The organism is Tropicibacter sp. Alg240-R139 (assembly GCF_900537075.1).
Lineage (GTDB): Bacteria > Pseudomonadota > Alphaproteobacteria > Rhodobacterales > Rhodobacteraceae > Falsiruegeria.
Genome location: NZ_UNRA01000003.1, coordinates 400836 through 513353 on the forward strand (window position 1 = coordinate 400836; position 112518 = coordinate 513353).

The 112518-nt window shown below is 58.2% G+C and carries 115 protein-coding genes (2 of these 115 running past the window's edge); 61 read left to right on the forward strand and 54 right to left on the reverse strand.

What is annotated here, in order from left to right; genetic code table 11:
• The 4 genes from G6R15_RS14865 to G6R15_RS14880 all read left to right on the forward strand — a co-directional run.
• Positions 1–84: the 3' end of a polyamine ABC transporter substrate-binding protein gene (locus G6R15_RS14865; protein ID WP_164660745.1), read on the forward strand. The gene continues 1002 nt to the left of window position 1, outside the view; only the last 84 of its 1086 coding nucleotides appear in the window; its start codon lies off the left edge, out of view; the stop codon is at positions 82–84.
• Positions 85–173: 89 nt separating this feature from the next.
• Complete coding sequence (locus G6R15_RS14870) at positions 174–1301, forward strand: ABC transporter ATP-binding protein (protein ID WP_164660746.1); 1128 nt, start codon at positions 174–176, stop codon at positions 1299–1301.
• Positions 1301–2191: an ABC transporter permease subunit gene (locus G6R15_RS14875; RefSeq protein WP_164660747.1), complete on the forward strand. Its 891-nt coding sequence runs from the start codon at positions 1301–1303 to the stop codon at positions 2189–2191. Before G6R15_RS14870 ends, G6R15_RS14875 begins: the two co-directional genes overlap by 1 nt.
• A complete protein-coding gene (locus G6R15_RS14880) occupies positions 2188–3006 on the forward strand; it encodes an ABC transporter permease (protein WP_164660748.1) in 819 nt (272 codons plus the stop codon). Before G6R15_RS14875 ends, G6R15_RS14880 begins: the two co-directional genes overlap by 4 nt.
• 3 nt (positions 3007–3009) lie before the next feature.
• On the opposite strand, the gene G6R15_RS14885 is transcribed toward G6R15_RS14880, so the two are convergent.
• From G6R15_RS14885 to G6R15_RS14895, 3 genes are read right to left on the reverse strand one after another with little or no spacing between them, the layout of a single operon-like run.
• Positions 3010–3909, reverse strand: coding sequence for a phosphotransferase (locus tag G6R15_RS14885; RefSeq protein ID WP_240336777.1), 900 nt, complete (start codon positions 3907–3909; stop codon positions 3010–3012).
• A 46-nt stretch (positions 3910–3955) separates the two neighbouring features.
• Positions 3956–4624 (reverse strand): flagellar hook capping FlgD N-terminal domain-containing protein, encoded by a 669-nt coding sequence (locus tag G6R15_RS14890; RefSeq protein ID WP_164660749.1) that lies wholly within the window; start codon positions 4622–4624, stop codon positions 3956–3958.
• 2 nt (positions 4625–4626) lie between these two features.
• Positions 4627–6111 carry a flagellar hook-length control protein FliK gene (locus G6R15_RS14895; protein ID WP_164660750.1) on the reverse strand — a complete coding sequence of 495 codons (1485 nt, stop codon included), beginning with the start codon at positions 6109–6111 and terminating at the stop codon, positions 4627–4629.
• 283 nt (positions 6112–6394) lie between these two features.
• Between G6R15_RS14895 and G6R15_RS14900 the strand changes: the two genes are divergently transcribed.
• The 9 genes from G6R15_RS14900 (at position 6395) to G6R15_RS14940 (ending at position 13729) form a co-directional block, all read left to right on the forward strand.
• Complete coding sequence (locus tag G6R15_RS14900) at positions 6395–6685, forward strand: rod-binding protein (RefSeq protein WP_373456015.1); 291 nt, start codon at positions 6395–6397, stop codon at positions 6683–6685.
• Positions 6675–7034: a flagellar export chaperone FlgN gene (locus tag G6R15_RS14905; RefSeq protein WP_164660751.1), complete on the forward strand. Its 360-nt coding sequence runs from the start codon at positions 6675–6677 to the stop codon at positions 7032–7034. Before G6R15_RS14900 ends, G6R15_RS14905 begins: the two co-directional genes overlap by 11 nt.
• 207 nt (positions 7035–7241) lie before the next feature.
• Positions 7242–8066: a flagellin gene (locus tag G6R15_RS14910; RefSeq protein ID WP_164660752.1), complete on the forward strand. Its 825-nt coding sequence runs from the start codon at positions 7242–7244 to the stop codon at positions 8064–8066.
• 71 nt (positions 8067–8137) lie between these two features.
• Complete coding sequence (gene flaF, locus G6R15_RS14915) at positions 8138–8506, forward strand: flagellar biosynthesis regulator FlaF (RefSeq protein WP_164660753.1); 369 nt, start codon at positions 8138–8140, stop codon at positions 8504–8506.
• A 4-nt stretch (positions 8507–8510) separates the two neighbouring features.
• Complete coding sequence (gene flbT / locus G6R15_RS14920) at positions 8511–8915, forward strand: flagellar biosynthesis repressor FlbT (RefSeq protein WP_164660754.1); 405 nt, start codon at positions 8511–8513, stop codon at positions 8913–8915.
• 95 nt (positions 8916–9010) lie between these two features.
• Positions 9011–9703: a DUF1217 domain-containing protein gene (locus tag G6R15_RS14925; RefSeq protein WP_306432350.1), complete on the forward strand. Its 693-nt coding sequence runs from the start codon at positions 9011–9013 to the stop codon at positions 9701–9703.
• A gap of 250 nt (positions 9704–9953) precedes the next feature.
• On the forward strand, positions 9954–10916 hold the full coding sequence (locus G6R15_RS14930; protein WP_164660756.1) for an AraC family transcriptional regulator: 963 nt from the start codon (positions 9954–9956) through the stop codon (positions 10914–10916).
• A gap of 165 nt (positions 10917–11081) precedes the next feature.
• Entirely contained in the window at positions 11082–11546 is a 465-nt protein-coding gene (locus G6R15_RS14935; protein ID WP_164660757.1) for a (2Fe-2S)-binding protein, read from the forward strand.
• Between the two features lie 2 nt (positions 11547–11548).
• A complete protein-coding gene (locus G6R15_RS14940; protein WP_164660758.1) occupies positions 11549–13729 on the forward strand; it encodes a xanthine dehydrogenase family protein molybdopterin-binding subunit in 2181 nt (726 codons plus the stop codon).
• 43 nt (positions 13730–13772) lie between these two features.
• Here G6R15_RS14940 and G6R15_RS14945 read toward each other — a convergent pair whose 3' ends face one another.
• The 3 genes from G6R15_RS14945 to G6R15_RS14955 form a co-directional block, all read right to left on the reverse strand.
• On the reverse strand, positions 13773–15317 hold the full coding sequence (locus G6R15_RS14945) for a DUF427 domain-containing protein (RefSeq protein ID WP_164660759.1): 1545 nt from the start codon (positions 15315–15317) through the stop codon (positions 13773–13775).
• A 545-nt stretch (positions 15318–15862) separates the two neighbouring features.
• On the reverse strand, positions 15863–16564 hold the full coding sequence (locus tag G6R15_RS14950) for a hypothetical protein (protein WP_164660760.1): 702 nt from the start codon (positions 16562–16564) through the stop codon (positions 15863–15865).
• On the reverse strand, positions 16536–16823 hold the full coding sequence (locus G6R15_RS14955; protein ID WP_164660761.1) for a hypothetical protein: 288 nt from the start codon (positions 16821–16823) through the stop codon (positions 16536–16538). The genes G6R15_RS14950 and G6R15_RS14955 overlap by 29 nt, the downstream gene beginning before the upstream one ends.
• 175 nt (positions 16824–16998) lie before the next feature.
• Here G6R15_RS14955 and G6R15_RS14960 point away from each other — a divergent pair, with 175 nt between their 5' ends.
• The 4 genes from G6R15_RS14960 (at position 16999) to G6R15_RS14975 (ending at position 20935) form a co-directional block, all read left to right on the forward strand.
• Positions 16999–17451, forward strand: a complete 453-nt coding sequence (locus G6R15_RS14960) for a hypothetical protein (protein ID WP_164660762.1) — start codon at positions 16999–17001, stop codon at positions 17449–17451.
• Positions 17452–17565: 114 nt separating this feature from the next.
• Positions 17566–18183, forward strand: coding sequence for a ribonuclease HII (locus G6R15_RS14965; RefSeq protein WP_164660763.1), 618 nt, complete (start codon positions 17566–17568; stop codon positions 18181–18183).
• Between the two features lie 107 nt (positions 18184–18290).
• Positions 18291–19394 carry a site-specific DNA-methyltransferase gene (locus G6R15_RS14970; protein ID WP_164660764.1) on the forward strand — a complete coding sequence of 368 codons (1104 nt, stop codon included), beginning with the start codon at positions 18291–18293 and terminating at the stop codon, positions 19392–19394.
• 158 nt (positions 19395–19552) lie between these two features.
• A complete protein-coding gene (locus G6R15_RS14975) occupies positions 19553–20935 on the forward strand; it encodes an adenylate/guanylate cyclase domain-containing protein (protein ID WP_164660765.1) in 1383 nt (460 codons plus the stop codon).
• 93 nt (positions 20936–21028) lie between these two features.
• On the opposite strand, the gene G6R15_RS14980 is transcribed toward G6R15_RS14975, so the two are convergent.
• Together G6R15_RS14980 and mutY are read right to left on the reverse strand one after the other, a co-directional pair.
• The gene (locus G6R15_RS14980; protein ID WP_164660766.1) at positions 21029–22162 is read right to left on the reverse strand and encodes an alkane 1-monooxygenase; all 1134 of its coding nucleotides are present in this window, start codon (positions 22160–22162) and stop codon (positions 21029–21031) included.
• A 61-nt stretch (positions 22163–22223) separates the two neighbouring features.
• Positions 22224–23255 carry an A/G-specific adenine glycosylase gene (gene mutY, locus G6R15_RS14985; RefSeq protein ID WP_164660767.1) on the reverse strand — a complete coding sequence of 344 codons (1032 nt, stop codon included), beginning with the start codon at positions 23253–23255 and terminating at the stop codon, positions 22224–22226.
• Between the two features lie 105 nt (positions 23256–23360).
• On the opposite strand from mutY, the gene G6R15_RS14990 reads away from it, so the two are divergent.
• The 3 genes from G6R15_RS14990 to G6R15_RS15000 are packed head-to-tail and all read left to right on the forward strand — an operon-like array spanning position 23361 to position 25664.
• Complete coding sequence (locus tag G6R15_RS14990) at positions 23361–23867, forward strand: DUF721 domain-containing protein (RefSeq protein ID WP_164660768.1); 507 nt, start codon at positions 23361–23363, stop codon at positions 23865–23867.
• 13 nt (positions 23868–23880) lie between these two features.
• Positions 23881–24546, forward strand: a complete 666-nt coding sequence (locus G6R15_RS14995; RefSeq protein WP_164660769.1) for a DsbA family protein — start codon at positions 23881–23883, stop codon at positions 24544–24546.
• Positions 24546–25664, forward strand: a complete 1119-nt coding sequence (locus tag G6R15_RS15000; RefSeq protein ID WP_164660770.1) for a CaiB/BaiF CoA-transferase family protein — start codon at positions 24546–24548, stop codon at positions 25662–25664. Before G6R15_RS14995 ends, G6R15_RS15000 begins: the two co-directional genes overlap by 1 nt.
• Before the next feature lie 223 nt (positions 25665–25887).
• Here G6R15_RS15000 and lpxK read toward each other — a convergent pair whose 3' ends face one another.
• The 5 genes from lpxK to G6R15_RS15025 form a co-directional block, all read right to left on the reverse strand.
• Entirely contained in the window at positions 25888–26886 is a 999-nt protein-coding gene (gene lpxK / locus G6R15_RS15005) for a tetraacyldisaccharide 4'-kinase (RefSeq protein ID WP_164660771.1), read from the reverse strand.
• Positions 26887–26900: 14 nt separating this feature from the next.
• Positions 26901–28103 carry a 3-deoxy-D-manno-octulosonic acid transferase gene (locus G6R15_RS15010; RefSeq protein WP_164660772.1) on the reverse strand — a complete coding sequence of 401 codons (1203 nt, stop codon included), beginning with the start codon at positions 28101–28103 and terminating at the stop codon, positions 26901–26903.
• 154 nt (positions 28104–28257) lie between these two features.
• Entirely contained in the window at positions 28258–29061 is an 804-nt protein-coding gene (locus G6R15_RS15015) for a 3'(2'),5'-bisphosphate nucleotidase CysQ (RefSeq protein ID WP_164660773.1), read from the reverse strand.
• Positions 29048–30394 (reverse strand): TldD/PmbA family protein, encoded by a 1347-nt coding sequence (locus G6R15_RS15020; RefSeq protein WP_164660774.1) that lies wholly within the window; start codon positions 30392–30394, stop codon positions 29048–29050. The genes G6R15_RS15015 and G6R15_RS15020 overlap by 14 nt, the downstream gene beginning before the upstream one ends.
• A gap of 140 nt (positions 30395–30534) precedes the next feature.
• Positions 30535–32064 carry a DUF2125 domain-containing protein gene (locus G6R15_RS15025; protein ID WP_164660775.1) on the reverse strand — a complete coding sequence of 510 codons (1530 nt, stop codon included), beginning with the start codon at positions 32062–32064 and terminating at the stop codon, positions 30535–30537.
• Between the two features lie 149 nt (positions 32065–32213).
• Here G6R15_RS15025 and G6R15_RS15030 point away from each other — a divergent pair, with 149 nt between their 5' ends.
• The 3 genes from G6R15_RS15030 to G6R15_RS15040 are packed head-to-tail and all read left to right on the forward strand — an operon-like array spanning position 32214 to position 34272.
• A complete protein-coding gene (locus tag G6R15_RS15030) occupies positions 32214–32963 on the forward strand; it encodes an SDR family oxidoreductase (protein WP_164660776.1) in 750 nt (249 codons plus the stop codon).
• Complete coding sequence (locus G6R15_RS15035; RefSeq protein ID WP_164660777.1) at positions 32960–33568, forward strand: enoyl-CoA hydratase/isomerase family protein; 609 nt, start codon at positions 32960–32962, stop codon at positions 33566–33568. The genes G6R15_RS15030 and G6R15_RS15035 overlap by 4 nt, the downstream gene beginning before the upstream one ends.
• Positions 33565–34272 (forward strand): VOC family protein, encoded by a 708-nt coding sequence (locus G6R15_RS15040; protein WP_164660778.1) that lies wholly within the window; start codon positions 33565–33567, stop codon positions 34270–34272. The genes G6R15_RS15035 and G6R15_RS15040 overlap by 4 nt, the downstream gene beginning before the upstream one ends.
• 6 nt (positions 34273–34278) lie before the next feature.
• On the opposite strand, the gene G6R15_RS15045 is transcribed toward G6R15_RS15040, so the two are convergent.
• Positions 34279–34605, reverse strand: coding sequence for an HNH endonuclease (locus G6R15_RS15045; protein ID WP_164660779.1), 327 nt, complete (start codon positions 34603–34605; stop codon positions 34279–34281).
• Between the two features lie 47 nt (positions 34606–34652).
• On the opposite strand from G6R15_RS15045, the gene G6R15_RS15050 reads away from it, so the two are divergent.
• Together G6R15_RS15050 and G6R15_RS15055 are read left to right on the forward strand one after the other, a co-directional pair.
• On the forward strand, positions 34653–35975 hold the full coding sequence (locus tag G6R15_RS15050; RefSeq protein WP_164660780.1) for a mechanosensitive ion channel family protein: 1323 nt from the start codon (positions 34653–34655) through the stop codon (positions 35973–35975).
• A complete protein-coding gene (locus G6R15_RS15055; RefSeq protein WP_164660781.1) occupies positions 35972–37168 on the forward strand; it encodes a TIGR03862 family flavoprotein in 1197 nt (398 codons plus the stop codon). Before G6R15_RS15050 ends, G6R15_RS15055 begins: the two co-directional genes overlap by 4 nt.
• A 180-nt stretch (positions 37169–37348) precedes the next feature.
• Here G6R15_RS15055 and G6R15_RS15060 read toward each other — a convergent pair whose 3' ends face one another.
• From G6R15_RS15060 to G6R15_RS15080, 5 genes are all read right to left on the reverse strand, one after another.
• Positions 37349–37945, reverse strand: coding sequence for a glutathione S-transferase family protein (locus G6R15_RS15060; protein WP_164660782.1), 597 nt, complete (start codon positions 37943–37945; stop codon positions 37349–37351).
• Positions 37946–38029: 84 nt separating this feature from the next.
• Positions 38030–39058, reverse strand: a complete 1029-nt coding sequence (holA, locus tag G6R15_RS15065; protein WP_164660783.1) for a DNA polymerase III subunit delta — start codon at positions 39056–39058, stop codon at positions 38030–38032.
• On the reverse strand, positions 39055–39546 hold the full coding sequence (gene lptE, locus G6R15_RS15070) for an LPS assembly lipoprotein LptE (RefSeq protein ID WP_164660784.1): 492 nt from the start codon (positions 39544–39546) through the stop codon (positions 39055–39057). The genes holA and lptE overlap by 4 nt, the downstream gene beginning before the upstream one ends.
• Complete coding sequence (leuS, locus tag G6R15_RS15075) at positions 39533–42067, reverse strand: leucine--tRNA ligase (protein WP_164660785.1); 2535 nt, start codon at positions 42065–42067, stop codon at positions 39533–39535. Before leuS ends, lptE begins: the two co-directional genes overlap by 14 nt.
• Before the next feature lie 75 nt (positions 42068–42142).
• Positions 42143–42628 carry a DUF3576 domain-containing protein gene (locus G6R15_RS15080; protein WP_164660919.1) on the reverse strand — a complete coding sequence of 162 codons (486 nt, stop codon included), beginning with the start codon at positions 42626–42628 and terminating at the stop codon, positions 42143–42145.
• A 328-nt stretch (positions 42629–42956) separates the two neighbouring features.
• On the opposite strand from G6R15_RS15080, the gene G6R15_RS15085 reads away from it, so the two are divergent.
• Both G6R15_RS15085 and G6R15_RS15090 read left to right on the forward strand, forming a co-directional pair.
• Complete coding sequence (locus G6R15_RS15085; protein ID WP_164660786.1) at positions 42957–43985, forward strand: porin; 1029 nt, start codon at positions 42957–42959, stop codon at positions 43983–43985.
• 107 nt (positions 43986–44092) lie between these two features.
• The gene (locus G6R15_RS15090) at positions 44093–44755 is read left to right on the forward strand and encodes a YggS family pyridoxal phosphate-dependent enzyme (RefSeq protein ID WP_164660787.1); all 663 of its coding nucleotides are present in this window, start codon (positions 44093–44095) and stop codon (positions 44753–44755) included.
• On the opposite strand, the gene G6R15_RS15095 is transcribed toward G6R15_RS15090, so the two are convergent.
• Positions 44736–45236, reverse strand: a complete 501-nt coding sequence (locus G6R15_RS15095; protein ID WP_205520529.1) for a L,D-transpeptidase — start codon at positions 45234–45236, stop codon at positions 44736–44738. The genes G6R15_RS15090 and G6R15_RS15095 overlap by 20 nt on opposite strands.
• Positions 45233–46330: a GTP cyclohydrolase II gene (gene ribA, locus G6R15_RS15100; RefSeq protein ID WP_164660788.1), complete on the reverse strand. Its 1098-nt coding sequence runs from the start codon at positions 46328–46330 to the stop codon at positions 45233–45235. The genes G6R15_RS15095 and ribA overlap by 4 nt, the downstream gene beginning before the upstream one ends.
• A 163-nt stretch (positions 46331–46493) precedes the next feature.
• Here ribA and G6R15_RS15105 point away from each other — a divergent pair, with 163 nt between their 5' ends.
• The 6 genes from G6R15_RS15105 to G6R15_RS15130 all read left to right on the forward strand — a co-directional run bounded on the left by G6R15_RS15105 (position 46494) and on the right by G6R15_RS15130 (position 50454).
• Positions 46494–47180: a response regulator transcription factor gene (locus tag G6R15_RS15105; protein WP_164660789.1), complete on the forward strand. Its 687-nt coding sequence runs from the start codon at positions 46494–46496 to the stop codon at positions 47178–47180.
• A gap of 207 nt (positions 47181–47387) precedes the next feature.
• Positions 47388–47708 carry a hypothetical protein gene (locus tag G6R15_RS15110; RefSeq protein WP_164660790.1) on the forward strand — a complete coding sequence of 107 codons (321 nt, stop codon included), beginning with the start codon at positions 47388–47390 and terminating at the stop codon, positions 47706–47708.
• Positions 47709–47791: 83 nt separating this feature from the next.
• Positions 47792–48580: an exodeoxyribonuclease III gene (locus G6R15_RS15115; protein ID WP_164660791.1), complete on the forward strand. Its 789-nt coding sequence runs from the start codon at positions 47792–47794 to the stop codon at positions 48578–48580.
• A gap of 103 nt (positions 48581–48683) precedes the next feature.
• The gene (gene trxA, locus G6R15_RS15120) at positions 48684–49601 is read left to right on the forward strand and encodes a thioredoxin (protein WP_164660792.1); all 918 of its coding nucleotides are present in this window, start codon (positions 48684–48686) and stop codon (positions 49599–49601) included.
• Positions 49602–49627: 26 nt separating this feature from the next.
• Positions 49628–50272: an LON peptidase substrate-binding domain-containing protein gene (locus G6R15_RS15125; RefSeq protein WP_164660793.1), complete on the forward strand. Its 645-nt coding sequence runs from the start codon at positions 49628–49630 to the stop codon at positions 50270–50272.
• Positions 50269–50454, forward strand: a complete 186-nt coding sequence (locus G6R15_RS15130) for a Trm112 family protein (RefSeq protein WP_164660794.1) — start codon at positions 50269–50271, stop codon at positions 50452–50454. Before G6R15_RS15125 ends, G6R15_RS15130 begins: the two co-directional genes overlap by 4 nt.
• 259 nt (positions 50455–50713) lie before the next feature.
• Here G6R15_RS15130 and G6R15_RS15135 read toward each other — a convergent pair whose 3' ends face one another.
• The gene (locus tag G6R15_RS15135) at positions 50714–51940 is read right to left on the reverse strand and encodes an FAD-dependent monooxygenase (protein WP_164660795.1); all 1227 of its coding nucleotides are present in this window, start codon (positions 51938–51940) and stop codon (positions 50714–50716) included.
• Between the two features lie 85 nt (positions 51941–52025).
• On the opposite strand from G6R15_RS15135, the gene G6R15_RS15140 reads away from it, so the two are divergent.
• From G6R15_RS15140 to G6R15_RS15155, 4 genes are all read left to right on the forward strand, one after another.
• Positions 52026–53354, forward strand: coding sequence for an amidase (locus G6R15_RS15140; protein WP_164660796.1), 1329 nt, complete (start codon positions 52026–52028; stop codon positions 53352–53354).
• Between the two features lie 108 nt (positions 53355–53462).
• Positions 53463–54644: an aminotransferase class I/II-fold pyridoxal phosphate-dependent enzyme gene (locus tag G6R15_RS15145; protein WP_164660797.1), complete on the forward strand. Its 1182-nt coding sequence runs from the start codon at positions 53463–53465 to the stop codon at positions 54642–54644.
• A gap of 15 nt (positions 54645–54659) precedes the next feature.
• Positions 54660–57602, forward strand: coding sequence for a DNA translocase FtsK (locus G6R15_RS15150; RefSeq protein WP_164660798.1), 2943 nt, complete (start codon positions 54660–54662; stop codon positions 57600–57602).
• 42 nt (positions 57603–57644) lie between these two features.
• Complete coding sequence (locus G6R15_RS15155) at positions 57645–58241, forward strand: outer membrane lipoprotein carrier protein LolA (RefSeq protein ID WP_164660799.1); 597 nt, start codon at positions 57645–57647, stop codon at positions 58239–58241.
• A gap of 40 nt (positions 58242–58281) precedes the next feature.
• On the opposite strand, the gene G6R15_RS15160 is transcribed toward G6R15_RS15155, so the two are convergent.
• Both G6R15_RS15160 and G6R15_RS15165 read right to left on the reverse strand, forming a co-directional pair.
• Entirely contained in the window at positions 58282–58872 is a 591-nt protein-coding gene (locus tag G6R15_RS15160) for a lytic transglycosylase (RefSeq protein ID WP_164660800.1), read from the reverse strand.
• 77 nt (positions 58873–58949) lie between these two features.
• Entirely contained in the window at positions 58950–59831 is an 882-nt protein-coding gene (locus G6R15_RS15165) for an AEC family transporter (RefSeq protein WP_164660801.1), read from the reverse strand.
• 85 nt (positions 59832–59916) lie between these two features.
• Between G6R15_RS15165 and hspQ the strand changes: the two genes are divergently transcribed.
• Complete coding sequence (gene hspQ, locus G6R15_RS15170) at positions 59917–60243, forward strand: heat shock protein HspQ (protein ID WP_164660802.1); 327 nt, start codon at positions 59917–59919, stop codon at positions 60241–60243.
• A 35-nt stretch (positions 60244–60278) separates the two neighbouring features.
• Here hspQ and G6R15_RS15175 read toward each other — a convergent pair whose 3' ends face one another.
• The 3 genes from G6R15_RS15175 to G6R15_RS15185 all read right to left on the reverse strand — a co-directional run bounded on the left by G6R15_RS15175 (position 60279) and on the right by G6R15_RS15185 (position 62883).
• Positions 60279–61856 carry a gamma-glutamyltransferase family protein gene (locus tag G6R15_RS15175; RefSeq protein ID WP_164660803.1) on the reverse strand — a complete coding sequence of 526 codons (1578 nt, stop codon included), beginning with the start codon at positions 61854–61856 and terminating at the stop codon, positions 60279–60281.
• A 220-nt stretch (positions 61857–62076) separates the two neighbouring features.
• Positions 62077–62517 carry an ATP-binding protein gene (locus G6R15_RS15180; RefSeq protein ID WP_164660804.1) on the reverse strand — a complete coding sequence of 147 codons (441 nt, stop codon included), beginning with the start codon at positions 62515–62517 and terminating at the stop codon, positions 62077–62079.
• A 24-nt stretch (positions 62518–62541) separates the two neighbouring features.
• On the reverse strand, positions 62542–62883 hold the full coding sequence (locus tag G6R15_RS15185) for an STAS domain-containing protein (RefSeq protein WP_164660805.1): 342 nt from the start codon (positions 62881–62883) through the stop codon (positions 62542–62544).
• A gap of 93 nt (positions 62884–62976) precedes the next feature.
• Between G6R15_RS15185 and G6R15_RS15190 the strand changes: the two genes are divergently transcribed.
• On the forward strand, positions 62977–64149 hold the full coding sequence (locus G6R15_RS15190; protein WP_164660806.1) for an acetyl-CoA C-acyltransferase: 1173 nt from the start codon (positions 62977–62979) through the stop codon (positions 64147–64149).
• 94 nt (positions 64150–64243) lie between these two features.
• A complete protein-coding gene (locus tag G6R15_RS15195; RefSeq protein WP_164660807.1) occupies positions 64244–64696 on the forward strand; it encodes a GAF domain-containing protein in 453 nt (150 codons plus the stop codon).
• Here the strand turns inward: G6R15_RS15195 and G6R15_RS15200 are convergent.
• Positions 64676–64963 (reverse strand): DUF1294 domain-containing protein, encoded by a 288-nt coding sequence (locus tag G6R15_RS15200; RefSeq protein WP_164660808.1) that lies wholly within the window; start codon positions 64961–64963, stop codon positions 64676–64678. The two genes, G6R15_RS15195 and G6R15_RS15200, sit on opposite strands and share 21 nt — an antisense overlap.
• Before the next feature lie 128 nt (positions 64964–65091).
• Here G6R15_RS15200 and G6R15_RS15205 point away from each other — a divergent pair, with 128 nt between their 5' ends.
• From G6R15_RS15205 to G6R15_RS15255, 11 genes are all read left to right on the forward strand, one after another.
• Positions 65092–65661 (forward strand): helix-turn-helix domain-containing protein, encoded by a 570-nt coding sequence (locus G6R15_RS15205; protein ID WP_164660809.1) that lies wholly within the window; start codon positions 65092–65094, stop codon positions 65659–65661.
• Positions 65661–66290, forward strand: a complete 630-nt coding sequence (locus G6R15_RS15210) for a LysE family translocator (RefSeq protein WP_164660810.1) — start codon at positions 65661–65663, stop codon at positions 66288–66290. Before G6R15_RS15205 ends, G6R15_RS15210 begins: the two co-directional genes overlap by 1 nt.
• A complete protein-coding gene (locus tag G6R15_RS15215; RefSeq protein ID WP_164660811.1) occupies positions 66287–66658 on the forward strand; it encodes a GFA family protein in 372 nt (123 codons plus the stop codon). Before G6R15_RS15210 ends, G6R15_RS15215 begins: the two co-directional genes overlap by 4 nt.
• Before the next feature lie 12 nt (positions 66659–66670).
• On the forward strand, positions 66671–69118 hold the full coding sequence (locus tag G6R15_RS15220; RefSeq protein WP_164660812.1) for an FAD-dependent oxidoreductase: 2448 nt from the start codon (positions 66671–66673) through the stop codon (positions 69116–69118).
• A gap of 120 nt (positions 69119–69238) precedes the next feature.
• A complete protein-coding gene (locus G6R15_RS15225; protein ID WP_164660921.1) occupies positions 69239–70285 on the forward strand; it encodes an alcohol dehydrogenase family protein in 1047 nt (348 codons plus the stop codon).
• A 12-nt stretch (positions 70286–70297) separates the two neighbouring features.
• Positions 70298–71188 (forward strand): homocysteine S-methyltransferase family protein, encoded by an 891-nt coding sequence (locus G6R15_RS15230; protein WP_164660813.1) that lies wholly within the window; start codon positions 70298–70300, stop codon positions 71186–71188.
• A 112-nt stretch (positions 71189–71300) separates the two neighbouring features.
• Complete coding sequence (locus G6R15_RS15235) at positions 71301–72284, forward strand: GlxA family transcriptional regulator (RefSeq protein ID WP_164660814.1); 984 nt, start codon at positions 71301–71303, stop codon at positions 72282–72284.
• A 100-nt stretch (positions 72285–72384) separates the two neighbouring features.
• Entirely contained in the window at positions 72385–74835 is a 2451-nt protein-coding gene (locus G6R15_RS15240) for an FAD-dependent oxidoreductase (protein ID WP_164660815.1), read from the forward strand.
• Positions 74836–74985: 150 nt separating this feature from the next.
• The gene (deoC, locus tag G6R15_RS15245; protein WP_164660816.1) at positions 74986–75993 is read left to right on the forward strand and encodes a deoxyribose-phosphate aldolase; all 1008 of its coding nucleotides are present in this window, start codon (positions 74986–74988) and stop codon (positions 75991–75993) included.
• A gap of 331 nt (positions 75994–76324) precedes the next feature.
• Complete coding sequence (locus tag G6R15_RS15250; RefSeq protein ID WP_164660922.1) at positions 76325–78658, forward strand: aldehyde dehydrogenase family protein; 2334 nt, start codon at positions 76325–76327, stop codon at positions 78656–78658.
• A 28-nt stretch (positions 78659–78686) separates the two neighbouring features.
• Positions 78687–79502 carry an SDR family oxidoreductase gene (locus G6R15_RS15255; protein WP_164660817.1) on the forward strand — a complete coding sequence of 272 codons (816 nt, stop codon included), beginning with the start codon at positions 78687–78689 and terminating at the stop codon, positions 79500–79502.
• Positions 79503–79678: 176 nt separating this feature from the next.
• Here G6R15_RS15255 and G6R15_RS15260 read toward each other — a convergent pair whose 3' ends face one another.
• The 7 genes from G6R15_RS15260 to G6R15_RS15290 all read right to left on the reverse strand — a co-directional run bounded on the left by G6R15_RS15260 (position 79679) and on the right by G6R15_RS15290 (position 88211).
• On the reverse strand, positions 79679–80989 hold the full coding sequence (locus tag G6R15_RS15260; protein ID WP_164660818.1) for a pitrilysin family protein: 1311 nt from the start codon (positions 80987–80989) through the stop codon (positions 79679–79681).
• Positions 80986–82329 (reverse strand): pitrilysin family protein, encoded by a 1344-nt coding sequence (locus G6R15_RS15265; RefSeq protein WP_164660819.1) that lies wholly within the window; start codon positions 82327–82329, stop codon positions 80986–80988. The genes G6R15_RS15260 and G6R15_RS15265 overlap by 4 nt, the downstream gene beginning before the upstream one ends.
• Before the next feature lie 114 nt (positions 82330–82443).
• On the reverse strand, positions 82444–82959 hold the full coding sequence (locus tag G6R15_RS15270) for a DUF3035 domain-containing protein (protein ID WP_164660820.1): 516 nt from the start codon (positions 82957–82959) through the stop codon (positions 82444–82446).
• A gap of 50 nt (positions 82960–83009) precedes the next feature.
• On the reverse strand, positions 83010–83513 hold the full coding sequence (gene lspA / locus G6R15_RS15275; protein ID WP_164660821.1) for a signal peptidase II: 504 nt from the start codon (positions 83511–83513) through the stop codon (positions 83010–83012).
• On the reverse strand, positions 83513–85102 hold the full coding sequence (gene purH, locus G6R15_RS15280; RefSeq protein ID WP_164660822.1) for a bifunctional phosphoribosylaminoimidazolecarboxamide formyltransferase/IMP cyclohydrolase: 1590 nt from the start codon (positions 85100–85102) through the stop codon (positions 83513–83515). The genes lspA and purH overlap by 1 nt, the downstream gene beginning before the upstream one ends.
• Before the next feature lie 21 nt (positions 85103–85123).
• Positions 85124–86863: a heparinase II/III family protein gene (locus G6R15_RS15285; protein WP_164660823.1), complete on the reverse strand. Its 1740-nt coding sequence runs from the start codon at positions 86861–86863 to the stop codon at positions 85124–85126.
• 82 nt (positions 86864–86945) lie between these two features.
• Complete coding sequence (locus tag G6R15_RS15290) at positions 86946–88211, reverse strand: RsmB/NOP family class I SAM-dependent RNA methyltransferase (protein ID WP_164660824.1); 1266 nt, start codon at positions 88209–88211, stop codon at positions 86946–86948.
• An 89-nt stretch (positions 88212–88300) separates the two neighbouring features.
• Between G6R15_RS15290 and G6R15_RS15295 the strand changes: the two genes are divergently transcribed.
• Both G6R15_RS15295 and rarD read left to right on the forward strand, forming a co-directional pair.
• Positions 88301–88495: a DUF1674 domain-containing protein gene (locus tag G6R15_RS15295; protein WP_164660825.1), complete on the forward strand. Its 195-nt coding sequence runs from the start codon at positions 88301–88303 to the stop codon at positions 88493–88495.
• A 101-nt stretch (positions 88496–88596) separates the two neighbouring features.
• Positions 88597–89502 (forward strand): EamA family transporter RarD, encoded by a 906-nt coding sequence (gene rarD / locus G6R15_RS15300; RefSeq protein WP_164660826.1) that lies wholly within the window; start codon positions 88597–88599, stop codon positions 89500–89502.
• Here the strand turns inward: rarD and G6R15_RS15305 are convergent.
• Both G6R15_RS15305 and G6R15_RS15310 read right to left on the reverse strand, forming a co-directional pair.
• Positions 89499–90179 (reverse strand): SGNH/GDSL hydrolase family protein, encoded by a 681-nt coding sequence (locus G6R15_RS15305; RefSeq protein ID WP_240336778.1) that lies wholly within the window; start codon positions 90177–90179, stop codon positions 89499–89501. The genes rarD and G6R15_RS15305 overlap by 4 nt on opposite strands.
• 23 nt (positions 90180–90202) lie before the next feature.
• Positions 90203–90613 (reverse strand): nuclear transport factor 2 family protein, encoded by a 411-nt coding sequence (locus G6R15_RS15310; protein WP_164660827.1) that lies wholly within the window; start codon positions 90611–90613, stop codon positions 90203–90205.
• 96 nt (positions 90614–90709) lie between these two features.
• Here G6R15_RS15310 and G6R15_RS15315 point away from each other — a divergent pair, with 96 nt between their 5' ends.
• Positions 90710–91357 (forward strand): RluA family pseudouridine synthase, encoded by a 648-nt coding sequence (locus G6R15_RS15315; protein WP_164660828.1) that lies wholly within the window; start codon positions 90710–90712, stop codon positions 91355–91357.
• 313 nt (positions 91358–91670) lie between these two features.
• On the opposite strand, the gene G6R15_RS15320 is transcribed toward G6R15_RS15315, so the two are convergent.
• A complete protein-coding gene (locus G6R15_RS15320; protein ID WP_164660829.1) occupies positions 91671–92516 on the reverse strand; it encodes an alpha-1,2-fucosyltransferase in 846 nt (281 codons plus the stop codon).
• Positions 92517–92770: 254 nt separating this feature from the next.
• Between G6R15_RS15320 and G6R15_RS15325 the strand changes: the two genes are divergently transcribed.
• A complete protein-coding gene (locus G6R15_RS15325) occupies positions 92771–93205 on the forward strand; it encodes a glyoxalase superfamily protein (protein ID WP_164660830.1) in 435 nt (144 codons plus the stop codon).
• A gap of 63 nt (positions 93206–93268) precedes the next feature.
• Here the strand turns inward: G6R15_RS15325 and G6R15_RS15330 are convergent, their stop codons facing one another.
• The gene (locus tag G6R15_RS15330) at positions 93269–94708 is read right to left on the reverse strand and encodes an aldehyde dehydrogenase family protein (protein ID WP_164660831.1); all 1440 of its coding nucleotides are present in this window, start codon (positions 94706–94708) and stop codon (positions 93269–93271) included.
• Between the two features lie 274 nt (positions 94709–94982).
• Between G6R15_RS15330 and G6R15_RS15335 the strand changes: the two genes are divergently transcribed.
• Positions 94983–95633: a peroxiredoxin gene (locus G6R15_RS15335; protein WP_164660832.1), complete on the forward strand. Its 651-nt coding sequence runs from the start codon at positions 94983–94985 to the stop codon at positions 95631–95633.
• On the opposite strand, the gene G6R15_RS15340 is transcribed toward G6R15_RS15335, so the two are convergent.
• The 12 genes from G6R15_RS15340 to rbfA form a co-directional block, all read right to left on the reverse strand.
• Positions 95634–96350: a glycosyltransferase family 25 protein gene (locus G6R15_RS15340; RefSeq protein ID WP_164660833.1), complete on the reverse strand. Its 717-nt coding sequence runs from the start codon at positions 96348–96350 to the stop codon at positions 95634–95636.
• A 73-nt stretch (positions 96351–96423) separates the two neighbouring features.
• Positions 96424–97113 (reverse strand): outer membrane protein, encoded by a 690-nt coding sequence (locus G6R15_RS15345; RefSeq protein WP_164660834.1) that lies wholly within the window; start codon positions 97111–97113, stop codon positions 96424–96426.
• Positions 97114–97290: 177 nt separating this feature from the next.
• Positions 97291–97776, reverse strand: coding sequence for a LuxR C-terminal-related transcriptional regulator (locus tag G6R15_RS15350; RefSeq protein ID WP_164660835.1), 486 nt, complete (start codon positions 97774–97776; stop codon positions 97291–97293).
• A gap of 47 nt (positions 97777–97823) precedes the next feature.
• Positions 97824–98096 (reverse strand): PepSY domain-containing protein, encoded by a 273-nt coding sequence (locus G6R15_RS15355; RefSeq protein WP_164660836.1) that lies wholly within the window; start codon positions 98094–98096, stop codon positions 97824–97826.
• A gap of 101 nt (positions 98097–98197) precedes the next feature.
• On the reverse strand, positions 98198–99073 hold the full coding sequence (locus tag G6R15_RS15360; protein ID WP_164660837.1) for an alpha/beta hydrolase: 876 nt from the start codon (positions 99071–99073) through the stop codon (positions 98198–98200).
• Between the two features lie 123 nt (positions 99074–99196).
• Positions 99197–101338 carry a polyribonucleotide nucleotidyltransferase gene (gene pnp, locus G6R15_RS15365; RefSeq protein WP_164660838.1) on the reverse strand — a complete coding sequence of 714 codons (2142 nt, stop codon included), beginning with the start codon at positions 101336–101338 and terminating at the stop codon, positions 99197–99199.
• Between the two features lie 274 nt (positions 101339–101612).
• Positions 101613–101882 (reverse strand): 30S ribosomal protein S15, encoded by a 270-nt coding sequence (gene rpsO / locus G6R15_RS15370; RefSeq protein WP_085796999.1) that lies wholly within the window; start codon positions 101880–101882, stop codon positions 101613–101615.
• A 210-nt stretch (positions 101883–102092) separates the two neighbouring features.
• On the reverse strand, positions 102093–103148 hold the full coding sequence (locus G6R15_RS15375) for a calcium-binding protein (RefSeq protein ID WP_164660839.1): 1056 nt from the start codon (positions 103146–103148) through the stop codon (positions 102093–102095).
• 64 nt (positions 103149–103212) lie between these two features.
• Positions 103213–103725: a DUF1643 domain-containing protein gene (locus G6R15_RS15380; RefSeq protein WP_164660840.1), complete on the reverse strand. Its 513-nt coding sequence runs from the start codon at positions 103723–103725 to the stop codon at positions 103213–103215.
• Positions 103726–103766: 41 nt separating this feature from the next.
• On the reverse strand, positions 103767–104681 hold the full coding sequence (truB, locus tag G6R15_RS15385) for a tRNA pseudouridine(55) synthase TruB (RefSeq protein WP_164660841.1): 915 nt from the start codon (positions 104679–104681) through the stop codon (positions 103767–103769).
• A gap of 94 nt (positions 104682–104775) precedes the next feature.
• Complete coding sequence (locus G6R15_RS15390; protein WP_240336779.1) at positions 104776–105513, reverse strand: phosphodiester glycosidase family protein; 738 nt, start codon at positions 105511–105513, stop codon at positions 104776–104778.
• On the reverse strand, positions 105510–105905 hold the full coding sequence (rbfA, locus tag G6R15_RS15395; protein WP_164660842.1) for a 30S ribosome-binding factor RbfA: 396 nt from the start codon (positions 105903–105905) through the stop codon (positions 105510–105512). Before rbfA ends, G6R15_RS15390 begins: the two co-directional genes overlap by 4 nt.
• Before the next feature lie 87 nt (positions 105906–105992).
• Here rbfA and dapB point away from each other — a divergent pair, with 87 nt between their 5' ends.
• From dapB to G6R15_RS15410, 3 genes are all read left to right on the forward strand, one after another.
• Positions 105993–106802: a 4-hydroxy-tetrahydrodipicolinate reductase gene (gene dapB, locus G6R15_RS15400; protein WP_164660843.1), complete on the forward strand. Its 810-nt coding sequence runs from the start codon at positions 105993–105995 to the stop codon at positions 106800–106802.
• Positions 106803–106893: 91 nt separating this feature from the next.
• On the forward strand, positions 106894–108024 hold the full coding sequence (locus G6R15_RS15405; protein WP_164660844.1) for a M48 family metalloprotease: 1131 nt from the start codon (positions 106894–106896) through the stop codon (positions 108022–108024).
• A 41-nt stretch (positions 108025–108065) separates the two neighbouring features.
• A complete protein-coding gene (locus G6R15_RS15410) occupies positions 108066–108881 on the forward strand; it encodes a class I SAM-dependent methyltransferase (protein WP_164660845.1) in 816 nt (271 codons plus the stop codon).
• Positions 108882–108904: 23 nt separating this feature from the next.
• Here the strand turns inward: G6R15_RS15410 and G6R15_RS15415 are convergent, their stop codons facing one another.
• The 3 genes from G6R15_RS15415 to G6R15_RS15425 are packed head-to-tail and all read right to left on the reverse strand — an operon-like array spanning position 108905 to position 111293.
• Entirely contained in the window at positions 108905–109573 is a 669-nt protein-coding gene (locus G6R15_RS15415; protein WP_164660846.1) for an ureidoglycolate lyase, read from the reverse strand.
• On the reverse strand, positions 109570–110160 hold the full coding sequence (locus G6R15_RS15420) for an HD domain-containing protein (protein ID WP_164660847.1): 591 nt from the start codon (positions 110158–110160) through the stop codon (positions 109570–109572). Before G6R15_RS15420 ends, G6R15_RS15415 begins: the two co-directional genes overlap by 4 nt.
• Positions 110157–111293: a gamma-butyrobetaine dioxygenase gene (locus G6R15_RS15425; RefSeq protein ID WP_164660848.1), complete on the reverse strand. Its 1137-nt coding sequence runs from the start codon at positions 111291–111293 to the stop codon at positions 110157–110159. The genes G6R15_RS15420 and G6R15_RS15425 overlap by 4 nt, the downstream gene beginning before the upstream one ends.
• Before the next feature lie 99 nt (positions 111294–111392).
• Here G6R15_RS15425 and G6R15_RS15430 point away from each other — a divergent pair, with 99 nt between their 5' ends.
• Both G6R15_RS15430 and G6R15_RS15435 read left to right on the forward strand, forming a co-directional pair.
• Complete coding sequence (locus tag G6R15_RS15430) at positions 111393–112262, forward strand: LysR family transcriptional regulator (protein WP_164660849.1); 870 nt, start codon at positions 111393–111395, stop codon at positions 112260–112262.
• A 112-nt stretch (positions 112263–112374) separates the two neighbouring features.
• On the forward strand, positions 112375–112518 hold the 5' portion of the coding sequence (locus G6R15_RS15435; RefSeq protein WP_164660850.1) for a metal ABC transporter solute-binding protein, Zn/Mn family. Its footprint extends 810 nt past the window's final position; the window shows 144 of its 954 coding nt (coding positions 1–144); its start codon is at positions 112375–112377; its stop codon lies beyond the right edge, outside the window.

A 112518-nucleotide genomic window follows, 5' to 3' on the forward strand; every position in this document is an offset into this window, starting at 1 on the left:
AACCTCTACATCACGACGCCTTACCCGGCCAAAACCCAGCGGGTTGTGACCCGTCTGTGGACCAAGGTCAAATCGGGCACCTGATTTGAGACAAACAAACGGCCGGTCGATATTGCCCGGCCGTTTTTGGTTAAACTGCTAGACCGGAATAATCGGGACCTATGGGGGATATCGTGAGTTCAACCGTTTTTGAGCCGTGGGAAGATGCCCGGGCTGAACCGCTGATCCGTTTTCGAAATGTCACAAAAAGGTTTGGATCGTTTACGGCGATCGATAACCTGACATTAGACATCTACGAGAAAGAGTTTTTTGCTCTTCTCGGCCCATCAGGTTGCGGCAAAACCACCATGATGCGTATGTTGGCAGGATTTGAACATCCGACCGAAGGCAGCATCGAGCTTGCAGGTCGGGACATCGCAAACGTTCCTCCAAACAAACGCGCAGTGAACATGATGTTCCAGTCTTACGCGCTGTTTCCGCACCTGAATATTTGGGACAATATCGCCTTTGGCCTGCGTCGCGACAAATTGCCGAAACTCGACCTTGAGGCGCGGGTCGAAGAGATGCTCAAATTGACCCGGTTGGAAAAATTTGCCACGCGCAAACCGCATCAGATCTCGGGCGGGCAACGTCAGCGTGTGGCCCTGGCGCGGTCGTTGGCAAAAGCACCCAAGCTGTTGTTGCTAGACGAGCCCCTTGGCGCGTTGGACAAAAAACTGCGTCAGGATACGCAGTTTGAATTGATGGATATCCAAGAGAAAACCGGCACCACCTTCGTGATCGTGACACACGATCAGGAAGAAGCGATGACTGTGGCCAGCCGCGTAGCTGTCATGGACGAAGGCCGCTTAATACAGGTGGCCACGCCGGATCGGATTTATGAGAACCCGGAATCGGTTTATGTCGCTGATTTCATTGGGGATGTGAATATCATCCAAGGTCGTACATCGGCTGTGGGTGATGACACCTATAGCATTGAATGGGCCGAGGGGCAGAGACAGTTGAATGCAACATCAGCTACCTCGTTTGACAATGGACAAACCTGCCATCTGGCGATTCGCCCTGAAAAGGTGACCATCACCTCGGACCGTCCAGAGGATGCCGACAATGCGGTGCAGGGGCGCGTTCATGACATCGCTTATCTGGGCAATCTTTCAACTTACTATGTCGAACTGCCCAACGGCACGATCATTAAGGCGCAGACGGCCAATACGCGTCGCATTTCACGCCGCAGTTTCACATGGGAAGACCCGGTCTGGCTGTCCTGGACGGCCACTGCCGGCGTCTTGTTGGCAAATTGATGCGGCGCGCTGTCCTGATCGCCATTCCTTACGCCTGGCTGCTGGCGTTGTTTTTGGTGCCCTTTGGAATCGTCCTGAAAATCTCGCTCAGCGATACGGCCATCGCGATCCCGCCCTATGTCCCGACACTTGATCTGGCCGAAGGGTGGACCGGTTTCCGTACTTTTCTGTCAGAGCTGGATTTTGAAAACTTCGTCTGGCTGACCGAGGATGATCTGTATTGGAAAGCGTACCTGAGCAGTTTCAAGATTGCCCTGATCGCAACTTTCTTCACCCTGTTGGTCGGCTATCCCATGGCCTACGGTATGGCGCGCGCGCCTCAAGAATGGCGCCCGACACTGATGATGTTGGTTATCTTGCCGTTCTGGACCTCGTTCCTGATCCGGGTTTACGCGTGGATGGGCATCTTGAGCAACGAGGGGTTCTTGAACCAGATCCTGCTGTGGCTGGGTGTGATCTCCGAGCCGCTCACGCTTCTCAACACGAACAAGGCCGTCTACATCGGCATCGTTTACACCTATCTGCCCTTCATGATCCTGCCGATCTATGCGGCGCTTGACCGTCTGGATGGTTCGCTGATCGAAGCCGCCGAAGACCTTGGTTGCTCGCGGTTGCAAGCGTTCTGGTTGGTGACCATTCCCCTGTCCCGACCAGGGATCATCGCGGGGTCGTTCCTGGTCTTCATCCCTGTGTTGGGTGAGTTCGTTATCCCCTCGCTTTTGGGCGGGTCGGGCACGCTGATGATCGGCAAGGTTCTGTGGGAAGAGTTCTTTTCCAATCGCGACTGGCCGGTCGCAAGTGCGGTGGCCGTAGTGCTGCTTTTGATCCTGGTGATCCCGATCGTGCTGTTCCAGCGCAACCAGCAGAAACAGGCGGAGGCAGAGCAATGACCCGATTGAGTTGGTTCAACGTCGTTTCGCTGACGCTTGGGTTTGCGTTCCTGTACATCCCCATGTTGATCCTCATCATCTTCAGCTTCAATGAAAGCAAGCTGGTGACGGTTTGGGCCGGGTTTTCGACCAAATGGTACGGCGAGCTGATGCAGAACGAGGCCTTTTTGAACGCGGCTTGGGTCACGGTCAAAGTGGCGGTGATGTCATCGACCCTGGCAACCGTTCTGGGAACGATGGCAGCCTACGTGATGGTTCGGGGTGGACGTTTCATGGGCCGGACTCTGTTCTCCGGCATGATCTATGCACCGCTGGTGATGCCCGAAGTGATCACTGGTCTATCTCTCTTGCTGCTGTTCATCGGGATCGGGTTGGACCGCGGCGTGCTGACAATCGTACTGGCCCATACGACATTTTCGATGTGCTATGTTTCTGTAGTGGTCTCCTCGCGTTTGGTAACCTTTGATCGCTCTCTAGAAGAAGCGGCGCTTGATTTGGGGTGTTCACCATCTGAGGCGTTTCGTCTTGTGACCTTGCCGATTATCGCGCCCGCTGTGATTTCCGGCTGGCTCTTGGCGTTTACTCTGTCACTGGATGATCTGGTGATCGCATCGTTTGCTTCGGGTCCGTCGGCGACCACGCTGCCGATCAAGATATTCTCGGCCGTGCGCCTGGGAGTTTCACCCGAAATCAATGCTCTTTCGACGCTTATGATTGCAGTGGTGACCGTTGGGGTGATCACAGCGTCTCTGGTCAGCAAGCGCGCAATGGTGCGTCAAAAGCAAGAGGAGCAGGCGGCGGCAAGGGTCACCTGATCCTTAACATGCGTCGAGCGCCGCCAATTCCAGGTTAAGAGCCTGAGCATAATCAGCGGCGCCGCGTTCCTGTCGCCATAGGCAATAGGTCGACATGCGCCAGTGATACCAGGGGCGCAATTGCACATAGCGCTCGACTGTGGATTTGTCTGGGTACGCCGCCAAGAACCGCTGGGTTTCTGTGTCCGACAAAGGCGCGCCACGATACAGCATTTGCATTGCCGGTGACAGGAACATTGCCAGATCCTCACTGGGATCACCGACGGCGGGGCATTGCCAATCGATCAGTATTGCCTGCCCTCGGTGCATCAAGACGTTTCCTGGAACCGGGTCCCCGTGGATCAGCCTGCAGTTGGGCAGGCGCGGAACGCGACCAGAAGGCTTGCGGTCGCGCACTGCGGCGCAGGTGCTGGTATGGCATTCAGACAGAATTGTTGAACCATGCGCTTCCAGGTCAGAGCTGCCGTTGCACCCAAGCGGCATCTCTGGTGGCAGGGGAAGCTCGTGCAAGCGGTGCAACACCTGTGCAACCGCTTCCGGATTTGAGGACCAACAGGTTCCGGGCGCGTGATCATACAACACCCAGTCACCTTCTTCGAATGGACCGTTTGCCAACAGTTTAGGCGCTATCCCGGTTAGCTCCAGTTCGCGCAGACACAAGCTCTCCAGCAGGGGGTCATTCCGAAACAGCGGGTTAGGTAAATCGTTCCTATAGAGCTTCAAAACCGCATGACGGTGCTGCCCCAGAACTTTCCACACTCGGTTGGTGCGTCCCCCCAACAACACCTCGAACCGATCATCACCCTGAGCCAGTCCCAGGCCAATCAGAGCAGTGATCAGATCGGGCGGCGGCATTTCATTTGGATCAGACAGCGCGATGCTCCGGCGGATAGGCTGGATCAACGCCAGCGGGGTTCAATGCAAGGGTCCGCCTATGTCTCGCCAGAGATTACCCCTGCGCACGCACGGCTGTGACCTTTGACGCTAAAATTGCCTGTCCGCCATCCAGGATCAAGGTCACTTCGCCATTCTGAACCTGAGCTTCTACGACTTTGCTGTAAGCAGCTGCAGCTTCTTCGTTCATGACTATGCCGTCCTTACGGCTTTCAACGGCAAAACTGTAGAGACCGGATGGGTGCGCATTGCCTGATTCGTCCAGACCGTCCCACTGAACCGGCGTGGTAGAAACCGGAATTTCCTGCCGATCTACAACTGTTCCCTCGGCGTTTCGGACAACCATAAAGGCTTCGGTTGCCTCCGTGTCCGGCGCAGGCGACACGGTTATCGGTTGACCGGTATAGTTGGCAGGGGCTTCGGCGCGTGCCTCTTTGCCGATCCAGTTGGACAGTTCGGCCATGTTGTTGCCGCCAAGCTTGTTGACCAAAGCCTCAAGCGTCTGGTTTGTTTTCGTTTGCTGCTCGACCATCGAAAACTGCGCCAATTGCGCGGCGTATTCTGAGGAGTCCAAGGGTTCCAATGGGTCCTGGTTTTGTGCCTGCACGGTCAGCATCTTCAGGAAGGTTTCAAAGTCCGACGCGATTTGCGGCGGGGCGGCTGACGCCGAGCCCGTTGTAGTTGAAGCATTTGTGCCGGTCGTTTGTGTGGTTTGTGTGATCATTGTCAAAGCCTTATGTCCAGACCGGTTTGACGACTTGGACGGTTGGGGATTTCTTCAGTTGGTTCAGGTCTGTCGTTCAAGATTTCAGACCCTGCGAGTCGGGTGTGGGGTGTGGCGGATCCTTGCGATCCATCTGGTGTCGCCCCGCCATCTGAAAATGCGAACTCCACCCCATCATACTCCAGTTGCCGAAACTCCTCGATCAACTGATCGACATGCCTGCGCATAAGGTCGAGTGTCTCCGGGCGCTCGGCCATGATTGAAATTGCAACGGTCGAATCGCCTGCGTTTACCGTCATCCGGACCCGCCCCAATTCCTCGGGGTTCAATGTGATATCGACGGCCCCTTGCGGTCGTTTGGCCACCTGCTCGGCGAGTTGTGCTCCTACCGATCTGGCTACGTCGCCTCGGGGTGCTTCGGTGCCATTGGCAATAGAATGTCCAACCGAAGTGTTTGAACTTGCTAGGCCCACGGCATCTTCGACTGAAAGTGAATTAAAAAGCGCGGTTCTGTCGTCATCAAAGAAGGGGCTGATTCTTTCGGTTATGATTGTCGAAGATAGACCATTAACCAATGCGGATGATGCGATGGGTACGGCCGCTTTGGGAAATTGGGCAGATATCTGAGCGCCTGCCTGTGTCAAAGATGCAGCATTCGGCGTTGCAGCAAATGTCGCCTCATTTCGTTCGATGATTGGTTTGTCCGGGTCGCTACCCGCCGCTGGCGTGTCGCGCATTCGCCCAAGGGTAGTTCGTTCCGTGACAGATTGTTTTTGTGACGCTGGCACCAGGGTCGGCGGGCTTGCGAAACCTGCGTGTTTTGCTGAGGTGTGCGGATCTGGATTGGTACGCTCCAAGGGCTTCGACCAATGTTTCGAACCAGAGAGTGCAATTGGTGCGTCAGTTTCGGGATTCAGCTTTTCGTCAGTTTGCGCAACGTTTGGATCATTGCCTTGGACAGAAGCCTTAGGGCATCCAGCCGTGGTTGGGCCCTGCTCCTGGAGCCTCGCAGGCGAACGAAACGTTGTTGACCGATTTTCAAGACCAGATGCGTTTGTGGCTGCAGCGGTGGGTTGGTGAGGCGTGGTTGAACCGTTGTTCGGGCCCGTAGTCGCGTCACCAGAAATTTCAAATCCAAGCCCCGATTGCACAGTAGACACCACCGAATTCGGGTGGGTCGGCGTCGTGGCAAGACCGTGATTTCGGTTGGAAGCATTGGCCGTCCTTGCCGTTTGCTTTGCCGGTGCAGTCAAATCGGGAGAAGAGCCTGCTTGCCCGTTTGGGGGCAACTGCCGGTGCGAGGCGAGAACGTATTCCGCAACGTCCCGAGGTCGCGCAGCCACGGGCTTGTCGAACGGGTTTTTGTCATCTTGTGTCACGACTTCATCTGTGACTGAAATCTGGTCAATATCTGGTTCTGATTCAGAGGTCGCTACAGGTTTTTTGTCGTGATCCAACGGCGTGCCTGATTCATCGGCTGAGACCATTTCCTGTTCTGGGGATGCCCTGCGTTGATGGGGTTCTTCTGCCGGCGACGGCACATTGTTGATGACGTCGTCAAAGTTCGACCCCGAAGATTTTCGCGGATGTTGCGCCCCATTCTTCGCCGACGAAGCTGCGATTGGCGCGACTGTTTCTTTGATGGGCAGAAGTGACATCTGATTTACCTCGAAGTTCTTTCGATCACCGCCACCCTGCCTTTGAACCGGTTACGTTTATTTTAACCGGTTTGACCTCAAGCTCTGACAATTCGATGCAATTTGAGGACGCATGATGGACCCTTTGATCTCAACGTCTCTGCCTGCTGGACCGCGGGCAGAGACGTCAAATGACCGCGCGCTTCGCGATGTCGCGCAGAAACTTGAGGCCACATTCCTGGCTGAAATGTTGACATCCGCCGGATTGGGAAAGTCGCGGTCACTGACTGGAGGTGGCGCAGGAGAGGATCAATTTCAGTCCTTTCTTGTGCGCCAACAGGCAGAGCAAATTGCCAAGTCCGGTGGAATTGGCCTGTCGGAAACACTCTTTAATGCGCTGAAGGAATCTCAGAATGAAAAATGAAACACCGACCGAACTTATTGGCGCCCTGGATGAGTTGCTGGATCTCGAGAGGATGGCACTGATCGATGGAGAATTGGAGCGACTTGGCACTTTGTTGCCTCAAAAGGAAAGGCTGATCGACCGGATCAACATGCTTGATTCGGTTGAGCGCGAGGTCTTGGCTGGAGTTCAAAGCAAGGTGACACGCAATCAATCACTCCTCAATAGCGCCATGGAGGGGATTCACGCGGTGGCCAACCGCATGGCAGAATTGCGCCGCGTACGCCGCGGGCTTGAGACCTATGACGAGAGCGGTCGCAAGATGAAGCACAACACCCAGATGAGCAAAAAGCTGGAAAAACGCGCTTAGGGGGCTGTTGATTAAAATGCGAAAAATCTCGGATTTCACCTTTAGCACTCCATTAGGACATGCCGGTCAATTGTGTCCTCGCACCTAGAGCACAGGTGGCGCGATGCCAAGGAAGCGGATCTCGCAGTCGTCAGAAAGACGTTTAGGCCGCCGCTATGGCGGAACAACTACGGGCGAAAACCGTCCATTGACAGAAGGAACATGAAAATGACCAGCATTCTGACGAACAATGGCGCAATGGTTGCGCTGCAGACCCTCAAGTCGATCAACAGCGACCTGACGTCGACCCAGAACGCGATCTCGACTGGTAAAGAGGTTGCGATGGCAAAGGACAACTCGGCCATTTGGGCGATTTCCAAGGTTATGGAATCGGACGTGTCCGGCTTCAAGGCCGTGTCCGAGTCTCTGTCTCTGGGTGAATCGACTGTGGCCGTGGCGTCTGCTGGTGCGGAGCAGATCACCAACATCCTGAACGAGATGAAGGAAAAGGTCGTCGCAGCGACAGGTGAGAACGTCGACAACGCTAAGATCACGGCTGACGTCGACCAGCTCAAGGCACAGATTACCTCGATTATCGGAGCTTCGCAGTTCAACGGTTCCAACCTGCTGAACACCGCAGGTGGTGACATCACCGTACTGTCGTCGTTGGACCGCGATGCGGCTGGCGCAGTAACGGCGCAAAACATCACGGTTGCATCGGTGGACTTTGAAGCAGGGCTCGACCTTACCACGATTGATGTGTCCAGTGCGGCAAATGCCGAAGCATCGATCGACGATATGGAGACCCTGATTCAGGCTGCGGTCAACGGGGCAGCAGCCTTGGGCGCGTCTGCCAAGCGCATCGGTGATCAGAACGAGTTTGTGGGCAAGGTGTCGGATGCCATGAAATCTGGCATCGGGTCGCTTGTGGACACTGATATGGAGGCCGCGTCGGCGCGTTTGAAAGCGCTGCAGACACAGCAGCAGCTCGGTGTACAGGCTCTCTCGATTGCCAACACTGCGCCACAGTCCGTCATGTCGCTGTTCCGCTAAAGCAGCCCTGGCCAGGGCCTTCACGGTCCTGGTCATTCTTGTTTCAGGTCTGATCACAGTAAGGATAGAATTTGAACGCGATTTCCGTAGCTCAAAAAGGATATGCCTCGACGTCGGCGCCGACGCGTACTCCGCGCAGTGCCGAGTATGAGGCGGTGGCCCGAATTACCCACCGAATTCGCCTCGCGCAACAAGAAGGGGAGCAAGGTTTTCCCGCTTTGGTCGAAGCCCTTCATGTGAACCGCAAACTGTGGACCATCTTTGCAGCTGAGGTCGTGGATGCCGACAATACATTACCAGTGAAGTTGAAAGCGGACCTGTTTTCCTTGGCGGAGTTTACCCGACAGCACACCAGTAAGGTGCTGGCTCGGAAAGCTCCGGTAGATCCCCTGCTCGAGGTAAACACGGCCATCATGCGTGGTCTTAGAGGCGGGGCATGAGATCATGAGTGGTTTGGTTTTGAAATTGGCGCCCAAAGAGCGGCTTCTAATAAATGGTGCTGTCATCGAAAACGGGGATCGCCGCGGCCGTTTGTCGATCGTCACGCCGGACGCGAACATTCTGCGTTTGCGGGATGCCATTCATCCCGAGGACGCAACGACCCCAGTGCGGCGTGTGTGCTATGCCGCGCAACTGGTTCTATCTGGGGATAGCGATCCCGCCGAGGCGCGGATGCCGCTGTTGCGAAGGATCGAAGAATTGAGCCAAGTGTTCACCGATCCCGACAGCCGGGCCTCTCTGGCGGAGGCGACAGATGCTTTGGTTCGCGATCATCACTATCGTTGTTTGAAAGCTTTGCGCAGCCTGCTACCGCGAGAGGAGCGGTTGCTTGCCGCGCATTCACCATGAGTTTCTCGCCTGTTGTCCCTACGTCCGGCATCGCGGGTTGGAGGTTCCTTCAAAGGACATATGACAGCCAACTGGGAAACTTTTCGACGTCGCAGATGCGTGTCCGGGAACACCAGTATTTTTTGGACAACATCGGCGACGTCAAATCTGCGTCCGACCTGGTGAGCAACCGGCGTCTGCTTTCAGTCGCATTGGGGGCATTTGGGTTGCAGGATGATATCGACAGCAAGTTCTTTGTTCAGAAAATTCTTCAGGACGGGACAAAAAGCGACGATGCGTTAGCCAATCGCCTTGCAGATGCACGGTATCAGAAATTCAGCGATGCATTTGGGTTCGGTCCGGGAGAGGTGCGCAAGACGGGGTTGCAAACTAACATGGCCGAGGTCGTGAGACTCAGCAACTTGGAAGCTTTCGAAGCGTCGGTCGGCGAGCAGGAAGGGTCGATGCGCATAGCCCTGTTTGCCCAACGCGAGCTACACGAACTAGCAAGCCAACCAATCAGCGACGATGCAAAATGGTTCAACTTGATGGGGCAGCCTCCGTTGCGGCAGATGTTCGAGGTTGCCTTGGGCTTGCCGAGCAGTTTCGGTCAGATCAACTTGGACAAGCAGCTGGGTGTGTTTCGTGAAAAGCTGCAAGCCGTGACCGGATCTTCGGAACTGACGCAGTTCACCGATCCGGACGGCTTGGAAAAGATCACCACCCGGTACTTGGCCCGTGCCCAAATTAACGAGTTGAGCGGTCGAAGCGACTCGTCGTCCATCGCCCTTTTGCTGCTTCAATCGTGATAAGCGGTCATTGGTTAAACTATTCCGAGAAGCACAGCATACTTGCGGGCGTTTTCGAGCAGTGATTGAGTTCTATAACATATCGCGCCAAACTACCAACATATCGAGCCAGCACAAATTCTGATAAGGCATATCTCTGGACACCGCATATTTTGATACGAAGTATCTTAAGTTAAGTTTCCAGAAAGTGTTTCGTCGAATGCCCAGACCCACCCGATACCCGTTCTCTCGATTTGCTCAGAAACTCTGTGTGCATCTCAATGTTTCCCAAGATATAGCGTTGAAACACGCGGGGCTGCCGGCAAATTTCTTGGACAGTGACACTCAAGGTTTCTCGTCCAAACAGCTATTTGCCATGTGGGAGGCGATAATAGCGCATGCAAAAAACTTGGACCTACTGCAGATGGCGCGAGATTCAGCGCGCGGTCCATTCAATCCAGCTATTCTTTCGTTTTCATGCAGCCCGAACACTGAAATAGGCCTGCAACGATTGGGCCTTTTCAAGCCCTTGGTTGCACCCGTTTGTATCGAGACTGCGCGAGAGAATGACGTTTTGCGTGTGTCGATCCTCCCTGTTGACCCCGATGTTCCGTTCCCATTGAGCTTTGCGACGTTTGAACTGGCATATTTTCTGGAACTTGCGCGCGTTCATACAGCCCGGCCGTTGATCCCTCGGCGTGCAGGTATTCCCGGGGTGCCCGATCAGCGTCAACGCTTGCAGGACTTTGTTGGCGTGCACATCGAACAAACCCAACAAGTCACATTTGATCTGAGTTTGGACGACGCGCACCATCCACTTATCACCGAGAACGAAGATCTGTGGCCCAGTTTCGAAAGGGGATTGCGCGCGCAACTGATTGGACAAGAAAGCCAGAGATCATTTAGCGCGCGCGTGCGAGTGGCCTTGCTGGATCTGCTGCCCAGCGGGCAATCCAACGCGTCGGCTGTCAGCCGTGAGCTCAATGTATCAAAACGAAGCCTTTACCGGTATTTGTCTCATGAAGGACAGAGCTTTCAGAGAGTACTCGACGGCGTCCGAACCGAACTTTCGCTGCAGTACTTGCAGGATGACGAACTGAGTGTCGATGAAATCTCGTACCTCCTGGCGTTCAGCGATCCGAATTCCTTCTATCGGGCTTTTAAAGGGTGGACTGGCCTGACGCCGTTGCAAGCACGAGCGCAACACACCGCGGATCAAATTGGCACGATCTGAAAGATATTTGGCACGATTTGTTTTTGGATTGGCGCCGTAGCGACCCCACGTAAGCCCCTTATCGTCAAGCATTGCGAAACCGCACTGAGTTCGATGTGGTCGGTCGTTATCTTCCACAAGTGATCGAAGTAAAGCTTGGCGTCACCGACAGGAGAGAATTGAAACATGACCCTGAACCTCAAGCTGAATGGCCAGACACATCAGGTCGAAGCAGAACCGGGAACGCCATTACTTTGGGTGATCCGCGATGAATTGAAACTGACGGGAACCAAATTTGGATGCGGTGTCGCGTCTTGTGGTGCATGCACCGTCCATCTGGATGGAGAACCTGTACGTTCGTGCCAAACATTTATCGAAGATATTGAAGGGGCGGAAATCACGACGATTGAGGTGGTTGACCAAAACCCGGTTGGTGCCGCGGTCCAAGCTGCCTGGGCCGAACTGGACGTGGTGCAATGCGGTTATTGCCAATCGGGACAGATCATGTCGGCGATTGGTCTGTTGACCGAAAACAGCAAACCCACGTCGGCAGAAATCGACGATTACATGAACGGCAACGCATGCCGCTGTGCCACGTACCAGCGCATTCGTGCCGCCATCGTTCTTGCATCTGAAAAACTGGAGGCCTGATCATGACCTTAAACACATCTCGTCGTGGTTTTCTGAAAGGGGCCGCTGCTGCCTCGGCCGTTTTGCTCGTCGGAGCGCGCCCAGACGGAGCCCTGGCTGCGGGTTCTTCAAATGGCGCTAAGCTGAACCCCTTCGTCAAAATTGATGCGGATGGCACTGTGACGGCCATCGTTAAGCATTTCGAAAAAGGTCAGGGGCCAGCAACCGGCCTGACCACTTTGATTGCCGAAGAGCTGGGCATTTCGATGGAAGATATCGCCTATGAATTCGCGCCTTCTGATCCCGGCACGTACAACAACCTGCTGTTTGGTCCAGTGCAGGGCACTGGTGGATCGACGGCAATGGCGAACTCATACATGCAGTATCGCCAAGCAGGTGCCGCTGCGCGCGAAATGTTGGTTCAAGTCGCTGCGAGTGAATGGGGCGTCGATGCCAGCACTCTGGATATCGTGGATGGGCAGGTGACGGATGGCTCAAAGCGAGCCCCGTTGGCAAAGTTTGTTGCGGCTGCGTCGCAGCTGCCCGCGCCGGAGAACCCACGGCTCAAGGATCCGTCGGAATTCCGTCTGATCGGCAATGCCAAGGTGCAACGCAAGGATACGCCGCCCAAGATTAACGGAACGGCAAAATATGCGATGGACCTGCATCTGGACAATCAGATGGTCGCTGCGGTCCTGCGAAGCCCACGCAAAGGTGCGCTGGTTGCGGGGTTCAGCGACGAGGACGCCAAGGGAATAAAGGGTTACATCCGTTCGGCGGTCCTGCCGAACAAGGCGGGTGTTGCCGTTTATGCCGAACACACCTGGGCTGCGTTCCAGGCGCGGGAGGCTCTAAGTGTTGAATGGGACAACTCGAATGCGGAAATGCGCAGTTCGGACCAAGTTCGCGAGCAACTGATCGAGGCTGTCAATGCGGACCCGGCCTATGTGCTGACCGAGACCACGGCGTCTAAGGCACAATCGTCGATGGACGGGGCTGCCACAGTGTTGGAAGAGACGTTCTATTTTCCGTTGCTGGCTCATGCGCCGATGGAACCGCTGACGTGTACGATCGAAGCGACCAGCGCCGGCGGTGTGGTTTTGCACGATGGTTGCCAGTTCCCCACAGGTCCGCATGGGGCGCTGTCGCAGATCCTGGGCCTACCGATGGACAAGGTGCAGATTAATACAATGTTCGCTGGGGGGTCCTTTGGTCGCCGCGCAACGCCTGTGGCCGATTATCAGGTCGAAGCAGCGTTGGCCTTTGCCCTGACCGATCGGTCGCGTCCGGTGAAACTTGTGTGGTCGCGTGAAGATGACATCACCGGCGGGTTCTACCGTCCGGCAGTGGCGCATCGTGTACGGGTTGGCCTGAACGCGGATGGCGGCATCATGGGCTGGGACCACCGGATTGCGGCGCAATCTATTATGAAGGGCACCCCGTTTGAGGCAATGGCGGTGCATAACGGTGTCGATCATTCATCCGTCGAAGGAGTGGCGCAGTCGCCTTATGTGATTCCGCAACAACACATCGGCCTTACGGATGTTGCACCAGCGACTACCGTTCTGTGGTGGCGCTCGGTTGGGCACTCGCATACCGCCTATGTGGTTGAAAGCATGATGGATGCCGCGGCCAAGGCTGCTGGTCGAGATCCGGTGGAGTTCCGCCTGTCCTATCTGACCGGAGATGGTGCGGATCAGACACGCACGGCGGGTGTCCTGAAACTGGCGGCTGAAAAAGGCAACTGGGGTGCTGCGCCAGAAGGGCGCGATCAGGGAATTGCAGTTCACAAGTCGTTCAATTCCTACGTCGCCGAAGTGGTCGAAATTTCGCGGGATGAAGATGACTATGTGAAGGTCGAAAAGGTAACCTGTGCTGTGGACTGCGGTGTCGCCGTCAATCCGGATGTGATCAAGGCGCAGATGGAAGGCGGCATCGGATATGGGATCGGCCACGTTATGCGGGATGAAATCACGCTGACCGAGGGTGTCGTCGACCAGTCGAACTTCCCCGACTACGAGCCGCTACGGATCGGCGATATCGGCGAAATCGATGTGCACATCGTGGCTTCCAACGAGGCACCGACCGGAGTTGGTGAACCGGGTACACCGCCTTCTGCTCCGGCCTTGGCCAATGCTATCGCGGTGAACGGCCCTCGTGTGACGGCTCTGCCGATGATCAACAACGGCGTCGACTTCGCCTAAGCAAGAATAAGCGCCCGCCCCCGAAACGGGGTGGGCGTTTGCGTTACGCAGAACGTACTGCAAAGCAAGTCACGGGTTGTGAAACGTTGTGCAGTTCGACATCGCCCAGGGGCTCGCAATCACCACAGGCCGTCAGGATATCCTTGCTGATCACGATGCGGTGCCCAACGGTTTTTCCGTAATCCCCCAACCGCGCCGCGACGTTGGCCGCATGTCCTATGACGGTGAAGTCCAACCGCTCTCGCGAGCCGATGTTGCCATAGGTAACACGCCCAAAAGATAGGCCAATCGAGCAATCGCAGCATTCGTCCGGGCAGTCGATTTCCGGCATTTGACGCACGATTTCATTTGCACTGCTGAGCGCGTTAACCCGTGCAGCCACATCATTGTCGCCCGCCGGGAAAACCGCCAGAACCGCGTCGCCAATGAACTTGAGCACCTCGCCCCCGTTCTCATGCACGATGTCCGAGATGGTCTCGAAGAATTCATTCAGCAATACGATGTACCGATCCCTGCCCAAGCGTTCCTCAAGCAGGGTCGAGCCGCGAAGATCGCAAAACATGATGGCGGCGTCGATTTCATCCCCGTCACCTCGGCGGATCTCTCCGCCCAAAACTCGCGCACCTGAGCGTTTGCCCACATAGGTTTCCAGCAAGGACTGCGCATTTTCGCGCTGCATGAACACCTCATAGAACCGCGCAATCACGACCGAACATTCAAAGATCAGCCCAAGATTGGCGGTGGTGAACCCGTCGGGGTGGTCGCTGGTTAGGGTCAGAACGTTGGTGCGCCCGTCTGAGAATGGCAGCGGCATGGCGACATAATCCGTGGCCCCCTTGTCGCGCAGGTCCTCCATGATCGGAAAGCTGTTTTCAGGGTGTTCGTCGTCCAACCGTTGGCGGACACCACCCAGACCGTTCGACACGTGACGCAACGGGCTATTGGTAAATGCCGGGTGATCATGAATTTCGTAAGTCGGCGCGAACGTGGAAATCTTATCTTCGCCCTTCTCCCAGATATAATGTTTGCCCGCGATCAGCGGATGCAGCGACCAGACCAGCACGCCTAAACGGGACACAGCCACGCCATGTTCGGTCATCTTCTCGGCCAGGGCGCGAGTAAAGTCCTCGGGTGTGTTCAGGGCCCAGGCCCCCCGCAAAAGCCAATCGATCAACGGCCCGCTGATGTTGTCATCGCTGGTAGAGCGCAGCGCATTCTCACCCAAATCAATGTGAGTGTAGCTTTGCTGGGCAAAGCCGATGTGCCCTTGGATTCCGGCACTTTCGGGCAGCGCGTTTTCATATGCCCAAATGGAATTCGACAATCGTTCTCCATCGATTTCAATGTCGCGATAAGTGGCGGTGCCTTTGAACGGGCAAAAGGTTTGCAGGTCGGTCGCCGCGCTCATATCGATGCAGACGTCTTCACTTGGGAAATAGATCGTAGGGGGGAGGCGGGTTTCATACATCACCTTGGCCCGCTCGCTCGAGGCAAGTTTTACCCCGTTGCGAAACAATTCGACCCGGCCCGAAAGCGGTTCAATGTCGATGGAATACCCCTGGACCTGCGGGGACGTATGGACGTTCATGGGACACCAAGCCTCCGTCTTTTTTGCGCAGATGTCTATTAGGATGGGGGGTAAAGGGCTGCATTCCAAGAGGGGCGTGGAAATTCAGCCATTTGGTTTGTACGGTTTAAGGTGGCATTCTGCGCCGGTGGTCAGGAGTTTGATATGGTTCGCGGTATTTGGGTGGTTTTGGTTCTTTGTGCATTGCCTGCCTGGGGGCAGTCGGGAAAGCCTCTGACGCGGAATGAATGCATCTGCGTCGCGGCTTGTGCGTTTCAAGGGACGCCCATCAGCCCTCCAGGAGCTGCGCAATGCCCACCAATCCATGACGAACTGATCTATGACAACATGGCCAGATGTTCCTGTGGGGCTCAGACACAGTCAACCACGCGAACAAAACACGATCCGCAGCGGACGTCCCCTAACCACTGACGTCGTGGCGAGATATGCTCCGTTTGGCGGGAGCACTCCAGCCCAACGGGAGGAGGTGCCGACGAAGTCGGGATCGCTCGGGTGCGGGAGCTCTACGAGTAAAAGTATGTCGAGAAATACGGACCAACCACACGTCACACCATCTGGATGACGTCCTTTTCGATGGACAGCATATAACCGCGTCGCGCGATGTTTTTGACCAACAGTTCGCTCACCATCTGATTGCCAAGCGTGTCACGCAGTCGTTTGATCCGTGTCGCGCCCGCCGCCTCTTCGCAATCAGTGGCATCCTTGCCTGAAATCACCGCTTCGATCTGGGCACCCGACAACACATCGTCGTCCATGCGGGCCTCGGCCAGAACCGACAGGGTTTCGATTGCTGCTGCGGTCAGTTTGAAATCCATGTTATTCAGGTAAACCGTATTTTCTTCGCGGCTGATCAGCAGGGACGTAACCTGAATGCCCGAACGTTCAATCTGCGCCATGCGTCGGTTCATGGTGACCAGCATCACCAGAAACGCCAATGCCGCGATCATCATCGTACTGGCAAAAACCAGCAGCACAAAGATCACCATGCGATAACTGGTCAGCGTGTCGGAAAAAGCGGTGCCGGATTGCGCCAGAATCTCGAGAAGTTTGATCTCGGCCTGAGTGGTCAGGTCATTGTCGATGAATACCTGCTCGACCCGCGCATTAAAGGCGTTTGCGTCCGGCAGAGTCAGGAGCAGAAAAACGGCCGCTGTCGCAAGGATGACGACAATCGCGGCAATCCCGATCCCGACAAGTCGCGTGCCGGACCGGCGGGCTTCAGAAACGGAGATAGAATTGCCCAGCATCCGCTTTCCTTTCCTGAAGGCCTTCAGGGCCAAAGACTGAAATAACGTTCAGCAGGGTCCATCCCGCCGCCTGCAGCCGTGCCGACACCTCGGCACTGGCTTGTCCCGCAGAACAGGCCGTGACCTGGATCACGCCATAATGCAGGCGCAGGGGGCTGTCCTGTTTGGCCTTGTAATCGGCATAGCACTCGGCCGCAGCATGACTAGGAGAGGCCGCAATCAGGGCGGCCACCGTCGCGATTTTCAAGATCTGTTTCATGGCTCTTATCCTGCGTGTTTGCGCGCGGTTATTCAATAACCACAGGACTTTGAGGGCCGGGTTATTCGATAACAATGCGGCGATATTGCCTGTCTAAGCGGGTTCGACCCAGTGTCAGAACATCAAAGACGCCCAACCTCGTGGGCCACCCCATGACCTCGAAAGGAAGTCACTCATGCACCGCAAGTTCATAGCCTTCATCGTTGCCACCGCCATCGCAATCACTGGTCTGTCCGCCGCTCCCGCCAAAGCAGGCGACGCTGAGAGGATTTTGGGAGGGCTGGCCGCTATCGCCCTGTTTGGCGCGGCGGTGCACCACTACGACAAAAAGAACAAGCGCGAGCGGGTTGCGCGGCAGCACAGTCATTATCAGCAAGTTGCCCCGCGTCCTTTGCCGCCGCGTATCTCGCGATATGATCTGCCATCGCAGTGCCTGAAACAGATGCGTGGCTATCCCGGCAACCAACCGCTGCTGAAACCCAAGTGCCTTCAGAAACACTACGGCCACGCTAACAGCCTGCCGCAAATGTGCCGCATCTCGTTCTGGAACGGCAAGCGCAACAAGCAGGCGTATGAGCCGCGCTGCTTGCGTCAGCAGGGGTACCGGGTGGTTCACAATCAATACTGAACCAAGTCGAGCAGGGAGAGCGCCGCACAAAAAGCGGCGCCAGACCGGGGAGAGAGGGCAACCTCTCTCCCTTTTGGCTTGCTTTTGTGGGGCAGACGAGATTTGCCCGTCGCCATGACACAGCCAGATTATGAAATTGAGCGGGCGCTGCGTGCCCAAGGGTACGTGCGGATTGCGGGGGTGGATGAGGTCGGGCGTGGTCCCTTGGCAGGGCCTGTGACGGCGGCTGCAGTGATCCTGAACCCTGATGACATCCCCGAGGGGTTGAACGATTCAAAAAAACTGACCGCCAAGCGGCGTGAGGCGTTGAAGGACGCGATCCATGCACGGGCAGAGGTGTCTATCGCCCATGCCACGGTGGAAGAGATTGATCGAATCAACATCCTCAAAGCCTCTCATTTGGCGATGGAACGGGCAGTGGCGGAGCTGAATCCGCCCCCCGATTACCTGCTGATCGATGGAAATCTGATTCCCCAAGGCCTGCGGACTCGATCCGAGGCTGTGGTCAAGGGTGACGGCCGATCAGTGTCCATTGCGGCGGCATCAATTGTGGCCAAAATATGTCGAGATCGTGTCATGGTGGATTTGGCGCAACAGCATCCCGGTTATGGGTGGGAAACGAACGCGGGATATCCGTCAAAAAAGCACCGCGAGGCACTGCTAAAAATTGGCGTCACCCCACATCATAGGCGTTCGTTCAAGCCGGTGCACAATATCTTGTATCAAGAGTAAATCATAACCTCATGATTCAAAAAAGAAATTGACCCGGAATCCGGTTTGACTCATCTTTAGGTTAACCAAATGAGCGCAAAAATGCGCCGTGGAACCTGAGGCAGAACATGACGACAACCAAAGTAAAGGGCGCAGCTGCGCTCCCTCTGAACACGATTCTATCCGGTGACTGCATCGAAATGATGAACAGTCTACCGGAGGCGTCCGTTGATCTGATTTTCGCTGACCCCCCTTATAATTTGCAGCTCAAAGGTCAGCTGCATCGCCCGGACAACAGTCAGGTAGATGCGGTCGATGACCATTGGGATCAGTTTTCGAGTTTTGCCGTTTACGATCAATTTACCCGCGAGTGGCTCAAGGCCGCGCGGCGTCTGCTTAAGCCCAGCGGGGCGATCTGGGTGATTGGCTCGTATCACAATATCTTCCGCGTGGGTTCGGCCCTGCAGGATGCGGGATACTGGATTTTGAATGATGTGGTTTGGCGCAAGTCGAACCCCATGCCGAACTTCCGTGGCAAACGCTTTACCAATGCACATGAGACGATGATCTGGGCCTCGAAGGAAGAAGGCGCGAAATACACGTTCAACTACGAGGCGCTCAAGGCGCTCAACGAAGGCATCCAGATGCGTTCGGACTGGGTCATGCCGATTTGCACCGGGCACGAGCGGCTCAAGGATGAAAACGGCGATAAGGCGCATCCGACGCAAAAGCCCGAGGCGTTGCTGCACCGTATTCTAGTTGGCTCGACCAAGCCGGGCGACGTGGTACTGGATCCCTTCTTTGGCACTGGCACCACCGGTGCAGTGGCCAAGATGTTGGGGCGCGAGTTCATTGGCATTGAGCGTGAAGAAGCATACCGCGAAGTGGCGCAGAAACGGATTGCCAAGATCCGAAAATTCGACCGCGAGGCACTGGAAGTCAGTGCATCAAAACGTGCCGAACCACGTGTGCCGTTTGGTCAGTTGGTCGAGCGCGGCATGCTGCGTCCGGGCGAAGAGCTGTATTCCATGAACCAGCGCCACAAGGCCAAGGTTCGCGCGGATGGCACGCTGATCGGCGACAACATCAAGGGATCAATTCACCAAGTAGGTGCGCATCTGGAAAATGCGCCGTCCTGCAACGGCTGGACCTATTGGTGCTTCAAGCGGGATGGCAAGACGGTTCCGATCGACGTTCTGCGTCAACAGATCCGTTCGGAAATGCAGAACTAACCATACAACAGACCAAGAATACCGCCGGTGCCTGTGGCCTGACACATGGCACTAAACCTTGCCCCGCCGATCTCGGCGGGGTTTTTTCTTTTGTCGCAGGGGGTTTTGGGCGGTAGCCTGTGAACCTATCTGTGTCTCGGACACGAGGGAAACATGTCATGACAGAAACCGCTGCCCCGCCGCCGCGCCGCGAGAGGTTTTTCTTTAGTAAGCCGGACGTTCCCGAAGAAATGAATGAATACACTCAGGCTGTTTTGGAAAACCATAAGCGTGAGGGGTTGGAGTTGGCGGTGCGGGCCCGCTGGGTCGCAATGGTGATCATCGCGGTGTTTCTGGCCTTCATCAATCCGACATGGGAAGTTCTGTATTATCATTTCATTCTCGCGCTGATTGCGGCAAATGGCTGGTTGATCTGGCGCGCTGGACGAGTGGGGCAATCGCGGGTCGAGTTGCTGCTGCTGTTCCTTGATCTGTTGATCATGACCCTTGGTATGGTCATCCCGAACCCGTTCAGCGATGATGTTCGACCCGCAGCGATGCAGTACCGGTTTGATAATTTTCAATACTTTTTCATAATTTTAGCGGGCGGCACGTTGGCCTATTCCTGGCGCACGGTGATCGCGATTGGAACCTGGACTGCGGGGATGTGGATCATGGGCGTGATTGGCCTCTGGTGGTTCTCTTCTCCGATCCCTGGGCTGTCGGAAAAGGCTGCCGCAGCATTTGCAGGTTACCCAGATGTAGCCGAGTTTCTGAACCCCAACAGCTTGATGGTTTCCCTGCGCATTCAAGAGGTCGTGGTTTTCCTTCTTGTTGCCGTGACGCTTGGGTTTTCGGTCCGGCGCTTCAATCGACTATTGATGAACAATGCGAGCCTTGAACGCGAGCGGGCCAACCTTTCACGGTATTTTTCGCCCAACGTCGTGGATCAGCTAAGCCAGAATGATGAACCCCTGAAGCAAGTGCGCAACGAAAACATTGCGGTGCTGTTCATCGACATCGTGGGCTTTACCAAGTTTGCGGCGGATCGGGATCCTTATGCGGTGATTGAACTGTTGCGGGGGTTTCATTCGCGGATGGAGGCCGAAGTGTTCCGCCACAATGGCACGCTCGACAAATATCTGGGCGACGGGCTGATGGCGACATTTGGCACGCCGATTTCGGGTGACCGGGACGCGTCGAACGCGATGGCCTGCGCCCGATCAATGGTGCAGGTGCTGGAACAGTGGAACACAGAACGCAAACGTGCAGGCGAGCCGGAAATCCGCGCCGGGATCGGGGTGCACTTCGGGCCTGCACTGTTGGGTGATATCGGGGCGAACCGGTTGGAATATGCAGTGATCGGCAATGCAGTTAATGTTGCTGCTAAACTCGAAGGATTAACCCGCGACTTTGGAGTCAATCTGGTGGTAAGCAGCGATCTGCGCGACCAGGTTGTGCGCGAACATATCGCAGGCTTGGAGTGTCTGGAGGGGTTGGAGTTGCATTCAGATCAGGGGGTCCGCGGTGTTGACCAGCGCATGGACGTCTGGACTTTGTAGACGGGGCGCTCCCGCCCATCGTTGACGCCTGCGGCGTCGCCTCTGGTTGGGCCGGGCAACGCACCTGCGGTGCGCTGCGGTCGTCTTGCCTTGTCAGCGGGGCATCGGGTTGCGGGCCTTGTTGTAATCCAGCCAATCCGTGATCTCGGGGTAGTAGTGCTGCCGCCAGCTGCGCACACGCGGGTTCATCACACGTCGCCAGAGCGGCGGGATCATCGCGGCAACGGTCATCACGGGGTAGCCGAATGGAAGCTGCGGCGCGTCCTCTTCGGTGTGGTTCTGCAGCAGTGGAAAGCGGCGGTCGGGTTTGTAATGGTGGTCTGAATGCCGTTGCAGGTTGATCAACAGCCAGTTCGACGCCTTGTGCGAGGCGTTCCAGGAATGGCGCGGCTGAACAGTCTCATACTTCCCGCCACCCAGATGTTTACGCGTCAGTCCATAATGTTCGACGTAGTTGACCAGTTCCAATTGCCAGATCGCGACCCCGGCTTGCACCAAGAACAACAAGACGCCGCCGGCGCCTCCCAAAACAAAGGCTAACACGATCATTCCAGCTTGAAGTGTCCAGTAGCGGAAGAAGGGGTTGTGCAAATCTGTCCAAGGCAGACTTTTTCGTGCCAGCATATCTTTCTCAGCTCGAAAAGCACTGCGCCAGCATTGGACTAAAACCCGGGGGTAGAAGCGGTGGAACCCCTCATTGTACCGCGCTGTCACTGGGTCGCGTGGTGTACCGACATAGCGGTGATGCACCAGCAGGTGTTCGGACCGAAAATGACTGTAGAGCACCATAGCCAACAGGACATCACCCAAGTTCCGCTCGAACCGGCTTTTCTGATGCATAAGCTCGTGGCTGTAGTTGATGCCAATTGTACCAGTGATGACACCGACGCCAAAGAACAGAGCAACTTTTTCCAGGCTGCTCAGATGACTGTTGTGTGTCGTATACCAGATCAGGCCAAATAGGGTGAGGAACTGCATCGGCACCCACAGTTGTGTCAGTCGGATATACCAATTCAACTGCCCATCGGGTGTTTGTGGATTAGCGTTTTGTGTGTTCAACCCGGTCAGGTGATCCAGAACCGCAAAGGCCCACCAAGTCGTCAGGGGCACAAGTAGAAGGCTCATCCCGCCAACTGTCGCGGTAAACCAGACCAGTGGGACCAGCAGAAATGAGATCCAGAAGGGAAGAGCGCTTTTCCAGCGGCTAAGGGTATCGGGTGCGATCATGATAGGCTCCGCATCAGACTTGCGCGCAGTTTAGCGTGAATTATCCTTTGATCACAGCCGGCTAATGGTCACGCCACAGATCATATGCTTTGCGCATCACAGTGGGCAGATCCGAGGGGCGAAAGTCATGTTTGGCGACAATGTGCAGGCCCGATGGGGCGGAGGTATCAGGCATCGGCGCGGTTAATACTCGTAGGTGCAAGTGGAAATGGGTGAAGGTGTGGCGCACTTCTGCCCCGATATCGTGCCAATCAGCGTCAAAGGGGGGGTGGGGCACGGGGTTTTCGGACCAATCCGACCCAGGCCAACCCAGCATGCCACCCAGCAACCCTTTGTCCGGGCGCCGTTCCATCAACCAACCGCCGACGGCATCCTGGGCGATATAGGCATAGCCATAGCGGGTGGGTTTGGGTTTCTTGGGTGTCTTTCTTGGCAGCTTTGCTGCAGTGCCCGCCAGACGCCCCTGACAATCAATCATCAAGGGACAAATCCCACAGGCTGGAGACCTGGGCGTGCACACCGTCGCGCCCAGATCCATCACAGCTTGGGCGTGATCGCCGGGGCGCTTTGATGGGGTATGCTCTTCGGCCAAGTCGCGCAGCGCGGGTTTAGAACCGGGCAGAGGTGCGTGAATGTCGTGGAACCGGGCCATAACCCGCTCGACATTGCCGTCCAACACTGTCTCAGGCCGGTCAAACGCGATCGAGGCGATGGCGGCGGCTGTGTATGGTCCGATGCCGGGGAGTTTCAGCAGCTCATCGTGTGTTTTCGGGAAAGATCCACCGTGGGCTTCGGTCACTTGCCGCGCGCATTTCAGCAAGTTGCGTGCGCGGGCGTAGTAGCCAAGCCCGGCCCATTCGCCCATGACATCTTCGTATCGTGCGACCGCCAAGTCCTGTACTGTCGGCCAGCGGGTCGTGAAACGGTGGAAGTAGTCTTTGACTGCGGCGACGGTTGTTTGCTGCAGCATGATCTCGGACATCCACACGCGGTAAGGGTCGGGAACCTCGCCTGCCTGTCGATCCGCCAAAGATACGCGCCACGGCAATTCGCGTGCGTGCACATCGTACCATTCCAACAGTGCGGCGCTCACACCTTTGTGTTCGTGCTTTTGCAAACAATTTCCCTCTGCTCTTCGGGTTTCACTGGCACCTGCCTGAGTGCTCTCTACAATAGCGCCAACAGAGTCGGAAACCAGATGAAGCCCAGACGAACGACAACATACGGGTTCAAGCGCACGGGAACAGTGCTCAGCGATCAGATCCGGCGCGCCGGCGAAAGCCGTGGGTTTGCCGTATCACGGGTGCTGACCCATTGGGCCGAGATCGTGGGACAGGACATTGCCGCCATCGCACGTCCGGTCAACGTGGGCTATGGGCGTAACGGGTTCGGAGCAACATTGACGGTTCTGACCACCGGGCCGCAGGCGCCGATGCTGGAAATGCAGAAAGAACGGCTGCGGGAAAAGGTGAACGCGGCCTACGGCTATAATGCGATCAGCCGGATTCGGATCACCCAGACCGCACCCACCGGATTTGCCGAGGGGCAGGCCAGTTTCGGGCACAAACCGAAACAAGCAGAACCCAAGATCAACCCCAAGATCGTGAGCGCCGCCAAGGATGCTGCCGACGGGGTCGAAAGTGACGAATTGCGAACCGCTCTTGAACGTCTGGGCCGCAACATCCTATCAAAGAAAACACACTGAGAAAGGGCGAGGTATGACCCGTTTTGGAACCCTCTTTTGTGCTGCCGTGGCGATTGCTGCGGGCGGGTATTGGCTAAGCCAGCCGCAAAGCAGCCTGCCGAGCAATCCGCTTGTCGGCGCAGCTTATGCGCAAGAGACCGAGGTCGACACATCGACCATCATCGAGATGGTACAGGGCGCCGAAGATGCGCCGGTCGAGATCATCGAATACGCTTCTTACACCTGCCCACATTGTGCGGCGTTTCACGAAGGGCCTTACAAGGAGTTGAAGAAAGATTTCATCGACCCCGGAAAAGTGAAGTTCATCTACCGCGAAGTGTATTTTGACCGCTACGGCCTGTGGGCGTCAATGATTGCCCGTTGTGCGGGACCTGAGAAGTTCTTTGGCCTCAGCGATCTGATCTATGCTGGTCAGTCTGAATGGGCACGCGCCGGTGGCCCGACCGAAATTGTCGACGAATTGAGCAAGATTGGCCGCCTGGCCGGGTTGGACAACGACACGATTGAGGCTTGCTTGCAGGACGCAAACAAGGCGCAGACACTGGTGACCTGGTATCAGGAAAATGCTGAAGAGCACGGAATTGAAAGCACACCCAGCTTCATCGTCAACGGCAAGAAGGTCTCGAACCAGTCCTACGCCGATTTCAAGACCCTGATCGAAGCCGAGCTGGGCAGCTGATGACGGCACCGCTGGCGGGCCTCAAGGTCATCGAACTGGCACGTGTTTTGGCTGGCCCCTGGGCCGGTCAAACACTGTCTGATCTGGGGGCCGATGTAACCAAGATCGAATCTCCTGCAGGTGACGATACCCGCGCCTGGGGCCCGCCGTTTGTGACCCGCGACGAAGATGTGTCGGCGGCGTATTTCCACTCGACCAACCGGGGTAAGGCTTCGGTCACGGTGGATTTTTCGACACCCGAGGGTCAGGCTCAGGTGCGTAAAATGGTGCGGGATGCCGACATCCTGATCGAAAATTTCAAGGTTGGCGGTTTAGCAAAGTATGGGCTGGACTACGACAGCCTGAAAAAAGTCAATCCGCGCCTAATTTATTGCTCGATCACCGGCTTCGGTCAGGATGGGCCTTATGCACATCGCGCGGGCTATGATTTTATCATCCAAGGCATGTCCGGACTGATGTCGATTACTGGAGAGCCAGAGGGGCAGCCGCAGAAATCTGGCGTCGCAATCACCGATATCTTTACGGGCATCTATGCAGTGTCGGGTATTCTGGCGGCTTTGCATCGACGAGAGCAAACCGGACGCGGCCAGCATGTGGATATGGCACTGCTGGACGTGGCTGTAGCCGTGACGGCCAACCAGGCACTGAACTACCTGACCACGGGCAAGGCACCTGAGCGGATGGGGAATGCGCATGTGAATCTGACCCCGTATCAGGTTTTTGACTGCGCCGATGGTCATATCATCATCGCCACGGGCAACGACCGGCAGTACCAGCGGCTATGTAAGATCCTGGACCTTGCCGAGATGTCTGAGGCGCCCGAATTCCTGCGCAACAAGGATCGGATTGCCAACCGTCGCGTAATGATCGCACGTCTGAACGGGGCAACCGCACAACGCAGCAAGGCCGATTTGTTGACCGCTTGCGAGGCCCAAGGCGTTCCGGCCGGTCCAATCAATTCACTAGACGAGGTCATGGCCGACCCGCAGGTCATTGCCCGTGGCATGCAGATTGAGTTGGACGGCGTACCGGGTGTGCGCGCGCCTTTCCGCTTTTCGGATGCCCAACTTTCCCTCCACCGCCCTGCTCCGAAACTTGGTGAAGACAACTTGGCATAAGCCGTTTTGGTGTATCTCTGGGTTCGGGGGAGCTCCCGCACCCGAGCGATCCCGACTGCGTCGGCACCGCTAGCGGCTTTGGGCCGGGCGCCGGGCAAAGCCCGGCGCCCGGCCCAACGGGAGGAGGTGTTTAGTCAGAAACATCGACGACGGGCGGGAGAGCTACGAGAATGGGTAGGAGTGTAGGAGCTCTTCTAAGAGATTTGAAGCAAATCAATCAGTCTCATGGAGGTGGAGCAGCCTTCAGCATCACGTTAGTTAGTGTGTCACCTTCGTTTACCTGTAAGCGCACCGGTAAGGTGATGACTTTGCTGCGAAAGGATGGAGGCAGGCGCACGGCATCTTTTTCAGTCGTTACCATCTGGGCGCCAAGCAGCTTTGCCTCGCCTTCGAGCCTGTTCATAAGGGCTTGGGTCAGAGGTTGGTGGTCATCCAACGGTTCTGTCCTACGCAGGTCGGCGCCCAGATCCCGCAGCGTGCGAAAGAACTTGGCTGGGTTGCCAATCCCTGCGAAGGCGAGCACGGGGGTATCGGTCCAGTCCATCCCGGTTTGAAGTGGGCGAACTTCGCCAGTTACGTGCGGTACGCTGATTGATCCACGCCAAGTGGCCGCGAATGACGCCTGTGCTTCGGCGTCGCCAAGTGACAACACCACATCCGCACGGGCCAATCCTGCTCCTACCGGTTCGCGCAATGGACCGGCTGGCAGGCAGAGCCCGTTGCCGAAACCTTGGGCGGCATCCACCACGATGATCGAGAGGTCCTTTTTGACGGATGGGTTCTGGAACCCGTCGTCCAATACGATCACGGTCGCACCAAACTCCGCAGCGGCCTTGGCGCCCGCGGCGCGGTCTTTTGCGACCCAGACTTCGGCAAACGCCGCAAGAAGCAGCGGTTCGTCCCCCACTTGATTCGCGCTGTGTTTGCCCGGCTCCACCCGAACGGGACCCTCAAGCGAGCCACCATAGCCTCGGGTAACAACATGCGGTTCGTGTCCTTCATTGCGGAGCTGTTCGAGCACCCAGATTGCAGTGGGTGTTTTGCCGGTGCCGCCCGCGTTCAGGTTACCGACGCAGATTACAGGAACGCCCGGATCAACCGAGGTACCCTTGGCCACACGTCGTGCGGTCGCCCGGGCGTAAAGCATGCCCAAGGGACGCAACAGGCTTGCGCGCCAATCCAATCCGTCAGGGGCAGTGTTCCAGAATTTGGGCGGTCTCATGGCTATCAGTCCTGTTAGTCCAGTTTGTCCTGTATCAGGTCAATCAGCTGATCCGTCAAATGGGCGCTTTCTGTCACAACCTGCCACCCAGCCAAGGCAACGGCGGCAGCTTGATCCGGTGCCAAAAGCTGGACGACACCGGCACCCAGGTCATCGGCGTTTCGCACGGCTCGGGCCGCGCCTGCGGACGCCAGTCGCGCATAGGTGTCGATGTGGCCCTGCACGTTCGAGCCATAAAGGACAGCAGACCCAAGTGCGACGGCCGTCAAGGGATCCTGACCGCCTGCACCGGGTTCCAGGGAGCTGCCCAAGAACGACACTGGCGCCACGCGATACCAAAGCTCCAGATCCTCTGCGACAGTGCTCAAGACTACCTGTGTGCTGTCTTCGATTTCATCACCGGCGTCCCAATCCGCACAGCGCAGATCCACCGCTTTCAAACGCGCCTTCAGGGGATTGGCCTCGGCGGGGTCGGCAACATGCAAAACCAGCAATAGCCGGTGCAAAAAGCGCAACGCGTGCCGATGTGCGATCAGGATGGAAATGAATTCGCTGTCCTGGGACCAGGCCGACAACCAAACGGGGCGACCCGCCAGTACCTGATTGGTTTCGGTCAACTCCTCCTCCGGCCAAGGGCGCGGGTTCGGGCTGTCTTGCAGGGCCGCGGACACCGCAACCTTGCCCGAGCCGATGCCGGAGCGGCGCACAAAGCGGGCCGAGGCCTCGCTGTCTGTCAGGATCGTGTCAAAGCAATCCAGTGTGGTGCGCAACAAATCGGGCAGCCAGCGGTGGCGTCTTAGGTGAAGTTCATTTTCCACAGCGCCCAAAAGGATCATGGGAACGCCCTGTTCCGAAGCTTGACTGATCAAATTTGGCTGCAATGACCCTCCGGTCCAGATGCAGATATCCGGCTGCCAATGCCTTATGAATTCGCGTGCCGCCGCGGGGTGGTCACTGGGCAACTCGATTGGCCCCAACAAGTGACGGGGCCATCGTCGGGATTCGGTGGCGGGAGGTCGGGTGAACAGCACGTTCAGCTCAGGTTGCTGCTGCAACAGGCGGCCGCTCAGATCTTGCAACGCAGCCAAGCGTTCAGGCGTCGTTGCATGAAACCACACCAGCTGCCCATCGGGTCGTGTCGCAGGTGTTTCACCTTGTGCGTGCTGGCCGCCCCAGGAAAGTGCGCGATATGCCGTCAGGCTAAGTGAACGCGGCATCGATCAAGCCACCAGATGCGGCAGAGCAGGCCGCTGAACTGAAACATGATAGTATGCAAAACGGGCCATTGAACTATCCTTGGAGGCCGTGGTTCGAGAGGTGTCGGCAACCTACGGGTTTCGCGCATCTGGTCAACTGTCGCAGAACGGAGTTTCAATGTCCCGGAATACCCGCGCTTTCAGGGTTCAACGCGGCACTGATCTGGGCGTGAAGCTGTTTACCTCCAGCGACCACACCATTGAGCTTTGGTTTGGGGTTGTTGAATCGTAAAGGGGCGCCAAATCGGTCAGTGCACAGGCCACCTGCCTCGCGAATAATCAGATCCCCGGCGGCGATATCCCATTCCCAACTGGGGCGCAGCGTCAGCATTCCGTTGAATCGGCCCTGTGCCACCAGAGCCATGCGATAGGCCAACGAAGGCCGATAGGCGCGGCCAAAGTCGGGCACATTGTCGTCACGCCAATGGGCGCTGTTCAAATTGGGCTTGGCGGCAAGAACCTCGGCGTCGGCGAGCGAACTGATGTCGGCCACCGAAATCGGATCACCGTTGAGCGTTGCTCCCTTTCCTGCGGCTGCGGCAAAGAGCATGTCCCGCTGTGGCAGATAGACAACCGCGGCAATGGCAACGCCATCCTCGCAGATCGCCAGAGAATGCGCCCATGTGCGCGACCCTTGGGCAAAGCTGCGGGTGCCGTCGATCGGGTCGACGATAAAGACATGCGAGCGGTTCAGGCGTTCGGCGGTGTCTTCGGTCTCTTCTGACAGCCAGCCGTAATCGGGACGCGCGGCAGGCAATGTCGCCTCAAGCATCTCGTTCACAGCCAGATCTGCCTCGGTCACTGGGCCTGCACCGTCGGGTTTTTCCCAACGCTTGGCCTCTTTTCCGGAAAAGCGGGTGGCAATTTTGCCCGCTTGCAGCGCGGCGTCGATCAACAACGCAAGATCAGTTCCCGGCAAGCGTCATCCCTTCGATCAAGAGCGAGGGCACGACGCGCGACAGATAGGTGCGCGCGTCATTGGCCGGAATGATCCGCATCAGCATGTCGCGCAGATTGCCTGCGATGGTGCATTCGTTGACAGGATGCGTGATCTCGCCGTTTTCGACCCAAAACCCTGAAGCGCCCCGCGAATAGTCGCCGGTGTTGGGGTTGATGGTCGATCCGATCATAGAGGTGACCAACAGGCCAGTTCCCATGTCCCGCAACAAATCCGCGCGGCTGCGATCCCCTTGAGTCAGTTCCAGGTTCCAGTTGCTGGGTGAGGGAGGAGAGGACACACCGCGCGCGGCGTTGGCGGTCGACGTCATATCCAGCTTGCGCGCACTGGCCAGATCAAGAGTCCACCCCGTCAAAACGCCGTTTTCGACAATCGCACGGCGCTGCGTCGGCAGGCCTTCGGCGTCAAAGGGGCGCGATCCCGCCACGCGGGCACGGTGTGGGTCTTCGGTCACCGACAGATGTTCGGGCAAAACCTGCTGCCCCAACGCATCCTTGAGCCAGGATGAGCCGCGCGCAATGGCTGCCCCGTTGCCAGCCGCCATCAGGTGCCCAATCAATGATGAAGAGATACGTTCGTCAAACAGAACCGGGTACGTTCCGGTTTCTGGTTTGCGGGCGCCAACCAGTTGGACGGCGCGTTCGCCTGCGTTCCGGCCGATTTCCACGGGGTCACGCAGATCGGACTGAAAGCAGCGACTGTCGCCGTCATAGTCGCGCTCCATCCCGGTGCCAGTCCCCGAGATTGCAACGCACGACACCGACCGACCAGTGCGCGCATAGCCACCCGAAAACCCGTTGGTTGCGGCCATATGTACGCGGTGTTCGCCATATCCGGCCCCAGCGTCAGAAACTTGAGCAACACCTTCGACAGCCTGTGCCGCGGCTTCGGCGGCAAGCGCGTCATGCTTCAACGCCTCTGGGGTGGGTTCTGGCGTTTGGTCAAACAGCTCCAGCGCATCGAAATCCCAATCCTGTGCCAGCTGCGCAGGATCGGCCAGACCGGTATAAGGATCTTCGGGCGCCTCTTTCGCCATGGCCACGGCGCGTTCAGCCATCGCTTTCATGGTCTCTGGCCGCGTATCCGAACTGGACACGATGGCCTGACGCTGTCCCAGAAACACGCGCAAGCCCAGATCGCTGCCCTCAGAGCGTTCGGCCATTTCCAAAGCGCCGTTTCGCACGTCGACAGAGACCGAAGTGCCCCGGATCACGATGGCGTCTGCCGCTTGGGCCCCTGCCTTGCGGGCGGCATCAATCAGGGCGTGGCTCAGCTCTTCGGGTGTCTGCGACATCAGGCCTCTCAGGGTGTTTTTCGGGCTACCCCTTGGACCTAGCCTTGCAGGCAGACCCCTGCAAGCCCCCCGGAAAAAGAAGCGGCAAAATGAAAAGGGCTGCTCGATGGCAGCCCTGATCGTGTTTTAGATGGTCTTGGTTATTTGATCCGCTGACCATTGGCGACGATGTGACCCTGCTTGTTGATCTCGATTGTCGATTTCAGCGTATCCGGGCCGTCTCCCGGCACTGCCAACAGACCCATCATCATCCGTGCGCCCATGGCGTCCTGATCCGAGACAAAGCCCATAGCGATCAGCTTGTCGATCAGCGCGTTGGCACCGCTCAGTTCCAGGTTGGCCACACCTGACGGGGCAGGCATGCCGTCAAACGCTTCGAGGTTCGAATTGTCGAATTCGAAATCCCCGGTTGCGCCCAATTTCGCGCCAACCATGGAAATCAGAAGTTCGTTGATCTTGAGGGTATTCAGCTCGCCCGGCGCGGCCCCGGTGCTTTCCAGAGTTTCGGCGACTTTCGGGTCCAGAAAATCAACCAGAACCTTGGCTGTGCCGGTGGTGTCCAGCGCCACGGTGGCGGGATCGTGCGGCAAGGCGCCAGCTGGATCAAACATACCCCAGATCATGTCGGACATGGTGAAATCGGTCAGGTTCATGCCAAACGCAAAAGGCTGCGGCGCATCGCCTGCCTGAATCGGCATATCTAACTTGAAGCCCGATTTGGCCATTTTTAGGTCAATCGGGAATGGCAGGTCTTGAACCGTAACCGATATTTCAGAGCCGCTCTGACCGAGATCATAGAGTAGATGGTTGCTGTCCATCGCAAAACGGAAATCACCGCCCGTTGATTTCGAGCTCATCGCAAAGGCGTCGCCATCGCCGGTGCCTTGCATCGCGCCGTTGCCGGATTTGTAGCTGAGCCCACCATCAAACTTGAAGCCCGAATTCAGGAAGGCGCCGTAGTCTGCTGCATTGATCTTATTTGGAATAGAGCCAGAGCCAGTATAGCTGACATCTGCAATTGAGCCTGAGAAGCTGCCCGCATCATCCGATTCCGGGTCATCGAATGCGATATCGTAGGTGATGTTGCCCGCAGTCAGGTTCTGGGCAATGTCGCGCATGGTTTCGCCGATTTGCATCTGCGACGTGCCGGCCAGCGCGTCCAGAACAAAGCTGACGTTCAGTGCACCTTCGGGCATGGCCTCGCCTTCGGCTTCGAGCGAGGACAGCGTCACTGCATTCTTGTCGACCGAATAGGTATAGGTCATATCCGTGGGCGTTCCCGACACGACCATTGCCATATTGGTCAGCGTGTAATCCAGAACCACCTTGACCGGATCTTCGCCCTCGGCTGCGATGTTCAGAGTAACTGGGAATTGTTCGGGCATTCCGATGGCCACAGTTCCATCGCCGTTTTCGGTAAACGTGACCTCGGGCATGATCAATTCAAAGCTGGCCTCGGCATCCGGGATTTCCATCGACATGGTCAGGTCTGACACTGTGGTGATATTGCCGGATGTGTTTTCTCCGCCCGAGATGGAATAGCCCATTCCACCCATGTAAGCCTGCCAGTCAGCCCAGACGTCATTTGCAGTCAGATCGGCCCACGCCCCTTGGGTTGCGACGGCATAGGCAATGGCGGCGCCGCAGGAACGGCGAAAGAAAACAGACATAATAGAACCCTTCTCCATCAAAATTTGCCATTATCGTCTGCCCTTAGGCGGCGGTCGTCAAGGGGGCTCATCAACGGGACTGGGGGTGGACGCTTTCTCTGTGGCTCGGTACGACTTGGCCCGAACATGGCATCGAAGGGGACTGGGATATGGATATGCAGGGCAAAACGGTTTTGATCACGGGCGCCAGCCGGGGCATCGGTGCGGAAGCTGGGCGGATTTTCGCCGCTGCCGGGGCTAATGTTGTGTTGGTCGCACGAAGCGCGGGCCAAATTACTGCGCTGGCTGAAGAAATTGGGGGCCAGGCATTGGCCGTGTCCTGTGACGTCAGCGATTACGACCAGGTTAAAGACGCAATTCAGGCGGCCGTCGATCGCTTTGGTGGGCTTGACGTGTTGATCGGTAATGCTGGGGTGATCGAACCCATCGCGCGTATTGCAGACAGCGACCCCGCAGGCTGGGGGCAGGCCATCGATATCAACCTCAAGGGCGTCTACTACGGCATGCATGCTGCCCTTTCTGTAATGAAAGAAGGGGGTGGCGGTACCATTATCACCATCAGCTCGGGCGCAGCACATGGCCCGGTTGAGGCCTGGAGCCACTATTGCTCGTCCAAAGCTGGCGCCGCGATGTTGACCGCCTGCCTGGACAAGGAAGAGCGTGAAAACGGCATCCGGGCCATGGGCCTGTCACCGGGCACCGTGGCGACGCAGATGCAACGCGAGATCAAGGCTAGCGGCATCAACCCAGTCAGCCAGCTGGATTGGGAGGTTCACGTTCCAGCCGATTGGCCGGCGCGCGCCCTACTGTGGATGTGCTCTGAGGACGCGGATGAATTTGTGGGGACTGAAATTGCGTTGCGCGATGAAGACATCCGGGCAAGGGTCGGCCTGGTATGATTGAGCTCGAAAAAGACGGCGAGCTTTGGATCGCAACAATCAATCGCCCCGACAAAGCCAATTCCCTGACCGAAGCCATGCTCGAGGAACTGGTCCAGATCGCTGAGGCTGCAACCGGGGCCAAGGCGCTGATCCTGACGGGACGGGGCAAAGTGTTCAGCGCGGGTGCCGATCTGGACGAGGCGCGCGCAGGTCTTGCGACCTCGGACGTGTGGGAGCGGTTGTCGAGTACTATCGCAGCGCTGCCCTGCCTGACCATCGCGGCGTTGAACGGGACTTTGGCAGGCGGTGCAAACGGTATGGCGTTGGCCTGCGACTTGCGAGTTGCAGTTCCGGGGGGCAAATTTTTCTATCCGGTCATGAAGCTGGGTTTCTTGCCGCAAGCATCAGATCCCGTGCGCATGAAAGCTCTGATTGGCCCTGCGCGGACCAAGATGATCCTGATGGGCGGACAAAAGATCACGGCGCACGAGGCCTATACTTATGGCCTGGTGGACCGGGTTGTGGAGCCTGAGGCGCTTATGTCCACCGCGCGCGAACTGACAGTGGATGTGGTCGCGGCCAAGCCCGAGATCGCCACAGGCATTGCCGAGATGTGCCGATGAGTTTGAACACACTGCGCCTGCGAGTTGCGGATCCCAAAGGTTTGGCGACATTCTACCGCGATGTCCTTGGAATGAACGCAACGGTCGAAGGCAACGGGTGGCGCGTTGGCTACGAAGGTGAAGACGCAGATTTACTGCTGGCACCTGGTGGAGGGGGCTACACTCATGACCAGGGGCAACGATATTGGAAGATTGGGATCACCGTACCGAATGCCGATGTGGCGGTGGACCACCTGCGCGCCGCCGGGGTCGAGGTTTCAGACCCGCGCCAATTTTTGAATATCGGATACATGGCGCATCTGTCAGACCCCGAAGGGTTTGTGATCGAACTGTTGCAGCACGATTTCGAAGGCAACCGACCCGATGGGGTAGCGGACGCAAAGGGTCCATTCACGCAAGGCTGCATTGGGCAACTCACGTTAAGAACCGGTGACATCCAGGCCGAGGATCGGCGATGTCGCGATCTGGGTATGCGCCTGTTGTCTGTACAGGACGTAGAGCCATATGGTTTTGATCTGCATTTTTATGCGTTCACCAACGAACAGCCCCCAAACGCGGACCTGTGGTCGGTTGAAAACCGTGAATGGCTGTGGAAACGCCCTTATACCACGCTGGAGTTCCAGCACATCGCCGATGCCGTCTTTGCCCCGGCGCCCGATTTTTTGGGAATTGAGGTTGGTGGCCAAATCGACCCATACCTGTAAACGACGTCACCGCTTGCGACGTTTGCCCGGCACTTTGGACCGAAAGCCAGGCGGACGTTTACGCACCCAATTCAGGAATTTTTCCAACTTGGGGTGCGCCTGCAATGCCTGGATCGTCGTATAGGACTGCGCCAACTCTACCTCGGTCAGCGTAGCGTGGATTTCCTTGTGACAGATCTGATGCAGCAGCACGGTCGGTCCGCTCTTGCCGCCTTTGAGCTTGGGGATCAGATGATGCAGGCTGCCATTGCCATCCGGGATCGGCCGATCACACAGCGGACACTTGGGTGTTTCAGCGGGGAAAGCGTTAGGGTTTTTTTCCTTGTGGGGCATCGGTATGAGGATGCACCACTTTGCAATAGGATCAACCGGGGGTGCACATGGAATTTGAATCTGATTTGCAAAAGCAGATTTTTGATCAGGGGCATAAGCTGTGGGACATCGCCCTGAGTTGGCTGGTGAGCCCTGCGGCATGGTCACAGTTTGCACTGCTGGTGGTGGCCTACTTTCTGGCACTAGTGGTTGCCCGCAAATTGCGCGCGCCCCTGACGCGGTTGCTGACCCCGCCCGATGATCTAGACAACCCCGTGGCGAAGGCGCGGCGGTTCATTCTGATCTTTGTGCCCCTTTTGTTGCCGCTGATGGCTTATGCCTTTACCGGTATAGGCGAAAGCGTGACCCGGTCCTTGTTCGGATCTGGTGCTGTGATCGCCTTTGGCAAACGCGTGTTTCTGTTCCTGGCCGTGCGCATCCTGGTACGCGAGATCATCGTCGACCCGATGATGAAGCTCTTGGGGCGTTACATCCTGATCCCCGTTGCTGCGCTTTATGCTCTTGGTCTGCTGGAACCAGCGATGGTCAAGCTGGACGAAACAATTGTGCCGCTCGGCAACCTGTCCTTCTCGCTGCTCTTTGCGCTGCGGTTTATCGTTGTTGGGGGCGCAATCTTCTGGATGGGGCGATGGTCAAACGATCAATCGGCCTTGTTCCTGAAAAAGCAGGACGACATGCGCCCGGCGATGCGGGAACTGACCGCCAAGGCCATCGAGATCGGTATCTTCGGTGTCGCTTTCCTGCTGGTGATGAACATTATGGGCATTAACCTGACCTCGCTGGCGGTTCTGGGGGGTGCCATTGGTGTGGGTTTGGGCTTTGGTCTGCAAAAGATCGCGTCAAATTTCATCTCGGGGTTGATCCTGCTGCTCGAAGGACAGGCCACAGTCGGCGACTACGTTGAGCTGGACGGGGGAGAGGCCGGAACCATCGTCAAGATGGGGGCACGAGCCGCGATTCTAGAAACATTCGACGGGCGTTGGATCGTTGTTCCGAACGAAGATTTCATCACCACCCGAGTCGTCAATTTTTCGGACAGCGGATCGGCGAACCGCTACGAAGCACCATTTTCGGTGAGCTACGATACCGATATCAACAAAGTGCCGGACATTATCGAAGCGGCGGTGGCCAAGCACCCACGCGTGCTGTCCAAACCGTTCCCACCTGATTGCGAATTGCGCGGGTTTGGCGACAGCGGCGTTGATTTCGCGGTGGAGTTCTGGATTGAAGGAATTGACGACGGAGCTAACAAGTTTTCATCCGACGTGCTGTTCCTGATTTGGAATGCGCTTAAAGAGCACGAGATAACGATCCCCTATCCGCATCGCGTCGTGGAACTTTCGGGCAGCATCGAGACCCGGTCGCGATGAAGCGTGCGGTCGTCATAGGGGCCGGGCCGGCGGGGCTGATGGCCGCCGAAGAACTGGCACGGGCAGGAGTGTCGGTGATCGTGGCCGAGGCCAAGCCGTCGGTGGCGCGCAAGTTTCTGATGGCGGGTAAATCCGGTTTGAACCTGACCAAAGATGAACCGCTTGAAACATTGATCGGGGCCTATGACGAGGCTGCCGAATGGCTTCGGCCCATGATCGCCGAGTTTGATGCAAAAGCCGTGCAGGATTGGGCCCTGGAATTGGGACAAGAGCTGTTTGTCGGCTCGTCCGGGCGGGTATTCCCGAAAGTGATGAAAGCCTCACCCTTGTTGCGCTCTTGGCTGAATCGGTTGACCTCTATGGGGGTAGAGGTCCGGACCCGCCATCGTTGGATCGGATGGCGAGACGGTCAACTCATCTTTTCCACGGAGCAGGGCGAAGTTGCGCTTCATGCCGATGTCACGGTGTTGGCCATGGGCGGGGCCAGTTGGTCACGGCTGGGAGCTGACGGGGTTTGGACCGGAACATTGGCAGAGCAGGGCGTGAGGATTGCGCCGTTCAAACCTGCGAATGCTGGTTTGTTGGTCAAATGGTCAGACCATATGCGCGACTTGTTTGGGCAGCCGGTCAAAGGCGTGGCTCTGTCAGCGGGATCTACGATGACCCGAGGCGAGGCCGTGATATCGTCGCGCGGGCTTGAAGGAGGAGGCATTTACTCGGTTTGTAAGGCGGTACGTAAAGGTGGTGCCCTGTACGTCGATCTGATGCCCGATATGAGCCGTGACAGTATAGCTAAACGGCTATCCCGGTCGCGTGGCAAGGCGAGCGTGTCGAACCATCTGAGGAAGGTGCTGAAACTTGGCCCGGTGCGCACCGGGCTGTTGATGGAATTCGGGCGGCCCTTGCCCACTGATCCGGAAGGCTTGGCCGGGTTGATCAAGGCATTGCCAGTGAACCATGCGGGGCTGAGACCGATGGATGAGGCGATCTCAACGGCAGGTGGCGTGCCGCAAGCGGAACTGGATGCGGGCCTGATGGTGAGGCGTAAGCCTGGGGTCTTCTGCGCCGGAGAAATGTTGGATTGGGAAGCCCCAACTGGGGGTTACCTGCTCACGGCATGTCTGGCGACTGGCCGATGGGCAGGACGCGCCGCTTCGCAGTGGCAGATTGTCGACCCCGGTGCTGGTAGGTGACCTGATTCAGAAGCGCTCCCGCCCGTCGTCGATGTCCCTGACGGAACATCTCCTCCCGTTGGGCCGGGCACTGCGCTTTGCGCAGTGCCCGGCCCAAAGCCGTTAGCGGTGCCGACGAAGTTGGGATCGCTCGGGTGCGGGAGCCGCCCCTTTCGAGACACACCGACTGAGCAATAAGGCTCAGGCCTTCTTAGCGAGTGCTCCCATGCGTTGTGCCGCTTCACGGCTGCGCATTTCTTTGCCGTAGGTCCGCAAGTTGGCCGCATTCAACGGGAATTCGATCCCGCGGGCCCAGGTCATGCAGTGAGCGCACAGGATGTCCGCAATTGTGATCTTGTCACCCTGCAGGAACGGACCCACAAAGCGCTTGCTCAGCCGTTCCACACTGTTTTCGAACTCCCATTTAAGGCTCTCATTGATCACCGGAACACGCTTGTCTTCGGGCAAAATTCCCCTATGGCGGGTGGCGGTCCAAAGCAGCGCGTCGAACTCGTCGATCAGGGCATGAAACAGCGAATCCTGCTGTGCGCGTTCTGGGGTGCCTGCCGGATAGGTAAGCGCACCATGCTTGTCAGCCAGATATGTCATGATCGCCGAGCTGTCCGAGATCACGTGATCCCCGTCGACCAGAACTGGGATCTTGCCGGTGCCATTCAATGCAGCCACTTGCGAGTCGTGCGGACCCACGTCGATGAATTCATATTCCTGACCCAACTCCTCAAGCAGCCACAGAACCCGTGAGGCGCGGCTTTGAAGGCGACCATAGACTTTGTACATGATGAAGATTCCTTGCCGATCTGTTTGTATGCAAATGTGCGGTTGGCCGCGGGCAAATCAAGATCTACGTCTCGTCACATCACCTCAGCGTGAGCGCGACAGCATCGCTAAGCGGATCATGGCTCGCTCGACCAAAGCCATGGCCGGGGCTGTCTGCCCGGCCGAACGCAGTGCCAGATCGGTATCTGTCAGCACAGTCAGCGCGGTTTCCAGCTTGTATGCCCCCCAACCTTGGGCCTGTCGCAACACCCGATCCCGGCGCTTGCCGTACACTGGTGGACGCAGGCGGCTTACACCTTCGGATGGTCCACCCGGGGCGGATGCGCAGGTGTAGAGCATGCGAAAATGCCGGGTAGCACCAATACACAGGCTAACCGCGTTGGTGCCTTGCGATTGCAGGCGACGGATCAGCGGGCCGATCTCGCCCGCGCGGCCTTCGGCAACAACGTTCAGCACATCATCCAGCGCCGCCTCGGTCGATTGGGGGGCGCAGGCTTCGATGTCGTCGATACTCAACTCGCCGCTGTCACCACGCTTGTACAGCGCCAGCTTTTCGATGGTTTGGGTAAAGTCGCCCGGCCCTAGATCATTTGCCAGATCGGTCAGCGCGGCCATCGATTCGCGGGGTACGTCGCGTATGCCTGCCTGACCCAAGGTGCGCTCGATCTCGGCGCGTGAAGGCGGCTCGTCATAGATGCCGACCGCATAGGCGTTGGAATGCCCTTCAAACGCTTTGCGTATCTTTGAGGTGGGTTTCAATTGGCCGGCGGTGATCACGATCTGAGCGTCGCCCGGCTCCCAATCCTCCAGCGCGGCCAGAATGGCAGGGTTCGAGGTTTCCGGGCAATCCTCGACAAAGGTCACGCGGGGACCGGGAAAAAAGCCGACAGCTTTGATCGCGTCAACCAGCTGCGCAGGGTCTTTGCGCAGGTCCGCGCCCGGCAGGCGTGTCAGCCGCATCTCCTCTTCGGCGCCGGGGCCAAGCAGGGTTGCGATCACCTGTTGCCGCTTCAGCGCCACGCGCATGGCATCCGCGCCATAGATCAGCAGGCCAGTTTTCCCCGCGTCTGGCTTTGCGAAATACCCTTCTGCCTCACGCGGGCTTAGCTTCATGAAGGCAAGTCCGCGGTCGCATAAAGCTGTGTGGTGATCTGATCGGCGAGAATGTTCATCAACCTGTGCCGCGCGTCCCGTTCGCTGGCCAAAGTTTCCACCGTCGAACCGGTGGCGGAATAACCTGTGAAGTTATCGACCTCGCCAGACGCCACGATCTGTCCCGAAGCCGAGTCAGTCAACGTGTAGTCAGCGGCGCCGATAATTGAATAGCGTGTGATCTCGTTAGACGCAGTAATCGCCTGACCTTGCTCTACGGTGGCGACACCAACCACCAGACTATAATCAGGTGTAGACGAGGCGCTGCGTCCCAAGCGTTCCTCAAGGTTTTGCACCAGCCAATAGCTTTCGACGTTATCGGGCGCCGAAACTTCGACTTTGCCACGCAGGGCTGACGCTGTACCGCCGGTGCCATACACCGGCTGGAACCCGCAGGCAGCAAGGGCCAGCGGGATCATTAGCAGGAATTTTCGGTTAAACCACGACATTCACGATCCGGCCCGGCACAACGATGACTTTCTTGGGCGCCGCACCATCCAGCGCCTTTTGCACAGCTTCGGTCGCCATGGCGATTTTTTCAACCTCTGCCTTGTCCATATCCGCAGGCACGCTGATTTCCGCGCGGCGCTTGCCGTTGATCTGGATCGGCAGGGTGACGGTGTCATCGACCAGCATCGCTTCGTCGGCGACCGGCCAAGGGGCAGTCGCCACCAGCCCTTCGCCGCCCAACAGTTGCCACAGCTCCTCGGACAGATGCGGGGTCATGGGGGACATCAGCTGTGCCAGAGTTTTTGCAGCCTGGCGTTTGGCGTCGCTACCTGCCTTGGATTTGGCGAGCACGTTGGTGAATGCATAAAGCTTGGCGATAGAGGCGTTGAAGCCAAAGCTTTCCACGCCGCCACTCACGTCATGGATCGCCTTGTGCGTTTCGCGCAGCAGGGCCTCGTCTTGATTGTTGACAGGTGCGTCCGATGCGGCGATTTCTGCGGCGACGCGATACACACGGCTCAGGTGCTTGTGTGCGGCTTCGGCGCCTGACGCGGTCCATTCCACATCCCGCTCGGGGGGCGAATCGGACAAGACGAACCAACGCGCGGTGTCGGCACCAAAGGCTGAAATGATGCTGACCGGATCGACCACGTTCTTTTTGGACTTGGACATCTTAGCCGAAGGGATGATCTCGACCTCGGTACCATCGGCCAGTTTGCCGTCTGTTACGTCTTCGGGCAGGTGATACACAGGGCGGCCGTTGGCGCCGGGGGTCTGATAGATCTCATGCGTCACCATGCCTTGGGTGAACAATGCGTCGAACGGTTCGATGGCTTTATCAGGCAGATGACCGGTGATCTGCATCGCACGGGCAAAGAAACGCGAATAGAGCAGGTGCAGGATCGCGTGTTCAATGCCACCGATGTATTGATCGACGTTCATCCAATACTCGGCCTCGGCCAGATCGGTGGGCGTTTCGGCGTGTGGCGCGGTGAAACGGGCAAAATACCACGACGAATCGACGAAGGTGTCCATCGTGTCCGTTTCACGCTTGGCAGGCGCGCCGCAAGACGGGCAGGCGCAGTCGCGCCAGGTCGGGTGACGGTCCAGCGGATTGCCGGGTTTGTCGAACGACACATCGTCGGGCAGCTGAACCGGCAGGTTCTCTTTCTTTTCCGGAACCACGCCGCAAGCATCGCAATGCACAACCGGAATCGGGCAGCCCCAGTACCGCTGACGGGACAGGCCCCAATCGCGCAGGCGGTATTTGGTGACGCCTTCGCCCCAACCGGTCTTTTCCGCAAAGTCGACGGTGGCGTTGATCGCCTCGTCACCCGTCGCCTCGGTCAGACCGGCAAAGTGGTTCACCCAGCGGGTTTTTTCGGTTTTCGGCGGCACGAATGCGATGGTGCCAACGGGCGTGTCGTCGTCCAATGCAAAGAAAGTATCAACGACCGGTAGGCCGTACTTGCGGCAGAAATCCAGGTCGCGCTGATCATGCGCCGGGCAGGCAAAGATCGCGCCGGTGCCGTAATCCATAAGGATGAAGTTCGCGATCCAGACCGGCAGCTCCCAATTCGGGTCCAGCGGATGACGCACGCGGATGCCAGTGTCATAGCCCAGCTTCTCGGCGGTCTCGATTGCTTCTTCGGTAGTACCGCCCTTGCGGCATTCAGCCAGGAACTCGGCCAGTTCCGGGTTGTCTTGCTCCAACTCTTTCGAAATCGGGTGATCAGGCGAGATACCCACAAAGGACGCGCCCATCAGAGTGTCGGGGCGGGTTGTATAGACGGTGATCGGGTCGGCGCCATCGGTGCGTTCGAACCCAAACTGCAGGCCGCGCGACTTGCCGATCCAGTTTTCTTGCATCAGGCGGACCTTGGCGGGCCAGTTTTCCAGATTATCAAGCGCGCTCAACAGCTCTTCGGAATAATCCGAGATCTTGAAGAACCATTGAGTCAGCTCGCGGCGTTCAACCAGAGCACCAGAACGCCAGCCGCGCCCCTGTTCAACCTGCTCGTTGGCCAGAACGGTCATGTCGACCGGGTCCCAGTTCACGACGGCGTTCTTGCGGTAGACCAATCCCTTGTCGAGCATATCAAGGAACAGCGCTTGCTGTTGGCCATAATATTCCGGGTCGCAGGTGGCAAATTCGCGGGACCAGTCGATGGACAGGCCCAAGGGCTTCATCTGGCCGCGCATGTCGGCGATGTTGCTATATGTCCATTCCTTTGGATGACCGCCAATGGCCATTGCGGCATTTTCCGCAGGCATTCCAAAGGCATCCCAACCCATCGGATGCAGCACATTGTGCCCTGTCGCCAGCTTGTGCCGTGCGATCACGTCACCCATCGTGTAGTTGCGTACGTGCCCCATGTGGATGCGGCCCGAGGGGTAAGGAAACATCTCAAGCACATAGTACTTGGGTTTGTCCGCACTACGAGTGGCGGTGAAAATTCCGGCCTTGTCCCAGGCCTCTTGCCATTTGGCTTCGATTTCGGTGGCGGAATAGCGCGACATCAGATGCGGTCCTTGGGTAAATGAAAACGCCGGGCAGGAACCCGGCGTTGTGATAGATGGTATTTCAGCGGGTTTCTAGAGTTTGTCGTCCGCAATACGTAGCTGGCGGGCGCGCGAAAGAATCGCGTCTTCGACGGCGCGGGTGGTTCCGGCACTGACGGGGCCGCCACGGGACTGCAGGGCTACGTTCAGCGAACGGGCCTCAAGCGCGGGGTCTTTGATGTGAACGGTGGCGCGATAAGAACGCCCGCCACCAGGCGGGGTGCCGTACCCGGTCACGATGACACCGGTAAACGGATCGACCGATTGCACCGGCAAAAAGCTGAGTACATCCAGTGATGCGGCCCACAGATAACGGTTCACATTGCCGGTCTGTTCGCTGTTGCCGCCGCCAAACACATCCCAGATCGACGATTTTTCATAATTGGTAGGGGCCGATTCCCGGTTCGTGGTGATTGCTTCGTCCGGCCCCAAGGGCCCGACCGAGCTTGTTGTCGCCGCGCGTCTGTTGCCGCAGGCTGCCACTCCCAAGCACAAAGCCAGGAGCAAAGTCACTTTCATCGTCTTTTGCAGCACCATCAGGCAATCCCACCACTTCTTTCTACAGCATGTCCTACCGTTGCCGGCGAACCTGGGCAAGAGTCTAAGTGGCGCGCGCGCTCGTGTGAGGTATATGTAGTAGGTGCAATTCCTTCTATCTGATGGTCATACGCCGAAAATTCACCGGTGAGTTGCACGTACTGTGGCAAAGCTGCACCATCCGTGACGACTTTGCTGACGAGCTGCGCCCAAGTCTTGCATGAAGGGGGCGAAAAGAGCGAAACCCCTCTCCATACCCACGCTGGATTCTCCGGTTTGGGCATGTGAATAGAAAACCGAGGGAAAAACGATGAAAAAAGTTCTCTTCGCAACGACTGCGCTGATCGCTACCGCAAGCGTCGCAGCAGCAGACGTTCGTATCAGCGGTTACGGCCGTTTCGGCTTGGACTATAACGATGCCAACGACAGCAACGTCAACGGTATCTCCAAGACCACCATCACCAGCCGTTTGCGCCTGCAGTTCGACATGTCGGCAGAAGCCGACTCGGGTGTTGGCTTCGACGCTCGTTTCCGTATCCAGGCTGAAAGCCGTGACAACGTTGTTGGCGCGACCCGCCAGGCAAACGGTGCACGCTTTGGCGTGACCTACGAAGGTTTCCGCGTCAACGTCGGTAACATCATCGGCGCGGTCGAAAACACACCCGGCACCTACCTCGAGACCCGTACCGCAGGTACCGGTGTTGACGGTGCAGGCTTCGTTTCGCACGTTGGTAACGTCAACAACGAATACTTCAACTGGGACGCATACTCGTCGGGCGGTTCGGGCGTGAACGGTGTGGAAGCACTGTACTCGGCTGGCGGCTTCACAGGTCACATCTCGTACTCGAAGCGTAACAACAGCACCGTTAACCCGGGCGTTGGCAACGGCGCTGCAAACGCAGCTGCACGTTCGGCCATCATGCTGGCGTACAACTTCGGCGACTTCAACGTTGCTGCTTCGTACCAGGACTCCGACTTCGCGTGGGAAAAGAAAGCCATCATTACAGGTTCGTATGATGGCGGCCGCTGGGGCGCTCGCTTGGCCTATGCTGACAACGACGGCATCGGCAAAGTCGGCCTGTACGGCAACTTCGACATCGGCGCAGCTTCGAACATCGTTCTCTGGGTCACCAACGAAGATGCAGTTTCGGCAGCAGACGTTGCAAACGGCCGTGGCGACAACCGCGACAACATCGCCGGTTCGAACCAGGGTGAAGGCACCTCGTATGGTATCCACTACTCGTACGATCTGGGTGGCGGCGCGTCCTTCGAAACCGGCTACCGCCGCGCTTCGACCGACAACGACACTTTCCAGGCCGGTGTGTACTTCAGCTTCTAAGCTGTACACCGCTTGACGGTATCGAATTTGGGCAGGTCTTCGGACCTGCCCTTTTCTTTTGCCGCAACATGGTGTTTTTCTTCGGCAAACGTTGATCGAGGAATCCCATGTCGCTGCAAGACATCTCTGCCCGTATCGCTAAGGCGACCCTAGCTGCCGAACGCTCTGTAGATTCTGTGAAACTGATTGCCGTGTCCAAAGTCCAACCCAATGACCGAGTTGAGGCTGTGCTGGAGCAAGGACACCGCTGTTTTGGCGAGAACAAAGTGCAGGAGGCCGCTGGAAAGTGGCCCGACTTCATGGAGCGGTTTTCAGACGTCGATCTGCATCTGATCGGACCGCTGCAAACCAACAAGGCGCGCCAGGCCATGGACCTGTGCCATGCCATTCATTCTGTTGATCGTCCCAAACTGGCCAACATATTGGCACGGCTGGCGCAAGAACTCGGCCATTGCCCGGACCTTTTCATTCAGGTGAACACCGGGGAAGAACCGCAAAAGGCGGGGATATTGCCCTTGGAAGCTGATGATTTTATTGCTGAATGCCGCGGCTTGGATCTGCCGATCAAAGGCTTGATGTGTATTCCGCCCGTAGAGGAAGAGCCTGCTTTGCACTTTGCGCTGCTGGCCAAGATTGCAGCACGCAATGGTCTGGACGGGCTGTCCATGGGAATGAGCAGTGATTTTGAACGCGCGATTGCATTAGGTGCGACCCATGTGCGCGTGGGATCGGCCATTTTTGGCGAGCGGGTTAAACCTCTGGGACAATAAGACGGGTGCCAGGTCGGATTTCGCGCGCAATTTCATGGAGATGATCACGGCGAAAGGCGATGCAACCCTCAGTCGGGTATCCCGGTCTGCGCCATTGGTGGATGAAAATGGCCGAACCGTTACCGGGCTCAGCATTGGGCCAGTTCCAATCGGTCACCATCACCAGATCATAAAGCGGATCGGGGCGGCGCAGCTTTTCGTGACTGTGCGGGTAGGGCGCGCGGACCTGCAAATTATAGTCCCTCTCACCTGACGCATCAGACCATAGATCGCCCGGACCGATAGGTAGGGCCCAGGGGGCCGGGCACGCAATGCGGTCGGGGCGATATAGCATGCCTACAATCAAATGTACCCCAACTGGCGTTGCGCCATCCCCCTCGCGCTTGTCGCGGCGAATGCCACCCTTGCCGATTGAGCACGGAAAGTATCGCCCTTGAAATCGAACGCCACGACGCGTCAGGATCAGGTCGGCGGGTGTCACAGCATATGTCCGGACTTGGCGGCTTTGGTTGCCAGATAGGCGCGGTTGTGTGCGTTCTCGCCTACCTTGAGCGGCACACGCTCGGTCACAGCGATGCCAGTGCGTTCCATCATCGAGATCTTGTTGGGGTTGTTGGTCAGCAGTCGCACCGATTTGAACCCAAGTTCCTTCAGGATGTCTGAACCCAAACGGAAGTCGCGTTCATCATCCTCAAACCCTAGGCGATGATTTGCTTCGACCGTATCAAACCCTTGATCCTGCAGGAAATAGGCGCGCATTTTGTTTGCTAGACCAATCCCGCGCCCCTCTTGGTTGAGGTAAAGCAGAACGCCCGATCCCTGGTCCCCCATCTGGGCAAGAGCGCCGCGCAGCTGAGGACCGCAATCGCATTTCAGGCTGCCCATCAGGTCGCCAGTGAAGCAGGCCGAATGCAAGCGCGCCAGAACCGGCTTGTCGCGATCAGGCCTGCCGATTTCAATCGCATAGTGCTCTTCGCCTCCGTCTTCGGGACGGAACACATGCAGACGCCCGGCTTCGGACACTTCCATCGGCAGGCGCGCGGCCGCAATAGCGTGCAGGGGGCTGCGTTCGCTCAAATGCGGTGTGGCGCGCGCGTGATCAATCAACGTCAGCCCGTTGCTGGACGCAAAGGTTCGTCCATCCTGGACGGGAACAACAACGGCTGCGGGCAAAAGGCGTGCTGATTTGGCCAGAGAGATAGCAATACGGTGCAGGCTGGCGCTCCCTTGGCGGTCGGTTAGAACCGGGCCTTTCATCGGGGTATTCAGATCGTCAGAGGGGTCTGCAATGGCCTGAATCCATTTCAGGTCGACGTCGTCCGGGATTTCGATGCGCGCAAGATCCCCGTCATATGCCCGCGCTTTCAGCGTCTCGGCACGACGGACCGTCACGGCAACCACCGGATGACCGTTCGACACCTCGCGCAGATCTTGCAAGCGCTCAGCGCTCAGAGTTTCGGCGGAGCAGGCCAAAACGCTCAATCCGGCGTCGTCGACCAGAACCACCGGAACACCCATCCGCAGGTCGGATCGCGCCCGAGCCAACAGCTCAGTGATGTCTGGGATAAGACTCATGGATGTTACCCTATAACGTTTGCGGCTCTTCCTAACCTCAATTGTAAGGAATGTGAAACAATTACCCTGCGATAGACACGAGGGCGTGAGACAGTTGCAGTAAATCTTGTCGAATGCACTTATCGCACTCAAGTGTGAAACACGGAATAAGGAGGGCGCCACGATGGCTCAGTTAAAAAAGATCCTGCTGGTGGATGACGACGAAGACCTGCGCGAAGCGCTGAGCGAACAGCTCGTGATGACCGAGGATTTCGACGTGTTCGAAGCAAACGACGGCCAAAGCGCCATGGAGCGCGTCAAAGAGGCGCTGTATGACTTGGTGATCCTGGATGTTGGCCTGCCTGACACAGATGGGCGCGAGCTGTGCCGCCTGATGCGCAAACAGGGTGTCAAAAGCCCGATTCTGATGCTGACCGGTCATGATGGCGATGCCGACACGATTCTGGGTCTGGATGCAGGTGCCAACGATTACGTCACCAAGCCGTTCAAATTTCCGGTGCTGCTGGCCCGTATCCGCGCGCAATTGCGCCAGCACGAGCAATCTGAGGACGCAGTTTTCACGCTTGGGCCGTATACTTTCAAACCGGCGATGAAGATGTTGATCACCGACGAAGATCGTAAGATTCGTCTGACCGAGAAAGAAACGAATATCCTTAAGTTTCTCTACCGCTCGACGGATGGTGTGGTTGCCCGGGATGTGTTGCTGCACGAGGTCTGGGGCTACAACGCCGGTGTAACGACCCACACTTTGGAAACGCACATCTATCGTTTGCGCCAAAAGATCGAACCGGACCCGTCAAACGCCCGCCTGCTGGTGACGGAATCTGGTGGCTATCGCCTGGTGGCCTGAAATTTTTGACCCAGATCAAAGCAACACCAGTTTTGCATCTTTAGGGTCACACTATCCCGCACATGTCCGGGTTATGACATGTACCTCCCTGTTGGACTTGGCCGGGCCTTGCGCCCGGTCTTTTTTTGTTCGGTGCAGATGCTGTGACGACTTGAAAATCTGCGCTATCTATTTGAGCATCTGATTTTCACAGCACTGGACACACCCATGAAACTTTTTGCGACAATTACATTTGTTGGCGGCTTGATGGTTTCGACTGCCGTTTCGGCCTGTCCCTGGGCCTCGGGCGGTTACGCTTTCAGCGAACACGGCATCTATGGCGATTTTACCGTAAATGCGGATTGCACTGAAATAGTCTGGAGCCGTCTGAGCGATGGCCCGGAAACCAGCGCGCTGGAGCGCACCAAACACGGGTGGGCCGGTGAGCTGGAAAAAGCGGACATCGAACTGCTGGATAACGGCGAGAATCTACGGATCACCGGCACCGGCGGGGCGATGCGGCAAGTCAGGGCTGAGCGCAAGAACTGAGCCATCTCAGCTAAACGTTTGTGATGGCACACCCAGATGCACCGCGTTAGGGTGTGCCGATCGCGAACGAGGAACGCCTGCTCATGCCCTTTACCCTTGCCACCTGGAACATCAACTCGGTCCGTCTGCGCGAGCCGATCGTGCTGAAATTGCTCGAAGATGAGGCGCCCGATGTGCTTTGCCTGCAAGAGTGCAAAAGCCCCGTGGACAAGATCCCGTTGGAAGGGTTCGCGTCGCTTGGATACACCCATATGGTTGCGCGCGGGCAAAAGGGCTATAACGGTGTCGCTATCCTGTCTCGCATTCCGATGGTCGAGGCGGGCAGTCAGGACTTCGCCGAACTGGGCCACGCCCGCCACATCGCCGGAACGCTGAAAAATGGCGTCACGGTTCACAACTTCTATGTGCCGGCAGGTGGTGATGTACCAGACCGCGAGAAGAACGAAAAGTTCGGACAGAAGCTGGATTACCTGACCGACATGCGGGATTGGTTCAAAGCCGAACAAATGAAGAAATCTATTCTGGTTGGTGATCTGAACATCGCGCCGCGTGAAGATGACGTCTGGGATCACAAAAAGCTGCTCAAAGTGGTCAGCCACACGCCCATCGAGGTCGAACATTTGGCTGAAACACAAGACGCGGGCGGTTGGGTGGACATCACTCGCCAGGACATCCCTGAAGGGCAACTCTATTCGTGGTGGTCCTATCGCGCGCGCGATTGGGACACCGCTGACAAGGGACGGCGTTTGGATCATGTCTGGGCCACAGGGGACATCTCGAATTCGGGTCATTCCAGTCGTGTCCTGCGCGACGCGCGCGGCTGGGAAAAACCCAGTGACCACGCACCGGTCTTTGCGACATTCGATCTGTAGCCCAGTGAACGCCTGTTTTTTGAGCAAACAGGCCCACCCCCACTTGGTTTCCGGCCCGACTGTCGGCATATAAAGGCCAAGCTTGAATCCAAAGAGGCACGTCATGGACATTCTCAACGGCGCAGGCGGCGCCCCCGCCGCTGATCTAATCAAAGACGGCTCCGAGGCCACATTCATGGCCGACGTGGTCGAAACTTCGCAAGAGGTGCCGGTGATCGTCGATTTCTGGGCGCCTTGGTGCGGACCCTGCAAGACGCTTGGCCCCATGCTCGAAGATGCAGTGACTGCGGCAAAGGGCGCGGTCAAGATGGTCAAAATCAACGTCGATGAGGCGCAGATGATCGCGGGGCAACTGCAGATTCAGTCGATCCCGACGGTTTATGCCTTCTTCAAGGGCCAGCCGGTTGATGGGTTTCAAGGCGCGCTCCCAGGGTCAGAGATCAAAGAATTTGTGGATCGTGTTGTCGCTGCTTCTGGCGGCGAAACCGCAGGCGGCCAACTGGATGAGGCGGTTGAAGCCGCCGAAGAGATGCTGACCAGCGGCGCGGCCGTGGATGCGGCGCAAACCTTTGCTGCGATTTTGGGCGAGGACCCCAATCATGCTATTGCATACGGTGGTTTGGTCCGCGCGCATATCGCGTCGGACGATCTGGAGCAGGCCGAGGCTATCCTAAATGGTGCCCCGGCTGAAATCTCGGACAGTCCCGAGCTCGAAGCGGCGCACGCGCAGCTGGAACTGGCCAAACAGGCAGCCGATGCGGGCCCTGTGGCTGAGCTGACTGCGACGGTTGAGGCCGAACCGGACAACTGCCAGGCCCGTTTCGATTTAGCGCAGGCGCTGCACGCGAACGACAATGTGGAAGAGGCGGTGGCTCAACTGCTGGAACTCTTCCGTCGGGATCGCGAGTGGAACGAAGGCGCGGCCAAGGCGCAACTGTTCACGATTTTTGATGCGCTCAAGCCCAATGACCCGGTTGTTCTGAATGGGCGGCGCAAGCTCAGCTCGATGATATTTGCCTAATAATAAATCAGGGCTAGTATCGGTACATGATGCAATCCGCCGATTTGCCGGACACGATCGCGGTGTTTCCACTGCCCGGGGCGCTTTTGTTGCCCCGGTCCCGGCTGCCACTTCACATCTTTGAACCGCGTTACCTTCAGATGCTCAACGATGCGCTGAAGACACCCCAGCGCCTGATCGGGATGGTTCAACCGAACCCGTCGCCTGAGCGTTCGGACAAGCTGCACATGATCGGTTGCGCCGGTCGCGTGACGCAGTTCTCCGAGACCGAAGATGGCCGTTACATGATCACGCTAAGTGGCGTGTCGCGGTTTCGGGTCAAAAGCGAGGTCGAGGGCTTTGCCCCGTACCGCCGTTGTCAGGTCTGCTGGAACGGGTTTGATCGCGATCTGGGGCGTGTTGAGGCGGATGACCGGTTTGATCGCAGAAGATTTCTGGATTTGCTGCATCGGTTTTTTTCGGCGCGGGATTTGTCTACCGATTGGGAAACACTCAAGGATGCGGATGATGAATTGCTGGTGAATTCGCTGTCGATGCTATTGGACTTCGACCCTGAAGAAAAGCAGGCCTTGCTTGAGGCACCCTGCCTTGCAACTCGACGCGAAACCCTGGTGACGTTGATTGAATTTGCCCTTCGGGGCGGTGATGGGAATGAGGACACAATACAATGAGCGAACAGAACCAGGCGTTTGATCGCCGCATGCTCGAGGTGCTGGTATGCCCGATGAGCCAGACATCCCTGGACTATGATTCCGAGCAGCAAGAGCTGATCTCGAAATCCGCCGGTCTGGCCTATCCAATCCGCAACGGCATCCCGGTGATGTTGCAGGACGAAGCGCGCGACCTCGACTGAAGTATTCTGCGGCTCGGTGGGCTCCCGCACCCGAGCGATCCTGGCTGCGCCAGCACCGCTAGCGGCTTTGGGCGTAGCGCCGCGCTGTGCGCGGCGCGGTCCCGCCAAGACGAGAACTTTCGGTGCTGGGGAGAACGGGTTCAATCATACGCCAACCGCCGAGCGAAGCGAGGCCCGGCCCAACAGGAGGAGTTGTTTCGTCAGAAACATCGACGACTGGCGGGAGCGCTTCCGGAGGTCAAGCGCACTACGTGGCTTCTCAGATCGCCCGACCTTGCATCAGTTTCGGCAGATCGCCCGTTAGTCCAGCGGCCTCGCGAACGAAACCACGCCGCAAGCCGGGCAACGAGCCAACGACCCCCATGCCAATGTCGCGACCCAGACGCAGCAATGGGTTGTCGTTTGAAAACAGCCGGTTGAATGCATCCGTCGCCAATGCCAGCGTGGCAGTGTCGAAGCGACGCCATTGTTGATACCGCTCCAGTACAAGTTGCGACGCCATGTCCTCTCCTCGCCGTTCGGCAAGTGTCAAAACCTCTGCCAGGGCGGCCACGTCCCTCAGGCCTGCGTTTAGCCCCTGGCCCGCAATCGGGTGCATCCCGTGGGCCGCATCGCCGACCAGTGCCAAGCGATCCGCGACAAAGGAATTTGCTACTGTCAGGTTGAGCGGATAGGTGAAACGATCTCCTGCAAGTTTGATCTGGCCCAGAAAATCGCCGAACCGGGGGCGCAACACTTGCATATATGTTTTGGGCTCCATGGCGTTGATACGATGCGCCATCTCGGTCCGTTCGCTCCAGACGATCGAGCTGCGGTTGCCGGTCAGTGGCAGGATTGCCAGCGGTCCGGGCGGCATGAAGAACTGATGTGCAATGCCGTCGTGGGACATCTCATGCTCGATAGCGCAGACTAGGGCCGTTTGCCCATAATCCCATCCGGTGCGTTTGATACCTGCGCGGGCGGCCGTGCCGCTTTTGCGGCCATCACAGCCAACAAGCAGCTTACCGGTAACCTTGGACCCATCGTCCAGCGTGACCGAAACACCGGCCTGCAAAGCCTCTTGCGCGACCACAGTTTTGCCGTTGATTTGAGTGATATTTGGATCAGCCGCCATCGCATCCATGAAAGCGCGGCGCAGGTGGCGGTCCTCGACCATGTAGCCCATTGGCCCATCTTCAAGCTCAGCATGGTCAAAATGCATAAAGAATGGCGATGGACCTGCGCCCGCGTGTCCATCGGTGACCTTGATCTCTAACATCGGCTGGGCGTGGTCTTCGACCGCCTCCCACACGCCAATTGCCTTCAACAACCGTTGCGAGGCCAGCGCGAGCGCGTATGAGCGCCCGTCAAACGCCGCGTTCTTGCGGGTTTTGATCGGCAGCGCGTCGATCACGGTCACGCTGTGCCCGGTTGCGGTCAGTGCCAATGCCAGGGCGGGGCCGTTCAGACCGCCGCCCACGATCACGATATCCGATGTCATATCCATGAGGTGCAATATGCGCAGCCTTTCGGGATTGTCCATGCGGAACGCTGTCGCTACCGTCGCACCCAAATCAGTTGGGGAGGATAACATGGGCGACTGGCTGAAAATGACGGCAAGCGATCTTGGGCGTGGGATTGCTGCAGGCGAGATTGATCCGGTTGAGCTGACGCAAACCTATCTGGAAGCCATTGACGCTCACCCGCTGCGAGACCGAATTTATGCCCGTGTGACCCATGACCGCGCGCTTGCCGAGGCCAAAGCGGCAGCGGAACGCGCCAAAGTGGGCCGCCGCCTGTCGCTGCTGGATGGGGTGCCGATCAGTTGGAAAGACCTGTTCGACACGGCTGGCGTTGGAACTGAGTCCGGATCGGCGCTGCTCAAGGGGCGTGTTCCAGACACGGACGCGCTGGTGTTGCAGAACGCAACTGCATCGGGATCGGTTTGCCTGGGCAAGACACATATGTCTGAACTGGCGTTTTCCGGTCTGGGCTATAACCCGATCACGGCCACGCCGCCTTGTGTACATGACGAGAGCGCCGTTCCTGGGGGGTCGTCATCCGGGGCTGGGACCTCGGTCGCATTCAATCTTGCGGCTTGTGGGATCGGCTCGGATACGGGCGGTTCGGTGCGCATTCCGTCGGCTTGGAATGATCTGGTGGGGCTCAAGACCACGTCGGGCCGCGTCAGCCTGGAAGGCGTTGTGCCGCTTTGCCTGCGTTTCGACACGGTGGGGCCGCTCGCACGTTCGGTCGAGGATGCGGCGCAGATGTTGGCCATGCTCGAAGGCGGGGTGCCTGCTGACCTGCGCGGCGCGTCTCTCAAGGGGCTTCGGTTTGCGGTTTTGAAAACCGTTGCTTTGGACGATCTGCGCGACGCGCCCGGTCAGGCATTCGACGATGCTGTCCGCCGGTTGGAGGCTGCTGGCGCCATCATCGAGACGATCGAGGTGCCGGAAGTAGAGCAAGCCCTGCCATTGAGCGGCGCGCTTTACACGGCCGAGGCCTATGGCCTGTGGCGTGATGTGATCGAATCCAATCCCGATGCGATGTTTTCGGAAATTCGGGAACGGTTCCAGGCGGGAGGTAATTTCTCGGGGCCAGATTATGTGGCGGCCTGGGCGGCGTTGGAAAGCTACCGTGCGGCCTGGGATGCTGCCGTGGCGGGTTATGACGCTGTGCTGGCACCAACCTCTCCGATTCTGCCGCCGAATCTGGCACGCCTGGAAAGCGATCACGAATACTATGTAACCGAAAACCTGCTGGCACTCAGAAATACGCGCATTGGCAATCTGATGGGGCTTTCCGCCTTGAGCTTGCCCACCGGCACCCCAAGCTGTGGCATCATGCTTATGGGGCAACCCGACTGCGAAGAGGCGCTGCTGCGCGTTGGTGCAGCGGCCGAAGCTGCGCTGACCTGAATGTCACAATTGCCAAGCGCGGCAATGCTTTGTCTGGACGAAGCGGGGTGTGATCTGTAATTTGGTCTCAAACGGGGCGAGAATGATCCCGGTATTGAGGCAGTTGAGATGAATTTCCCTGAGCGGTTTTCGAACCTTCCGGCTTATGCATTCCCGCGTCTGCGCGCGTTGCTTGATCATCATGATCCGGGCGGTGATGTCGTGCATATGACGATTGGTGAGCCCAAGCATGATTTCCCGCAATGGGTGACCGATGTCATCATGGAAAACGCCGCCGGTTTTCGGGGCTATCCCGACAACAACGGAATACCAGAGTTGCGCGGCGCGATCGCGGATTGGATTGGACGGCGTTATGGGGTGCAGATGGATGCTGACACTCAGGTGATGGCGCTGAACGGCACGCGCGAGGGGCTGTACAATGCAGCCATGGCGCTGTGCCCTGAGGTGAAGAATGGCCAAAAGCCAGTCATCCTGTGCCCGAACCCTTTCTACCAAGTTTATATGGTCGCGGCCCTTTCTGTTGCAGCCGAGCCTGTCTTTGTGCCAGCAACGGCGTCCACGGGGCATCTGCCTGATTACGCAGGTTTGCCGGATGACGTGCTGAACCGCACTACGGCGGCCTACATTTGTTCGCCTGCCAACCCGCAAGGCGCAGTTGCGAGCCGAGATTATTGGGCTGATTTGATTCAGCTTGCCGAGCGGTTCGATTTTCGCATTTTCGCCGACGAATGCTATTCCGAGATCTATCGGGATGAGGCTCCGGTGGGTGTTCTGAGCGTCGCACAAGAGCTTGGTGCAGACCCAGAACGGATCACGCTCTTCAACTCTTTGTCGAAACGGTCGAACTTGGCGGGCTTGCGGTCAGGATTGATCGCGGGTGGGCCTGAGACGATTGCGCGGGTCAAGCAATTGAGGGCCTATTCAGGTGCTCCGCTGCCGATGCCCTTGCAAATGGCGGCGGCACGGGTTTGGGCGGACGAGGCGCATGTGGTCGAAAATCGGCGTCTTTATCAGGAAAAATACGCCATCGCCGATCAGGTCATGACAAGCGTGCAGGGCTATCAATCTCCTAAGGCTGGTTTTTTCCTGTGGCTGCCTGTCGATGACGGCGAGCAGGCGGCGTTGAAGCTGTGGCAAGAGACCGGTGTACGGGTGCTGCCTGGTGCATACTTGGCGCAGGGCGAACCGGGGCAAAACCCGGGCGAGACATATATTCGGGTCGCGATGGTGGCCCCAAAAACAGAATTGCAGCGCGGGTTGGAAACACTTCGCGACTGTATTTACGGATGAGGTTCGAGGGTAGGCATGGCATCATATAACGCACGCGGTCGCGATCCGTTGTTGGACAGCAACATGCAGGCGGCCATTGAAAGGCGCGGCAAAGAGTTGGCGGGGGTCGTTCTGGTTCTGGTCGGCTTGGCCTTTGCTGCCATGCTGGGGTCATATACGCCCGAAGATCCAAATTGGATGGTTTCAACCGATGCGCCGATCCAGAACTGGATGGGCCGAATGGGCGCCTGGATTGCAGGTGTTTTGATGCTGATTATGGGAATGGCCAGCTGGGGCATTCCGATCTTCACCGTCGCTTGGGGCCTGCGTCTTGCACTTCACCAAGGTGATGATCGGTTCTTTTGGCCGTTGGTATTGTCGCCTTTCTGGCTAGTGACGATTGCGATCTATGCGGCTTCGCTAACGCCGAGCGACGAGTGGCTTGCGACGCATCAATACAGTCTTGGCGGGGCAGGCGGCGACTTTTTCCTGAGTGTATTCCTGCTGCTTTTGCCCGTCGGGCTGCATTTCCTGGTCAAAATAGTGTCGATCCTGGCCGCCATCGCAATGGTATCCATGGGCGTTTTCGTTCTGGGCTTTAGCCGTACCGAGGTGCGCTTTGGACTGCGTCGGTTTGTGATTGGGATCATCATGGCCTACGGCGCGGTGATGACGCTTCTGGGGCAGGGGGCATCCGCCACTGTTCACGCAGCCCGCGAGCGCCAGGCGTTGCGAACCGAGCGCAAGGAAGCCGCCCGTGTTGCCGCAGAGCAGGCAGCGTTCGCCGCGCAAACGGCCGAGGCTGAGGCGGTGATCGAACCAGAACCATTTGTCGAGCCAGAGCCCGCACCCGCAGTCGAACCCAAAGGGGGCCTGCTTTCGCGCATGCCCAGCCTGATCCGTCGTCCCGAACCGATGCCGGAACCCGAACTGGTGGAGCCGCAGCCCGTCGCTGGTGAACAACTCATGCCGGGCGATGATCGGATCAAGTCCAAAATTGCCCAAGTCGTGCGCAACCGCAAAGAGGCTGCTGGTGCTGTGCCGCCGCAGCCAGACCCCGCACGCCCGCTGACCAAAGGCCGCGGCCGTGGACCGGATCCGCTGGTGCTTGATCCCACTGCGGGCGGTGATTTCCCGGCCGAGCCACCTTTAACAGCGGCAACACCTGTTGCACCCCAGGTTCAGGTGCAGCCCGTTCAACCTCAGTCGATGTATGTTCAAGAGTCGACCCCGCAAGCCGTGCCGGAAGATTACGTGCCGATTGACTACACGACCGAAGCCGGGCCTGCGCCGACTTCCCAACCGGAATCCGCACTGGAGCCTACGCCTGCTGCAGCGCCCCTCCCCGTTGCTCAACCACGCAAGGCGGTTGTTGAACAACCGGCACGCAAGTCGCCACTGCCCTCACGCCGCGCTCAGGCTGAAGCTCAGCCAACGTTGGCGTTTGAAGAGACGGCGACCCAGTTCGAATTGCCCCCGCTCAGCCTGCTGGAAAACCCGGTTGAAATTCAACGTCACCACTTGAGCGACGAAGCACTCGAACAAAACGCGCGGATGCTGGAAAACGTGCTGGATGACTATGGTGTCAAAGGTGAGATCGTGAGCGTTCGCCCAGGCCCCGTTGTCACCATGTACGAACTGGAGCCCGCGCCGGGCCTTAAGGCAAGCCGTGTCATCGGCCTGGCTGATGATATTGCACGCTCTATGTCGGCCCTTTCGGCACGCGTTTCAACCGTGCCGGGACGCTCGGTGATTGGTATCGAACTGCCCAACGAAAACCGCGAAAAGGTTGTCCTGCGCGAAATCCTGGCCAGCCGCGATTTCGGCGACAGCAACATGAGCCTGCCGCTGGCCTTGGGTAAGAACATTGGCGGTGATTCTGTTGTCGCCAACCTGGCCAAGATGCCCCACCTGCTGATCGCGGGTACAACCGGTTCAGGTAAGTCGGTAGCCATCAATACAATGATCCTGTCGCTGCTTTACAAGCTGACGCCGGATGAATGTCGTTTGATCATGATCGACCCCAAGATGCTGGAACTTTCTGTCTATGATGGCATCCCCCATTTGCTGTCCCCGGTTGTGACTGACCCGAAAAAGGCGGTTGTTGCGCTGAAATGGACCGTGGGCGAGATGGAGGATCGCTATCGCAAGATGTCCAAGATGGGCGTCCGCAACATCGAAGGCTACAATGGCCGCGTGCGCGAAGCTCTGGCCAAGGGCGAGCTGTTCAGCCGTACCGTTCAAACCGGCTTTGACGATGACACCGGTGAGCCCGTGTTCGAGACGGAGGAGTTCGAGCCCAAGATGTTGCCCTATATCGTCGTGATCGTCGATGAGATGGCTGATCTGATGATGGTCGCAGGCAAAGAAATCGAGGCCTGCATCCAGCGTCTAGCCCAGATGGCGCGGGCATCGGGTATTCACCTGATCATGGCCACTCAGCGTCCATCGGTGGACGTCATCACCGGTACGATCAAGGCGAACTTCCCGACTCGGATTTCGTTTCAGGTCACGTCCAAGATCGACAGCCGCACCATTTTGGGTGAAATGGGTGCCGAGCAGCTGCTAGGCATGGGCGACATGCTTTATATGGCAGGTGGGGCCAAGATAACCCGATGCCATGGCCCGTTCGTATCCGATGAAGAGGTTGAAGAGATCGTCAACCACCTCAAGGCGTTTGGCCCACCTGCGTATATGAGCGGCGTGGTCGACGGCCCGGATGATGAAAAAGCGGACAGCATCGACACGGTTCTGGGGCTGAACACCGGTGGCAACACCAATGGCGAGGACGCTCTTTATGATTCCGCGGTGGCCATCGTGATCAAAGATCGAAAATGCTCGACTTCCTACATCCAGCGCAAACTGGCGATCGGCTACAACAAAGCCGCGCGTCTGGTTGAGCAAATGGAGGACGAAGGGCTTGTGTCGCCAGCAAATCACGTCGGAAAACGCGAAATTCTGGTGCCTGAACAACAGTAAGTTCGGGCTTCCATTCCGGCTGGGGGTGACTATCTAGGGGTTATGAAACAGTTCGCTTTTGCCATTGCGGTGACCCTTGCCGCTCCGGCGGCCTGGGCCGCTGAAAAACTGCCTTTGTCAGAAATTTCGACCTATCTGAACGGATTGAAAACCGTCCAGACGACGATGACACAGATCAACGACGATGGGTCGCTGTCCACCGGCAAGCTGTGGTTGCAGCGTCCCGGTCGGATGCGGTTCGAGTACGACCCGCCCGACAGCGCCGTTGTGGTGGCCAAAGGGGGCACGGTGATTATCCACGACCCCAAGTCGAACCAGCCGCCCGAGCAATACCCGCTGAGCAAGACACCATTGTCGATCATTCTGGCACGGAATGTCGATCTGGCGCGGGCTGGAATGGTGGTGGGGCACGACTTTGATGGAACTTCGACCATCGTGTCGGCGCAAGATCCTGAAAACCCCGAGTATGGGCGGATTGATCTGTTGTTCACCGGTGATCCGGTCGAGCTGCGCAAATGGGTTGTGCACGATGGAGCAGGGTCACGCACGACTGTCATTCTGGGGCCGCTGACCAAGGGCAACAGCCTGAACCAGAATCTGTTCATAGATGGGCAACCGGGCGTTTCTTCGGATCGCTAATAGAACCAGCGCCCCTGTGTTTACAGCGGCACGTTCACCTCTAATATTTGAACCGTCCGCAGGTGTTCAGCTGCTTGCGGTACATCTCGCCTCGTGCGGCGACCTTGTCAGCGGTGCGCAGCAACCACGATTTGCCGCGATAGGTGCCGCGCGCATAACCGGTGTGGCCTTCGTGATAGGCCAGATACTGATTGCGGGTGTCTGTCATGGCAATGCCGTTGCGCCTGTTGCTTGTGGCCATGTACCAGCCCATGAAATCCGAGGCATCGCTCATCCGGTCACGTCGGGCCCGGCGGCTGCGGGTTTCTTTCTTGTACTGGTCCCAGGTGCCGTCAAGCGCCTGACTATAACCATACGCACTGCTTTGACGTCCCATCGGAAGAACGCCGAGAACGTATTTGTGCGGCGTACGTGCATCTGACCGATAGCGGCTTTCTTGATAGATTGTCGCCATCTGGACATGCACGGGCACACCCCATTTGCGTTCGGTCCTTTTGAACGCCTTAATGTATTCCGGGCGCTGTTTGGCAATGCTGCAGGCATTGTCCAGATTGCGCGGAGGGGCCTTCGACCCGCCGCCGCAAGCTGCGACCAGCAACACGACCATCAATACGCAAAGAGATCTGCTCATCTGCCTCTTGCCTTTTTTGCAAGATATTAACTTATTTCCACAGCGGCGCAAATCACATTCGCGGGTAAGTCGTTAGGTCAGAGGACAAATGCCAAAACAACTGGCATCGCCATTATCGACAACACAGTAGAGGCTACAGTCATCCCCGCCACAGAGTTGGAATCAGCTCCGAACCGTTCTGCCAACAGATACGAGGTGACAGCAACCGGCGTCGCGAATTGTACGATCAAAACACCAGCGGCCACTTTACCCAGCTCGAAATACTCGGCCACGGACCAACCCAAAGACACGCAGACAATCAGCTTGATTGCCGACAGCGCAATCGCGGGGCCAATGTTGCCGGGTGTCAGGCGGGCCACGGCGACGCCGAGTGTGATCAGCATCATCGGAACCGCCATCTGCCCCATCAAGCTCAGGCCATTTGTTAGGAAAGTTGGCGTTTCCCACCCCAGCCACAGAAACACTGCACCCAGAATTGTGGCCCAGACCATCGGCTCGCGTACGACCTTGGCGAACGACCCCTGACCCGCGACCAGGTAAATGCCATAGGTGAAAGACCAAAGCGCAGTCACAGACAGAAAAACGACCGCATAGCCAAGACCTGCGTCCCCAAAGGCAAAAATGCACAACGGCAAGCCCAGATTGCCCGTGTTGCCAAAAACCAGGGGCGACAGATAGGTACGTTGGTTCAGGCCTGTGACTTTGACAAAGATCCAGAACACCACGGACAGGGCCAGATTCCCGATTACAGTTGCGATCGTGAACACGCCGAGATCATCACCAGAAATCTCGGTCTGCATGAGTGCAACAAAGATCAGGCTTGGCACCGCCAGCGTCATTGCAAAGCGCGTGATGAACTGAATTCGATACTCGAATCCCAGTTTCACCCAGGTAAATCCAACCGCCGCCAGCATAAAAACCGGGGCGACAATTTCCAGGACTGTCAAGGCAAGGTTCACAGACTGTTTCCTTAAATTTCAGTACAATTGTTGGACAAATACGTCGCGTTAAGGGTAGTAACAGTGCACGGGGGCTGAAACTGCAATGCTAAAAACGCGCGCAAAATATCATTTGGGCCAAGTGGTTCGCCACAAGCGTCATCCGTTTCGCGGAGTGATTTTTGATGTCGATCCGGAATTCTCCAATACCGAAGAATGGTATCAGGCGATTCCTGAAGACAGCCGACCTCTGAAGGATCAACCATTCTATCATCTATTAGCTGAAAACGACCAAAGCTATTACGTTGCATACGTGTCCGAGCAGAACCTTGTTGCGGATTATTCGGGCGAGCCGGTGGATCATCCGGACATTCCCGACATGTTCGGACCATTTCAAGACGGCTCGTATCCGCTTCACTTTCAGTTGAACTAAGGTGCCCCGCCCGTGATCGGGCGAGTCGGACCCAATTAATAGCCCAATGCACACCCATCCTTACGGGGATCGCTGGCACCTTCCAGGACACCAGTGTCGTGGATGCGGATGGCCTGAGCACCGCCAAGAGCGGTGTCCGGGACGACCACAGTGTGACCTATGTCCGCCAGTTCTTGCCGAACCTCGTCACTGTATCCGCGCTCGACTTTGACGATGGCCCCATCTGCAAAAGCGCGAGGGGCGTCCACTGCCTGTTGCAGGTCCATGTTGAAATCAACCAAGTTGCTCAGGAACCGAGCGTGCCCAGTGGGTTGATATGCGCCGCCCATCACTCCAAACGGCATGGTGACGCGTCCGTTCTCGGCCAGCATTCCAGGAATGATTGTGTGCATCGGGCGTTTGCCGCCGCTCAATTCGTTGGGATGCCCGGGTTCAAGGGTGAACCCTGCACCGCGGTTTTGCAGCAGAATACCAAATTTGTCCGACGCGATGCCCGATCCAAACCCGTGGAAGATCGAATAGATCAGCGACACTGCCATACCGTCCCGATCTACAACTGTGATATAGATCGTGTCCTTGTGAACTGCTTCGCTGACGTCTGCTGGTGCCGCCATTGCACGTTTCGGGTCGATCAGAGCGGCGAGCTTTTGTGCAGTGCCCACGGACAGCATATGCTCCAGGCGCGCAGTGTGGTCGGGGTCAGCAATGAAGCGGTTGCGAGCGTCGTAGGCCAGTTTGGCGGCTTCGGCTTCGATATGCGCACGCTCAGACCCCAATGGATTCATGCCCGCGATGTCGAATTGCTTGAGGATGTTGAGCATCAGGATCGCAGTCGCCCCTTGCCCGTTGGGTGGATGTTCGATCAGGTCGACGCCTTTGTAGTCCCCACTTATCGGCGCCGCAGACATGTCACAGGGGGCGGCAAAATCCTCGGCGGTGTGAACCCCGCCAAGCGCCTGAAGCGCTGCGACCATATCGTCGGCAATCTCTCCGGAATAAAACGCATCGCGCCCCGATTTGGCGATGCGACGCAGGGCTTCGGCTTGCCCCGGAGCGCTGAAAATCTGCCCGCGCTGGAATGCCTTGCCGTTGGATAGATATTTGGTCCGTGCGCCGCCCTGTAGTGTGCCGGCACCATTCGCCCAATCAAATGCGACCCGGGCGGCGACCGGAACACCTTGGTCGGCATAGTGGATCGCTGGCTGCAGAATGGCGTCCAAACCTAGCCTACCCGCAGTTTCAGATAGATGGCAAAACGCGTCGATCGCGCGCGGAATAGTCACCGCATCCGGGCTGGTAAGTGGAACCGTTTCATGCCCGGCGTCTCGTAAGCGGTCCGCCGATGCCCTGGCAGGTGCATGCCCCGATCCGTTCAGCGCCTTGACGTCGCCAGACCTGGGGTCCGAATACAAAACAAAGCAATCCCCGCCAGTCCCGGTCATCTGCGGTTCGCAAATTCCCAGAACAATCGCCCCGGCAATTGCCGCATCCATGGCGTTGCCGCCGCGTTTTAGGGTATCGATGGCCACTTGGGCACCCAGAGGGTGCGAAGTGGCGCACATTCCATTTGTCGCGAGAACCTCGGACCGGCCGGGCATGTGAAAGTCACGCATGGATTGGATCTCCCTTCCTTCAGGCACGACATTAAGTCGCGCGTGGCGAAGGTCAATCACGCTGACGTTTGTTTTGGGGGATAGTCCTCGGTGTCGCGCACTGGGTGGGGGCTGTTACGCGCAACACCGAGGGAAGCCAATTTGCAGCTACATCTCATTTATGTTGCTGGTTTGCGGCGCGAGTGCGGAGCGATTGCGGCGTTATTGTGGCGCGCGGTATTCAAGTCAGATCAAAACCCATCGACAGACGGTTGTGACCGTTTAAGCGGTCGTAACGAATATCGCTGGTCAGCTGCCGGATCAGGAACCAACCAAATCCCCCCTCAGGCAGATCCTGCTTGTTCTCGGTAATGATCGCCGGAGCGCCCTTTGGTAACTCGCCAGCAGGCAAAGGTACCCCTTTGTCCGAAATTCTGATATCCAGCCGACTCTGCTGGAACGAGCAGATTACCCGAATGCGACCCGGCTCAACTCCTGCGTAAGCGTGTTCCACAATGTTGTTGATCGCCTCTGCCAAGGCAATTTCTATGTCGCCAGCGGTTTCTTCGGATACACCCTGAAGCCTCAGTTCCTGCGCTACAGCGCAGATTCCACTACGCGCTTCCAACTCGGTTGCACGAAAGGATAAGGCAAATTTGCCTTGCTTCCCAATCTCGGTCACGGTGCCGCCTCCGATCCGTTTGAATTAATGGTCTGCGGTAGCTGCCAGAGCGTCGTCCAAAGATGGAAACAGATTGAACACGGTATCCATGCGGGTCAATCGAAAGACCTTGTCAACCACAGGGGTAAGGCCGGCCAGATCGAGATTGCGGTTCGCTTCCAATTGCTTCATCGAAGCGACAATCGCCCCCAGCCCGCTGGAATCGATGAATTTCACGGTGGACAGATCCAGGATGACCCGATCTGGTCCGCCTTCGGTTTCCGTGCGCATGTCTTCCTTGAATTGGATAGCCATAGCGGCGTCGATGCGATCGGCGTTCACTGTGATGATCCGCGCGTGATCGGTTACGGTGCTTGTCAGGCTCATGACTATTCCTCAGGTGGCGTTTGTCTTGGTCGTAGGCTAAATGACAATCCTTACCAATCAGTATTCATGATCAGGACTTTGGAGGAGGAGCTCATGAAAGAGGTTGTCATCGCCGGGGCTGCACGCACACCGATGGGTGGATTTCAGGGCGCATTTGACGGGGTCAAAGCCACAGAACTGGGTGGGGCCGCGATTCGGGCGGCGCTGTCGGGGGCTGGCACAGATACGGTGGACGAGGTCCTGATGGGATGCGTTTTGCCAGGCGGGCAGGGACAGGCCCCTGCGCGCCAGGCCGGATTTGCTGGGGGCCTGGGCGAAGAGGTGCCCGCGACAACCCTGAACAAAATGTGCGGTTCGGGCATGAAGGCGGCGATGATGGCATTTGACCAAATCGCTCTGGGCCACGCCGACACAATGATCGTCGGCGGGATGGAAAGCATGTCCACCGCGCCCTACTTGCTGCCCAAAATGCGCGGCGGCGCCCGCCTTGGTCATGGCCAGGTGGTCGATCACATGTTTTTGGACGGGCTTGAGGACGCCTATGACAAGGGCCGATTGATGGGCACTTTTGCAGAAGATTGCGCCGAAACTTATCAATTCACGCGCGAGGCACAGGACGAATATGCGCTTGAGTCATTGTCGAACGCGCTCGAGGCGCAAGACAGTGGCGCGTTCGATGGTGAAATCGCGCCCGTGACGATCAAGACCCGCAAGGGAGAGGTCATCGTCGATGCCGACGAGCAGCCAAAATCGGCGCGCCCAGACAAGATTCCGACACTGAAACCCGCCTTCCGCAAGGATGGTACGGTGACGGCAGCCAACGCCTCCTCGATCTCGGATGGCGCCGCAGCCCTGGTGCTGGCATCAGCAAACGCGGCCAAAGACCAGGGTCTTACCGTCCGAGCCCGTATTCTGGGTCATGCCAGCCACGCGCAGGCGCCGGGTTTGTTCACCACAGCGCCGGTCCCGGCCGCTAAGAAGTTGCTCGACCGCCTGGGCTGGACCACTGACGACGTCGATCTGTGGGAGGTCAACGAAGCCTTTGCAGTGGTTCCCATGGCCTTCATGCGCGAAATGGGGCTCTCGCGCGACAAGGTGAATGTGAACGGTGGCGCTTGCGCGCTGGGCCACCCGATTGGCGCGTCCGGCGCGCGAATCATGGTCACCCTTCTCAACGCCTTGGAAAAGCGTGATCTCAAGCGCGGGATTGCTGCGATTTGTATCGGCGGCGGAGAAGGCACTGCCATCGCGATCGAGCGGATTTGACCCTATTTTTTGTTTCAAATACGGCGGGGGTGAATTGAGCCTTCAACTCAAGAGGGGACAATGCCCCTGATCCCTTTCAAAAGCGGAGCACGACATGCGCGCGAACTATGACACGCTGACAGCAACCATCGCCTCGCTCACCGAGCGTGAAACAGACGTGGTTGCCTTGATGGCCACGGTGACCTGTGAAATCCACCATTCAGACGATCGGTTCGATTGGACGGGCTTTTATCGCGTGACCGAGCCTGAATTGCTCAAAATAGGCCCGTATCAAGGTGGGCACGGGTGCCTTGTCATCCCGTTTGCGCGCGGCGTGTGCGGGATTGCGGCGCGTACTGGAGAGGTGCAGCTGGTGGCGGATGTCGAGGCGTTTCCGGGCCATATCGCATGCGCCAGTTCAACCCGGTCCGAATTGGTTTTGCCAGTACACAACGTCAAAGGTGAGGTGATCGCCGTCTTTGACATAGACAGTGATCAACCTGATGCCTTCACCCAGGAAGACGCCGATGCACTGTCATCAATCTTGTCACAGGTATTTGCCCGCTAGAATCATGCCGACGGTAATCTGAAACAACAGAATTGAAAGCAGCCATCGTGAAAATGGCTGCTTTTTTGTTTTGTGCCGAAACAGCCAGCGCGACAGATACGCCGCTGGTGACCCACCCAAAACAGCCAGCCAAAGCAGAAAATGCTCTGGCACCCGACGCCACTTCCAACGCGCACATAACTTGTCCCAGGCAAAGAGCACCAGGGTCAAGCCATTGATGGCCCAGACATAAATGATGGCGTTCCAGAGGAGTGAATTCTGTTCCATTTGTCCGCACACATGAGGCAGCAATCAGAAAGTTTCAATGCCTGTGAAAAAACACTTGGAATTTTCATGGATTCGGGTAGTCGTGAAAAAAGAGAAAAAAATTTCACGAACCGAGAGAGGAGCGATTGGTGAACAGCCAGGCCCCACAAAGCGCCACTTTGGGCGCAGACATTCGCGCGCTGCGCAAGGCGCGTGGGCTGACGCTCAGCGATATCGCCGGGCAGTTGGGTCGCTCTGTCGGCTGGTTCAGTCAGGTCGAGCGGGACATGTCCGACCCGTCGATTTCGGACCTGCGCCAGATCGCTGGGTGTCTGGGCGTGCCGATGTCGATGCTGTTCGCTCATTCCGCGGCGCCCGCAAATGAGCAGGGCTACATAGTGCGTGCGGGCACCCGACGTCCCATGGGCGCAGGTGAAGAAGGACTGATCGAAGAGCTGCTATCACCCGATCTGACCGACGATTTCGAAATGGTGCATTCCACCTTTCGCCCCCGGTCCTGCATGCAGAAACCTGCCAATCGTCCGACGCAAGAAGTGGGGTATATGGTTTCAGGACGGTTGGATCTGATGATTGGCGACCGCGCGTTTACCGTCGGGCCTGGCGACAGCTTTCGGATCAAACACGAGCCTTATCAATGGTCCAACCCCTATGACGAGCCTGCCGTGGCCGTCTGGGTCATCGCGCCTCCGGTGTACTGATGAGTTTCGAGGCCTGGACCATATTCGCGCTGTTCTGGCTGGTCTTCGTGACCACGCCGGGACCAAACGCAGTGAATTGCATTTCCAACGGAATGAGCCTGCCATTTGCGCGGGCCATGGTCGGGGTGCTGGCGATCCTGACTCAGGCCTGTGCGTTTCTGGTCCTCTCTGCACTTGGGATCACTGCCCTGATCGCCGCCTCTCCGACTGCCTTTTTTGTGGCCAAGCTGGTCGGGGCCGGTTTTCTGATTTTCTTAGGTGTGCGTGGCTGGGTTAATGCAACCAAACCGGCCCCGACCGAGGTACGCCCGGCGCGTCAGGTCTATCTGCATGCATTGGCTGTTGCCACGATCAACCCCAAAAGCGTTGCGGGATACCTGGCTGCGTTTTCGCAATTCGTGCAGCCGGACGTCCCAATCTGGGGTCAGATGACGGTGATCATGCCGACCGCCTTGGCGCTGACAGCGCTTAGCTACACGGGCTTTACCCTGCTCGGCGCGATCATGGGGCGGGCAGCGTTGGGAGCTGTCTTCAACACGACGGTCCGCCGCGTCATGGCAGTTTGTTTTATCATCTACGGGGTGCTTCTTGGGGCCAGCGGCACGCCGACGACAGGAGGTGCACGATGATCAAAGGATCTTGCCTTTGCGGAGACATCCGCTTTGAAACCGCAGCCGCCCCGCAAGGTGCCTCGATGTGCCATTGCAATCAGTGCCGAAAACAATCGGGGGGCGTCTGGTCTTCGGCGTTTGTGCCCGACGCGGAACTAACGATCACCGGAGATGTCGGTTGGTACTACGCCAGCGAACTGGCCAAACGCGGAAGCTGCCCGCGCTGCGGGTCGTTCCTGTTCTGGAAGGCCCACGACGAAGACACAACAAGCTTTGCGCTTGGCGCAGTGGATGGTCCTACGGGCCTTACCCTGACCAAGCACATCTTCACCGCCTCCAAGGGCGATTACTACGACATTGCGGACGGTTTGCCGCAAAAGGACTGAATGAGGAGAGACATGTCCGATTTTCCCACAAAGGCCCGCGTGGTCATCATCGGCGGTGGCGTCGTTGGCTGCTCGTCCCTGTATCATCTGGCCAAAAAGGGCTGGACCGATTGCGTGCTGCTTGAAAAGAACGAGCTGACCGCAGGGTCCACCTGGCATGCTGCGGGCAACGTGCCCACGTTCTCGACCTCTTGGTCGATCATGAACATGCAGCGCTATTCGACCGAGCTTTATTCCGGCCTGGCCGAAGAGGTCGATTACCCGATGAACTATCACCAGTCGGGCTCGATCCGTCTGGCGCATACCAAAGAGCGGATGCAAGAGTTTGAGCGTGCCATGTCAATGGGTCGCTATCAGGGAATCGAGATGGAGATGTGGACGCCGGAGGAAACGAAGGAACACTATCCGTTCCTGGAAACACACGATCTGGAGGGCGTGTTGTGGGATCCGTCCGACGGCGACATCGACCCGGCGCAGGTCACTCAGGCGCTGGCCAAGGGCGCGCGTGACATGGGCGCCAAGATCATTCGCTTCTGCCCGGCAACCGGCGTTACGCAGCATGACGATGGCACCTGGACCGTGCACACCGAAAAAGGCGACATCGAGTGTGATTATGTGGTGAACGCAGCCGGTTACTATGCGCAGCGCATCGGTGAATGGTTCCTGCCTTTCGGCGGTCGCACTGTTCCGTCGATGGTGATGGAGCACCAGTATTTGCTGACCGAGCAGATCCCCGAGGTCGAGGCCTGGTCCAAGGAGCACGGCGGCAAGCTGCCCCTGATCCGCGACGTGGACGTGTCGTATTACCTGCGTCAGGAAAAGAACGGCTACAACCTTGGCCCGTATGAACCCAATTGCAAAGGTCACTGGCTGACCGAAGGCGATAAGATGCCCGAAGATTTCAGCTTCCAGCTGTGGCAGGAGGATCTGGACCGGATCGAGGACATCGTTGTTGATGCAATGGCACGTGTACCGCTTATGGAATCCTCGGGCGTCAGCAGCGTCATCAACGGCCCGATCCCTTACGCGCCCGATGGTCTGCCGATGATCGGCCCTATGCCCGGCGTCAAGAACGCGTTTGAAGCGCACACCTTTACCTTTGGCATTGCCCAAGGCGGCGGTGCGGGCAAGGTGCTGGCGGAATGGATTGTCGATGGTCACACCGAGTGGGACATGTGGGCCGTCGATCCGCGCCGTTACACTGACTACACCGATCAGGACTACTGCAACCAGAAGGGTATGGAGGTTTACGGCAACGAATACGCCATGCACTTCCCCCACCACGAATGGCCCGCCGCGCGCGAGAAGAAATTGTCGCCTGTCCATGCCAAGGTCAAGGAATTGGGCGGCGTCATGGGAGCCTACAACGGCTGGGAACGCGCCAACTGGTTCGCGCAGGATGGTGACGACACCTCGCTTGAGGCAACGCACACCTGGGGCCGCTCGGGGCCATGGGAGCGGCGCATCAAGGAAGAGTGTGAAGCTGTACGCGATGGTGTCGGCGTGCTCGACCTGCCAGGCTTCTCGCGGTTCTATCTAAGCGGTGAAGGTGCTGCCGAGGCGCTGCGGGGTCTGGTCACCGGTGGCCTGCCCAAGGTCGGCCGCATCAACCTGGTCTATGTCGCCGACAGCCGTGGCCGTATTCTGACCGAAATGTCGTGCATGCGTCTGGGCGAAGATGAGTTCGTGATGATTACGGCCGCAACCGCGCAATGGCATGACCGCGACATTCTGGTGAACGCAATGCCAACGGGTGTAACCGTGCAGGACGTCACCACCACCCGCGACACGCTGATCGTGACTGGCCTCAAGTCGCGGGACCTGTTGGCCGGGATGTCTGACGCTGACCTGTCGACCGGCTGGCTGACCCATCAGGCAGCCACCGTTGCAGGCCGTCCGGCGCATCTGGTTCGCGTTTCCTTTGCGGGCGAGTTGGGCTGGGAAGTGCATGCTCTGGTCGAGGACATGCCGGCCATCTATGACGCCATCCTTGATGCGGGTGCCAAGCCGTTCGGCATGTACGCGCTGAACTCCTTGCGTCTGGAAAAAGGCTATCGCGCGTGGAAGGGCGATCTGAGCACCGATTACTCGCTGCTCGAAGGGGGCCTTGGTCGTTTCGTCAAGCTCGACAAGCCGCAGGATTTCCCGGGCAAGGGTGCGATCCAGAACGAAAAGCAGCAGGGTGTAAAGAAATCCTTTGTGACGCTGACGGTTGAGGCCGGGGATGCGGACGCGCCCTATATGTCCTGCATCTGGTCGGGCGACGAAATCGTCGGTGAAACCACCAGCGGTGGCTGGGGCTATCGCGTCGGCACGTCAATCGCGCTGGGCATGGTGCGCGCCGAGCTGGCGCAGCCCGGCACCGAGCTGGAGGTCGAAATCTACGGTCAGAAATGTCGCGCCGTGGTACAAGAGGACAAACCGCTTTGGGATCCGGCAAACGAGCGCCTGCGCGCATGAGGCGATAAGTTGAAGCAAAGTATGGCTCAAACCCTGATTGGGAATGCAGCCATATTTGTGTCGCACCCTCGTCCGAGCAATCGGGCGAGGCTGATCTGAGAAAGGTGCGATCGGATGACCATACCAAAAACCATGCAAGGTGTTTATCTGACCGGCCACGGCGGGCCAGACATGTTGGAATGGCGCGCTGATATTCCTGTGCCCACAGTTGACCGCGGACAGGTTCTGGTGCGCGTGACAGCTGCAGGTGTGAACAACACCGACATCAACACTCGCATTGGTTGGTATTCCTCGGATGTGACGGGGGCCACGTCTGATGTGGATCAGGATGTTGACGCGGGCGGTTGGGGTGGTGCGCTTGCGTTTCCACGCATTCAGGGCGGCGATCTATGTGGCCATGTGGTGGCTGTTGGGCCGGATACCGGGTTCGAGCCTGGCCAACGTGTGACGTGCCCAATCAACCTGCCACGTCCGCGCCCGGGAAATCCGCAAGGCTTCATCGCCTTGGGTTCTGAGATGGATGGCGCGTTTGCGCAGTATTGCTTGGTTGAAGCGGATGATTTGTATGATGTGTCAGCGTCCCCTTTGTACGATCAAGAAATCGCCGCCATTCCATGTGCCTTTGGAACGGCCGAGAACCTGCTGACTCGAGCGGGGGTCACTGCAGGACATCATTCGCTGATCACTGGAGCGTCGGGTGGTGTCGGGTTGGCCGCGGTTCAATTGGCCGCGCTGCGCGGGGCCACCGTGACCGGTATGACCAGTGCAACAAAGGCCGAAGTTGTTCTGAGGCAGGGGGCGTCTAACACCATTGATCGCGGCGCACCTATTCCGAGCGAAACCTATGACGTGGTCATTGACGTGGTGGGCGGGGACAGCTGGGCCGATCTGATCCTGGCCTTGAAGCCTGGCGGGCATTACGCCTGTTCCGGTGCCATCGCTGGGCCGATGGTTCAAGCTGACCTACGCGAAATCTATTTGCGTGACATCACAATCCACGGATGTACCTATCAACCGGCCGAAGTCTTTGGCCGATTGGTGGGCTTGATGAACGCTGGGAAAATCCGGCCCCTGATCTCAAAAACCTATCCGCTTCGCGATATTGCGCAGGCTCAGGCGGATTTTGAAAGCAAGACGTTGCCGGGTAAACTGGTGCTGATCCCCTAAGGAGAACGTGGAATGGCCGATATTACTCTTCTGGATGGCTCGATCGGGCAGGAACTGGTCAAGCTTAGCGGTGACCGGGCGACCCCGCTGTGGTCCACTCGTGTCATGATCGACTATCCCGCTCTGGTCGGCGACGTGCATAAGTCGTACTTCGATGCGGGCGCGACGGTTGCCACAACCAATACTTATGCGGTGCACCGATCCCGCTTGGTGCGTGTCGACATGGAAGACCAATTGCCTGATCTGATCGAAACCGCATTGTCGCAGGCCGAGCGTGCACGTGAGAGCAAAGGGCAAATAGCAGCCTCGCTTGGGCCGCTGCTGGCGTCCTATCGCCCGGACCTGAACCCAGATCCGGATGAGGCGGCACAAAAATTCAGCGAGCTAGCTGACATGATGAAGGACCGCGTAGATCTGTTCCTGCTTGAGACGGTCTGTTCCGTGCAAGAGGCCGAAGGTGCTTTGCGCGGGGTTGAGGGCAAGGGCAAGCCGGTTTGGCTGGCGCTGTCGGTCAGGGATGATGACGGAACGCACCTGCGCTCAGGCGAGGCTTTGGCCGATATCGCGCCGTTGATCGAACAATTCGATCCGCATGCGGTTCTGATCAACTGTTCCCGCCCCGAAGCGATCCCCGCCGCTCTGGACATCGTCAAGGGCTTTGGCCGCCCGTTCGGAGCTTATGCCAACGGCTTTACCCGCATCAGCGAGGGGTTCCTGAAAGACGCCCCAACTGTCGATGCGCTAGAGCAACGGACGGATCTTGCCCCCGAAGCCTACGCTGCGCAAGCCATGGGGTGGGTCGTGCAGGGGGCGTCGATTGTCGGTGGATGTTGCGAAGTTGGGCCCGAACACATTGCAGAATTGGCGCGCCAATTGCGGGACGCAGGGCATCGGATCGTTTAGGACGTTTTGGGAATCGTGTGAGAGAAGCGGATCGCAAAAGGTCTGAGAGCGCCAAGCGCGGCAAAGTACTTGCGGTGCCACTGTTCTCAAAACGCCAAGAGGAGGCGGTGACATGGGTGAAAAGAACAAGTTGCGTCTGGTCTCGGAGGGCATCCGGCAATGGCAATTCGATATTATCGTGGCGAATGGCTTTGTCCTGACGGAACTGGCGGGGGTGATTGACGTCATCCGCCTGGCCAACCGCGTTTGCCCGACGCCACCATTTGCCTGGACTTATCGCTCGCTGTCGGGCGGGATGATCGAAGGCAGCTCGGGTGCGATTGTGTCGACCGAGCGTATCATCAGCCAGCCCAATGCGGATTACGTCTTTGTCATCGGTAATGCCGATCCTGACTGCGCAGATTTGGCTTTGGGTCGCAAAGTGTCGGATTACACCTATCGTGGAGCACAGGTGTTTCTGTTGGCCGAGGCTGCAAGCCGGTACATCCACGACAATGGCGAATTGGACTCACATACAACGCATTGGGAAAACTCGGCCTTCCTACGCGAGCGCACCGGAGCCTTTGACGCCAACTTCTCAATCGCCACCGAAAACGGCCCCGTCGTTACCTGTGCCGGAATGGGGGCGACCGTGGACGTGACGCTTGAGGTGATCGGGCGACATATCTCAGGAGCGGCGCGAATGACCGTGGCCGATATTCTATTGCATGAGAAAATCCGCGACTTTGGTTCGCAACAGCCGTTCTCGGGCATCAAGACGACGACAACCGGGGACGACAAGCTGGATCAATGCATCAAGATTATGCAGACCAATGTCGAAGACCCGGTGCCGATCAATGAAATCGTCGCGGCGCTTGGCCTGTCGAATCGTTCGTTGGAACGCAAATTCAAAACCTATCTTGGCGCCACGCCGAACACATTCTATCGCGAAATGCGGCTGGCCAAGGCCAACAACTTGCTGCTCAACACCACGATGAGCGTGCGTGAAATTGGGCTGGCATGCGGATTCCCCAATGGATTTTCAGCGGTTTACAAGAGTTTCTACGGGATAACACCGTTTGTCCTGCGCCGTCAGCGCCGTTCATTGCCTGGGTGATTTCCAGGGTGATTTTTGTGGATTGCCCGACGCTTTTTATAGATTCTTCGTCACCTTGATGTGCCAATCTTGCGTATCGAATTCTGAGGCGGAGTAAAACATGGCCGATCTTCCCAACAAGGCCCGCGTGGTCATCATCGGCGGCGGCGTCATTGGCTGCTCGGTGGCCTATCACCTGACCAAAAAGGGCTGGAACGACGTTGTGCTTTTGGAACGTAAGCAACTGACCAGCGGCACCACATGGCACGCGGCTGGCCTGATCGCGCAGCTGCGCGCGACGGCAAACATGACCAAATTGGCGAAATACAGCCAGGAGCTTTACGGAGATCTTGAGGCTGAAACTGGCGTTGCCACCGGTTTCAAACGCAACGGTTCGATCACCGTAGCCCTGACCGAAGAACGCAAGGAAGAGATTTACCGTCAGGCAGCCATGGCGCGTGCCTTTGGCGTCGAAGTTTACGAGATTTCCAACGAGCGTGTGGCCGAACTGTACCCGCATCTGAATGTCGAAGATGTCAAAGGCGCCGTACACTTGCCGCTTGACGGTCAGGGCGACCCGGCCAACATCGCGTTGGCGCTAGCCAAGGGCGCGCGTCAGCGCGGTGGTATCGTCAAAGAGCGAACCAAAGTCACCGACATTGTCCGTGATGGCCGCAAGGTTACCGGTGTGGATTGGGTGTCGGACAATGGATTGGAAAGCGGTCACGTAGAATGCGACATGATCGTGAACTGCGCAGGCATGTGGGGCCACGAGGTTGGCCGGATGGCGGGCACCAACGTGCCGTTGCACGCCTGTGAGCACTTCTACATCGTGACCGAAGCCATCGAAAACCTGAGCCAGTTGCCAGTTCTACGGGTACCGGATGAATGCGCTTACTACAAAGAAGACGCAGGCAAGATGCTGCTCGGGGCATTTGAACCCAATGCCAAGCCATGGGCGATGAACGGTATCCCCGATACCTTTGAATTCGATCAGCTGCCCGAAGATTTCGATCACTTCGAGCCAATCCTGGAAGCCGCTTGCGAGCGGATGCCTATGTTGGCCGAGGCCGGTATTCACACCTTCTTCAATGGGCCGGAAAGCTTTACGCCAGACGACGCCTATCACTTGGGTCTTGCTCCGGAAATGGACAACGTCTGGGTCGCGGCGGGCTTTAATTCCATCGGCATCCAGTCTGCCGGTGGTGCAGGTCATGCGCTGGCCGAATGGATGGACAGCGGCGAGAAACCGTTCGACCTGGGCGATGTGGACATCAGCCGGATGCAGCCGTTTCAGGGCAACAAGCAGTATCTGTTCGAGCGTTCGAAAGAGACCCTGGGTTTGCTCTACGCCGATCACTTCCCGTTCCGTCAAAAGGCGACCGCGCGTGGCGTGCGCCGCACCCCGTTCCATCACCATCTGCTGGAAAACGGCGCGGTGATGGGCGAGCTGGCAGGTTGGGAACGGGCCAACTGGTTCGCGCGTGAGGGTCAGACGCCCGTGTATGAATACAGCTGGAAGCGCCAGAACTTCTTTGACAACGTCGCCCAAGAGCACAACGCAATCCGCACCAACGTCGGCATGTACGACATGTCGTCTTTCGGCAAAATCCGCGTCGAAGGACCTGACGCGTGCGCGTTCATGAACTACATCGGCGGTGGCCAGTACGATGTGCCCGTGGGCAAGATCGTCTACACCCAGTTCCTGAACAGCCGCGCCGGGATCGAGGCGGATGTGACCGTCACCCGCCTGTCGGAAACCGCATATCTTGTGGTCACCCCGGCCGCGACCCGTCTGGCAGACGAAACATGGATGCGCCGCAACCAAGGCAACTTCAACGTGGTGATCACTGACGTGACTGCGGGTGAGGGCGTTCTGGCCGTCATGGGCCCCAACGCGCGCAAGCTGTTGCAGATGGTATCGCCCAACGACTTCTCGAACGAGGTGAACCCTTTTGGCACTGCGCAGGACATCGAACTGGGCATGGGCCTGGCGCGTGTGCACCGCGTAACTTACGTGGGCGAACTGGGGTGGGAGATCTATGTGTCCTCGGACATGGCGGGCCACGCGTTTGAGGTGCTGCATGAGGCCGGTCAGGAATTGGGGCTCAAGCTTTGCGGTATGCACATGATGGATACCTGCCGGATCGAAAAGGGTTTCCGCCACTTCGGCCATGACATCACCGCCGAGGATCACGTGCTCGAGGCGGGTCTGGGCTTTGCGGTCAAGACCGACAAACCGGACTTCATCGGCCGCGATGCAGTGCTGCGCAAGAAAGAGGAAGGTCTCAAGAACCGCCTGCTGCAGTTCAAGCTGACCGATGCCGAACCACTGCTCTATCACAACGAGCCGGTGATCCGGGATGGTGAGATTGTGGGCTACCTCTGCTCCGGCTCTTACGGTCACCATCTGGGTGCCGCCATCGGTCTGGGGTACGTACCGTGCGAAGGCGAAACCGCCGCCGAAGTTCTGGCATCGACATATGAGATCGACGTCATGGGTATACGGGTCAGGGCCGAAGCCTCGCTCAAGCCGATGTACGATCCCAAGTCCGAGCGGGTCAAAGTCTGATCTAACTGTCAATGGACAGGGCGAACACTCGCCCTGTTCCAAAAATTTTGCCAATTGGTCAAAAAACATGCCGTCAAACCCGGCGCATCGCTTGCCAATATGCCGCACCCATGCGATTTTGCGCCTCTAACTCCTCAGAGGATGCATCAGATGGAATCGCAGAGCACCCAAAGCACTGAGACACCTGTGCGCACCGCGCATCTGCCCCTAGTCACGGAACCCCGAAACCCAGGCACCGAGTTGGATCTGGATTGGGTACGGGCCGTGCAGGCCAATACCTCGGCCATCGAACGTCGCGCCGCGACGCTTCCGGGGCGCCGGTCGGTCAAAAAGGACTATCAGGCGGCTTGGCTGCTCAAAGCGGTCACTTTGATCGACCTGACAACGCTATCGGGTGATGACACCGTTGGTCGCGTGCGCCGCCTGTGCGCAAAGGCGCGCCAACCGGTGTCGGATGCTTTGCTGGACGCGATGGACATGCCCGCGATCACAACCGGCGCGGTTTGCGTCTATCACGACATGATCGAAACCGCTGTTACAGCGCTGAAAGGCACCGGCATTCCGGTGGCCGCAGTGTCGACCGGTTTCCCGGCGGGCCTCTCGCCCTTTCACCTGCGCGTGGCCGAGATTGAGGAAAGCGTGAAAGCAGGTGCCGAAGAGATCGACATCGTGATCTCGCGCCGCCACGTACTGTCGGGTAACTGGCAGGCGCTCTATGACGAGATGAAGGCGTTCCGCGTTGCCTGCGGCGATGCTCATGTCAAAGCCATCCTGGCGACCGGAGAGCTGGGCAGCCTGCGCAACGTCGCGCGCGCCTCGTTGGTGTGCATGATGGCGGGGGCAGATTTCATCAAAACCTCGACGGGTAAGGAAAGCGTCAACGCCACGCTGCCCGTCACGCTGGTGATGATCCGTGCCATCCGAGATTTTTATGACCGCACCGGATACCGCGTCGGCTATAAACCCGCAGGCGGGATTTCCAAGGCGAAGGACGCGCTGGTGTACCTGTCGCTGATCAAGGACGAGTTGGGCGATCGCTGGCTGCAACCCGACCTGTTCCGCTTTGGGGCGTCGTCCCTTTTGGGCGACATCGAACGCCAGTTGGAACATCATGTCACCGGTGCCTATTCTGCAGGCTACCGTCACTCCATGGGATGATGAGTTTGGGCAGCGGGTTCTGGGAAAATGAAAACGTAACAGTCTGGTTAGGGCTGGGATATGTGGCGTTCTTTTGGGTGCTCGAAGGTCAAGTGCGAGGCTGGCGCAAGCGGCGATTGGCCATTGTGCTTCAAGACCTGCCAGAGCGTTCCAGGGCTCTCATGCACAATGAACCATGGCTGAGAGAGCCGCCGTTGCCGGAATTCGACACACCGCAAGACCATGCCTATCGTAAGGCTCAACGAAACAGCAAATGGCTCTTACGCTTCGTTTGGGTCGCATTTCTCATTCTCAGCCCAGCTGCGCTGTGGCTGATCGAGAGGACAGCATGATGATAGTCAAAGAGATCTTCGAAACCATGGATTATGGCCCTGCCCCCGAAAGCGCCGCCGAGGCATTGGCCTGGCTGGTGGATCAAGGCGACCGGTTCGGTCATTTCATCAACGGTGCCTTCACCAAGCCCGGCGACGGCTTTGAAAGTCGCAACCCAGCTACGGGAGAGGTTCTGGCGACGCTGAGCCAGGCATCCCAGGCTGATGTAGAAGCCGCCGTCGACGCTGCCCGTAAGGCACAACCGAAATGGGAAGGTCTGGGCGGTGGGGGTCGTGCGCGCTACCTCTATGCGATTGCCCGCTTGCTGCAGAAACATTCGCGTTTGTTTGCGGTGCTGGAGTCGATGGACAACGGCAAACCAATCCGGGAAAGCCGCGACATCGACATCCCGCTGGCGCAGCGGCATTTCTACTATCACGCGGGCATGGCGCAGTTGATGGAGAACGAGCTACCGGATGCGGAAGCCTTGGGTGTCTGCGGTCAGATCATCCCGTGGAACTTCCCCCTGCTGATGCTGGCATGGAAGATCGCGCCTGCGCTGGCGATGGGCAACACTGTGGTTCTGAAGCCTGCCGAATATACCTCGCTGACGGCGCTGCTGTTCGCTGATATCTGCACCCAAGCTGGTCTGCCTAAGGGCGTAGTGAACATCGTCACCGGTGATGGTGTCGTGGGCGAGATGATCGTCGCCTCTGACGTGGATAAGATCGCCTTTACCGGCTCGACTTCGGTGGGTCGTCGCATCCGCGAGGCGACGGCGGGATCGGGCAAAGAGCTGACGCTCGAACTGGGGGGCAAGTCCGCCTATATCGTCTTTGACGACGCCGATATTGACTCAGCGATCGAGGGGCTGGTCGATGCCATCTGGTTCAACCAGGGCCAAGTCTGCTGTGCCGGATCGCGTCTATTGGTGCAAGAAGGGATCGCGGATCGCTTTTACACCAAACTGCGCGCGCGCATGGACGGGCTGCGCATCGGCAACCCGCTGGACAAATGCATCGACGTCGGTGCCGTGGTCGACCCGGTTCAGCTGCAAACCATCAAGGGGATGGTCGAGGGCAACACCGCTGGTGAAACGTATCAAGCGGTCTGTGATTTGCCCAAAAACGGCTGCTACTTTCCGCCGACTCTGATCACCGGTCTGGAGACCAGCGATCCGCTAATGCAGGAAGAAATCTTTGGCCCGGTTCTGGTGTCTTCGACGTTCCGCACGCCGGTCGAAGCGGTCGAGCTGGCCAACAACACGCGCTACGGCTTAGCAGCAACTGTTTGGACCGAGAACGTGAACCTTGCCTTGGACATTGCGCCCAAGTTGGTTGCGGGTGTGGTTTGGGTCAATGCCACCAACCTCTTTGACGCGGCGGCTGGCTTTGGCGGCGTACGCGAGAGCGGTTTTGGTCGTGAAGGCGGTTGGGAAGGCCTGAACGCCTATACCAAATCCAAGGGTAAGACCAAGGCACTGGCCAAGGTTGAAGCGGTTTCTGGCGAAGGCGCACCGGTCGACCCCGTAGATCGCACCGCCAAAATGTACGTCGGCGGCAAGCAAGCGCGCCCGGACAGCGGCTATTCCAAGCCGATCTATGGCAAGTCGGGCTTGTTGGGTCACGTGGGTCTGGCCAACCGCAAGGACGTGCGCAACGCGGTCGAGGCTGCGGTGGGGGCCAAAGGTTGGGCCAGGACCACCGGGCATCTGCGGGCGCAGATTTTGTATTACATCGGTGAAAACCTATCGGCTCGCGCTGCTGAGTTTGCCCATCGAATTGACGCAATGACCGGGAAGAAGACCGGTGCCAAAGAGGTCGAGACCTCGATCCAACGACTGTTCACCGCGGCAGCCTGGGCCGACAAATACGACGGTCAGGTGCATGGTGTCCCGATCCGGGGCGTGGCGTTGGCGATGAAGGAACCCACGGGTGTGATTGGTGCTCTGTGCGCGGATGAGGCGCCTTTGCTGGGTCTCGTCTCGGTCATGGCACCCGCGATTGCCATGGCCAACCGGGTGGTTCTGGCGGCAAGCGAGCCGTACCCGCTTGCGGCGACTGATTTCTATCAGATCCTGGAAACTTCGGACGTGCCTGCGGGGGTGGTCAACATCTTGACCGGCAGCCATGCTGAATTGGCGGGACCGCTGGCGTCGCATCTGAATGTCGATGCGGTCTGGTCGTTCTCGTCCAGAGATGTCTCGGCCGAGATCGAAAAAGCGGCGGCGGGCAATTTGAAGCGAACCTGGGTGAATAACGCCACGGCAACCGACTGGAGCGTGGACCACAGCCGTAAGTTCCTTCAGGCTGCGACCGAAATCAAGAACATCTGGGTGCCTTACGGAGAGTAGGGCTCCCTGTATATTGGGGAGACTCTACATGAATTTTGCAGGCAATACTGTCATCGTGATCGGCGGAACCAGCGGGATCAATCGTGGCATAGCCGAAGCCTTTGCGGCCTCGGGCGCTAAACTGGCCGTCGCCAGCCGATCGCAAGAGAAGGTCGATGATACGGTTACAGCGTTGAAAGCTGCTGGCGCGCAAGAGGCAATCGGGGCCGCGTTTGACGTGCGTGATGCCGAAGCGGTCGCGGCGGGCCTCAAGGGTTTTCACGACGCGCTTGGTGAGTTCGACGTGTTGGTGTCCGGGGCGGCAGGCAATTTCCCGGCTCTGGCGGCAGACATGTCGATCAACGCGTTCAAGACGGTGATTGATATCGACTTGATGGGCACTATCCACGTGATGAAAGGGGCCTATGAGTACCTGCGACGTCCCGGTGCCAGCATCATCAATATTTCTGCGCCGCAATCATACCTGCCATACGAGGGGCAAAGCCATGTCTGTGCGGCCAAGGCAGGCGTGGATCAGATCACCCGCACGCTGTCGATGGAATGGGGGCTTGAAGGCATCCGGGTGAACTCGGTCGTGCCTGGATTCATTGAAGGAACAGAAGGCGCCAAGCGTCTGGCGCCCACACCAGATGCCGAAGAGAAATTTAAGCGCGACGTGCCTTTGGGGCGCTGGGGGCAGACAAAGGATGTCGCCAATGCATGCTTGTTCCTTGGGTCAGGGCTGGCAAGCTACATCAGCGGCACGGTTCTAGCTGTGGATGGTGCTCTTTATCAACGTGGCTCGGGTCGACCGGGGCAGATGATAGGTCAAATGTTGCGATCGATGTCCGCAAGCAAAGGCTGACATAAACGCCTAAAGCGGGGTGCTCCCGCCCGTCGTCAATGTTTCTGACGAAACATCTCCTCCCGTTGGGCCGGGCACTGCGCTTTGCGCAGTGCCCGGCCCAAGTCCGCTAGCGGTGCCGACAAAGTCGGGGTCGTTCGGACGCGGGAGTTCTCCGAGATCGAGTGTTCAGGAACTCAATTGGTCGTCTCCAACCCTTCGGGCTTGCCCACCACCACGAAATGCAGTTCATCAGGCTTCAGCAGCTCGCCCGCGACCCGTTTGATGTCTTCAAGCGTGACCGCATTCACCTTGTCGTTGCGGGTGGCAATGTAGTCGATGGGTAAGTCCTGCATTTGCATGCCGACCATGATTCCCGCAATGCGACCATTGCCGTCGAACCGCAGAGGATAAGCCCCCGTCAGATAGGTCTTGGCATCCTCAAGCTCTTTCTCGGTCACGCCCTCCTCGGCCATGCGGGTCCATTCGGCGCGGATCACGTCGATGGCTTCGGCGACGCGCGCATTGCCTGACGCAACGCTGCCCAGATAGATTGAGGCCAAGTCCTTGGGCACAAGATAAGAATAGACGCCATAGGTCAGCCCGCGCTTTTCACGGACTTCGGCCATTAGACGGCTTTCGAACGACCCGGCCCCCAGGATGTGGTTCAGGATGTAGGCGGCAAAGAAATCCTCGTCATCGCGATCGATGCCGGAATGGCCGAACAGCGCCACCGATTGCGGGGTGTTGAAGTCGACCACGGTCACGCCGCCGTCAATCGTCACATCGGCCTTGCCGGGGATTGGCGCGCCGGTGGCAGGCAGGTCGGTCAGCAGCTCATCCAACAGCACACCCAGCTCATCGGCGGTTATATCACCGACGGCACCCACATAAATGCGGTCCAAGGCAAAAGCGCCTTTGTGGGATTCGACAATATCGTCGCGGGTCAAGGCGGACACGCTTTCAATCGTGCCTTTACCGTCCGTTGCGTAAGGGTGATCGCCAAAGGCCATGGCAGAAAAAGCTTGGCCAGCGATCGAGTTCGGATCCTTGGCATCGGATTTGAGCCCTGAAACCACTTGCGCCCTAACGCGGTCGATGGCGTCCTGATCAAAGCGTGGTTTGTGAATTGTCGTGCGCAGCAGGTCGATTACTTCGTCCCGGTTCTCGGTCAGGAAACGTGCCGAGATTGATAAAGTATCATCATCAGCATCATACGAGAACGACGCAGCCAGCGATTCCAACGCTCGAGCGTAGGCCCGTGCGTCCAGATCGCCAGCGCCCTCCTCAATGAGGCCCATCATTAGGTTGGCGGCACCGCGCTTGCCCGGGGCGTCCAACGACGTGCCGCCGCGAAAGCGGATTTCCAGCGCGGTGAAGGGGATCGAGTGCTCTTCGACCAGCCAGGCATTGATACCGCCCGGTGATGTTACTTCTTGAATTTTGACCTCGGCCCAGACGGGAAAGGCCAGGAACACGGCTGTGACTGTGCTCAGGAAAATCTTCATTGGGTCACCTCCTGCTCGCGCATCAGCCAGCCGGTTACGGATGTTTCAGGGTGGATCACTGATTTTGCCGCGGCGATGATCTCTTCGCCAGTGACGGCTTGCAGTATGTCGGGCCAAGCCTGAACATCCTCGACTGTCAGGCCCGAGGTCAGCGCCTGACCATAGCGGTTGGCGATCCCGTCCACATTGTCGCGGGCATAGATCTGCGAGGCGCGCAGTTGCATCTTGATCCGGTCCAGGTCGTTCGCATCGACGTCTTCGGCGATGAACTCGGCGACGGCTGCGTCCATGGCGTCCTCTGCCTCGCGCAGTGAAACGCCTTCGCTGGGTACGATGATCAGATCAAAGGTCGTTTCGTCCAGCGAGGTGCCATTGTAGAACGCGCCAACGTAGACTGCTGTCTGCGTATCGAATTGCAGTTTTTCGGTCAGATAAGACGTGGTCCCGCCACCCAGAAGCTGCGCGAGCATGAACAGCGCGGCAGCCTCTTTCTGCTCGCCCTGGTCCCGCTCTGGAGCAAGATAGGAGCGATGGACGTAGGGCTGCGCGACGCGGGCGTCCTCATAGACGATGCGCCGCGCGGCGGTCTGTGGGGGTTCCTGACTGCGGACGCGCTCCGGCAAATCCGGATTTGCGGGGATGACACCATAGTATTCGTCCGCCAGGCGTTTCACCTCGTTCGGTTCCACGTCGCCTGATACGATCAGGATGGCATTGTTGGGCGAATAATAGGTCTGATAGAACGACAGCGCGTCCTCCATGTCCAATTCTTCCATTTCGTGGCGCCATCCGATGATCGGCGCGCCATATCTATGGTTCAGGTACTGCGAGGCGTTCAGTTGTTCCCCAAACAGCGCCCGCGGGTTGTTGTCGGTGCGCTGGTTGCGCTCTTCCAGGATCACGTCGCGCTCGGTCGTGATGTCGCGTTCAGTCAGGCGGATGTTTCGCATCCGATTGCTTTCCATCTGCATCATCAGTTCAAGCCGGTCGGTCGCAACGCGTTGAAAATACGCGGTGTAATCGTATGACGTAAACGCATTGTCACGCCCGCCATTGGCCGCAACGGTGGCGGAAAATTCGCCTGATTCCAGCTTGTCCGTGGCCTTGAACAGCAGATGTTCCAGGAAATGGGCAACGCCAGACGATCCAATGGGTTCATCTGCCGAACCGGCCCGATACCAGACCATGTGCTGGACAACCGGCGCGCGGTGATCTTCGATCACAACGACATCCATGCCGTTGTCCAGAGTGAATGTTGTTACCTCTTCGCGCTGCTCTTGCTCGGCCCAAAGGGGCGTAGCGGAACAGACTGCGACGGCCAAGGCAAATGCTCGGATCATCAAACGTCCTCCGTGACGGTTGTGTGTCAACCTACGACAGGACTCTCGGTGTTCAAGGAGGGCTGACGCAAAATTAAGAAAACTTCATCCGCCCGTCAGGCCAAGACCATGTGATCATTCGCCTGCAGGTGGGGACGAAGACGTGCCAAATCCCGAATTGCGGAATTGATCTGTCTGTTGATAGGGGTCCAGCGATTCCTTGCGATAGACCTGCTCGTAACGATCCACGGGGAACAGCTTGATGCGTGTCCAACGCCCCTGTTTTTTACGGAATTCGGCGTCTTCCTGGGCAAGCGCGGTTCGTGTGTTGGCTGGAACGCCATAACGGCTGGTTGCGGCAACCAAGGCGCTGTCGGATGACGGAACGCCGGTATCCTCAAGGGCCGAAGCACGGCCTCCAAGGGCAACAACAGCATCAGCCGTAGGATTGGGGTCTGTTAGATTGGCGCCGCCAGGCGTAGGCGCAGGCAGTACGGCATAATCTTTGGGGGCGGTCAGCGGTTTGACCGGCATAACTGCAAATTCATCCGGGCCATCGCCAGTCGAACGAATATCCTTCAGGCCCTTGTCGCTACAGCCTGCGACCGCAACAGCGGCTATCAATGCAATCATTCCAAGCGGCGTCCGCATGGTCGTCTCCTGCCTGTTTCAGGGGCTTTTATCCCATTTCGTGCCCGCCGTCACGGGGCGTTTTCACCGGGACGTTTTTGTGATGTGCCATTGCCATCCAGCAGGATCAGGCCAGCTGCGCCTGCAAAGATAAACACGTCTGCCACGTTGAAGACAAAGGGATTGTTGATGCCGCAGCAAGACATGTTCAGGAAATCCAGGACATAGCCATAAAGCAGCCGGTCCACCACATTACCCAAGGCCCCCCCAATCAGCAGACCGCCGCTGATCAACATCCAGCGACTCGGTTGCGATCTCGCCAACCATAGGAATACGCCTAGGCAGATAGCGATCGACAAGCCGATCAAGATCCAGACCGAGGCCGAACTGTCGCCCTGAAACAGGCCAAAGTTGATGCCGCGGTTTTCGCCGTACTTGAATGTCAAAAGGGGCGATAACACGTCAATGCCACCGGGCTGATCGGCCACCCGCATGACATGCACGACCAGATACTTGCTGATCTGGTCGAGCAGAAAGGCCCAGAAGGCGGCCCATATGAGTGGCCCGTATCGCATCAGTGGCGGAAGTGGCGCATGCCGGTAAAGACCATGGCAAGCCCGGCCTCATCCGCGGCGGCGATCACTTCGTCATCGCGCATCGAGCCACCTGGCTGGATCACGCAGGTCCCACCAGCAGCGGCAGCTTCGAGCAGGCCGTCAGCAAAGGGAAAGAACGCGTCCGAGGCCACGGCAGAGCCCTTAGCCAAACTCTCGCCCAGGCCCAGGTCTGCGGCCATGCGACCGGCCTTGGATGCGGCCACGTTGGCGCTGTCCACACGGCTCATCTGACCTGCGCCCACGCCTACGGTAGCGTTCTCTTTGACGTAGACAATGGCGTTGGATTTGACGTGCTTAGCGACTTTCCAAGCAAACAGCAGGTCTTGCAACTGCTCATCAGTCGGCGCCTTCTTGGTCACAACCTTTAGGTCGTCCAATCCAACATAGCCCACGTCCTTGTCCTGAACCAAAACACCGCCCGCGACCTGTTTGTAGGTCGTGATGGGCGCGCGTGGATCGGGCAACGCGTCCGTCAGCAGCAGGCGCAGGTTCTTTTTGGCGGCAAAGATCTCTTTCGCCTCATCTGATGCACCGGGTGCGATCACAACCTCGGTGAAGATTTCGACGATCTTGGCAGCCGTGGCTGCGTCCAGCGGCTGGTTCAGCGCGACAATGCCACCAAAGGCCGAGGTGCGGTCGCAGTCGAAGGCTTTCTGATACGCCTCGACCAGGGTCGCGCCTTTGGCCACACCGCAGGGGTTGGCGTGTTTGATGATGGCAACGGCGGCGCTGTCGGCGGGGTCGAACTCGGTCACCAGTTCATAAGCTGCGTCAGTGTCATTAATGTTGTTGTAGCTCAGCTCTTTGCCCTGCAGCTGTACGGCTGTTGCCACACCGGGGCGGTTCGAACCATCGGTGTAGAACGCCGCCTTCTGATGGCTGTTTTCGCCATAACGCAGGGTTTGCTTGACCTCGCCCGCAAAGGCACGGCGGCGAGGGGTCTGCTCGCCAATTGCACCAGCCATCCAGGTCGACACAGCCGCGTCATAAGCGGCGGTGCGGGCATAGGCGATCTGTGACAGGCGTTGGCGGAAGGTGTAAGAAGTCTGACCGTCGTTTGCGTCCAACTCGGCCAGAAGCGCGTCGTAGTCTTCGACATCGGTCACAACGTTGACAAACAGGTGGTTCTTGGAGGCCGCACGGATCATCGCCGGGCCACCGATGTCGATGTTCTCGATCATCTCGTCATAGTCGGCACCACGCGCCAGAGCGGCCTCGAACGGGTAGAGGTTCACCACAAGCAGGTCGATGGCGCCGATGCCGTGGTCGTTCATGGCGGCGACGTGTGCGTCGTTGTCGCGCAGGGCCAGCAGCCCGCCATGCACCATCGGGTGCAGAGTCTTGACGCGGCCATCCATCATCTCGGGGAAACCGGTGATGTCGCTCACATCCTTGACGTCCAGGCCCGCCTCGCGCAGCGCCTTTGCAGTGCCGCCGGTCGATAACAGCTCGACCCCACGCGTGGCCAGTGACTTACCCAGCTCGATCAATCCGGTCTTGTCGGAAACGGAAAGCAGCGCGCGGCGCACGGGATGAAGGTCGGTCATGTGTCTGGATCCTTGTCGTGATCAGTCGAATTCGGGTTCGTCCCGGTTCAGATCGCGTATTGCAACCGCAGTGTCCTGCGCTTTGCTCAGCGACCACCGGATGCGCGTCGCATACTCCATTGCGCGCCCGGATAGAACGATCTGTTTTGTCGCGCGTGGCTTCAGGCGATTTTTTTCCAAGTAAACGCTTGGTTCCAATGACAATTTAAATTGGCCGTCATGTCGGAAAACCCAAATCTCTCCGCTCTTGAGGGCCATGGATACAGCCGCGCCGCCCAAGTCCACTGCTGCATCGACCTCGGGGTGCAGGTGCAAGCGGATGTCGAATCCCACGCCGGCCAAAACCGTGGCGTCCATCGCCTTGTCGAATTTGCGTTTGGCGTCGTCCTGCATGGCAAGCAACATGTCCTCGCCGGCCATCCCGCGCCCGTCCAACGTCAGTTCCAGCGTGCGGGCATGGGTCAGGCCAAAGACAGCGGCATAGCCATCGTGACCGCCCTGGAACCGGATGCCATCGGGGGCTTCGGACATTTCTATTGGCACATGCTTGGGTGCTTCTACCAACGCCTCGTATGCCGTGCCTTTGATCGCGTCGGCCAGGCGGGCGCTGGAATATCCATCAAGACAGAGAGTTGAATGCGAGGGTGTCGCCCGGCCCGCGCGGCGCCAATCAACACCGAAAGTTTCGCCCGAGCCACAGTTGACGATCAATGGCCTGCGTCCAGAAGTAAGCTCGAATGCAAGGGTAGACGCATGAGCATTGAATGAAGCGGCGCCAGATGGTGGCGGGCTGGCGTCGATGATGACACTTGTGCGATGCGCTGACAATCGGGCGTAGCCCATGGCAAGCCCATCGGAATGCAGCGGTTTTACCGGGCTAGCGGCTAAAGCGTGATCCAAACGCCCTTCCAGCCCACGACCGCCGCCGTGAAACCGGGCCAAGCCGCCATCCGCGTGGCGCAAAGTCCGCAAAGTTGGCGTAATGCGTGCGATCGCTGCTGAATGTTCGGGTGGCGTTCCTCGGCCGGCTTCGTGTAAGGCTGCGGCAGCCCATGTGAGCAGCGTGAACACTTCAAGTAATTCTTCGGCGTTCCGGGTTGGCAGACCTCCCTGATCGTCGATTTGTGATTGGCAATCTTGCGACAGGGCCCGAACTGCCGGGTCGGCCAGCTCTTCGCTGCCTTCCAGAGCAAGGCCAGCGTAAATCAAACCGGTCAATGCCTCGAACCGTGGCAGGCCGGGTGTCGCGGCAGGCCAGCGTTTTGACAGAAACCAAGTCTGTTGTGCGAGTGATAGGAAGAAAGCGTCGCTTTGTGCCGGCTCCGTCCCCCGCAGCAAGAACAGCGCGTGGTTGATCCAGCGGATCAGACGTCGCCCGGCCAATTCCGGTGTCCAACCCGGACCACGCCCGTCGCCATGCGCCTCGATCCAACCCCACAGCCATTTCTGCGCTTTTTCTCGCGCTGCGAAATCGCCAACAGCGGCGAGGTCATCCAGCCAGGCAAACCCGTGACGTTCAGCGTCAAAGGCGGCGTTTGGGGCTTTGACCTCCCACAAACCGCTTTCCTTGGATTCTACCAGATACCCAGCAAAGAGCAGATTGCCCGCCACCAGCTGTCGCCCGCGCGCAAACGAGCCGATGGTGCGCGGCTCGGGCTGTGAGACAAAACCGGTAAGTGATTTGCGCCGTTGGCTCAGACGTGCGTACAGACGGTTCAGGAACCGCGTGCGTCGACTGGCCATGGAATCTGGACTGAACATCGATGCTGCCTCTCACGCTCTTTGGCGTTTGGGGCAGAGGATAACGGCACAATCCGCTCAAGTCACCGATGAATAACCGAGCTTAAGCAGACTTGCGCAAACAGGCCACATAGAAGCCGTCCATACCACCGCGGTCAGCCCAATAGTCGGGGCGCAGGCGCAAGCCGCCTTCGTCGGTGTGCCAATCGGTTTCGATGCCGGGACGGTCCAGCGCATCGCGGTCGACAGTCATGTCCGGGAACATGTCTAGCGCCTCTTCCACCTGTACTTCGCCCTCGTCCGGGAGCAATGAGCAGGTGCAGAACACCATTCGGCCACCGGGTTTCAGAAGGCTCCAGGCATGGGCCAATATTTGCGTCTGCAGCTCGATCAATTCGCCAAATTGCGATCCGTCCTTGGCGTGGGGCAGGTCAGGGTGGCGGCGAATTGTACCGGTAGCCGAGCACGGCGCATCCAGCAGGATCGCGTCATAGCTGCCTTGATGGTCCAACGCGTTTTCAGTGATCAACTCAGCTTGCAGACCAGTTCGGGTCAGGTTTTCCTGCACCCGCTCCATCCGGTTTGCGCTGATGTCCAGAGCAGTGACCTTTGCCCCGGCTGCCGCCATCTGCATGGTCTTGCCGCCCGGCGCAGCGCAGAGATCGAGGATGCTTTCCCCGGCCTGCGGATTCAGAATCTTGACAGGCAGGGCAGCGGCGGCGTCCTGCACCCACCAATCGCCAGCGTCAAAACCGGGCAGGGTCGAGACCTGTTTCGCATCGCGCAGGCGCACCGATCCCGTGGGCAGAACCTCTCCGCCTAATGGGGTCGGGTCCACACCCGGTTTCAACGTCAGATCAAGGGGTGCACCTGCCAGATGCGCCAGTTCAATCTGCAACATCGCCTCGTTGCCCCAAGCCTGTGCCAGAGGGCTGCGCAACCATTTCGGCAAGCGTGGCGCGCGCAATGCGGGCCATGCTTCGGGCCCTTCTGCGGCGATCTTGCGCAGGACGGCGTTCACCAGCCCCTTGAGTCGCCCATAGCGGCGGTTGCGGGACACGATGTCGACCATCGAATTGACGACCCCATGCGCTGCCTCGCCCTGACACAGTTCGACCGTGCCGACGCGAAGTGCGTTGTGTACCGAAAGCGGCGGTTTCTTTTGCAGATGCTTCTGCAACAACCGGTCGGCGCGTTCCAACCCGCGCAACGTCTCTATCGCCAAACGCTGCGCCCTTGCGCGATCTTCGGGCGCCAGCTTGTCCAGTGCCCCGGCAGACAGGCATTCGGCCAGCAAGCGCTGTTCACCCAGAACCTGATCCAGCAGGTAGATGGCGCTGCGGCGGGCGCTGGTTGCGGGGTCTGACATGGATTGGCTCCTGGTTATGAGACCTTTGGCCACCTTGCCTTGGGTCGACGGGCGCGTATATCACGGATGTACGATAAAGGAACCCGCTCATGACCTCGACGCTTGCCGAACAAAAGAACGACCTGCCTGCTGCCGCGCAACGCGCACTGGCCGAAGCCGAAGAGCGCCGCAAGGCCGCAGACGAGAAGATCAAGACCATGCCAACGGAGCTGGGCGGTCGCGACGGGCCGGAACCTGTACGCTATGGCGATTGGGAGAAAAAGGGCCTTGCCATCGATTTTTGAGGTGGGCATCTCACAAATCTTGATGGGTCAGTGCGATGAATTTCGTTCCCAAACCCTGATCGGGTGACCTAAGGGATTGGGTATCATTCGGAGACCCTCCCATGCCCACCCCCGCTGAATCCACACAGAACGTTGACACGCCGCAGGGCCTGGCCTTTGCGATTTCGGCTTATGTGCTGTGGGGGTTTCTGCCGCTTTACCTGAAGGCCGTGTCGCACATACCCGCAGCCGAGGTTGTGGCCCATCGGGTCATCTGGTCGGTGCCACTGGCTGGCGCGCTGTTGATCCTTTTGGGGCGCACCAATGATTTGAAGGTTGCCTTACGGTCGCCGCGCATGTTGGTGATGGGCTGTGTGACTGCGGCGCTGATTTCGATCAACTGGGGGATCTATGTCTGGGCAATCGCCAATGATAACGCGCTGGACGCGGCGCTTGGTTATTATATCAACCCGCTTTTCAGCATTGCCCTGGGCGCATTGCTGCTGCGCGAGGGGCTGACACGCGCCCAACTTGTGGCGATCGCCTTTGCGGGCGTGGGCGTTTTGGTGCTGATCTTTGAATCCGGTAAACTGCCCTGGGTTGCCATCAGCCTGACACTGAGCTGGGGCTTTTATGCTTTCCTCAAGAAATCGCTGCCTATCGGACCGAACCAGGGGTTCTTGCTCGAAGTGTTGATCCTGACCATTCCTGCGCTTGGGTACCTTGCTTTCTTGGGCTCGCAAGGCGTTTCCAACTTTGGCGGAAGCGTTTCCGATACGGCGCTGTTGATGGGTTGCGGTGTGGTGACGGCGGTGCCGTTGATCTTGTATGCCAACGGGGCAAAGCTGTTGCGCCTGTCCACCGTCGGCATTTTGCAATACATCGCGCCGTCGATGATTTTCATCAATGCGGTGTTTGTCTTCGGTGAAGAAGTCGACCGCGGTCGGATGATTGCCTTTCCGTTGATCTGGGCCGGGTTGGTGATCTATTCGCTGTCGATGATCCGGAGTATGCGACGTGCGGCCTAGCTGAATTTTGCAAAAACCTCATCCGCCAGCATCTGCGCCCAAATCCGATAGGCCGACGCACTGGGATGATACCCATCCATTGCAGCATAGGCGGGCTCGGACGGGATTGTCAGTTTGAAATGATGCACCTGCGGGAATTGGTGGGTGACGTGGGCCAAACCTGTGTCTAGGCGCCGGGCTTGGGCGCCCAGCACCCACGACAATGGCTTGGGTAGGGCAGGGAATTGCTCCATCTGAGGGACGCCGGTGACCAAAACCATTGAGGCGCCGAACTGTTCGATAAGCATTTCCATAAGCATCGACTGTCTCTTGACGAATTGCTTACGGGTCACGCACCGAGTGACATCGTTGACGCCAAGTGCGGTGATCACCACGTCGAACGGCCCTTCAATATCTGAGAGCCTTTCGATTGCATCGCGTGTTGTGTGACCTGTCGTGGCCTCTAGTCGCCATTCGACGGTGAAAGCGTGACTCAAAAGTCCCACCACTTGACCGCTCAGCGCTTGGCTTTGGTGGTCCACGCCAACCCCAGCGGCCGAGCTATCGCCCGTGATCAATAGACGCAAGGTGGGGCCGGTTCCGGCGCGCCCTGCGCGAGGGCCTGCTGGTTCATCCAACAGTTGCGCCTTGCGCCGAACAGAAATCGCCTGCGCCGCCAACACTGGGACCAGCGGCACACGCAGGATTTGATCAATTGCGATCAGGACAGCGCCTCGCGGAACTTGAGGAAGCGGGCATCGGTCATCACGCGGGCATTCATCGCATCACGTAGCGCGCCGATGGTCTTGTAAGGGCGCATGACCACCTCAAAGGTCTGGATCAATCCGTCATCGTTCAGCGTGATCAGGTCGACGCCGACGGCGTCCAAATCACCGACCTTGCACTGAAACTCCAGTGCCCAGTCCTTGCCATCGCCCATCACCCGGCGATAGCGGAAATCAGAAAACACCTGTCCCACATGCCCCAATACGGCGGCAACAGGTTCGCGTCCGGTCCAGGTTTTGTAATAGGTGGGCGGCATAAAGCTGACGTCTTCGGCCAATAACTCGCGGATCAGGCTTTCGTCGCTCTTAGCCACGACTTCCTGCATCTTTGTGATTGTCGGGTGCATAGTGTCTCCTCTCCTTTTTCTCAAACGTCTGGCATCGCCAGTGTGGCCGCAAGGGCGACGTTGCGGGAGCCTGCACACTGGGGTAGGGACGCGGGCATGAGTGTTGACTATAACCCACCTACCGAACCGTTGGATGTTCTGCACGAGGACGCGCAGCTGATCCTGGTAAACAAGCCCGCGGGCCTGTTGTCCGTGCCAGGACGGGGGGAGCATTTGGCGGACTGCCTGCTGGCCCGTGTGCAAGCGGCGTTCCCGCAGGCTTTGCTGGTGCACCGATTGGACCGGGATACATCGGGGGTAATGGTCTTTGCGCAAACGCCGCACGCGCAGCGGCATCTGGGGCTACAGTTCGAAAAACGCCAAACGCGCAAGACCTACGTCGCACGGGTTTGGGGGCGGCTAGAGCCCAAGACCGGGACTGTCGATCTACCACTGATCGTCGATTGGCCAAATCGACCGCGTCAGATGGTGTGCCACGAGACCGGCAAGGCGGCGGTGACGGATTGGCGAGTCAGCAAGTATGAAGGCGAGACGACGCGGGTAAAGCTGAGCCCCAAGACCGGTCGTTCGCATCAGTTGCGCGTACATATGCTGGCATTGGGTCATCCGATCCTCGGCGATCCCTTCTATGCCGAAGGTCCAGCGCGCGATTTCCCGCGCCTGATGCTGCATTCGGAAGAGTTGCGGATAAAGCACCCAGAGGGTGGCGTCTCGATGAAGTTTCGCGCCAAGGTGCCTTTCTAGGCCGTTCCGGGGGCTCCCGCGTCCGAGCGATCCTGACTGCGTCAGCACCGCTAGCGGACCGGGCCGAGCGCCGGGCGGTGCCCGGCGCGGTCTCGCCTGTTGCAGGTGTCGTGATCTACTGGGCGACGCGTCGACAGTGGCGGCGCTAGCGGGAAGGGTGATCAAGCACCAACCGCCGAGCGTAGCGAGGCCCGGCCCAACGGGAGGAGGTGTCCCGAAAGGGGCATCGACGACGGGCGGGAGAGCCCCCGTTGTTTGAAAATAAGCTAAGGGCGCATGCCGACAGCGTCAATTTTGGTAACAAGACAAGGACCTACGTGTCGATCCGGTGCCAACCTGAGGGCAGAATGTCCGGGTTCGACAGGTTGGGGTCACCGAACCACTTGGAGGGCCCCGCGACCTGTTTGCCGGGCGTCTGGTTCAGCCAAGCCCCCCACCAGCTGAACGACGAATTCCCGATGATGTTGTGCTGAGACAGGCTCATCAGGCGCATGTCTTCGAAATCGGTATCGGGACCATTGAAATCCACCACCACCTTTTCAACAGGCAGAGGCAGGTTGTCTTTGGCCCATTGCGGATCGTCCGAGAAGACAAAGACCGTCGGAGTGCCCTCAACACTTTCCAGCACACGCGCCAATGCGGCCTCGTAATAACTCTGATCGCAAAGCACATGCGCATTCAGGCTGACATAATCACCACGCCGGACGTGGAGCGAGATGGCTTGCGTCTCGCCTATGCGCGCGGCCATTTCAGCATTCTGCGTGTTTGAGAACGCGGGAAAGGTAAAGGCACGGCGGATGTGATCCGCGATAAGGGAAAAATACCTTTCGCTTTGCCAATAGCCGTGCAGATAGGTGCTGTCTGCCCAGTCTTCGAATTGTGGATTGTATCCCAATCCCTGTTCGCGTCGGAACTTGGGGCTGTTGCCAAAGGCACGCCACAGCCCATAGCGCAGCAGAGAGTCGGATTTCAGCGGCGGTTGCGGTTTCGGCTCGACCAGAGGCAAATCAAACACCCGCGTCAGAACCCCTTCTCCGCGTGCAATGGCGCCGCGTGCGTCCAATGCAACCTGCGTTCCGACACGCGCTGCCAATCCAGCGGCGGCGGCATATTGGAACATCTGATTGCCGAGGCGGCCGTGCAGGCGGGTGATGATCATCGCGGGCAGTTCCTGGTGAAATCCTATGTGACTGTTTAGGCGCTCCCGCCGGGCAACGCCAGCCGTGCCGTTGACATCGCAGATCAGGCTTCTTAACTGATGGGCTCAGGTTCGGGTCCCCTGCCGCTCGCGGCCATTTGGCTATGGTGAAACCCGATTTGATACATCTGACGCCCCTTTCATGGCGCGCCCGGATGGCAATGCGAGCCCCGTCCAAGTTCTTGCGTGTCCGTTTGAAAGAAACGAGGCAAACGATGACAATTGTTCAAAACATTGCTCCGGTATCGGAGCTGAAAGCTCAGGCCAAACGCCTGAGAGAGAAACTGCGCGGCACCGGTGTGCAGCTCAGCCACAGTGAATCGCTGGAGCTGGTGGCCACCCAACATGGTGTGCGCGACTGGAACACTCTGCATGCGATGGCGGGGAATCGGATGCTGTTGCGGGTCGGCGACCGTGTGCGCGGCACCTATCTGGGACAACCGTTCCGAGGTCAGGTCCGAGCTTTGACCACGATCGGGGACGGGGCGCATCGTCGTGTCACCCTTCATTTCGATCAGCCGGTGGATGTGGTGACATTCGACAGCTTTTCGGCCTTTCGCCAGCGGGTGAGTGGCGAGATCGGTTGGGATGGGCGTTCGACGCGCAAGACATCGGACGGGCAGCCGCAGCTGGTTGTGATGCCGGAATGACAAAGAAAACGGGCCGGGCAGATTGGAACTGCCCGGCCCGAATTGTTTTATGCCAACGGGGGCTTACTCAGCTGCCCAACCGCTGACGGCTTTGACTTCCAGGAAATCTTCAAGGCCATAAACACCGCCTTCGCGGCCGTTGCCCGACTGCTTCATGCCGCCAAAGGGCGAGCCCGCACCACGGCTGGTGCCGTTCATTTCCACCATGCCGGAACGCAGGGTGCGTGCCATTCGATTCAGGCGCTGCGGGTCCTGGGTCTGGACATAGTTGGTCAGGCCATAAGGCGTGTCATTGGCGATCTCGACCGCTTCCTCTTCGGTGTCGAAGGGGATCATAGTCAGGACCGGGCCAAAGATTTCCTCGCGCGCGACGGTCATCTGGTTGTTGGCGTCGGCAAAGACCGTGGGTTTGACATAGTAGCCTTTGTTCAGACCATCCGGGCGACCGGTACCACCTGCGACCAGCTTGGCACCTTCGTCGATGCCTTTCTGGATCAGGTCCTGGATCTTGTTCCACTGCAATTCGTTGACTACGGGGCCGATGTGGCGACCTTCGTCTTGTGCATTGCCGACGGAAACCATCTGCGCGACCTGACCTGCGGTCTCGACCGCCTGATCGTACACTCCGCGCTGAACCAGCATCCGGCTGGGGGCGTTACAGCTTTGGCCGGTGTTGTTCATCATGTGCAACACGCCGCGCTTGATCGCCTTTTCGTCGGCGTCATCAAAGACCACATTGGCGCCTTTGCCGCCCAGTTCCAAGTGGACTTTCTTGAGCGTATCGGCAGCGTTTTTGGAAATCGCCGTGCCCGCACGGGTCGAGCCGGTGAAGCTGACCATATCGACATCAGGATGGCTCGACAGTTGCGAGCCGACGCCAACGCCGTCGCCATTCACGAGGTTAAAGACACCGGCAGGGAAACCAGCTTCATCCATCATTTCGGCGAATATCATCGCATTCAATGGGCTTTGCTCGGATGGCTTCAGAACCATGGTACACCCCGCAACAGCGGCTGCACCGACCTTGAGCGTGATCTGGTTCATTGGCCAGTTCCACGGCGTGATCAGAGCAGCAACGCCAATCGCTTCGTGAATGATTCGGTCGTTCGGGGCGTGATCACCAAGCGGTTTTTCGAACTGGAACTTCTTGGCGGCTTTGACAAAATTCATCAAATGCCACGCACCTGCGCCCACTTGCTGCGTGCGAGCCATGTCGATGGGGGCACCCATTTCCGCGGACATCGCTTGCGCCAGATCTTCGGTCCGGGATTGGTAAACCTCTGCCAGTTTCTCGACCAGGGCAATGCGTTCCTCGACCGGTGTCGCCATCCACCCGGGCAGGGCTGCCTTGGCTGCGGCGACGGCGGCGTCGGTGTCGGCCTGATCGCCCAATGAGATCACCGCGCAAGGCTCTTCCGTCGATGGGTTGATCACTTCAAAGTCGTTTGCGGCTGCGGGAACGACCCACGCGCCGTTGATGTAAAAGTTGCGGTTTTCGATCATGTCTGAGTCTCCTGATCCTGCCAAAAAACGACCAATCGGTCGGATTTTTGGCCAATGTGTCACCACCCCCATTTCCGAGCAAGGGGTAAACGGATGAATCGATCACGTCATCCGGGTGAAGCTCCTCCGCAGATAAAACTGCGCATCGCGCGCCGCATTGCAAGCAGGATTTGTTGCCCCACCGTCACTTTGCCCCTGTAACCTCACGGCAGAACCACTAAGTTGAGCGAGTCAGGACGATCCCCCCGGATTTTCATATCAAAGGAGATGAACCATGGGTTTGCGTATTAACGATACGGTTCCGAATTTCACCGCAGAAACCGATCAGGGCACCATTCAGTTCCACGACTGGGTCGGCGACAGCTGGGCGATTCTGTTCTCGCACCCCAAAGACTTCACCCCTGTCTGCACCACCGAGTTTTCGGCTGTGGCACAGTTGGCCGATGAATGGGCTGCACGCGGCACCAAAGTGATCGGCGTGTCTGTTGACGGCGTCGAAGACCACAAGAAATGGAAGGGCGACATCGAAAAATACGGCAACGCCGCCGCCGGTTTCCCGATTATCGCAGACGAAGGCTTGGCCGTATCCAAGGCATTCGACATGCTGCCCGCCGAAGCATATATGCCCGACGGTCGTACCCCGGCCGACAGTGCCACGGTGCGCTCGGTGTTTATCATTGGCCCTGACAAGCAGCTGAAACTGTCGATGACTTACCCGATGACTGTAGGCCGCAACTTTGCCGAAATCTTGCGCGCTTTGGACGGGTTGCAGATGTCGGGCAAAGGTGTCGCGACACCCGCCAACTGGGTTCCGGGTGAAGATGTGATCATCCCACCGGCCGTTAGCAACGAAGATGCTAAGGCGAAGTTTGGCGAGTTCGAGACAATCTTCCCCTACCTGCGCAAAACCAAAGCGCCTGAATAATCAGGGCTTTTGAGGGCGCAGCGCCAGTTGCGCCCGATAGATACCCCGTTTCCATTCGCGCCCCAGCTTACCGCTGGGGCGTATTTTTTTCTGGATTGTTGATCCGCCGATTTGCGCCGCAATCTCGCGGTTGCCAGTGCCCAGAACGGTGTGGACCGGCTGCCCTGTGATCCAATGCATTTGCAACAATGTGTCCACGGGACGGTCGATCTGCTCTGTCACGGCCAACAACCGCCGAGCAGCTTCGCGCCCCACCACTTGGCAAATACATTGCAGGCCGATGATCTTGGGTAGCATCAGTTTTTGCGCACCCTTTTCTGCGAAGACCTGCGCTGGTGCTTCGCGCTGCTTTACGGGCAGCCGAATGTAGCTGTCGACCGTGGCGTGTTCCCGCAGCAGCTCTAGCGTTTGGGAAAAGCGGTCTGGATCAATCGCCAAATCATCCTCGGTGATGATGGCGACGTCGATATCTTCCTCGACCAGCTTGCGCCAAATACGGCGATGGCTTTGGAACACGCCAATTTCGGCTGGTCGCAAGGCAAAGGGGTAGTGCGGTTTGAACAGATCTCCGGGATGGCATTGCACATCGGCAATATCGACTGGGTCGCGCCCATTCACAGCCTCGCTCAACTCAGCATTTGGCAATTGCTCGACCAACGCGTCGGCATTGGCACGTCGTGCCGTGCTGGTGGACATGTGAATGATAAAAGATCGCATGACCCGATGCATACAGCGCCGGGTCATGCGGGGAAAGCGAAACTGGGGTGGGGGCTGCGTTCGCTTCTTTGACTTAAAACTTGAACCGGACGCCCAGATTAAGGCTGAAGTTGTCCAGATCATCCGACACTGTGCCGGTGTTTGCCCCGGCCCCACTCAGGCGGCTGCTTGCGACGTCAAAAGCGCGGGAATACCGGGCATCGACAGTCAACGCCGTGTTGCTGTTAAAGTCGTAGCTGACACCGGCAATAGCCTGTGCGGCAAAGTTGGTGTCGCTGTCGCGGATGCTCACGCCCGAACCATAAACCAGATCATAGCTGGTGCGTTGTGCGCCCAGACCAAAGCCAACGAACGGGGTAAACGCGCCCTGTTGCTTGAAATCGAACAGGACATTGGCAAAAACCGAGGCCGAAGAGATATCGCCGCCGGTGTTGGCCTCACTCCCCGCGCCATTGCCGGTAAAGTCAAGCCTGTCTACGTCGTTGTTGCGATAAGATAGTTCCAACTCAACACGAGTACCGATGTTGGAATTGCTCCACTGCGGGATCTCGCGGCCCACGGCGATACCGATGCCATAGCCACCGTCGAAATCGCCCAATACCGACTGCGGCGTGCCGCCGATAATGCCGGACAGGTTGGTATCTTGCAGTTGGTTGTAACCCAAAAAACCCTGGACATAATATCCGTCCGGCAAGGTTTGGGCGGACAGCGTTGTTGCCGACAGCATCATGGCAGTCGCGGCGAAAAGATGACGGGGACGCATCGGGTGATCCTTTGTTCAGTCAGTTGATACAGGACCATTTGCCCGTCATCTGCGCGATTGAAAGGGGCACAGCCGTCACGTCTGATCACAGATTTTTCTGCGCTGGTGAATGAATAAAACCGGAAAGGAATAAATCCCAAGTTTGCCTGAGGGTGGACACTCACGAGGCTGAGAGCGTCAGTTTTGGCCGGGTTCTCTCAAGACAGGCTCGGCGATCAGGTCTTCAACAAAATAGCTGAGCAACTGCATGCGCCCTGACACGCCGGCCTTGCGGTAGACGGCGGCGCATTGGGCCTTGATCGTGCCGTCCTTAGTCTGGCGCAGGGCGGCAATGTCGGCAACCGACAACCCCTTGAGAGCCAGCATGGCGACCTCGCGTTCGGCCTTGCTGAGGTTCCATTCCTCGAATTGATCCTGAATGAGTTGTTCGAAGGCACCAGAGGCCATGTCGAGTTGACGCTGCATATGCGCCTTTCGCTGGTCGAGCGTCCGAATCTGCATCGCGGTCGCGACAATTCCAGCGATCAGTGCAAGGCTCAGAACCATTTCAAAGGCGTGAACATGGCGAAAGCCCAGAGGTTCAGGCATCCCGGTCCAGTCCATGATGCCATCGACCACGAAGAAGGTGGCGCAGAGGGCCTGCACCACCAATAAAAGCCACAACCAGATTTTCCCTGATGTCCTCAAATGGCTCCTATTCCGGGACGCGCTCAGTCGTCCTCTTGCTCAATCTCGATTTCGACCACCGAACCATCGGCCTGGTTCAGCACCAGTTTAGTTTCCACACCATCCTTGAGAACTTCAACCTCGATCTCGTCGTCTTCAAATTCAATTTCCTGCACCTGATACCCCTGCTCTTCGAGCAAGGCGCGAATGGCGGCCTCCTCTGTGCCTAGGGTATCACCCAAGTTGAAGTTGGCCATCGCAAGGGCAGGTGCGGCAAGCATGGCTGCGGTCAGGGTCAGTGTTTTGAAGGTCGTCATCGGTAAGTTCCTTTTCGGCGTTGATGATGACACCGAACTGGGAAGCGATGGCCGGGACTGCGATTGGTTTTTGGTTGATTTGACCGCTATTGCACCCGAGTTTATGCGATTTCGGCTCGTTTCGTGACCCAATCCGCAACCATGGGCCAGATTTCAGCGCGTGCCGGGGTCGATGCCAGAATACGCCCGTGTTCATAGTCTTCTGCGAACCCTTGTTTCAGGCCGCAGACCCGAACGGTGTGATCAAAGCTGCCAAAGGCGTTGGCAAAACTTTCGCACCCCGCGCGTGGGGCAATGAAGTGATCGCCGCCCGCGATCAGGCAGAGCAAGGGAAAGTGAAGCGCTTTCAGTGCCGGCAGATAGTCGAAGCCGTCTGACCCCAAAAACGTGCGTTCCAGGTTCCAGCGACACCATTGGTGCATGAGAAGAGCGCTTTCCGGCTCAGAGCCAATGCCAAGTTGGCGCGGTGGAATGACGTTGATGGTTTCCAGATATCTCGCCATTTCGGAAATGCGTTGGCGGTGCTCGGGACGTTCTGCTGCCTGATGCGCTTGGGCCGCCATGGTGACAAGGCCACGGACACTGCCATTGGCCAGATCGGGATTTCGAGCGGCCCACATGCCAACAACTAATCCGCCGCCAGAGTGCGTGACGAAAAAGGCCGAGCGCTTTCCGGTTTCCGCCCGAACCAAATCAAGCACTGCCGGAATGTCCATCTTTGCGACGGCGTCGAAATCAAAGGGAGCGCCTGGCGCCTCGCTACCACCACGCCCGCGCCAGTCCATCGCCCACACGTCCCGACCATCATCGGCCAAACGCCGTGCAAGACCGGTGCATCCTTCGTGGCTGGAAAACGTGCCATGTACCACGATGACCGGAACCCCGCCGGGATTGGCAAAGCGATAGCAGGCGATGCCCACGCCATCAGCGCAGCGGGCAGTGTAGCGGATCGGGGAAATCTGAGGATCGGCTTGCATGGCAAAAGGCTAGCAGGCCAATGATTGCCATAGCATCTGAAACCCCACGTAACAATTTGCCATGAACAAACGAAAAAGGCCCCGACACTGGGTCGGGGCCTTCTGAAAGGATCGGACTAAGGATTAGTCTTCTTTCTTTTCTTTCTTCTCAGGAGCGATCTCTTCGCCGGTTTCCTGATCAACGATTTTCATCGACAGGCGAACCTTGCCGCGATCGTCAAAGCCCAGCAGCTTGACTTTCACTTCCTGACCTTCCTTCAGAACATCTGACGGGTGGTTCAGGCGGCGGTTTTCGATTTGGGACACGTGGACCAGACCGTCGCGCTTGCCAAAGAAGTTCACGAACGCACCAAAGTCGACGATCTTGACGACTTTACCGGTGTAGATCGCGCCTTCTTCGGGCTCTGCCACGATCGAGTGGATCATTTCATAGGCCTTTTTGATGGCTTCGCCGTTGGGCGATGCGATCTTGATGATGCCTTCGTCGTTGATGTCGACCTTGGCGCCCGACACTTCGACGATCTCGCGGATCACTTTACCGCCCGAACCGATCACTTCACGAATCTTGTCAGTCGGGATCTGCATGGTCTCGATGCGCGGAGCGTGAACCGAGAACTCGGACGCTTCGGTCAGTGCCTTGGACATTTCACCCAGGATGTGGATGCGGCCTGCTTTGGCCTGCTCCAGAGCTTTTTCCATGATCTCGGGCGTGATGCCTGCGATCTTGATGTCCATTTGCAGCGACGTGATACCTGCTTCGGTACCGGCCACTTTAAAGTCCATGTCGCCCAGGTGATCTTCGTCACCCAGGATGTCGGACAGGATCGCGTAAGAGCCGTCTTCTTCGAGGATCAGACCCATCGCAACACCGGCAACCGGTGCTTTGAGCGGAACGCCTGCGTCCATCATGGACAGCGAACCACCACAGACCGACGCCATCGAGCTGGAGCCGTTGGATTCGGTGATCTCAGACACAACGCGAACGGTGTAGGGGAAATCGGTGGCAGCGGGCAGAACGGCCTGAAGGGCGCGCCATGCCAGTTTACCGTGACCAACTTCACGACGACCCGGAGGGCCCACGCGACCAACTTCGCCAACCGAATAGGGGGGGAAGTTATAGTGCAGCAGGAAGTTCGATTTGAAGTTGCCGTGCAGCGCGTCGATGAACTGCTCATCGTCGCCGGTGCCCAGAGTGGTCACAACCAGACCTTGGGTCTCGCCACGGGTGAACAGGGCCGAACCGTGCGTACGCGGCAGCAGGCCAGTTTCCGAAACGATGTCGCGGATCTCGTCGGTCGCACGACCGTCGATGCGCTTGCCGGTTTTGACAACGTCGCCACGCAGAATGCCAGCTTCGAGCTTTTTCAGGGCGGAGCCAAGGTTGGCATCGTCCAGCTGCTCTTCGGTCAGCGCTTCTTTGATGGTGGCGCGGGCAGCAGCAACAGCGGCGGTGCGCTCTTGCTTGTCGCTGATTGCGAATGCGGCGCGCATTTCGGTTTCGCCAGCAGCTTTGACAGCTGCGAACAGGTCCGAATAGTCTGGAGGTGTGAAGTCGAACGGCTCTTTAGCGGCTTCTTCGGCCAGCGAGATGATCAGGTCGATGACCGGCTGGATCTGCTCGTGCGCGAATTTCACCGCACCCAGCATCTCTGCTTCGGTCAGCTCGTAGGCTTCGGATTCAACCATCATCACGGCGTCTTTGGTGCCGGCAACAACCAGGTCCAGACGCTGCTCAGGATTCAGGCGCAGGTCCTGCATGTCATCAACGGTCGGGTTCAGAACGTATTCACCGTCCTCAAAACCAACGCGTGCACCGGCGATCGGGCCCATGAACGGAGCACCCGACAAGGTCAGAGCAGCCGAGGCGGCGATCATCGCAACCATGTCCGGGTCGTTGACCAGATCGTGGCTCAGCACGGTGCACATCACCAGAACTTCGTTTTTGAAGCCGGGAACAAACAGCGGACGGATCGGACGGTCGATCAGACGCGCGGTCAGCGTCTCTTTTTCAGTCGGGCGCGCCTCGCGCTTGAAGAAGCCACCCGGAACTTTACCGGCGGCATAGTATTTCTCTTGGTAGTGGACGGTCAGCGGGAAAAAGTCCTGACCGGGCTTTTGCTGACGGGCAAAGGTCACGTTGGCCATGACGCTGGTTTCGCCCAAAGTGGCGATAACCGAGCCGTCGGCCTGACGGGCAACCTTGCCGGTTTCCAGTGTAAGCGTCTCTTCGCCCCACTGCATGGATTTCTTTGTTACGTTAAACATCTAGCGTATCCTAAAAGGGAGCACTCGCGGGCCCTCCCACGTCTCCCGTTTGCATGACGGCCCCATTGCCGCCGACCCTTGTTATCTTCCTTCACGGTGCCAGGGTCTGTGCACCACGTCTCAGATGACGCCGCCCTTACATCAAAACAAGGGGGAAAGAAAGCTCTCATCGATCAATGCGGCTTGCCTAAAAAAGGTGCCAACAACAATACCAGAAAGAAAAGACCGCCACCCGGCAGGGCGACGGCCTAGAAACCTCTGGTGCGGCGCTGGATTAGCGGCGCAGACCCAGGCGTTTGATCAGGTCCTGATAACGGGCCTCATCCTTGCCTTTCAGGTAGTCCAGCAGTTTGCGGCGCTGAGCAACCATCTTGAGCAGACCACGGCGGCCGTGGTTGTCTTTTTTGTGGGTCTTGAAGTGTTCGGTCAGTGTCGAAATACGCGAGCTCAGAACAGCAACCTGAACTTCGGGCGAACCAGTGTCGCCTTCTTTGGTTGCGAATTCAGTCATGACGCGTGCTTTTTCAGCTGCAGTAATCGACATCGGGGTCTCCTTTACAAGGTTAGAGTGGATGGCGCAGGCCGGGATGTCGTCCAGCACAGGCCCGTGGAGATGTCTGTCGCAAACCCAGCCAAATGACCGAATCCCCGACAGATGAGCGGATATAGGTGGTTTTTGGGGAATTGGCAAAAGGTTTGTGATGTGGCGCGCAGGGCCGGGTTACGGTCCTGCCATGTCCGAGCAGCCAATAGATCAACTGGCCAAGCTGAAAGCGCTCACTTCGCTTTGGTCCACAACCATGATGTCCGAGGCCAGAACCTGCGCGTCGCCGCGCAGCAGCGCGATCTCTTCACCGTTGATCGTTACACGGTTGAGGTTGGCGTTGTTCGGGTCCGGCTGCACCTCGATCTGCGGATCGGGATCACCTTGCAAGTCCCAACTGATCAACAGGCGATCCTGAGAGGGGTCAAAGTCCACGATGTTAGCGGCCTCTCCGTCCAGGATCCAGTCGCCAAGGATGATCTGATCTGCGCCGGACCCGGCGGTGACGATGTCGCCTTCACCTGCCACGATGGTGTCATTGCCTTCGCCACCGTTCAGGTAATCCGGCCCACTTGCCGATCCGTCGTCGTCCTGCCCGATGATCAAGTCATTGTCGCGACCGCCAAACAACGTGTCCTCGCCTGCGCCCCCGACCAGCGTGTCGTTACCATAGCCGCCATGCAACGCGTCGTCGCCGTCACCACCGTCCAGTGAATCGGTATCCTGTCCGCCATAGAGCGTGTCGTTGCCGTCGTCGCCCTGCATCTGATCCGAGCCGAAGTGGCCGTACATCTCGTCATCACCGCTGCCGCCGCTCAGAGTATCTTCGCCGTATTCGCCGTGCAGAAGGTCATTGTCCGCGTCGCCTTGAACAAGGTCATCGCCGCCATATCCATGCAGGGTGTCGTCACCAAGCCCGCCAGACACCGTGTCGTCACCATCATAACCATTGATCTGGTCGTTGCCGTCTCCGCCGTCGATCGTTTCGTCGGTGTCGTTGCCTGCCAGAATCAGGTCGGGGGGAAGCGCGCCAGTCTCGGACCCTGCAGTGTCGGTATCTGCCGTATCTTCTCCCGACGTATCGGAGAGTTGGTTTTCCGGCTGGGTCGGGTCGTCTTCGGCGGTCAAATCGTCAAGGCCCGCGTCGTCGGATGCTTCGGCATCGTTTGTTGTTTCATCTGAAAGAAAGACGACGCTACCAGCTGCCATCAGGCCCAGTAATCCTGCCAGTGCCAACATTTTGAACTCCACACACACGTCACCCATTGTCGGCATTAGGCCACGGCGCCGGGTCACGGTCAAAGCAGGATTGGGGAAATGGTTAACGTATTCAGGCGGGAAACCAGCGTTCCGGTTGCTGTGAGTACGAGATGTAAAGCGGATGTTTCGGGTGCCCGGCCTTGGTCAGGCCAAGGTGAAACACCGGGTTTTGGGTACCGCGCAGCAGCTGTTCAACGGCAGGGCCACGGTCCAGATGCTCGCCATGGGTGCCCCAGGCGGCGACAACCTGATCGGCCCAGTCGACACCGGCCAGGATGGTCGTGTCATTTTCGGGGCCAACCGGATCAGCGGCGGCGCGCATCTTGCGGGGGTCGGTGTCGCGCCAGGCAAAGATGTTGGTGACCTGGAAGGCGCCAAATCCCAAGGCGCGCGCCCGACGCTCGCAGCGTTCCACGGTGGGGTCGTTCTGCACCTCGGTCGCGGTCGAGGGGTTCAGCATCACGAACAGCACCTTGCCGCCTGACGGATCCCAGATCCGCGTCAGGCTGTAGCGATAGCGTCCGCAATCGGAATAAACAGCGGTCGAGGGCGCGTCGCCCTTGGTATGAGTGCGCGTGATCATGGCCGTTGGCTAGCACGTCACGATCGCACAGGCCACCGGCTTCATTTCGATTGAACAAAGACCCGGCTGGGGTGCAATTCACCTGATTTGTAGATGCCGACCGCAACCGCTCGGCCGTCGAGCGAGGCCCAGGCCTCGTCCCCGTATTCCACGTCGGATGCCAGCACCATGCCGGGGTTGCCGTTGCGCAGGCGCGCGGCACCTTCGGGTGTGCATTTCAGCTCGGGCAGTTCGGCCAGCCCTTGCTCCAAGGGGTGCAGGAACTCGTCCAGCGCGGGTGTTTTGGCCAATTCGTTGATCTGCTCAAGGGGGATGCCGTCTTGTGCTTCGAACGGGCCGGACCAGATGCGGCGCAGCTCTTTGACGTGACCGTAACAGCCCAAAGCCGCGCCCAGATCACGAGCGATCGAGCGGACATAACCGCCTTTGCCGCAGGTCATCTCCAGCACCACGTGATCGGCGTCGGGGCGATCCACCAGGATCAACTCTTCGACCCAAAGGGGGCGGGCGGACAGTTCAAAATCCTCGTCCCCATCGCGGGCGAGTTTGTACGCGCGCTGCCCGTCGATCTTTACGGCCGAAAACTTGGGCGGCACCTGCATGATGTCACCAAGGAAGGGCTGCATGGCCTCCTTGATCTCTTCATCCGTCGGGCGGGAATCGGACGAGGCGACCACTTCGCCCTCTGCGTCATCGGTGTTGGTGGACTGTCCCAGGCGCACGGTGAAGGTGTATGCCTTCAAAGCGTCGGTGATGTAGGGCACGGTTTTTGTCGCTTCACCCAGAGCAACCGCCAGCACGCCGGTGGCATCGGGATCCAGGGTGCCGGCATGGCCCGCTTTCTTGGCATCCATCGCCCAGCGGACCTTGTTGACCACGGCGGTCGATGTCATGCCCGCGGGCTTGTCCACCACCAGCCAACCGGAAATGTCGCGACCCTTGCGTTTGCGTGCCATGATGCCCCTCGAATTTGTCTGAGGCGCGCGACCTAACGGATTGGTCGCGTCCTGTCAAACTCGCAGCCCTTCAGGTTTGTGTCAGCTGAAAAGGTCAATTGCGTGGGGCAACAACGCCCACGATTGGCCCCATGGAGAATCCTGCATCGGCCCGGTTCAGCTGCGGCGCATAAAGCCGCGAAATATTGCCGTCAAAATAGAGAGCGTTGGGCGTCTTGAGAACATCGCGAAACAACGAGCCAAACTGATGAAAAGTAACGGCGTTACGCGAGATGGCAAAGAAGGCACGCTTGCCGTCCGCGCTGGTTCCCACGCCATTGCGCAGATAGCGCGAGGTGCTGTCTGGCAGGAACCGGGGGTGCAGAGCGCCCTCGATCACCAGCATTGGACCGGATTGGGTCGCAAAGCGGCAACCTGGTTTGGCTTTCAAGAACGCCTGGGTTTCTAACACGCGGGCCTTGTCTGGTTCGATGCAGAATACCCCGTTGGGCAGCAGGCCAAAGTTTCCAGGGCCTGCATTGGACACAACCCGCATCTCTTCGGTGCCGTCTTCGACGTAATGCCCAACCGGCGAGCGATCAGAATGATACATGCCCGCGTTCATAGCGAAGGCCAGTTGTTTGTCTTCGTTCTGGAGTTCGGAATCGACGGCGGAGAACTGCCCCAACACCTCGCCCTGATCATCCCGCAGGAACAGGCGCAGCTCGTCAGTGGTCAAGTCGACCTCGCAGATCGAATACCGGTTGCCGTCATGGGACATGTCCCAACAGTCCAGCGCCGCCGCCGGTGTGGCCACCAAAGTGGCCAATCCAATCAGCAGCGCTCGGATCACTCGTCCAGATCGCGGCGCACCGCGTCCTGTTCGAACAATCGGCGGGTGTCGTCCATCTGGTCGAATGTTTCGTCCAGCCGGAAGCGCAGGTCAGGCGAGAATTTCAATCCGACCTTTTTGCCAATCATGCGGCGCAGCTCGCCCTTGTTGCGGGCTAACAGCTTGAGCACCTCGTCCTGCCCCTTACCACCGAGCGGCAGTACATAAGCAGTCGCGATCTTGAGGTCTGGAGAGGTGCGCACCTCGCCGACTGTGATCGACATGCGGTTTAGATCGGGATCATGCACGTCGCCACGCGCCAGCACCTCGGACAAGGTGCGGCGGATAAGTTCACCGACGCGAAGCTGACGTTGGGACGGGCCTGGCCCGTCATGGAATTTGTTCTTGGCCATACCCCCGATTTAAGGACAAAGGAGGGCTTTGCCAAGCGGCCCCGGACCGGGTAGGACGCAAAGAGCTGACAAAAAGGGAATCGTGCCATGACCCACACACCAGGGATCGTCATTACAGGAGCATCGGGCCGCATGGGTCAGATGCTGATGAAAACCGTGCTGGACAGCAATGCGGCGAAACTGGTGGGCGCGGTTGAGCGTAAGGGCCACGACTGGGTTGGACGTGATGTGGGCGAGGCCATGGGTGGTCAACCCGTGGGCGTCACCGTCACGGACGACGCGCTAGAGGCGTTTTCGCACGCGCAGGCCGTGATTGACTTCACCGCACCCGAAGCGACGTTGGAATTTGCCGCTTTGGCTGCACAGGCGCGCTGTGTCCATGTGATCGGCACCACCGGCATGTCGGATGAGCAGATCGCGCGGCTTGAACCGGCCTCGCGCCATGCCGTGATCGTGCGGGCCGGGAACATGAGCTTGGGCGTGAACCTGTTGGTGCAACTGACCAAGAAGGTGGCCGCCGCGCTGGACGAAGATTTCGACATCGAAGTGATCGAGGCGCATCACCACCACAAGGTTGACGCGCCTTCGGGTACGGCGTTGATGCTGGGCGAGGCCGCCGCCGAAGGGCGCGGCGTTGATCTGAACGATGTGTCGGATCGGGGCCGCGACGGGATTACCGGTGCGCGCAAGCGGGGCGACATCGGCTTTCAGGCCATTCGCGGCGGTGACATCGTGGGTGAGCATGACGTGCTATTTGCTGCCGCTGGCGAGCGCATTGTGCTGCGCCACATGGCCACTGACCGTGCAATTTTTGCGCGCGGGGCGCTCAAGGCGGCGCTTTGGGGGCAAGGCAAGGCGCCCGGTGAATATGACATGGTCGACGTATTGGGTCTGTAACCCCACGCCCAATCGGGATTTGTTGCCGTTGCCCTTTACCGGTTCGTGATGTTCCGCCTAACCTTGGGCGGGTATCGAACGTGGAGGGGACATGTTGCGCAGAGCTGTCACAGGGGCGTTTCTGCTTGCGCTGGGCGCAGGCATCGGATGGGCAGATCAGGGCTCGAACACGCAAGTGGCCTGCACCGTCTCGGGCTGCAAAGAGATCACGCTGCAAAAGCCGCGTTACAGCGACGCCAGCGCTTTTTCGGTGCAGCAAGTCTGGAACGTGGTGAATAGCATCCTGGCGGTGTCGGGTTTGCTGCCCAATTTCCAGGTCGTCGAGACGGACGAGGTTGGAAATGCGGCTGCCATTATTATCGACGGTGAACGCTATCTGGCTTTCAATCCTGATTGGTTGGCACAGTACGAAACCAATCCAAACGGGCGCTGGCAGCTTTTGGGCGTCATGGCGCATGAGGTGGGGCATCACCTGCAGGGTCATACTCTCACTGGCGAGGGGTCGCGCCCGCCGACCGAGTTGGAGGCCGACGAATACGCAGGCTTCATACTCGCGGCTTTGGGGGCGAACCTAACCGAGGCGCAGTCGCTTTGGGCGACACTGCCAGCAGAGGGCTCGGTCACGCACCCGCCTCAGCATCAGCGTTTGGCGGCGATCGAACGCGGCTGGTTGCGGCGTCAGGGGCAGGCTCCGGTTGCGACAACCCCTGCGTCACCTGTCGCGAAATCGCCCGCTCCAAAAGACCCACCGCCGCCCAGCTGGGCGTTGCGCAACTGTACCGGGATAACCGCGGTCAATCGCAGGGCTGAGCTATGCTTTACCTCGGTTTTGTCGTCGCAAAGCGGCAACAGCTATGGTCCGCGAAATGCCACCGACGGCGATCATCGCACGGCGTGGGTCGAGGGCACGAAAGGGCAGGGCATAGGCGAGGCTTTTACCCTGGTCTTTGACGAGCCGGTACTGATCAACCGCTGGAGCCTGCGCAACGGCTATGCCAAGTCGACCAGGACCTACACGCGCAACAGCCGCGTGCGTGAATTGCGGCTAAAGTTTTCAAACGGCAAACAGACGCATTTCACTATGGATGACACACCCGATTGGCAGGGCACATCGGCCTTGACCGAGTACGGCGCGGTGTCGTGGATCACCTTCGAGATCATGGACGTGTATCCCGGATCGCACTACCAAGACACAGCTATTACCGAACTTGCATTCGACTGACGTGGGATTGTGATCAAGTATTCTGGGACCGGAGGAAACACATGGATTGGAAAGCTATTGCTGAACCCTGGTTGCGGGTCGAGGCGGAAACCGATGCGGCCCATACTCCGGTGTTAGAGGGGATTATGGCGCGGGCCGGATTGCGATCTGGTCAGTCGGTCCTGGACATTGGTCCTGGTGCGGGGATCTCTCTGTTGCGTGCCGCCGGGGCGGTTGGATCGGCAGGTCGCGTTACTGGAATCGAAATCGCTCCGCCCTTTGCTGAGCGCGCTATCGCCCGTACGCCCGACAATGTGGACGTTCTGATCGGCGATGCGGCGAGCTATCCGTTTGTCGGCGAGGGGTTCGACGCGGCAATTTCGCTCTTTGGTGTGATGTTCTTCGCTGACCCGGATCAGGCTTTTGCGCATATCCGCACAGCACTGAAACCGGGCGCTGTTTTGACATTCGCCTGCTGGGGGTCGCCCAAGGCAAACCCTTGGTTCAGCATGCCGGGGCGCATTGCGGGTGAGGTTTTTGGGCCCGGACCGGGCTTTGATCCGGATGCGCCGGGGCCGATGTCGTTGAGTGACCCGGACAAAATCAATCGGGTGCTGTCGGGCGCCGGATGGTCGGTCGAGATCGACACACAGGATTTGCACCTGACCCCGCGCGGAGGGCCTGCTGATGTGGGCAAGATGCACACTACAGTGGGGGCCGCCGGTATGCGCATGGGCGCCGCAAAAGCAGAAGGCACATTGACCGATGCTCACCGTGCGGCTGTTCGGTCCAAACTGATTGCCGGGTTTTCAGACATGGTCGAGGGCGATGAGGTCCGTGTGCCCGCCCAAATCCATTTCGTGCGCGCCACCGCCTAACTGCGCGCACGATCTGTTCTTGATCAGAGGTCTTTCACCTTGTCCACGCGTAGCGCGCAGGACAGGTAAACGCCGAACTCTTTGCCGATGTCGGCACTGACGCGGGCGTGCACCTTGCCCTGACGATCCAGGAACCGCTGGCTGTCTTCGACCGGGAAAATCCCCTCGTGCCAGATGCCCGGATGGATATAGAGCCCGCGCGACCCATCACACCAGAACGCCACCACCTTGTCCGGTGTTAGGTTGTCACCTGGCAGAGCGGCTGGAACGATGAACGGTTTGTTGTCCAACGGCCAAAACATCTGCCCCCCGTCGGGGTGATAGTTCATGTGCCACAGAAGCACCTGATCTCGCGGCGCGGTCTGCGTTTCGGTCTTGGCCTGTTGCGGATCAGCGGACCAGCCAAGAACATAGTGGCCTTTGACTGCTTCGTTCTCGCCATAAAGCACATCGCCCTGCCAGTCGCATTTGAACGTGCCTTCGACCCAACCAGCCTCATCCCCGGTGCCCTCATCTATTGGTCGCCAACCTTGCTGGGGCCAGCGCACGATTTCGATCTCAAAGGTATCCGGGTCGTCGACCAGACACCCGTAGCCCGCAACAGATGCGTCAGTGGCCCGGATCAATGGCACCTCGTGCCAGGGCAGCGAAGGTTTCGAGCTGGCCTCGAAGATGTACTCGGGTGCGCTCATGCCGCGCCCAAGTGACGATCGACCATGCGCTGCACCATCGGGGCGAAATGGGTGAAATCCGGGGTCTCCATGTCGGCCCGCTTGCCCGCCTCGTCCAGATAGCGGACCTGAATGATTTCCTTGAGGTTCGGATTGGCCTCGAATTCAGCCACCTCATCGGCATCCATCGGCCCGCCTTGCAGTTCTAGCGTATGGACCGAGGCGACAGAGAGCCGGTTGAAATAATCAGGCTTGGTCGCGCACAGATACCGTTTGGCGGCGACGTGATAACGGCAGCAGTCGGTGATCACGGACGGAAAGAACTGCTCCAGCACCTCGGCGCCCGCATCCTCGTGATGGCGGTCCTTGGTATCGTCGGGATGATAGGTTCCGAACTCGGACGTGAAGTGGCCGATGTCATGCAGCAAGGCCCCGACGATGATCTCTTCGGGTTGGCTGTTCTGTTCGGCAATGGTTGCGCCTTGCAGCATGTGCTCGGCCATGGTCACCGGCTCGCCCAGGTATTCCTCGCCGCCGCGTCGGTCAAAGATGTCACCGATGAAGGCCACGATGTTGGAGCGGTCCAAACTCGAAAAGTCGGGTTTCATTCTGCGGCCTCCGGCTGCACCATCTCCATCGCCGCCAAGGTAGACAGCAAACCGTCCTTGTCGGCGTAACAGCCCTGCAACCAGCGAGAGCCTGCACCGGAATATCCCAGACGCGCATGCAGCACGCGGGTGTTGTCGACGATAAAGCTTTCACCGGGTTCCAGCTTGAACGATACGCCCATGGCCGGGTCGTCGATGATCTCGCCCAATTGGCGATAGGCGGCGTAATAGGCCTCCATCTTGGCGAAGGGGACATCGACGATAGGCGCGGAAGAGCGGTTGTTGAACCGAATGCCGACCAGCTCGCCATCGGGGGACAGTTCGATCATCGGGCGGCGCGAACGCAGGCAGATGCCGTCCGAGCCCTTGTATTCGAACCGTGCCGGATAGCCCGCCAGCAGGGCAAAACCTTCGGGGTTCGCATCGCGCAACTTTTCGGCTGCTCGGAACCCGTCAACAACAATCGAATCCCCTCCCTCGGCCGAGTTTTCCAGGCAATACAGGATCTGCAATGTCGGAACCGGATCGCGATAGGGGTTGTCTGTGTGGGCCTGCAGACCAAGGCCCGTATAGGCTAGGTTCGTCGGGTTCACCTCAGTGCGCACTTCGAAATAGGGGCCATAGTTGGTCTCGCGCACATAGCCGAACAGATCGGCGACTTTCAGCAGCGCTTCCGGTTCCGTCGGGCCGTTGGTCAATTTGGCAAAGCCAAACTCGGCCACAGCGGCCAGCCAGTCGCGTTTGGCGGCATGGGTCGAATGGACCGCTGCCCAATCACCGCTAGGGGCGCCGATGCCACGTTGCCATGTGGTGATGCCCGGCGCGATCCGACCGAAGTCGGCAGTTTGCTCACGATCATAGCTGTGATCGGCCAGCCAATCGGCGGGGAAGGTGACGGTTTTGCCTTCGGGCGCAAAGGTCACCGACAGGCTGCCTTCTATTACTTCGGCGCTGCTGATCGCGATATCCGACGGGATGTCTCCGATGGTGATCAGGCGTTGGCCGTTGCCCGGTGCGCGGGTCTCGGGGTCCAGCGCGTTGTCGCGCAGCCAAATGGCGTGGAAGCGAGTGGCGGTGCCGTCGTCGAACTCAATCGTGACGACGGACGGATCATGGGTGGCAGAGCGCAGCATGGGGTCTCTCCTTGTGGCGCGAGCTTTCCCTTGAGGAAATAACCGCTGCATGCCATCACAACAACTAAACCTTATTCTGTCTCAGGGTTGGAAATTCTTATGGATGAGAAAAAAGTCGGATTGCCCCCGCTTGACTGGCTGCGCGTGTTCGAAGCCGCCGGGCGATTGGGTGGGTTTTCTGTCGCTGCGCGTGAGTTTGGGATTTCACAAGCTGCCGTGAGCCAGCGGATGGGCAACCTAGAGGCTTGGTTGGGTCGGAGCCTTTTTGTCCGCGAGGCGCGCGGCGTGTCGTTGACCACCGATGGTGAAAGCTATCTGCCGTTGGTGCAGGACAGTCTGACCGCGCTGGAACGCAACACCGAGGATCTGTTTGGAACAGCGCCAAAAGAGCTGCGGCTGGCGGCGCTGAGCTCTCATATCGACACGCTGATCTTGCCGCGCATCGGTGGGTTTTGGGCGCTATATCCAAATGTACGTCTGGTCACGGACTCTATCGCCAAACGATCCGAGTTTGACGAAGAACGCACTTGGCTGCAGCTGCGGTACGGGCGAGGGGCTTGGCCGGGACGCAAGGCGCGTCTGATTGAGCAAGAGGTTCTGGTGCCGATGATGGCTCCGGGAACGGAGCAGTTGGATCTGCCTCGGATTGAAGTGCGCGGAGAGCGCCCCGGGTGGCAGGATTGGAGCCGTGAGACAGGCGGCACGGTGCCCGGCGGCGCGGGTCTAAGTGTTGATTCCATGGTGCACGGTCTACGCGCCGCCCGCGAAGGTCTGGGCGTGGTCCTGGGCTCTTTGCCCCTGGCGCAGCCGGATTTGACTGCCGAAACACTGGTTCTGTCATCGGGTGAGAAACTTAAGACACGAGATGGGTATTGGCTGACTTGGCCCGAGGATCGGCTTTATTCCAAGTCACTGCGTCGGCTGGTCTTCGCTCTTTTGGATGATCTGACGGCGGAAAATCTGAAATAACTACCATATTTTGTAGGCGATCGTGGGGTTTCTTGCGAATAATTCTCAATAGCATTGACTTACTTGCGAATTGTTCGCAATTTATGTTGGACGTACAAACCAGAGGTTCGACATGATTCTGCGACGCACATTGCTGATTGCCGGCATACTGCTGGCCCTGCCGATTACGGCCTGGGCCCAGGACCCGCTCAAGGTAGTGGCCACAACTGGCATGATCGCAGACGCCGCGCGCCAAGTCGGCGGCGATCAGGTCGAA

What these genes read in the sequence shown, in the direction of transcription:
- G6R15_RS14875 (WP_164660747.1), top strand. Translation starts at nt 1,301, where the DNA reads ATGCGGCGCGCTGTCCTGATCGCCATTCCTTACGCCTGGCTGCTGGCG.
- G6R15_RS14880 (WP_164660748.1), top strand. Translation starts at nt 2,188, where the DNA reads ATGACCCGATTGAGTTGGTTCAACGTCGTTTCGCTGACGCTTGGGTTT.
- G6R15_RS14890 (WP_164660749.1), bottom strand. Translation starts at nt 4,624, where the DNA reads ATGATCACACAAACCACACAAACGACCGGCACAAATGCTTCAACTACA.
- G6R15_RS14895 (WP_164660750.1), bottom strand. Translation starts at nt 6,111, where the DNA reads ATGGTCTCAGCCGATGAATCAGGCACGCCGTTGGATCACGACAAAAAA.
- G6R15_RS14900 (WP_373456015.1), top strand. Translation starts at nt 6,395, where the DNA reads ATGATGGACCCTTTGATCTCAACGTCTCTGCCTGCTGGACCGCGGGCA.
- G6R15_RS14905 (WP_164660751.1), top strand. Translation starts at nt 6,675, where the DNA reads ATGAAAAATGAAACACCGACCGAACTTATTGGCGCCCTGGATGAGTTG.
- G6R15_RS14910 (WP_164660752.1), top strand. Translation starts at nt 7,242, where the DNA reads ATGACCAGCATTCTGACGAACAATGGCGCAATGGTTGCGCTGCAGACC.
- flbT (WP_164660754.1), top strand. Translation starts at nt 8,511, where the DNA reads ATGAGTGGTTTGGTTTTGAAATTGGCGCCCAAAGAGCGGCTTCTAATA.
- G6R15_RS14925 (WP_306432350.1), top strand. Translation starts at nt 9,011, where the DNA reads ATGCGTGTCCGGGAACACCAGTATTTTTTGGACAACATCGGCGACGTC.
- G6R15_RS14935 (WP_164660757.1), top strand. Translation starts at nt 11,082, where the DNA reads ATGACCCTGAACCTCAAGCTGAATGGCCAGACACATCAGGTCGAAGCA.
- G6R15_RS14940 (WP_164660758.1), top strand. Translation starts at nt 11,549, where the DNA reads ATGACCTTAAACACATCTCGTCGTGGTTTTCTGAAAGGGGCCGCTGCT.
- G6R15_RS14945 (WP_164660759.1), bottom strand. Translation starts at nt 15,317, where the DNA reads ATGAACGTCCATACGTCCCCGCAGGTCCAGGGGTATTCCATCGACATT.
- G6R15_RS14950 (WP_164660760.1), bottom strand. Translation starts at nt 16,564, where the DNA reads ATGCTGGGCAATTCTATCTCCGTTTCTGAAGCCCGCCGGTCCGGCACG.
- G6R15_RS14955 (WP_164660761.1), bottom strand. Translation starts at nt 16,823, where the DNA reads ATGAAACAGATCTTGAAAATCGCGACGGTGGCCGCCCTGATTGCGGCC.
- G6R15_RS14960 (WP_164660762.1), top strand. Translation starts at nt 16,999, where the DNA reads ATGCACCGCAAGTTCATAGCCTTCATCGTTGCCACCGCCATCGCAATC.
- G6R15_RS14965 (WP_164660763.1), top strand. Translation starts at nt 17,566, where the DNA reads ATGACACAGCCAGATTATGAAATTGAGCGGGCGCTGCGTGCCCAAGGG.
- G6R15_RS14970 (WP_164660764.1), top strand. Translation starts at nt 18,291, where the DNA reads ATGACGACAACCAAAGTAAAGGGCGCAGCTGCGCTCCCTCTGAACACG.
- G6R15_RS14975 (WP_164660765.1), top strand. Translation starts at nt 19,553, where the DNA reads ATGACAGAAACCGCTGCCCCGCCGCCGCGCCGCGAGAGGTTTTTCTTT.
- G6R15_RS14980 (WP_164660766.1), bottom strand. Translation starts at nt 22,162, where the DNA reads ATGATCGCACCCGATACCCTTAGCCGCTGGAAAAGCGCTCTTCCCTTC.
- G6R15_RS14990 (WP_164660768.1), top strand. Translation starts at nt 23,361, where the DNA reads ATGAAGCCCAGACGAACGACAACATACGGGTTCAAGCGCACGGGAACA.
- G6R15_RS14995 (WP_164660769.1), top strand. Translation starts at nt 23,881, where the DNA reads ATGACCCGTTTTGGAACCCTCTTTTGTGCTGCCGTGGCGATTGCTGCG.
- G6R15_RS15000 (WP_164660770.1), top strand. Translation starts at nt 24,546, where the DNA reads ATGACGGCACCGCTGGCGGGCCTCAAGGTCATCGAACTGGCACGTGTT.
- lpxK (WP_164660771.1), bottom strand. Translation starts at nt 26,886, where the DNA reads ATGAGACCGCCCAAATTCTGGAACACTGCCCCTGACGGATTGGATTGG.
- G6R15_RS15010 (WP_164660772.1), bottom strand. Translation starts at nt 28,103, where the DNA reads ATGCCGCGTTCACTTAGCCTGACGGCATATCGCGCACTTTCCTGGGGC.
- G6R15_RS15020 (WP_164660774.1), bottom strand. Translation starts at nt 30,394, where the DNA reads ATGTCGCAGACACCCGAAGAGCTGAGCCACGCCCTGATTGATGCCGCC.
- G6R15_RS15025 (WP_164660775.1), bottom strand. Translation starts at nt 32,064, where the DNA reads ATGTCTGTTTTCTTTCGCCGTTCCTGCGGCGCCGCCATTGCCTATGCC.
- G6R15_RS15030 (WP_164660776.1), top strand. Translation starts at nt 32,214, where the DNA reads ATGGATATGCAGGGCAAAACGGTTTTGATCACGGGCGCCAGCCGGGGC.
- G6R15_RS15035 (WP_164660777.1), top strand. Translation starts at nt 32,960, where the DNA reads ATGATTGAGCTCGAAAAAGACGGCGAGCTTTGGATCGCAACAATCAAT.
- G6R15_RS15040 (WP_164660778.1), top strand. Translation starts at nt 33,565, where the DNA reads ATGAGTTTGAACACACTGCGCCTGCGAGTTGCGGATCCCAAAGGTTTG.
- G6R15_RS15045 (WP_164660779.1), bottom strand. Translation starts at nt 34,605, where the DNA reads ATGCCCCACAAGGAAAAAAACCCTAACGCTTTCCCCGCTGAAACACCC.
- G6R15_RS15050 (WP_164660780.1), top strand. Translation starts at nt 34,653, where the DNA reads ATGGAATTTGAATCTGATTTGCAAAAGCAGATTTTTGATCAGGGGCAT.
- G6R15_RS15055 (WP_164660781.1), top strand. Translation starts at nt 35,972, where the DNA reads ATGAAGCGTGCGGTCGTCATAGGGGCCGGGCCGGCGGGGCTGATGGCC.
- G6R15_RS15060 (WP_164660782.1), bottom strand. Translation starts at nt 37,945, where the DNA reads ATGTACAAAGTCTATGGTCGCCTTCAAAGCCGCGCCTCACGGGTTCTG.
- holA (WP_164660783.1), bottom strand. Translation starts at nt 39,058, where the DNA reads ATGAAGCTAAGCCCGCGTGAGGCAGAAGGGTATTTCGCAAAGCCAGAC.
- lptE (WP_164660784.1), bottom strand. Translation starts at nt 39,546, where the DNA reads ATGTCGTGGTTTAACCGAAAATTCCTGCTAATGATCCCGCTGGCCCTT.
- leuS (WP_164660785.1), bottom strand. Translation starts at nt 42,067, where the DNA reads ATGTCGCGCTATTCCGCCACCGAAATCGAAGCCAAATGGCAAGAGGCC.
- G6R15_RS15080 (WP_164660919.1), bottom strand. Translation starts at nt 42,628, where the DNA reads ATGAAAGTGACTTTGCTCCTGGCTTTGTGCTTGGGAGTGGCAGCCTGC.
- G6R15_RS15085 (WP_164660786.1), top strand. Translation starts at nt 42,957, where the DNA reads ATGAAAAAAGTTCTCTTCGCAACGACTGCGCTGATCGCTACCGCAAGC.
- G6R15_RS15090 (WP_164660787.1), top strand. Translation starts at nt 44,093, where the DNA reads ATGTCGCTGCAAGACATCTCTGCCCGTATCGCTAAGGCGACCCTAGCT.
- ribA (WP_164660788.1), bottom strand. Translation starts at nt 46,330, where the DNA reads ATGAGTCTTATCCCAGACATCACTGAGCTGTTGGCTCGGGCGCGATCC.
- G6R15_RS15105 (WP_164660789.1), top strand. Translation starts at nt 46,494, where the DNA reads ATGGCTCAGTTAAAAAAGATCCTGCTGGTGGATGACGACGAAGACCTG.
- G6R15_RS15110 (WP_164660790.1), top strand. Translation starts at nt 47,388, where the DNA reads ATGAAACTTTTTGCGACAATTACATTTGTTGGCGGCTTGATGGTTTCG.
- G6R15_RS15115 (WP_164660791.1), top strand. Translation starts at nt 47,792, where the DNA reads ATGCCCTTTACCCTTGCCACCTGGAACATCAACTCGGTCCGTCTGCGC.
- trxA (WP_164660792.1), top strand. Translation starts at nt 48,684, where the DNA reads ATGGACATTCTCAACGGCGCAGGCGGCGCCCCCGCCGCTGATCTAATC.
- G6R15_RS15125 (WP_164660793.1), top strand. Translation starts at nt 49,628, where the DNA reads ATGATGCAATCCGCCGATTTGCCGGACACGATCGCGGTGTTTCCACTG.
- G6R15_RS15130 (WP_164660794.1), top strand. Translation starts at nt 50,269, where the DNA reads ATGAGCGAACAGAACCAGGCGTTTGATCGCCGCATGCTCGAGGTGCTG.
- G6R15_RS15135 (WP_164660795.1), bottom strand. Translation starts at nt 51,940, where the DNA reads ATGGATATGACATCGGATATCGTGATCGTGGGCGGCGGTCTGAACGGC.
- G6R15_RS15140 (WP_164660796.1), top strand. Translation starts at nt 52,026, where the DNA reads ATGGGCGACTGGCTGAAAATGACGGCAAGCGATCTTGGGCGTGGGATT.
- G6R15_RS15145 (WP_164660797.1), top strand. Translation starts at nt 53,463, where the DNA reads ATGAATTTCCCTGAGCGGTTTTCGAACCTTCCGGCTTATGCATTCCCG.
- G6R15_RS15150 (WP_164660798.1), top strand. Translation starts at nt 54,660, where the DNA reads ATGGCATCATATAACGCACGCGGTCGCGATCCGTTGTTGGACAGCAAC.
- G6R15_RS15155 (WP_164660799.1), top strand. Translation starts at nt 57,645, where the DNA reads ATGAAACAGTTCGCTTTTGCCATTGCGGTGACCCTTGCCGCTCCGGCG.
- G6R15_RS15160 (WP_164660800.1), bottom strand. Translation starts at nt 58,872, where the DNA reads ATGAGCAGATCTCTTTGCGTATTGATGGTCGTGTTGCTGGTCGCAGCT.
- hspQ (WP_164660802.1), top strand. Translation starts at nt 59,917, where the DNA reads ATGCTAAAAACGCGCGCAAAATATCATTTGGGCCAAGTGGTTCGCCAC.
- G6R15_RS15175 (WP_164660803.1), bottom strand. Translation starts at nt 61,856, where the DNA reads ATGCGTGACTTTCACATGCCCGGCCGGTCCGAGGTTCTCGCGACAAAT.
- G6R15_RS15185 (WP_164660805.1), bottom strand. Translation starts at nt 62,883, where the DNA reads ATGAGCCTGACAAGCACCGTAACCGATCACGCGCGGATCATCACAGTG.
- G6R15_RS15190 (WP_164660806.1), top strand. Translation starts at nt 62,977, where the DNA reads ATGAAAGAGGTTGTCATCGCCGGGGCTGCACGCACACCGATGGGTGGA.
- G6R15_RS15195 (WP_164660807.1), top strand. Translation starts at nt 64,244, where the DNA reads ATGCGCGCGAACTATGACACGCTGACAGCAACCATCGCCTCGCTCACC.
- G6R15_RS15200 (WP_164660808.1), bottom strand. Translation starts at nt 64,963, where the DNA reads ATGGAACAGAATTCACTCCTCTGGAACGCCATCATTTATGTCTGGGCC.
- G6R15_RS15210 (WP_164660810.1), top strand. Translation starts at nt 65,661, where the DNA reads ATGAGTTTCGAGGCCTGGACCATATTCGCGCTGTTCTGGCTGGTCTTC.
- G6R15_RS15215 (WP_164660811.1), top strand. Translation starts at nt 66,287, where the DNA reads ATGATCAAAGGATCTTGCCTTTGCGGAGACATCCGCTTTGAAACCGCA.
- G6R15_RS15220 (WP_164660812.1), top strand. Translation starts at nt 66,671, where the DNA reads ATGTCCGATTTTCCCACAAAGGCCCGCGTGGTCATCATCGGCGGTGGC.
- G6R15_RS15230 (WP_164660813.1), top strand. Translation starts at nt 70,298, where the DNA reads ATGGCCGATATTACTCTTCTGGATGGCTCGATCGGGCAGGAACTGGTC.
- G6R15_RS15235 (WP_164660814.1), top strand. Translation starts at nt 71,301, where the DNA reads ATGGGTGAAAAGAACAAGTTGCGTCTGGTCTCGGAGGGCATCCGGCAA.
- G6R15_RS15240 (WP_164660815.1), top strand. Translation starts at nt 72,385, where the DNA reads ATGGCCGATCTTCCCAACAAGGCCCGCGTGGTCATCATCGGCGGCGGC.
- deoC (WP_164660816.1), top strand. Translation starts at nt 74,986, where the DNA reads ATGGAATCGCAGAGCACCCAAAGCACTGAGACACCTGTGCGCACCGCG.
- G6R15_RS15250 (WP_164660922.1), top strand. Translation starts at nt 76,325, where the DNA reads ATGATAGTCAAAGAGATCTTCGAAACCATGGATTATGGCCCTGCCCCC.
- G6R15_RS15255 (WP_164660817.1), top strand. Translation starts at nt 78,687, where the DNA reads ATGAATTTTGCAGGCAATACTGTCATCGTGATCGGCGGAACCAGCGGG.
- G6R15_RS15260 (WP_164660818.1), bottom strand. Translation starts at nt 80,989, where the DNA reads ATGAAGATTTTCCTGAGCACAGTCACAGCCGTGTTCCTGGCCTTTCCC.
- G6R15_RS15265 (WP_164660819.1), bottom strand. Translation starts at nt 82,329, where the DNA reads ATGATCCGAGCATTTGCCTTGGCCGTCGCAGTCTGTTCCGCTACGCCC.
- G6R15_RS15270 (WP_164660820.1), bottom strand. Translation starts at nt 82,959, where the DNA reads ATGCGGACGCCGCTTGGAATGATTGCATTGATAGCCGCTGTTGCGGTC.
- lspA (WP_164660821.1), bottom strand. Translation starts at nt 83,513, where the DNA reads ATGCGATACGGGCCACTCATATGGGCCGCCTTCTGGGCCTTTCTGCTC.
- purH (WP_164660822.1), bottom strand. Translation starts at nt 85,102, where the DNA reads ATGACCGACCTTCATCCCGTGCGCCGCGCGCTGCTTTCCGTTTCCGAC.
- G6R15_RS15285 (WP_164660823.1), bottom strand. Translation starts at nt 86,863, where the DNA reads ATGTTCAGTCCAGATTCCATGGCCAGTCGACGCACGCGGTTCCTGAAC.
- G6R15_RS15290 (WP_164660824.1), bottom strand. Translation starts at nt 88,211, where the DNA reads ATGTCAGACCCCGCAACCAGCGCCCGCCGCAGCGCCATCTACCTGCTG.
- G6R15_RS15295 (WP_164660825.1), top strand. Translation starts at nt 88,301, where the DNA reads ATGACCTCGACGCTTGCCGAACAAAAGAACGACCTGCCTGCTGCCGCG.
- rarD (WP_164660826.1), top strand. Translation starts at nt 88,597, where the DNA reads ATGCCCACCCCCGCTGAATCCACACAGAACGTTGACACGCCGCAGGGC.
- G6R15_RS15310 (WP_164660827.1), bottom strand. Translation starts at nt 90,613, where the DNA reads ATGCACCCGACAATCACAAAGATGCAGGAAGTCGTGGCTAAGAGCGAC.
- G6R15_RS15315 (WP_164660828.1), top strand. Translation starts at nt 90,710, where the DNA reads ATGAGTGTTGACTATAACCCACCTACCGAACCGTTGGATGTTCTGCAC.
- G6R15_RS15320 (WP_164660829.1), bottom strand. Translation starts at nt 92,516, where the DNA reads ATGATCATCACCCGCCTGCACGGCCGCCTCGGCAATCAGATGTTCCAA.
- G6R15_RS15325 (WP_164660830.1), top strand. Translation starts at nt 92,771, where the DNA reads ATGACAATTGTTCAAAACATTGCTCCGGTATCGGAGCTGAAAGCTCAG.
- G6R15_RS15330 (WP_164660831.1), bottom strand. Translation starts at nt 94,708, where the DNA reads ATGATCGAAAACCGCAACTTTTACATCAACGGCGCGTGGGTCGTTCCC.
- G6R15_RS15335 (WP_164660832.1), top strand. Translation starts at nt 94,983, where the DNA reads ATGGGTTTGCGTATTAACGATACGGTTCCGAATTTCACCGCAGAAACC.
- G6R15_RS15340 (WP_164660833.1), bottom strand. Translation starts at nt 96,350, where the DNA reads ATGCGATCTTTTATCATTCACATGTCCACCAGCACGGCACGACGTGCC.
- G6R15_RS15345 (WP_164660834.1), bottom strand. Translation starts at nt 97,113, where the DNA reads ATGCGTCCCCGTCATCTTTTCGCCGCGACTGCCATGATGCTGTCGGCA.
- G6R15_RS15355 (WP_164660836.1), bottom strand. Translation starts at nt 98,096, where the DNA reads ATGACGACCTTCAAAACACTGACCCTGACCGCAGCCATGCTTGCCGCA.
- G6R15_RS15360 (WP_164660837.1), bottom strand. Translation starts at nt 99,073, where the DNA reads ATGCAAGCCGATCCTCAGATTTCCCCGATCCGCTACACTGCCCGCTGC.
- pnp (WP_164660838.1), bottom strand. Translation starts at nt 101,338, where the DNA reads ATGTTTAACGTAACAAAGAAATCCATGCAGTGGGGCGAAGAGACGCTT.
- rpsO (WP_085796999.1), bottom strand. Translation starts at nt 101,882, where the DNA reads ATGTCGATTACTGCAGCTGAAAAAGCACGCGTCATGACTGAATTCGCA.
- G6R15_RS15375 (WP_164660839.1), bottom strand. Translation starts at nt 103,148, where the DNA reads ATGGGTGACGTGTGTGTGGAGTTCAAAATGTTGGCACTGGCAGGATTA.
- G6R15_RS15380 (WP_164660840.1), bottom strand. Translation starts at nt 103,725, where the DNA reads ATGATCACGCGCACTCATACCAAGGGCGACGCGCCCTCGACCGCTGTT.
- truB (WP_164660841.1), bottom strand. Translation starts at nt 104,681, where the DNA reads ATGGCACGCAAACGCAAGGGTCGCGACATTTCCGGTTGGCTGGTGGTG.
- rbfA (WP_164660842.1), bottom strand. Translation starts at nt 105,905, where the DNA reads ATGGCCAAGAACAAATTCCATGACGGGCCAGGCCCGTCCCAACGTCAG.
- dapB (WP_164660843.1), top strand. Translation starts at nt 105,993, where the DNA reads ATGACCCACACACCAGGGATCGTCATTACAGGAGCATCGGGCCGCATG.
- G6R15_RS15405 (WP_164660844.1), top strand. Translation starts at nt 106,894, where the DNA reads ATGTTGCGCAGAGCTGTCACAGGGGCGTTTCTGCTTGCGCTGGGCGCA.
- G6R15_RS15410 (WP_164660845.1), top strand. Translation starts at nt 108,066, where the DNA reads ATGGATTGGAAAGCTATTGCTGAACCCTGGTTGCGGGTCGAGGCGGAA.
- G6R15_RS15415 (WP_164660846.1), bottom strand. Translation starts at nt 109,573, where the DNA reads ATGAGCGCACCCGAGTACATCTTCGAGGCCAGCTCGAAACCTTCGCTG.
- G6R15_RS15420 (WP_164660847.1), bottom strand. Translation starts at nt 110,160, where the DNA reads ATGAAACCCGACTTTTCGAGTTTGGACCGCTCCAACATCGTGGCCTTC.
- G6R15_RS15425 (WP_164660848.1), bottom strand. Translation starts at nt 111,293, where the DNA reads ATGCTGCGCTCTGCCACCCATGATCCGTCCGTCGTCACGATTGAGTTC.
- G6R15_RS15430 (WP_164660849.1), top strand. Translation starts at nt 111,393, where the DNA reads ATGGATGAGAAAAAAGTCGGATTGCCCCCGCTTGACTGGCTGCGCGTG.